The sequence below is a fragment of the Stenotrophomonas maltophilia group sp. SKK55 genome, assembly GCF_057179845.1.
This window is the reverse complement of the sequence record NZ_JBXUHP010000014.1, coordinates 33,905-136,792: the sequence shown is the minus strand read 5'-3', so window position 1 is coordinate 136,792 and position 102,888 is coordinate 33,905. Positions and strand designations below refer to the sequence as shown.

Here is a 102,888-nt window from a genome sequence, read left to right as displayed (position 1 = left end):
TCAAACGTCTGCAAGATGGACAATCATCCTTCCTGCAGGCGCCTTCACAAGATACCTGCGCATACTTTCAAAGATCCGGGGAAGTGGCCTCAGCGCCGCTCCCGTGTGCTGCGAAGTTTCCTTCGTAGCGAGCCGCCCATTATGCCAGACTTTTTCAGTCCGTCAACACCTTCGTTCGATCATCTCGTTCGGCGGTGGTGGGTGCCCTGTTGTCGCTGAAGCCCCTTGGTGGCGACCCCTGCGACGGGGGAGGAGAAGTATGTCCCCATTCCCATCATTTGTGAAGGGGGTGTGGCGATTTTTTTCACCGGATGTTGCATCTGTTCATGCGCCGCGCTGCGGCAGGAACCCGTGAAGAGCAGCCGAGCGTGGGCTTGGCCCTACAAGAGCAGAAGGAAGGGCCGGCTGGCGCCGGCCCTTCCTTCTTCTCAGCCAGCAACCAGGCGCACGCGGGCGAAGGTGCGCTTGCCGACCTGCAGCAGGCCTTCGAAGCCGGGCTGCAGCACCTGCTGGCCGTCTTCGACCACTTCACCGTCCACCTTGACCGCGCGCTCCTTGAGCTTGCGGTTGGCTTCGGAGTTGCTCGGGGTCAGGCCGGCCGCCGTCAGCAACGCGGCAATACGCAGGCCTTCGGCCGGGATCGCCACATCCTGCAGCGGCAGCTGGGTGATATCGCCCTGCCCGGTCACCGCCGCTTCCCAGCCGGCAATCGCCTGCTCTGCCGCCACGGCGTCGTGGAAACGGGTCGCCAGCTCACGCGCCAGGCGCAGCTTGACCACGCGCGGGTTCAGGCCGCCATTGGCCACCTGCTCGCGCAGCTGCACGGCCTCGGCCTGGCTGATGTCGAAGGACAGCAGCTCGATCCAGCGCCACATCAGGGTGTCGTCCACCTTCATGGTCTTGGTGACGATGTCGATGGCCGGCTCGCTGATACCAATGTAGTTGCCCAGCGACTTGGACATCTTGTTGACGCCGTCCAGGCCCTCCAGCAGCGGCATGGTCAGCACCACCTGCGGCTTCTGGCCATGGTGTTCCTGCAGGCCACGGCCCATCAGCAGGTTGAACTTCTGGTCGGTACCGCCCAGCTCGACGTCGGCCTCCAGAGCCACCGAGTCGTAGCCCTGCACCAGCGGGTACAGGAACTCATGGATGGCGATGGACTGCTGGGCGGCATAACGCTTGGCGAAGTCGTCGCGCTCGAGCATGCGCGCCACGGTGTGCTGGCCGGCCAGACGGATCATGTCGGCCGCGCCCATCTTGCCGAACCACTCCGAGTTGAAGCGGACTTCGGTACGGCTGCGGTCCAGCACCTTGAACACCTGTTCCTCATAGGTACGGGCGTTGGCCAGCACGTCATCGCGGCTCAGCGGCTTGCGGGTCAGGCTCTTGCCCGAGGGATCGCCGATCATGCCGGTGAAGTCGCCGATCAGGAAAATGACCTGGTGGCCAAGGTCCTGGAACTGGCGCATCTTGTTCAGCAGCACCGTGTGGCCCAGATGCAGGTCGGGCGCGGTGGGGTCGAAGCCGGCCTTGATCCGCAGCGGGCGGCCCTCCTGCAGGCGCGCACGCAGATCCTCGAGCTTGAGGATCTCGTCGGCACCGCGGCCGATCAGGGCAAGGGCTTCTTCAATCGAGGACACGTGACTACTCCCGGCAACGCCGATTCTTGTGTGGGGTGTTAAAGCAAAGTTAACCCGATTGGCTTCACAAAAGCCAATGGGCACAAGGGTTTGACGCGGTTTTCTCAGGTGTCTATGGTAACCGCCGATCAGGCCCGCGCTCCCGGGCCGCCAGGAAAAGACCGCCGATGCACAATTCCGAACAAGGGCGCGCACGCAAGCAGCGCTTCCAGGAACGCCTTCACGTCCTGCACGACAACGCCCTGCATCGGAAGCTCAGGCAACACCTTCCCGCCGCCTTCAATGAGCGCTGGACCCGCCGCCATTGGATGCACGCCAGCCTGTTTGCGACCATCGGCGCCCTGGTGGCGACGATCGTCCCCGGTTTCTCGCACACCATTGATGCGCCTTACGCGGACAGCCACACCAGTCTGGCGCTGCCGCTGCCGCCGTTGACCATGGCCCGCCAGCAGCAGGTGCCGGGCGACAGCTGGCAGGTGCTGCGCATCCAGCGCGGCCAGACCCTGAGCGACCTGTTCGACAAGGCCGGCATTCCGGCCAGCACCCTGCACCGGGTGCTGGAGCACCCCGGTGCGCGCGAGGCGCTGACCAAGCTGCGCCCGGGCGCCGAGATCGCCTTCGACATGCCGCTGTCCGGCGACCTGCGCAGCATCCGCTTCGATCGCGACGCCGACAACCGGGTGGAACTGAGCCTGACCGGCGATGACATCAAGGAGAAGGTGACGCGGCGCGAGACTTCCACGCGTACCGTGGTCACCAGCGGCGAGATCACCAGTTCGCTGTATGCCGCGGCCCGCCGGGCCGGGCTGTCGCCGTCGGCGATCGCGACGATGACCGACGACATCTTCAAGTACGACATCGACTTCTCCAAGGACCTGCAGCCGGGCGACCGCTTCAGCGTGGTGATGGACGAGACCTGGCGCGAAGGCGAGAAGGTGGACACCAGCAAGATCCTGGCGGCGACCTTCACCACCGGGGGCAAGACCTATTCCGGCTTCCGCTTCGACCGCAACGGCAAGTCCGAGTACTACGACATCAACGGCCGTTCGTTGAAGAAGAGCTTCATCCGCATGCCGATCCCGTTCGCGCGGCTGAGCTCGACCTTCGGCGCACGCAAGCACCCGGTGCTGGGCAAGATGCGCATGCACAAGGGCGTGGACTACGCCGCGCGTACCGGCACGCCGATCATGGCCGCCGGCGATGCCCGCGTGCAGTTCGCCGGCGTGCAGCGCGGCTATGGCAACGTGGTGATCCTCGATCACGGCCGCGGCCACACCACCCTGTACGGGCACATGTCGCGCTTTGCGAACATCAAGACCGGCCAGCGCGTGGCCCAGGGCACGGTGATCGGCTACGTCGGCTCGACCGGCCTGGCCACAGGCCCGCACCTGCACTACGAATTCCGCGTCAACGGCGAGCACCGCAACCCGCTGACCGTGACCATGCCGCCGCCGGAGCCGCTGAAGGGCGCCGAGCTGGTCGCCTTCCGCGCGCAGACCGCGCCGGCGATGGCCCGCATCCAGGGCATGGAGAAGCTGATCTACGCCGATGCCAGCCCGGCACCGACCAGCCGCGACGAGGCCGCCACCGAGGTGGCCAGCGCCAAGGACAAGCAGTCGACCGGCCGCAAGCGCGGCTGAGCGCGCTGCGTTGACGAACAAGGACGCGGCAGCCCAAGCTTGCCGCGTCCTTTTTTTATGCCCGCCATGAACACCACTGCCGACGCTGACGCCCCCCTGTACCTTGGCCTGATGTCGGGCACCAGCGCCGACGGCATCGATGCCGCGCTGGTGCAGTTTCCCGCGGGCGGAGGCTGCCGCTTCGTGCATGGACTGACCGCCCGCTGGGAACCGGTGCTGCGCGCGCGGCTGGTGGCGCTGGGCGAAGGTGGCCCGTTGGATTCGCTGGAGGAGCTGGGCGAACTGGACGCGCGGATTGCGATCAACTTCGCCGAGGCTGCCAACCAGCTGCTGGCCGAAGCCGGCGTGGATCGCAGCCAGGTGCGCGCGATCGGCTCGCACGGCCAGACCGTGCGCCACCGCCCGCTGGCCGATCCGGCGTTCACCGTGCAGCTGGGCGACGGCAACCGCATCGCCGAACTGACCGGAATCACCACGGTGTCCGACTTCCGCCGTCGCGACGTAGCGGCCGGGGGGCATGGCGCGCCGCTGATGCCGGCTTTCCACCTGGGCATGCTGGGTGCCGCCGATGAAGACCGCGCGGTGCTCAACCTGGGCGGCATCGCCAACCTGACCCTGATCCCGCGCGAAGGCGCGGTGCGTGGCTTCGATACCGGCCCGGCCAACGCGCTGATGGATGCCTGGTGCCAGCGCCACACCGGCCGTACCTTCGATGCCGATGGCGCGTATGCCGCCAGTGGCGCGGTGGACGAGGGCCTGCTGGCCGGCTGGCGTTCGGACCCGTGGTTCGCGCTGCCGCCGCCGAAGAGCACCGGGCGCGAGCAGTTCCATCTGGCCTGGGCCGAGGCCCACATGGAGGAAGGCGAATATGCCGCTGCCGATGTGCAGGCCACCCTGCTGGAGCTGACCGTGGCAACCGTGGCCGATGCGCTGCTGGCGCAGCAGCCGCAGACCCGGCGCCTGCTGGTCTGTGGCGGCGGCGTACGCAACCGGCAGCTGATGAAGCGCCTGGCGGCGCGGCTGCCGGAGGTGCAGGTGGAGTCCAGCGCGGTGCACGGGCTGGACCCGGAGTACGTGGAGGCGATGGGCTTTGCCTGGCTGGCGCAGCGGACGATGGACGGGCTGGCCGGCAACCTGCCGAGCGTGACCGGAGCCAAGGGGCCGCGGATCCTGGGGGCAATCCACCTGGCGTGAGGTGGCGCCATCCACGCATGACGTGGATTCACCGGGCAGCCGAGCGTGGGCTCGGCTCTACAAAGCCGCTAATCGAAGCCCTGCCCTGCGGGCAAGGCCTGCAGGGCGGCGATCGCATCGGAGAGGGCGTCCACTTCGGGATCGCCGAAACCGGAGCGGACCTCCAGTTCACTGCTGAACAGGCCCTGCTCCAACAACGCGGCGCAGGTCTGTTCTTGGGTCCAGCCGCGGGCGACCGCGACACGTCGGATACGTTCCAGCAGCAGCGGGTCCAGGTCCCGCAGCACAACGTCGGCCATGCTCACTTCCCCGTTCGCAAGGCACCGCCCCCTCGGCGCGTGGGGGCGATGATCCCGCAGACTGGACGGGCAGGCAATCAGGTCGAGCTGGAGGCCTGGCGACGGCGCTGCTGCAGGATCAGCAGGGCGCAGAGGATCACCACCGGGATCGCCACCAGCGCGGTACCGACGAAGAACAGCGCGTAGCCTTCCAGCAGCGTCCGGCCCTGTGCGAGCGTCTGTACCGACCACCCCGAGAGCCCCTTGAGCGCCTTGCCGGGCATCGCGTAGAACGAACTCAGCAGCGCGTACTGGGTTGCGGTGTATCCGATGCTGGTCAGGCTGGACATATAGGCGATCAGCGCCGTACCGGCGAAACCGCTGGCGAAATTGTCGATGGCCATGGCCACAGCAAAATGGGTCGTGTCTGGGCCCGAATAGGCCAGCCAGGCAAATGCCAGGTTGGAGGCCGGCCCCAGCACGGCACCCACCATCAGCGCCGCCAGCACCCCCCAGCGAACCGAGACCAGGCCCGCCGCAGCAATGCCAACGAAGGTCGCGACCAGGCCCACCGAGCCACGCACGGCGCCCACGGTGTCCTCGTCCAGGCCGAGATCGACATAGAAGGGGTTGGCCATCGGCCCCATGACGAAGTCGGCCATGCGATAGACGCTGATGGCCACCAGGATCAGGATCGCGCCGCTGCGATGCTCGCGGACGAAGGCGATGAACGGCCCCGCCACGGCGTCGAACAGGCCGCGCGGCGTCCACAGGGAGGTCGCCTGTGCCTGCACGGCAGCCACTTCCCGCGCGGGTTCACGGGCCATGACCACGGCTACCACGCCAAGCGCCATCAGCACGGCCATGATCTCGTAGGAGACCTGCCAGCCAACACGGGCCGCGATGATCAGGATCAGTGCATCGGTGACCAGCAAGGCAGTGCGGTAGCCCAATGCCGAGGATGAGGTCAGCAGGCCAAGCTGCTCGCTGTTGTCAGCACTTTCAATGCGCCAGGCATCGATGACGATGTCCTGGGTGGCCGAAGCAAACGCCACGATCACGGCCATTACGCCGAACACGACGATGTGCTGCCAGGCGATGCCCAGGAACTGGATCTGGCCGCCCTTGGGCTGGACCAGCGCCATGCCGACAAGGCCCACCACTACGACCAGCTGCGACAGCAGCATCCAGCCGCGGCGGCGGCCAAAACGACCGAACAGAGGCACGTCGGTCTTGTCGACGATCGGCGCCCACAGGAACTTCATGGTGTAGGCCAGCCCGACCCATGACAGGAAACCGATCGTGCTCAGCTCGATGCCTTCCTTGCGCATCCAGAAGCCGAGCGTGTTGCCCACCAGATAGATGGGCAGGCCCGAACTGAAACCGAGCAGCAGCATCGCCAGCACCTTGCGCTGGCTCAGGTTGGACAACACCTGCTGCCACGGTCGGCGCGGCTTGGCGGCCTCAGTCACAGGTCGTAGTCCACGGTGAACGGGGCGTGGTCGGAGAAGCGCTCGTCGCGGTAGATCGAACAGCTACGCAGTTTGTCGCGCAAGCCCGGCGTGATGAACTGGTAGTCGATGCGCCAACCGACGTTGTTGGCACGGGCGGCGCCGCGGTTGCTCCACCAGGTGTAGTCCTCGCCGGCGGGGTTGAGCAGGCGGTAAGCATCGGCCCAACCGCGGCCGGCGGCGACATCGGTGGCCTGGCCGTGGTCGGCGCAGAGGGCGTTGAGCCAGTCGCGTTCCTCCGGCAGGCAGCCGGAATTCTTCTGGTTGGACTTCCAGTTCTTGATGTCCAGCGCCGAACGCACGATGTTCCAGTCGCCGCACAGCACGTAGTCGCGGCCGCTGCGCGCCCACTCCTCCAGGATCGGCCGCAGCCATTCCATCACTTCGAACTTGAAGCCCTGGCGCAGGTCACCCGAGCTGCCGGAGGGAATATAGAAGGAGACCACGCTGAGATTGCCGTAGCGCGCCTCGATGTAGCGGCCTTCGTCGTCGAACGGGGCCCAGCCCAGCGAGGTGATGACCTGGTCCGGCTCGCGCCTGCTGTAGATCGCCACGCCGCTGTAGCCCTTCTTGGTGATGGCGTCGCGATAGAAGCAGTGATGGCCATCCGGACGGAACATCGGGTCGGTCAGCTGGTCTTCCCCGGCCTTGGTCTCCTGGATGCACAGGACGTCGGCGTCCTGGGCACGGAACCAGTCCAGGAAGCCCTTGGTCGCGGCGGAACGGATGCCATTGGCGTTGAAACTGATGATGCGCATGCGGGGACCTGCGGCGGGAAACCGGGCAAGCATACCGGTTGCCCGTGGGGCTGCGCAGTCCGCCAGGCAGCGCCGCGACACCGTTCACGCGGGGCCGGACGAGCGCGAAACGCCCAGCTGGATTAGGATTTGTGCTCCAAATGAAGATGAATCGAGTTTTGATGAGCGACCACCGCCACCGTTTCCTGCAGCTGGCCCTGACCGCCGACGCCCTGCGCTTCGGCCAGTTCACCCTCAAGTCCGGCCGGCTGAGCCCCTATTTCTTCAACGCCGGCCGTTTCGACTCCGGTTCGCTGCTGTCCCAGCTCGGCGCCTGCTATGCCGATGCCATCGATGCCAGCGGGATCAAGTACGACGTGGTGTTCGGCCCGGCCTACAAGGGCATCCCGCTGGCCACCGCGATGGCCTGCGAGCTCGCCCAGCGCGGCCGCGACCTGCCGCTGTCATTCAACCGCAAGGAAGCCAAGGACCACGGCGAAGGTGGCCAGCTGATCGGCGCCGACATGAATGGCAAGCGCGTGCTGATCGTCGACGACGTGATCACCGCCGGTACCGCGATCCGCGAAGCGCTGGGCATCATCCGCGCTGCCGGCGGCACCCCGGCCGGCATCGTGGTAGCCCTGGACCGCCAGGAGATCGCCTCGGAAACCGACCGCCGCTCGGCGGCGCAGTCGGTGGCCGAAGAGGCCGGGATTCCGGTGATCGCCGTGGCGTCGCTGGCCGATCTGCTTGATTTCGCCTCCGGCAACCCGGAACTTGTGGGTTACCGCCAGCCGCTGGAAGCCTACCGGGCCCAGTACGGCGTCCGTTCGATCCGCTGACCGACCCAGGGGAAAGGTCATGTCCCGAGTTCCTGCCGTTCTCTTTGCCGGCCTGCTGCTGGCCGTGCCGTCCACCGTGCCGGCGCAGTCGCGCGACGGCGGCAAAGTGGAAAAGAAGCTGTATTGCTGGAACGAGGGCAAGGAGCGGATCTGCAGCGATTCGCTGCCAGCCGATGCGGTCAATCACGCCCGCGAGGAGTTCAACGCGAAGAGCGGCCTGCGCAATGCGCAGGTCCAGCGCGCGTTGACCGACGAAGAGCGCGCCACGGCCAGCACCCAGGCGCAGCAGCAGCAGCTGGACCTGATGGCCGAGCAGACCCGCCAGCGTACCGAGCAGGCGATGCTGTCCACCTATGGCAGCGAGGAGGACCTGCGCCGGGTGTTCGCCGAGCGCCAGGAAGTGCTGGACAACAACCTCAAGACCGCCGAGTACAACGTCACCAGCCTGCGCGAATCACTGGTGGCGCTGCTGTCGGCCGCCGGTGACCGAGAACTGGCCGGTGGCAAGGTCGCCGACAAGCAGGCCGAGGCGATCCGTCAGCGGCACGTGCAGTTGCAGGCGCAGCAGCGCCTGCAGGCCGGGTTCCTGCAGCAGCAGCAGGCGCTGAAGGCGGAAATTGAAAGCACCCTGCAGCGCTATCGCGAGCTGAAGGGCGTGGCACCGACGAGCCAGGCGCCGTGATTCGCTTGTAGAGCCGAGCCCATGCTCGGCTCCGCGTGACCTTGGGAAAGAGCAGCCCAGCATGGGCCCGGCTGTACAGTAGGCGGCGCCTGGTTACGGCTTGGCCCACGGAATTTATGCACTCTTTACGCGTCGGCACGGTCCGGCGCGTAGTGCGTTTATGGGCGGCAGGACGACGATGACGGCCTGAGGTGGAGGGGTTCCACCAGGACGCTATTGCAATGTCCCCCTGGCTGTCGTTGTTGTGTGGCGTGCTGGTGCTGGTCGCCGCCGCCTATCTCCTTTATGTCGTGCTGCGGCCCGAGTCGTTCTGAGCGGAGCCGGCCATGACTGAGATGCTTGTGATTATTGCCGCCAGCCTGCTGCTGGCGTGGCCGCTGGGCCTGTACCTGGCCCGCGTGATGCGTGGCACGCCAATGAAGGTCGACGTGCTGTTCCACTGGATCGAGAAGCCGCTGTACAGGGTGTTCGGGGTCGATCCGTCGCGCTCGATGTCCTGGCGCGGCTACGTGCTGGCCTTCGTCCTGAGCAACGTGGTGGTCGCCGTACTGACCCAGGCGGTGTTCATGACCCAGGCCTGGCTGCCGCTGAATCCGGACCAGATCCCGAACATGCGCTGGGACACCGCGCTGCACACGATGATCTCGTTCCTGACCAACACCAACCAGCAGCACTATTCGGGCCAGGCGCAGCTGTCCTACCTCTCGCAGATGACCGGCATCACCGGCCTGCAGGTGGTGACACCGATGATGGGCCTGGCGCTGGCGGTGGCCACGCTGCGCGCGTTGTTCTCGCGTGCGCCGCAGGCTGCGGCGGCCACCAGTACCGGCGATGACCGCCAGGTGGCGGTGGGCAACTACTACGTGGACGTGGTGCGCCTGTGCGTGCGCTTCCTGTTGCCGCTGTGCCTGGTGTGGACCCTGCTGCTGGCCAGCCAGGGCGTGCCGTCGACGATGGCCGGTGGCCCGCAGGCCACGCCGATCGATGCCAGCGCCGGCATGGCCGGACAGAAGCTGCCGCTGGGCCCGGTGGCGGCGATGGTCGCGGCCAAGCAGCTGGGCGCCAACGGTGGCGGCTGGTACGGCCCGAACAGCAGCTTCCCGCTGGAGAACCCGACCCCGCTGTCGAACGCGCTGGAGATCGTCGGCATCCTGCTGGTGCCGATGGCGGTGATCTTCATGATCGGTGCGTTCACCGGCCGGCGCCGGTTCGGCGCCCTGGTGTTCAGCTGCATGCTGGGCATGTCGCTGCTGTCCACCGGCGCGATGGTGTGGAGCGAAGGGCACAGTGCCAGCGCCGCCACGCCGCTGCTGATGGAAGGCAAGGAGGTGCGCTTCGGCGCCGACGGCACGGCGCTGTGGGCGGCGGTGACCACCCAGGTCTCCAACGGCTCGGTCAACGGCATGCATGACTCGCTGGCGCCGCTGAGTGGCGGCATCGCGATGGTCAACATGCTGGTCAGCGCGATCTGGGGCGGCATCGGCTGTGGCCTGCAGCAGTTCATCGTGTACCTGCTGCTGGGCGTGTTCCTGGCCGGGTTGATGACCGGACGTACGCCGGAACTGTTCGGCCGCAAGCTGGAGACGCCACAGGTACGCCTGCTGGCCCTGCTGGTGCTGCTGCAGCCGATCACCCTGCTGGTGTTCACCGCGATCACCCTGGCCGTGCCCGGGCTGGCCGCTACCTCCAACCCGGGCTTCCATGGCATCAGCCAGGTGTTCTACGAGTACGTCTCGGCCTACGCCAACAACGGCTCGGGCTTCGAGGGGCTGGGCGACGCCACGCTGTGGTGGAACCTGAGCTGCTCGCTGGTGCTGCTGCTGGGCCGCTTCCCGCTGCTGATCATCCCGCTGGTGGTGGCCGCGCAACTGGCCGCCAAGCGCCAGGCGCCGGAGTCTGCCGGCAGCCTGCAGATCGAAACCCCGACCTTCGCCCTGACCCTGGTCTCGGTGATCGTCATCCTGACCGTGCTGCAGTTCATGCCGGCGCTGGTACTCGGCCCGATCGCCGACCACCTCAGCCTGGGACTGCACTAAGGACACCCCGATGAGTACCCACGCAAGTTCCACCCGTAGTTCCCTTGCCCCGCGCCCTGCGCTGCTTGATGGCGCCGGCCTGCGCCGTGCGCTGGTCGACGCAGTACGCAAGCTATCGCCGATGCACCTGGTGCGCAGCCCGGTGATGGCGGTGGTGATGGCCGGCACGATCGTCGCCGCCATCGTCACACTGACCGGCAATGCGCCGCTGGGCTTCGGCCTGGCGGTGACCGCGATCCTGCTGGTGACCGTGTTGTTCGGCAATTTCGCCGAAGCAGTGGCCGAGGCGCGTGGCCGTGGCCAGGCCGCATCGCTGCGCCGCGCTCGCCAGGATCTGGTGGCGCGCCGCCTGGCCGCGCCGCAGCCGGGGGCTGCGGAAACCCAGGTACCTGCCGCCGAGCTGCGCCCGGGCGACCATGTGATCGTCAGTGCCGGTGAGCTGGTGCCGGCCGATGGCGAGATCGTGCAGGGCCTGGCCACCATCAACGAGGCGGCGGTGACCGGCGAATCCGCCCCGGTGCTGCGCGAGGCCGGTACCGACCGTTCCGGCGTGATCGGCGGCACCAAGGTGCTGTCCGACCAGATCATCGTGCGGGTGACCGCCGAGCCGGGGCACAGCTTCCTGGACCGGATGATCGCGCTGGTGGAAGGTGCCAACCGTCAGAAGACGCCGAACGAGATCGCGCTGACCCTGTTGCTGGCAGCGATGACGCTGACCTTCCTGGTGGTGGTGGCGACGCTGCCGGCGATCGGCGCGGCGGTAGGCGTGCAGGTCGATCCGCTGCTGCTGATCGCGCTGCTGGTATGCCTGATCCCGACCACCATCGGCGGCCTGCTGCCGGCCATCGGCATCGCCGGCATGAACCGTGCGCTGGCTGCCAACGTGCTGGCCAAGTCGGGCAAGGCGGTGGAAGTGGCCGGCGACGTCGACGTGCTGCTGCTGGACAAGACCGGCACCATCACCTACGGCGACCGCCAGGCCAGCCACTTCCATCCGTTGGCCGGCATCGACGCCAGCCAGCTGCGTGAAGCGGCGCTGCTGTCCTCGCTGGCCGACCCGACCCCGGAAGGCAAGTCGATCGTACGCCTGGCGCGTGAGCAGGGTTGCGCCACCGCCGAGCCGGACCATGCCGAGTACCTGGCGTTCAGTGCACAGACCCGCATGTCCGGCGTGGACCTGGAACATGGCCGGCAGATCCGCAAGGGTGCCGCCGATGCGATCCGCGCCCACGTACAGGCGCTGGGCGGCAACGTGCCGGCGGAACTGGCCGGTCGCGTCGAGCAGGTGGCGCGCAATGGCGCCACCCCGCTGGTGGTGGCCGAGGGTCGCCACGTGCTGGGCGTGATCGAGCTGTCGGACGTGGTCAAGCACGGCATGCGCGAGAAGTTCGCGCAGCTGCGCGCGATGGGCATCCGCACGGTGATGATCACCGGCGACAACCCGCTGACCGCCGCTGCCATCGCTGCCGAAGCCGGCGTCGATGACTACATCGCCGAGGCCCGCCCGGAGGACAAACTGGCGCGCATCCGCCAGGAGCAGGCCGGCGGCCGGCTCGTGGCGATGGTCGGCGACGGCACCAACGACGCCCCGGCACTGGCCCAGGCCGACATCGGCCTGGCGATGAACTCCGGTACGCAGGCGGCGAAGGAGGCCGGCAACATGGTCGACCTCGATTCGGACCCGGCCAAGCTGCTGGCGGTGGTGGAAGTGGGCAAGCAGCAGCTGATCACCCGCGGCGCGCTGACCACCTTCTCGCTGGCCAACGACGTCTCCAAGTACTTCGCGATCCTGCCGGCGCTGTTCGCCGCTGCCGTGCCGACCATGGCCGCACTGAACGTGATGCAGCTGTCGAGCCCGCGCAACGCGGTGCTGGCGGCACTGATCTTCAACGCCCTGGTGATTCCCGCCCTGATTCCGCTCGCCCTGCGTGGCGTGCGCTTCCGCCCGGCCACCGCAACGGCGCTCCTGCGCCGGAACATGCTGGTGTACGGCCTCGGCGGCGTGCTGCTGCCGTTCGCGGCGATCAAGGCGATCGACCTCCTTCTTGTCCTGGTATTCGGCGCATGAACCGTACTGTTTCCACTTCGTCTTCCCTTCCCCGCGGACAGAAAGCCGAGGCCCGCGTGGCGAGCCTGCAGGATGGCGCAAGCTGGCGCCCGGCGATCGGCCTGGGCCTGGCCACCCTGCTGCTGGCCGGCGCGGTCTACGCCGGCATCGCCACCGGCTTCGCCGGCCTGGCCTACCCGACCCAGGCCGAGGGCAGCCTGCTGCGCGACGGCAACGGCCAGGTGCGCGGCTCGGCGTGGCTGGCGCAGCCGTTCACCGGTGATGGCTACTTCCAGGCGCGTCCGTCGGCGGCCAACTACGACCCGATGGCCGCGGCCGGTTCCAACATGGCGCGCAGCAATCCCGCGCTGGCCGAGCGCGTCGCTGCCAGCACCGCTGCGGTGGCTGCACGGGAAGGTGTCGCGCCAGCGCAGGTTCCGGCCGATCTGGTAACCCAGTCCGGCGGCGGTCTCGATCCGCAGTTGTCGCCGGCCGCCGCACAGCTGCAGGTGGCGCGCGTAGCGCGTGCCCGTGGCCTGCCGGTGGAGCGCGTGCAGGCACTGGTGCAGGCCCATACCGAAGGGCGCCAGTGGGGCCTGTTCGGCCAGCCACGGGTGAACGTGGTGACGCTGAACTTCGCGCTGGACCATGCAGCCAAGGCACCGTGATGCCGGCCTGCACCGGCTGCGCGCACAATGGCAGCCATGACAGCGGCCCCCATGACTGATGCACGTACCCGCCAGGCCGATGCCCTGGTTGAAGGCCTGCAACGCGAAGCCGGCGGCAAGCTGACCGTGTTCCTCGGTGCGGCGCCGGGCGTGGGCAAGACCTACACCATGCTGACCCGCGCGCAGGAACAGCTGCGCCGCGGCGTCGACCTGGTGGTGGGCCTGGTGGAAACCCATGGACGCACCGATACCCAGGCCCTGTTGGAGGGCCTGCCGCAGCTGCCGCTGAAGGACGTGGCCTATCACGGCCATGCCCTGCAGGAGATGGACCTGGATGCCGTGCTGGCACGGCATCCGGCGCTGGTGCTGGTGGATGAACTGGCCCATCGCAATGCGCCGGGCAGCCGCCATGAGCGGCGCTGGCAGGATGTGATGGAGCTGCTGGACGCCGGCATCGACGTCTGGACCACGGTCAACATCCAGCATCTGGAAAGCCTCAACGACGTGGTGATGCGGATCACCGGCGTGCGCGTCAGCGAGACCGTGCCCGACGGCGTGCTCGACCGCCTGCACGACATCGTGCTGGTCGATCTGCCGCCGCGCGAACTGATCGCTCGCCTGCAGCAGGGCAAGGTCTATGTGCCCGAACAGGCCGCTCAGGCACTGCAGGCGTTCTTCTCACCGGCCAACCTGACCGCGCTGCGCGAACTGGCGATGCAGGAAGCCGCCGACCGCGTCGACAGCAGCCTGCGCGAAACCCGCGCCGCGCGCGGCGAAGGCAATCTGCCCCTGCGTCGCGGCGTTCTGGTGGCCATCGACGGGGGCGGCCAGAGCGAATACCTGGTGCGCGTGGCGCGGCGCATCGCAGAGCGCCGCGACGCACCGTGGACGGTAGTGACCGTGCAGGGCCGGCGCCAGGACGAGGCGACCCGGCGCGAGATCGATGCGGCCTTCGCGCTGGCACGGCGGCTGGGCGGCGACGCCGAACTGCTGCATGGATCGAGCATCGCCGATGCCCTGCTCGATCATGCCGCACACAACGGCGTGTCGACCCTGGTGCTGGGCCGGACCCGCGAACGTCCACTGGCACGGATGTTCAACCGCACCCTGACCCAGCAGCTGATCCAGCGTGGCGCGCATTACGAGATCACCATCATCAGCACGCCGCAGGCACGCGCACGCTCGCGCCGCGAGAGCCTGCTGCCGCCAATGCGCGGTATCAGTCATGAACCGGCACAAGCCCTGATCGCTACCGCGCTGGCCTGTGCGGTGGCGTGGCTTGCCGAACACTGGGTGGGCATGGCCGACCTGTCGATGGTGTTCATCGTCGCGGTGGTGCTGGTGGCTGCACGCACGCGCGCCAGCGTGGCGGTGATGGCCGCGATCCTGTGCTTCCTGGCCTACAACTTCCTGTTCATCGCGCCGCGCTTCACCTTCGCCATCGGTGCACGCCAGGGCGTGATCACCGTGTTCCTGTTCCTGGCCGCCGCACTGGTGGCCGGGCGCCTGGCCTCGCGCCTGCGCATGCAGGTGATTGCGCTGCGTGCGGCCAACCGCCATGCGCGTGCGCGCCAGCAGCTGGGCCGTCAGCTGGCCAGCGCGGCCGGCAACGGCGAGGTGGCACAGGCAGGCCGGCATGCGCTGGAGCAGGCCCTGGACGTGCCGGCGTGGCTGCGGATCGGCACCGATACCGCCGCCGGTGGCCGCAACCAGCCTGGCGATACCGACCTGGCTGCCGCCGACTGGGCACTGCGCCACGGCCAGCCCAGTGGGCGCTTCACCGATACCCTGGCCGGTGCGCAATGGTGGTTCCTGCCGTTGCTGGACGGCGAAGACCGTGCGATCGGCGTGGCCGGCCTGTACCTGCCCGGCGCACAGGCGCGCCTGCTGCCCGAACAGCGGCAGCTGGCCGAAGCGATGGTTGATGACATCGCACAGGCCGCGCTGCGTACCCGGCTGGTGGCGGAACTGGAGCAGGCACACGTCAGCAACGAGACCGAGCGGTTGCGCTCGGCGCTGCTCTCCTCGGTGTCGCACGACCTGCGCTCGCCATTGGCGGCGATGATCGGGTCGGCCGACAGCCTGGCCAGCTACGGTGCGGCCATGGATACAGCCGATCGCCGTGCTTTGCTGGACACCATCCTGGTCGAGGGCGAACGGCTGGACCGCTACATCCAGAATCTGCTGGACATGACCCGGCTGGGTCATGAAGGGCTGAAGATCAACCGCGACTGGATCGGCGTGGACGAGCTGATCGGCTCGGCGGCACGGCGCCTGCAGCGCTACCAGCCAAAGGTGCGGCTGGAGCTGGACATCCCAGCCACGCTGGCACCGATCTGGGTGCACCCGGCGCTGGTCGAACAGGCCGTGTTCAACGTGATGGAGAACGCGGCCAAGTTCTCGCCGCCCGACGCCGCCGTGCAGGTACAGGCGCGCGAGCTGGACGGCCAGCTGCGCATCGACGTGATCGATGCCGGCCCCGGCATTCCCGATGACGAGCGCGCGCGCATCTTCGACATGTTCTACAGCGTCGAGCGTGGCGACCGAGGCCGCCACGGCACCGGCCTGGGCCTGACCATCTGCCAGGGCATGATCGGCGCACATGGCGGCAGCGTGCAGGCGCTGCCCGGACGCGACGGTCGCGGTACCCTGATCCGCATCACCCTGCCCCTGCTCAAGCCAGCCTCCCACGATGAGCCCGACCCCGATTGATGCCAGCGTGCCGGCCGCACGCGTGCTGGTGATCGACGATGAAACCCAGATCCGCCGGTTCCTGGACATCAGCCTGCGCGCGCAGGGCTACCAGGTGCGGCAGGCCGCCACCGGTCAGGAAGGCCTGCAGCTGGCCGCCAGCGAGGACATGGACCTGGTGATCCTCGATATCGGCCTGCCGGACATGGAAGGCCACGAGGTCCTGGAACAGCTGCGCCAGTGGAGCCAGGTGCCGGTGATCATGCTGACCGTGCGCGCCGGCGAAGCCGAGAAGGTGCGCGCACTGGATACCGGCGCCAACGACTATGTGACCAAGCCGTTCGGCACGCAGGAGCTGATGGCGCGCGTGCGGGCGCTGCTGCGCACGCGCAGCGTGCCGACCGATGGCACGCCGCCGGTGTTCGACGATGGCCACCTGCACGTGGACCTGGTGCGTCGCGAAGTCGCCCTGCAGGGTGAACCGGTGGCGTTGACCCGCAAGGAATACGCGCTGCTGTCGCTGCTGCTGCGCAATGCCGGGCGGGTGGTGACCCAGCCGCAGATCCTGCAGGAGATCTGGGGCCCGACCCACCAGCACGACACCCACTACCTGCGTATCCTGGTCGGCAAGCTGCGGCACAAGCTGGGCGATTCGGCGCTGGATTCGCGCTACCTGTTCACCGAGCCGGGCGTGGGGTTGCGGTTCAAGGGGTGAGGGTGTGTCGACCAGGGTCGACACCTACCAAGAGCGGGCAAGGCGTGCCGACCAACGGTCGGCACCCACCAGGATCGTTCAGAACCCCAGCGGGGTGTCGCCCAGCACTGGTTGCAGCTGGCTGCGGAACAGGGCCTGGATGCGTTCCAGTGCGGCCTCGTCGTTGCCTTCGAAGCGCAGCACCAGCACCGGCGTGGTATTGGAGGCACGCACCAGGCCCCAGCCATCGGCGAAGTCCACGCGCAGCCCATCGATGGTCGACAGGCGGCCACCCACATATGGGTTGTCCGGCGACTGCGCCGCCGCCACCAGCATCGCCACCAGGGCATGCGGCGTCCCGTCGGCCACCGGTACCTTCAGCTCCGGCGTGGCGACCATTTCCGGCAGTTCGCCCAGCACCTCGTCCGGGGTTTCCTCGCGCTGGGCCAGGATCTCCAGCAATCGCGCAGCGGCGTACAGACCGTCGTCGAAACCGAACCAGCGTTCCTTGAAGAAGAAGTGGCCGCTCATCTCGCCGGCCAGCTCGGCATCGGTCTCGCGCATCTTCGCCTTCATCAGCGAATGCCCGGTCTTCCACATCAGCGGGCTGCCACCGTTGCGCAGCACATGGTCGGACAGCTTGCCGGTGCACTTCACGTCGTAGATCACCATCGCGCCCGGATTGCGCATCAACACATCGGCAGCGAACAGCATCAGCAGGCGATCGGCGTAGATGATCCGGCCTTCGCCGGTCACCACGCCCAGCCGGTCGCCGTCGCCATCGAAGGCCACGCCGAGATCGGCGCCAAAGCGCTTGACCGTCTGCACCAGGTCTTCCAGGTTGGCCGGTTCGCTCGGGTCGGGATGATGGTTGGGGAAGGTGCCGTCGACATCGCAGTACAGCGGAATGACGTCGGCGCCGATCGCTTCCAGCAGCTGCGGCGCCAGTGCGCCGGCCACGCCATTGCCGGCATCGGCCACGACCTTCAGTGGGCGGTCCAGCTGCACGTCATCGGCGATGCGCTGGATGTAGTCGGCACTGACATCGCGCTGCTGGTAGTCACCGGGCTCGGCGGCCTGCACCAGGCGGCCCTCGACGATGCGCTGGTAGAGATCGGTGATGGCATCGCCGGACAGCGTCTCGCCGCCAATGACCACCTTGAAGCCGTTGTACTCGGGCGGATTGTGGCTGCCGGTGACTGCCACGCAGGTGCCGGTACGCAGATGGAAGGCGGCGTAGTACACCAGCGGTGTCGGCGCCAGGCCGATGTCGATCACCGCGCAGCCGGCACGGCGCAGGCCCTCGGCCAGCCCAGCCGTCAGCTCGGGACCGGACAGGCGGCCATCGCGACCGATCACCACCTCGCGCAGGCCCTGCTCCAGTGCCACGGTGCCAATGGCCTGGCCGATCAGCGCCGCGGTCTTCGGTGTCAGTTCACTGCCCACCACGCCGCGGATGTCATAAGCGCGGAAGATGCCGGCGGCCAGCTCCTCGGCCGGCACCGGCGGTGGCGGCGGTGGTGTGACATCGCCACTGCCGGTCACAGCGGCCCCGGGTGGCGGCGCCTGCTGCAGGCTCTCGCTCAGGGTCGGGCCATGGTCGGCCTCGGACGCTGCGGCGCGGCGCGGCAAGGGCAGCGACTTCGGCAGTCGGTCACGTCCCACCACCAGCAACACGGCAATGAACGCCAGCAGCAACGCCACAATGGCGCTGGCCAGCGCGCCCAGGCCCAGCGGACCGGCGTCGACATTCGGTACCGACGCGACCAGTCGCAGCGGCGTGCCTGCAACCGGGCGCGCCAGCGCTTCGGCGCTTTCGGACAGGCCCGCGTCGCCCTGGGTGACCAGATCGAAGCCACCCTGGCGCAGGCCAAGGAAGCCTGCGGACGGCGCACGCACCTGGTCCAGCGGCGAGGTCAGCCGCAGCAGCGGCTGGCGGACATAGATCACGGCCGGCCCCAGGTTGCCCAGCTGCACTGGCGCAGCCAGGCCCAGGCGATTGCCGCCACCATCGCGGACGACGCGCAGGCTGGGTTTGCCCTCAGCCACCGCCGCTTCCAGCAGGGCCAGGCGTGCATACCCGAAGGTGGCCGGATCGGCATAGGCGTTGGCCAGATCGGCCGTCAGCACCTCGACCTGCTCAACCCCGGTCCAGCTCTCGCGCACGGCCAGCGCCGCTGCAGCGGCATCGCCGGCCTGCAGCGCCTGCTGCACGCGATCGTTCTTCAACTGCTGCTGCAGCTGCTGCAACTGGCCTGCAGCGGCCTGCTGCAGGCCCTGCACGGCCTGGTCGCGCGCTTCTTCCAGCGCCTGGCCGTTGGCCTCCTGCCGCCATTGCTGCACCGCGCTCCATCCGAACCAGCCGGCCAGCAGGATCAGCAGCACCCCCAGTAGTGGTGCACTGCGACCCAACGACCGTCCCCGCTGTCCTTCCCCGATGCCGCTCATCGATGTCCCCTGTCAACGCACCCCGGTATGGCCGAATCCACCCGTGCCCCGCACGCTGTCGGTGAAAGTATCCACCACCTGCAGGCTGACGCGGGCAATCGGAACCACCACCAGCTGCGCGATGCGATCGCCGGGCTCGATGGTGAAGGCCTCGCGGCCACGGTTCCAGACGCTGATCAGCAGCGGCCCCTGGTAGTCGGCATCGATCAGGCCGGTGCCATTGCCCAGCACGATGCCGTGCCGATGGCCCAGCCCCGAACGCGGCAGGATCACCGCGCACAGGTTCGGGTCGGCAATGTGGATGGCCAGGCCGCTGGGCACCAGCGCGGTGTCGCCCGGCTGCAGGGTCAGTGCGGTATCCAGCGCCGCGCGCAGGTCCATGCCGGCGCTGGCTTCGGTGGCGTAGGCCGGCAGCGGCCAGCTGTCGCCGAAGCGCGGATCGAGCAGCTTGACCTGCAGCGGTCGGGAAAGGGATGCCTGGGTCATGCCTGGAGTCTCCGCGCGATCAGCGCCAGCAGTTGTTCGGCCAGTTCGCGCTTGGAGGTGGCCGGGAATACCTGTTCACCGTCCTGCCAGAAGGCCGTGGCGGCATTGTTGTCGCTCTCGAAACCACCGCCACTGATGCCGACCTGGTTGGCGATCACCAGGTCCAGGCGCTTGTCGATCAGCTTGCCGCGTGCATATTTCTCCACGTCGTGGGTCTCGGCGGCAAAGCCGACCACCAGCTTCAGCGACTGCGTCTGCGCGGCGACTTCGGCCAGGATGTCCGGCGTGCGCACCAGCTCGATCACCAGCGACTGGCTGTCGGCGGTCTTCTTCAGCTTCTGCGCGGCGACCTGGCGCGGGGTGTAGTCGGACACTGCGGCGGCACCGATATAGATGTCGGCGGGCAGCGACTTCAGTACGGCATCGCGCATCTGCGCGGCCGAGCGCACGTCGATGCGCTGCACGCCCGGTGGCGTCGGCAGCTGGACCGGGCCGCTGACCAGCACCACGTGCGCACCCAGCGCGGCGGCGGCAGCGGCCAGGGCAAAGCCCATCTTGCCGCTGCTGCGGTTGCCGACGTAGCGCACCGGATCGATGTCTTCGTAGGTCGGGCCGGCACTGATCAGCAGGCGCAAGCCCTGCAGGGCACGGGTTTCCGGCGCGGCAACCGTCGCAGCGGTACCGCCATTGGCCACCAGCGCGGCCACGATGTCGCCCGGTTCAGCCAGCCGGCCGGGACCGGATTCACCTTCGGCCAGCGGGCCATCGACCGGGCCGATCACCTGCGCACCGCGCTGGCGCAGCAGGGCGATGTTGGCCTGGGTAGCCGGATGCAGCCACATCCGGTGGTTCATTGCCGGGCAGATCGTCAGCGGTGCGGTGCTGGCCAGGCACAGGGTGCTGACCAGGTCATCGGCATGGCCCTGGGCCAGCCGCGCCAGCAGATCGGCGGTACCCGGCGCGACCACGATGCGGTCGGCCCAGCGGGCCAGCTCGATGTGGCCCATGGCCTGCTCGGCGGCGCTGTCCCACAGCGTGGTGCGGGTCGGCTGCCCGGACAGGGCCTGGAAGCTGAGCGGAGTGACGAACTGCTGGGCACCGGCGGTCATCGCCACCTGCACCTGGGCACCGGCATCGCGCAGGCGCCGCACCAGCTCCAGGGCCTTGTAGGCCGCGATCCCGCCTCCGACGCACAACAGCAGTTTCTGGCCTTCCAGCGCGCGGGCCGGCGCGGGGGAAGCGTTGGGGGAGTCAGCCACCTGGAATTCCTGTGCAAACGAGGGCATTAGCTTACCCGATGGTCGGTAATGTCCCGGTACACGGCACACATAGCGGGCGGCTATCAGCAGATGGGACTTGCGCCACAACGCTTCCGGGGTTCAAGACACTGCGATTCGGAACTTTCCTATACCTGTTGGCCGGCCACGTTTGCAGAATCGTCAGTGGCCACCGCAGGTGTGCCGCTTCGCTTTTCGAGGATTCCGCGTGCACCCGCGCATCATCATCGCCGACGACCATCCCGTCGTCCTGCACGGCATCCGCATCGTGCTGCAGACCCATCTGATGGAGGTCGTCGGCAGCGCGCGTGACGGCGCCCAGCTGCTGCAGCTGGTCGAGCACCACGGCTGCGACGCGGTGCTGACCGACCTCTCCATGCCGGGCACCGGCCCGGATGGCCCGGAACTGATCGCTGAGCTGCGCGCACGCCACCCGGGCATGCCCGTGGTGGTGCTTACCGGCGCCCGTCACCCCGGCCTGCTCGATGGCCTGCTGCGTGAAGGTGTCAGTGGCCTGGTCGACAAGTGCGCCGATTTCGGCGAGTTGCCGCAGGCCCTGAACGCGGCCATGGCCGGGCAGGTGTTCGTCTCGCAGCAGCTGCGCGACCACCTGCAGGCGCGCGACCTGATGTTCGCGCGTGAGCCGGCGGCGCTGTCGGCCCGCGAACAGGAAGTGCTGGACCTGTTGGCCGCCGGGCTGAAAGTGAACGCCATCGCCGTCCACTGCGGCCGCAGCCCGAAAACGATCAGCCGGCAGAAGGCCGAAGCCAAGCGCAAGCTGGGGCTGCAGAACAACCAGGAGCTGTTCGCCTATCTGCAGTCGCGACGCGACTGAGGCAACAGCCTACCCGGGCGTGCGCCCTGCCCTGATGGGACGCATCACCCGCGCTGGCGATGATGCAGGCATGCCCATCCATGACTGGCCCGAGCAGGAACGTCCCCGCGAGAAGCTGATCGCCCGCGGCCCCGCCACGTTGTCCGACGCAGAGCTGCTGGCGCTGTTTCTCGGCTCCGGCTTCGGTGGACGCGACGCGGTGCAGACCGCCCGCGACCTGCTGCAGGCGCATGGCCCCCTGCGCGTGCTGCTGGACCGCCCGGCCCGCGAGCTGGCCCGGTTGCCGGGGCTGGGGCCGGCACGAAGCTGTGCACTGGCCGCCGGCCTGGAACTGGCCCATCGCTACCTGGCCGCCGAGCTTCAGCAGGGCGAGGCGGTCGGCAACAACCCGGCCGCGGTCGGCCGCTACCTGCAGCACCGCCTGCGCGGCCAGGCCCGCGAGATCTTCATGGCGCTGTTCCTGGACAACCGCCACCGGCTGATCGCCTGCGAGGAACTGTTCCAGGGCACCATCAATGCCGCCCCGGTCTACCCCCGCGAGGTGGTGCGGCGAGCCCTGCTGCACAACGCGGCAGCGGTGATCCTCAGCCACAACCACCCCTCCGGCGACCCGGAACCCTCCGGCGCCGATACCCGGATCACCGATGAACTGCAGCAGGCGCTGGCACTGGTGGACGTACGCCTGCTGGACCACTTCGTGGTCGGCGAAAGCCGCCCCGTTTCGTTTGCTGAACGGGGCCTGCTGTCCCCGCCCCAGCCACGCCTGTTCGGCTGAGCGGGCCTGACCAGGGCCGGGCAGGAACCCCCGCAGGCATGTTCTGGTCAGCGTGGGCGCGGGCATCTGCGCTAAAATGGGCGATTCCGCCGCTCATTCTCACAGCAGGCCTCGTGAAAAATCTCCTCCGCGCCCTGATCAGCCAAGGCATCGAAGCCTTGCGCGCCAATGGCACCCTGCCCGCCGACTCCCTGCCGCCGGACTTCGTGGTCGAGCGCCCGAAGACCCGTGACCATGGCGACTTCGCCACCAACGCCGCGATGCTGCTGGCCAAGGCCGCGCGCAGCAATCCGCGCGCACTGGCTCAGGCGCTGGTCGAGGCGCTGCCGCGCAGCGAGGACGTCAGCAAGGTCGAGATCGCCGGCCCCGGCTTCATCAACTTCCACCTGGCTCCGGCTGCGTACCAGCGCGAAGCCGCGTCGGTCATCAAGGAAGCCCACGACTACGGCCGCAACCTGTCCGGCAACGGCCGCACGGTGGGCGTGGAGTACGTGTCGGCCAACCCGACCGGCCCGCTGCATGTCGGCCATGGCCGCGCGGCGGCGATCGGCGACTGCGTGGCCCGCGTGCTCGATGCCAACGGCTGGAACGCCAAGCGCGAGTTCTACTACAACGACGCCGGCGTGCAGATCGAGAACCTGGCGCTGTCGGTGCAGGCCCGCGTGAAGGGCATTGCGCCGGACCAGGACGGCTGGCCGGAAGGCGGCTACCGCGGCGAATACATCGCCGATGTTGCCCGCGCCTACATGGCCGGCGCCAGCGTTGACCTGGAAGGCGCGCTGGTGGTCGGCGCCAAGGACCCGGACGACATGCAGGCGATCCGTCGCTTCGCCGTGGCCTACCTGCGCAACGAGCAGAACCTGGACCTGGCCGCCTTCGGCGTCGACTTCGACATCTACTTCCTGGAAAGCTCGCTGTACGCCGATGGCAAGGTCGCCGAGGCCGTGGCCAAGCTGCAGGCCTCCGGGCACACCTACGAGGAAGGCGGCGCGCTGTGGCTGCGCAGCACCGATTTCGGTGACGACAAGGACCGCGTGATGCGCAAGTCCGACGGCACCTTCACCTACTTCGTACCGGACGTGGCCTACCACCTGTCCAAGTGGCAGCGCGGCTACGAGCGCGCGATCACCGAACTGGGCGCCGACCACCACGGCTCGCTGGCGCGCGTGCGCGCCGGCCTGCAGGCGCTGGAAGTGGGCATCCCGCAGGGCTGGCCGGAATACGTGCTGCACCAGATGGTCACCGTCATGCGCGGCGGCGAGGAAGTGAAGCTGTCCAAGCGTGCCGGCAGCTATTTCACCCTGCGCGACCTGATCGACGAGGCCGGCCGCGATGCGACCCGCTGGTTCCTGATCGCGCGCAAGCCCGATTCGCAACTGACTTTCGACATCGACCTGGCCCGCCAGCAGAGCAACGACAATCCGGTGTTCTACGTGCAGTACGCGCACGCCCGCGTCTGCAGCCTGCTGCGCCAGGCCCAGGAAAAGGGCCTGGTGTACGAGCAGGGCAATGGCCTGGCCAATCTGGGCCGCCTGGCCGACGATGCCTCGCTGGGGCTGATGAACGAGATCTCGCGGTATCCGGAAGTGGTGGAAGCGGCCGGCGTGGCGCTGGAGCCGCACCTGGTGGCGCAGTACCTGCGTGAATTGGCGCATGCCTTCCACACGTGGTATCACGGGACGCCGGTGCTGGTGGACGACGCCACCGATCGCAACGCCAAGCTGACCCTGGCCTGCGCGGCGCGCCAGGTGCTGGCCAACGGCCTCGAACTCCTGGGCGTGAGTGCCCCGGAAAAAATGTAAGCATCAGGAGACGCAGTACACATGGCAGCACGACGCGGCAAAACCCAGGCACGACGCAACAGCAGCAGCCAGGGCACCCCCGGATGGGTGTGGCTGGTGGCCGGTGTGGCGATAGCCGCCGTGGTGTTCCTGGCGGCGCCGAACCTGTTCAAGGGCGAAGGCGATGGCTTCCTGCGTGCCGGTCCGCAGCCGAACCCGAATGCGCAGCCGGCCCCGGTCGCTGATGCCGACAGCGATGTCGGCAGCCAGCCGGCCGCGCAGCCGGCCACGCCGAAGCCGGCCGAACCGGAGAAGCCCGCCGCGACGCAGTACGACTTCTACACCCTGCTGCCAGGCAAGGAAGTGGAAATGTCCGACGCCGAACTGGCCGCCAGCGCGCGTGCCGAAGACCAGCGCCGGGCCAAGGCCGAAGCGCAGCGCGCGCAGGCGGCTTTGGAAGGCAAGCCGGTTCCGGCCGCCGCCGCTGCACCGGCACCGACAGCAACCGCCAGCGTGGCCAGCACCGCACCGGTAACCGCCACCAGCCGTCCGCTGCCGGCACCGCTGAGCGAACGCCCGGCAGCGGCAACGCCTCCGGCCAGCACGCCGACGGCGTCGACCAGCAGCGCCGCCGCCACTCCGGCAGCGCGCGCGGAAACCCCGCCGACCGCGGCCAGTACCCCGGCCGCTGCTGCACCGGCGGCCGCCGACAACGCCCGCTACATCCTGCAGGCGGGTGCGTTCGGTGCCTCCGGCGATGCCGAAGCGACCAAGGCCAAGCTGGCCATGATGGGCCTGGCGGCACGCGTGGAGTCGGCGCAGATCAACGGCAAGACCGTGTACCGCGTGCGCATGGGCCCGTACGGCAGTGCCGGCGAGTTGTCCGAAGCCAAGCAGAAGCTGGATGGCACCGGCCTGCAGGCGATGGCGATCAAGGCGCAGTAAGCCTGCCGATGTGAATGAAAAAGCCGGGCATTGCCCGGCTTTTTCGTTTCTGTGGAGTCGAGCCATGCTCGGCTGAATCCAGACGAAGCCGAGCATAGGCTCGGCTCTACAGGACCCGCGAAGCAGGTCAGCCTTCGCGAGCCACCTGGAAGCCGGCAAACGACTGGCTGACCGGCATCAGTTCAAGGCGATTGATGTTCAGGTGCGGCGGCAGGCTGGCTACCCAGAAGATCTGCTCGGCGATGTCTTCGGCGGTCATCGGGTTGGCGCCGCTGTACAGCTTGTCCGAGGCGTTCTGGTCGCCATGGGTGCGTACCACGGTGAATTCGGTTTCGGCCATGCCCGGCTCGATCGTGGTCACGCGCACGCCGGTGCCGTGCAGGTCCGAACGCAGGCCCAGCGAGAACTGGCTGACAAAAGCCTTGGTGCCACCGTAGGCGTTGCCACCCGGGTACGGGTAGACGCCGGCCACCGACGAGATGTTGATGATCGCGCCCTTGCGCTCCACCAGCTGCGGCAGCAGGCGGTGGGTCAGGGTCACCAGCGCGGTGATGTTGGTGTCGATCATCGTGGTCCAGTCCGACAGCGTGGCGCTCTGTGCCGGCGCGGTGCCCTGCGCCAGGCCGGCGTTGTTGACCAGCAGGTCGATCTCGCCAAAGGCCGGCGGCAGCGCCAGCAGGGCCGCCTCCATCGCCACCGCATCGCGGATGTCGAAGGCGGCGGCGTGCACCACGTCCTTGCCGTAGCGCTCGACCAGCGGCTGCAGGCGTTCGCTGCGGCGGCCCGTGGCGATCACTTTCCAGCCGGCCTGGGCGAAGCGGTGGACGGCGGCGGCGCCGAAGCCGGACGTGGCGCCGGTAATCAGGACAGTGCGGGTCATCAGGCAACTCCAGGGGGAAAAACCGGACGCCCATTCTGGCATTCCCGGCCCGTCCTGAGTTGCCCGCCGTCCACTCGTCCCCCCGGCTCAACGCACGCGAAACACTCTGGCCTTGGGCAGGTCTTCGTCGACCTGCAGGAACCAGCGCCCGGCAATTCCTGGAACAACGGCGATCTGCGGCGACTGCAACACCGTGCGCAGCTTCATCTGTCCCTTCATCACCTGCCATTGCTGGCCGTTATCAAGGGTGAACAGCGTGCCGGGCTGCCAGCCTGCGACCTCTCCGACCACACGGGCACTGACCGGTTCGTCATCCAGGCCCAGATGCATTGCTGCCGGTGCCGGCACATTGGCAGGCAGCGGCGCAGCGACCGGGGCCACCGCTGCCGTCGACGCGGCGGCCGTGCTCTCTGCCTCGCGCAGTACCCGGTTCAACGCCTGCAACTGCGCTGGACTGAGCCCGACCTCGGCCAGTTGGGATGCACTGAGGCGCCGCTCGACGGGTACGAAGCGGTCCTGGGCAAAGGCAGCGAAGCTGCCGGTGAGCAGTAGTGCGGAAAACAGATACCGGCGCATGCAAGGGTCCCAGCGAACGAGTGCTCACGATGCTGCAGTTCGATGACAGTCCGGTGACACGCCAGGGGCCGGTACAATGGGCCATGATCAACAATGATGTCCTGCGCAGCGTGCGCTATTCCCTGGACCTGGGTGACCAGCACGTGGTCGCCCTGTGCCAGATGGCCGACCCGGCCTTTGCCGTGGATACCGGGCAGGTGAAGGCCTGGCTGCGCCGCGAGGACGAACCCGGTTTCGAGGCGATGAACGACAGCGCGCTGGCGCACTTCCTCGATGGCCTGATCGTGCACCTGCGTGGCCGCGACGAGAGCCAGCCGCAGCGCGCAGTGGAAACCCGCATCGACAACAACCTGGTGCTGAAGAAGCTGCGCGTGGCGTTCCAGCTGCGCGACGTGGACCTGATGGAGATCTTTGCCAGCGCAGGTTTCAATGTCTCCAAGTCGGAAGTGGGCGCGCTGTTCCGTCAACCCGGGCACGCCAACTACCGGCGTTGCCTGGACCAGATGCTGCGCAACTTCCTCAAGGGCCTGAGCCTGCGCCTGCGCGGCTGAGCACGGCGTCGACGAACGCCCGCGCCGCTGGTGTCGGCAGGCGCTGCCAGACCAGGTGCACGCGCCGGGTCGGGGTCGGCTGCAGCGGAATCTGCACCACACCCTGGAACCCATCGGCGATCAATCCCGGCACGATGCCGACCGCCAACCCATGGCGGACGAAGCGCTCGACCAGTTCCATCAGGTTGACCTCGAAACGGACCGTGTGCGGCAGTCCGGCTGCGGCAAAAGCATCATCGGTCTGCCGGCGTGCGCCGGTGCCGCGCGGGAAGTCGACCAGTGCTTCATCCTGCAGTGCGGCCAATGGCAGCCGCTTGCGTCCGGCCAGCCGGTGCGATGGCGCCAGTACCGCTACCAGATCCTCCTCCCGCAGCACCTGATGGCAGACACCGTCCAGCGCTGCCGAAGGCGCCAGGCCGACCAGTGCCACATCCAGCGCGCGCGACTGTACCTGCGCGATCAGGTCCTCGCTCTTGTCCACGCGCAACTGGAACTCCACCTGCGGGTGCACGCGCTGGAAGGCCGCCAGCATCGCCACAACGTCGATTCCGGTCAGCGAGGAAATCTGCCCGATGGCCAGCAACCCACGCACTTCGCCACTGACGGCGGCCACGTCGGCGCGCAGGTGGCGCAGGCTGGCCAGCACCTGGCGTGCGTGCACCAGCAACGCCTCGCCGGCGGCGGTGGCCCGCACCTGGCGCGGCAGGCGCTCGAACAGCGTGGCACCCAGTTCCTGTTCCAGGTGGGCGATCTGGTGGCTGAGCGCAGACTGCACCACGTGGCAGCGCTCGGCGGCACGGGTGAAATTGCTTTCTTCGGCCAGCGCCACGGCGAACTCGAGCTGCTTGAGGTTCATACAACTATCTTGTTTTCAGATGGCATGGATGATGATGATTCATTTCCATCATGCTCGCAGCAGGCGGACACTGTGCCCCCCGCTTCCTGGAACATCGCGTGAGCCCGTCCCTTCCCCCTCTGCACCGTTGGCAGGTGCTGCTGATGTCGGTCGCCACCGGCGTGGCCGTGGCCAGCAACTACTATGCGCAACCGCTGCTGCACACCATCGCCGACGCCTTCGGCGTGCCGTTCGGCCAGGTCGGCATGGTGGTTACCGCCGCGCAGCTGAGCTATGCCGCCGGCTTGATCCTGCTGGTGCCGCTGGGTGACCTGTTCGAACGCCGCCGCCTGATCGTGGTGATGAGCCTGCTGTCGGCGGGCGGACTGGTGATCAGTGCCTGCGCACCGTCGCTGACCTGGTTGCTGGTGGGCACTGCGATCACCGGCCTGTTTTCGGTGGTGGCCCAGGTACTGGTGCCGTTCGCCGCCACGCTGGCCGCGCCGGAACACCGCGGCCGCGTGGTCGGAACATTGATGAGTGGCCTGCTGCTGGGCATCCTGCTGGCGCGTACCGTGGCCGGCCTGCTTTCCAGCCTGGGCGACTGGCGCCTGGTGTATGCGATCGCCGCTGCCACCCTGGTGCTGACCGCACTGGCATTGCAGCGCGGCCTGCCGCGATTCCACCACAGCGCCGGCCTTGGCTATTTCGCATTGCTGCGCTCGATCGGCGTGCTGTTCGTACAGGAACCGGTGCTGCGCCAGCGCACGCTGCTGGGCGCCTGCAGCTTCGCCATGTTCGCGATCTTCTGGACCCCGCTCGCGTTCCTGCTGGCACAGCCGCCGTATGCCTACAGCGACGCCACCATCGGCCTGTTCGGGCTGGTCGGCGCGGCCGGCACGCTGGCCGCCGGACTGGCCGGGCGCATGTCCGACCGCGGCCAGACCGGGCGTGCCACGGCCATCGCGCTGGTGCTGCTGCTGGTGTCGTGGCTGCCGCTGGGGCTCTCCACCCATTCCCTGCTGGCGCTGCTGGTGGGCGTGGTGGTGCTGGACCTGGCCGCGCAGCTGTTGCACGTCAGCAACCAGAACCTGATCTACGCGCTGCAACCGGCGGCACGCAACCGCCTCAATGCCGGCTACATGACCGGCTATTTCATCGGCGGTTCGCTGGGTTCGCTGCTGTCTGCGCAGGTCTACCAGCGCTTCGGCTGGACCGGCGTCTGCGTGGCCGGCGCTGCGGTGGCTGCGCTGACCCTGCTGCTGTGGCTGCCCGGCGCGCTGCGCGCGCGCCAGGCGTCGCTGGCCGACTAGAAGCTGCCCTGCAGCGCCAGCTCCCATCGCCCACCGGCGTTGCCGGGGAACAGGCGCTTGGCTGCGTTGTCCGTGTCATGCACGGTGGCGCGCAGTTCCCATGCCGGGGTAAGCGAGGCGATGGCACTGAGCTGCCCATGCAGGTAGTCCGGGCCCTGCGCGGTGGCCAGCCAGTACTGGCCCACCGCTGCTTCCAGGCGGAGGCGTTCGTGCAACGGCACACGCGCACCCAGCTGGGCATAGGTGCCGCGATGGCCGCCGGCCAATGCATCGCTGGAATGGGCGACCTGCAACCAGGCGCGCTGCTTCCAGGTCACGGTGGTATTGAGTTCGGTCCAGTCCAGCACGCGGCCGGTGCCCGGGTACAGGTAGCGGGTCAGGTTGGCATCCAGTGTCCAGTCCGGGGCCAATGCGCCGGACCAGCCTGCCACCAGGTCGAACTCGCTGCGCGCACCATTGTCCGGCTTGAACGAAACGTTGGACCCCCACACGCTGGCGTACCACCCCGATGGGATTGAAACCTTCGCGCCCGCTTGTACAGCCGGGTCGCCGTCGCTCTGCGAGCTGCCACGCCACACGTAGTCACTGGTCAACGCCGCGCTGCCACTGACCTGCGCTCGTGCCTGCGCGCTGCCGATCCCGAGCAGCCCTGCCAGGGCGGCCACCACCGCCGCCATCATCCCCTTGCTGTTCACTGCACTGTGTTCCTCGTCGAAGGCGGTCACGCCGCCGGGAACGCAGTGTCGAGGCGGTGGCCGTAACGGATCGAGGGTGCTGCTGGGCCCGTGGCGCAAATTCGGCGTAAATCCCGCGGATCGGGGCCACATGCCAGCAGCGCGGTATCATGGCGCCCTGTTTCCAGGAACCAACCGCGTGGACGCCATCCTGACCCCGGTATCGATCGGCGAGCTGATCGACAAGATCACCATTCTCCAGATCAAGGCCGAGCGCATCGACGATGCGGCCAAGCTGGCCAACGTGCGCACCGAACTGGACGGCCTGCTGCCCTTGTTGCAGCAGCAGCTGCAGGCACAGCCGGCCCTGGCCGCGCTGCAGCAGCAGCTGAAGGCGATCAACGAGCGCATGTGGGACATCCAGGACCAGCTGCGCGACAAGGAAGCGGCCCAGGTGTTCGACGATGCATTCATCCAGCTGGCGCGCGGTGTCTATGGCACCAATGGCGAGCGCGTACAGGTGAAGAACGAGATCAACCGCGTGGCCGGTTCGGCCCTGGTGGAAGAAAAGCAGTACCAGGGCGAATAAGCCGGCTTATCCGCATTCGAGCAGGTGCCGGATGCGGAACAGCTCACCATCGCTGTGGATGCCCAGCTTCTCGTAGGCGGTCCGCTTCTGCGTGCTGACCGTACTGGCCGTGCGCCCGAAGCGCCGCGCCACCTCCCCGGTGGTGCAGCCCTGCAGGACCAGCCGGAGCACCTCGCGCTCGCGTCGGCTCAAGGGCGTGAGCACCGGCGCCGGTGTGCGCCGCATGCGCGATCGGCTCAACTGCGTGCGCAACTCCGGGGGCACGAAGCGGCCGCCACGCGCCAGTACGTCAACTGCGCGCCGCAGCATCTCCGGCGTGGTCCCCTTGGACAGAAAGCCGCGCGCGCCGGCCTGCATCGCCATGGTGACCGTGCTGGCATTGCAGTGCGCAGACAGCACCAGCACCGGCAGCAGCGGCCAGCGCCGCGACAACAGCCGCAACAGGGCCAGGCCCTGTTCGGGTCCGCACGGCGCCAGCAGGTCGATCAGCAACAGGTCGATGCCATCCGGCTGGCGCTGCAGCAGATCGAGCAGATCACCTTCGCGGGTGAAGCTGCCACAGACCTGCACGCCACCGTGCTGGCAAAGCACCACCTCCACCCCCAGGCGCAGCACGGGATGCGGCGCCAGCATTGCCAGGCGGCGGGGCCGATCGAGGGGCAGAGCGGGAACGGCAGGCGGCATCACATGGATCCGACGGTACGAAGTGCCCACCGTAGGCCCGCGCCGGGAGCAGCGGAATCCAATTTATTGCAACGCAGCAGCGGCCCCGGAACATGCTCAGCCGCGGTTTCGGGTCGTCACAACGCAACAGGCCCGGCATGCGCCGGGCCTGTCGAGGCATCTTCAGCGCGCAGGCGCGCCGAGGAAGCTATTACCAGCTGAAACGCGGGCCGACGGTGTATTCCTTGTCGCCGTCGCGGTTCATCTTCAGCTCGCCATTGATGCCCCAGTTCTGGTTCAGCTTGACCTGGCCACCCAGGCGACCGTACCACTGGCCTTCCGGATTGATGCCGTGCTTCTTCGAGAAATCTTCGTAGCCGACCATGCCGTAGACTTCGGCGTGGGCACCGAAGGCGGTGCGGATACCCGCTTCAGCGCTGTAGCCGTTGAAGTCCAGGCCGTGCTTCTGGTCGCGCTTCTGGTAAGCAACGCGGGCAACGAAGTCGGTGGTCGGGGCGATTTCAACGTTGTAGCCGGCGCCGATCTTCCACTGGTCCAGCTTGATGTTGGTGTGGTCGATTTCCTGGCGGCTGTACTCACCGAAAGCGTGGAAGTTCGGCAGGAAGCCGTACGAACCCTTCACGCCCCAGCCGTCGGCCTTGAACGCGTCGATGTCGGTCTTGGCGTAGTCGGCTTCGGCGTAGTTGTACGACAGGTTCTCAGCAGCCGAGGCGGTGAACGGCAGGGCAGCGGCCAGGGCCAGAGCAATCAGCGAATTCTTCATGGGGGTACACCTTTTACTTTCTTATGGTGTGCAGCAGCGCCAAGGCGCCATCGCATCGGGAATGTAAATTCTCCGTTATTCGCCACAACGCTCCCTGAAAACAGCGTTCTTCGCATTGCTGAATTTTTTGGCTTGATTCAGGCTGTCTCTGGCATACGCGCGCGGCGCGCGTGCATTTGTGATTCGTCACCGACTGCAACAGGAGGTTGCCTTGCACGTTTCCGATCCGCTGCCGATGCCTGTTCGCGCCGCCCTCCTGGCCTGCGCTTCCCTGTTTCCGATCCATGCTGCGCACGCGCTGCAGGCGGCTGACTACCAGCGCGCCGAACGCGTGCATGACAGTCATCTGCGCGGTGCGCTGCGCAATGCATCGGTCCTGCCCCACTGGCTGGCCGATGGGCGCTTCTGGTACGAACGCGAAGACACACAGGGCCGGCGCCAGGCGATACTGGTCGATCCAATCCAGGCTACGCGCCAGATCCTGTTCGAACCCGATGCGCTGGACGCCGCAGTTGCACCTCTGGGTGCCAGCGGGCCACGCCTGCGCTTGAACAACGTGCAGGTACTGGATGATGGCCTGCGCCTGCAGTTCAACGGCGAGGCGGAGATCAACTGCCAATGGCCACGCCTGCAGTGCACGGCCGCACAACAGGCGTTGCCGCCGGCTGATGCACTGCCGTCGCCCGGCGGTGATGCCTGGCTGCAGGTACGCGACCACAACCTGTGGCTGCAGCGCTCTGGAGCGGCGCCGCAGCTACTGACCCGGGGCGGTGAAGCTGGGCATGGCTATGGCGTACTGCCGGACTTCACCCTGCGCGGCATTCCACGCCGTCAGGGCCGGATGCCGGCACGACCGTTTGCGGTGAGCTGGTCACCCGATGGCCGTTACGCAGCCGGCATCCGCTACGACGAACGCGCGCTGCAGGACTATCCCTATCTGGAAAGCAGCCCGACGAACAGCGCGCGGCCGCGCGTGCATACCGTGAAGCTGGGGGTACTGGGCGATGCACAGCAGGTATGCGACAGCCTGTATGTGATCGATATCCCCAGCGGCAGGCAGCATGACATCGCGCTTCCCGAGGGCTGGAACACGCTCAGTGAGGCCGGCATCCTGGGTTGGGACGGCGATCGGTTGTATGCCGTGATCGCGCACTTCGGCACGCCGCGCAGGCTGCGCCTGGTGGAGATCGATGCCAACAGCGGTGCATTGCGCACGGTTGTGGAAGAAGCCAGCGACACTCGCCTCCAGCTCAACGTGTATTCCTACAACCGGCCCGCGGTGGCCATCCTGCCCGGGCAGGACACCGCCGTGTGGTTCTCGCAGCGCGATGGCTGGGGCCATCTGTACCGGGTGCGCCTGTCCGATGGCAAGGTGCTGCGCCAGCTCACCCGCGGCAAATGGGTGGTGCGTGACCTGCTGGGTGTGGACGCTGCGGGTGGCTGGGCGTACTTCAGCGCCGGTGGCGTCGACGGTGGCGACCCCTACGTGCGCGGCCTGTACCGGGTATCGCTGCAAGGCGGTCCGATCCAGCGCCTGGCCGCCGATGGCAACGACCACATGGCCGATGCCGCTACCGGCGCGCTGTTCGGGGGGGCGCGCTCCCCAGGCGCTGTCGCCTGGCGGTGGGTATCTGGTGGATACCGTTTCCCGTCTCGACCAGCCACCACGCACCGTGCTGCGGGCCAGCGATGACGGACGTGAAGTGATGGTGCTGGAAACAGCCGATGACAGCGCGATCGTTGCTGCCGGCTGGCGCGCACCACGGCGCGAACGGCTGCTGGCCGCCGATGGACGCACGCCGATCTTCGCCACCGTCTACCTGCCCCGCGACTATCGTGATGATGGCAGCTTCCCGGTGATCGACGCGATGTACGGTGGTTCCTTCATCAGCAATGCGCCGGTGACCTACGCTGAGGCGGTGTCTGCCCTGAATCCGGTATCCCGCGCCAGCCTGGCCGAACTCGGCTTCATGGTGGTCAGCATCGATGCGCGCGGCACCGGTGGCCGCGACAAGGCGTTCCATGACAGCAGCTTCCTGCGCGCCGCCGATGTACAGCTGGATGACCATGTGGCTGCGCTGCGCCAGCTGGGCGAACGCTACCCGGGCATCGACCTGGAGCGGGTCGGCATCTACGGGCATTCGTTCGGCGGCTATAGTGCAGCGCGCGCCCTGCTGCGCTATCCCACGTTCTACAGGGTGGGCGTGGCCTCGGCTGGCAGCCACAATTTCCAGGGTATGTACGGCGGCGCCCTGCACGGCATGGACCGGCTGTTCGGTGGGGTGCTGCCGGCCACGCCCACTGCCGAAGGCGTGCCGGCGCCCTTTGCCGGGCTCGACAATGCGGCACTGGCCAGCAACCTGCGCGGGCATCTGCTGCTGGTCTATGGCGAACTGGACGAGAACGCGCCACCGGCGCTGACCCTGCAGCTGGCCGCCGCCCTGAACAAGGCCCAGCGCAGCTACGACCTGCTGTACCTGGCCCGGCAGGACCACGAACTGTTCCGCAACGACGCCACCTACACGCACCGCATGTGGGACTACTTCGTGCGCCACCTGGCCGGCCAGCAGCCACCGGATACGGTGCTGGCGCCGCTGCCCGGTGGCCCGGGCTGAACAGGCGCACACAGGATGTCGATCCACGACGCCCTGGTTCGTCGGGTACTTGAAGGCCGTGCATGCGGCACGGTCCATCCGGAGGCAGGCTATGAGCTACATCGATGGTTTCGTCCTGGCGGTGCCCACCGCCAACAAGGAGAAGTTCCTCGCCCACGCACGCACAGGAGATCCCGTTTTCATCGAATACGGCGCGCTGCGCGTGGTCGAGTGCTGGGGCGATGACGTGCCGCACGGCAAGACCACCGACTTCTTCGGCGCAGTGAAAGCCACGCCGGACGAGACGGTGGTGTTTTCCTGGATCGAATGGCCGGACAAGCCGACCCGCGACGCCGGCATGAAGAAGATGATGGAAGACCCGCGGTTTGATCCTGCGAAGAATCCGATGCCGTTTGACGGTGCGCGGATGATCTACGGCGGCTTCGTGCCGATCTACGAGCTGACCCGCTGAACCCGGCGGACGTGCTCAGCGCGCGTCCGTTTCATCGCTGGCAGACGCATGGCCGGCGCCCAGAGCGGCGCCGGCGCCGAGGCCGACACCCCCCATGCCAGCGCCCATTCCGCCACCGCCACCTCCTCCACCCGCACGACCGCCCTTGGCATCGCCCTCGTTGCGGCCCTTGCCGCCGCCACTGGCGGCACCCGGCCGGGTCGGCCCCTGCGGCGGTATCTGCAGGTCGGCCGGAATCGGCGCCAGATCCAGCGCTTCGCGCACGAAGTCGCGCAGCGAGACCACCAGTTCGTGGGTATGTACCGGCCGCCCCTGTGCCAGTTCATTGGCGGCACGCGCGGCCAGCCGCACCTGTTCGTCGGTGCCCAGCAACAGGATGTCCGAGAGCGCGGCCTCGACCGCATCGCGGATGCGGCGCGTTCGATCCGAACGCGGTTCGGCGATGCCTTCGGCCGCTTCGCGCTGGCGCAGATCGCGGCGATGGCTGGGATCCACGCCCAGTTCACCAGTGAATGAACCGCCCAGGGTCTTGTAGGCCGCCATCAGTGTGCGCAGCCGCTCGTTGATCTGCCGGTTCTCGCGCTCGCGACGCTGCTGCAGGGTCTGCATCACCAGCAAGCGGATGCCCACGCCCAGCAGGGTGATCAGGACCAGGCCGGCCAACGTGGACAGCACGCCCTGCCAGGAACTGAAATCGATACCGCGCATGCTGGGGCTCCGGCGGGAAGAATCTGCATCTTGCCCCAGACCGCGCCCCGAAAACGCGAAAGGCCCCACCACCCGGTGGGCGGCAGGGCCTTCGGTCACGGCGCGATTACTTGCGCTTGGCGACCTTGCGCACGGCCTTGGCCGGGGCCTTCTTGGCCGGAGCCTTCTTGGCGGCGACCTTCTTCAGCGGTGCAGCCTTCTTGGCGACGACCTTCTTGGTCGCAGCGACCTTCTTGCCGACAGTCTTCTTGGCAGCAGTGGTCTTCCTGGCAACGGCCTTCTTGGCGACGGCAGCCTTCTTGCCCACAACCTTCTTGGCGGCAGCGGTCTTCCTGGTGGCGACCTTCCTGGTGGCGGCAGCCTTCTTGCCGACAACCTTCTTCGCAGCCACAGCCTTCTTGCCAGCGACCTTCTTGGCGGCGACGGTCTTCTTGGCCACAGCCTTCTTGGTGGTGGCGACCTTCTTGCCAACCACCTTCTTGGCGGCCGCGGTCTTCTTGGCAACGGTCTTCTTCGCGACAGCAGCCTTCTTGGTGGCGGCCTTCTTCACGGTGGCGACCTTCTTGCCGGCAGCCTTGGTGGCGGCCTTGGTGGTCTTCTTGGCAGCGGCGGCCTTCTTGGTCACGGCCTTGCCCGCAGCCGCCTTCTTCTTCGCCACTTCCTTCTTCAGGGCAGCAGCTTCGGCCTTGGCGTTCTTCTTGGCCGCTTCCAGCTTCTTCCTGGCGTTGGCAACCGTCTTGCCGACCGACTTGGCAGCCTTCTCGGCCTTCTTGGCAACGGTCTTCTCGACCTTGGCCACGGCCTTCTTGGCCTTGGCAACGCGGGTACCGGCAGCCTTGGTGGCGCGCTTGACGGTCTTCTTGACCGACTTCACTGCGTCTTCGGCAGCGTGGGCGATGGTCTCGCCAACGTTGGTGGCGGTTTCTTTGACGTTCTCGACAGCGTCGGTCACGACCGACACACCATTACCGTTGCTCATGTTGCCCTCCTGCGGGCCTTAAGTATCAAAACGGGGCGATGCTATACCGACATTGACGATCGTGGAACGGGGCATGTGCCAGCAATCGCATCTGTTGCGACGCCGATGGTGTACGCAGCAGCCCCTGTTGCCACCTTCGGTTCGCAGCAAACCCCTTTTTTTCAGTGCTGCGCTACGCGAACCCAGCATCGTCTGACCGTCGTCGCGCGCACGTGCACGGAGGCAGCGTCCGGCATCCGTCGTGGCGCATTGCGGCACCCGCCTGCGCGGAACTGCGCACGTATCCGCCTGTGCCAGTGCGGCGCGCGTTGGCCTTGAGTGGCGCACCCATCACCTGCCCGGGTGTCGCCACAACCGCGTTCTGGCCCCTGCGCCCCCCCCCCTTCGAGGCACCCGTTTTCATGGCGCATTTATCCAGATCGCGACACACTCATTCAGCTTGTTCTACCGTAGGGCCGTACCGCCCCCACCCACGCCAGCGAACCGACTCCCATGCGACCGCTTCCTACCCTGCTCACGCTCGCAATCGCCGCCGCCTTCGGTGGCTTCGTTGCCACCGGCATCAACGCCCACATGGACAACCGTGCCGACGCCGCGCCGCTGCCGGCGGTGTTGCCGACCACGGCGGCCTTGCCGGCTTCGGTGGCCGGTCAGGCGGTACCGTCGCTGGCACCGATGCTGGAAAAGGCAATGCCGGCGGTGGTCAGTGTCAATACCAAGCAAGTGGTGCGCGTGCGCAACCCCTTCTTCAACGACCCGTTCTTCCGCCGCCTGTTCCCGGACATCCCGCAGGAACGCATCAACGAATCGCTGGGCTCGGGCGTGATCATCGACGCCAAGGAAGGCCTGGTACTGACCAATCACCATGTCATCGACAACGCCGATGACGTACAGGTGACACTGGCCGACGGGCGCACGGTCAAGGCCGAATTCCTCGGTTCGGACCGCGATACCGACATCGCGCTGATCCGCATTCCGGCGCAGAACCTGACCGACATCAAGCTCGGCAACAGCGACCAGCTGCGCGTAGGCGACTTCGTGGTGGCCATCGGCAACCCGTTCGGCTTCAGCCAGACGGTCACGTCCGGCATCGTCTCGGCGGTGGGCCGCAGCGGCATCCGCGGGCTGGGCTACCAGAACTTCATCCAGACCGATGCGTCGATCAATCCGGGCAACTCCGGTGGCGCGCTGGTCGACCTGCAGGGCCAGCTGGTCGGCATCAATACCGCCAGCTTCAACCCGCAGGGCAGCATGGCCGGCAACATCGGCCTGGGCCTGGCGATTCCTTCCAACCTGGCGCGCAGCGTGGTCGACCAGCTGGTCAAGCACGGCGTTGTGGTGCGCGGCACGCTGGGCGTGGAAAGCCAGAACCTGACCGCGCAGATCGCGCAGGGCCTGGGCCTGGGCGAAACCCGCGGTGCGCTGATCACCCGCGTGCTGGCCGGTTCGGCCGCCGCCGCAGCCGGGCTGAAACCGGGCGACGTGGTGGTGTCGGCCAACGGCCAGCGCGTGGACAGCGCCGAGGCCCTGCACAACGTGGAAGGCCTGGCGGCCGTCGGCAGCGCGATGACGCTGGACGTACGCCGCGAAGGCAAGCCACTGCAGATCAAGGCGACGCTGAAGGAACAGGCGCGCGCGGTCACCGGTGAGAGCCTGGACCCGCGCCTGACCGGTGCGACCTTCGTCGACCTGCCCGAGTCACTGCGGCAGTCGGGGGTCGGCGGCGTGCTGGTCAGCGAGGTCAAGCGCGGCAGCCGCGCCGCCAGCAACGGCCTGCAGCAGGGCGACATCATCACCGACGCCACCGTGGGCGAATTCGCCGACCTGGCCAGCTGGCGTGCCAATTTCCAGCAGCGCCCGCCGACCCTGGTGGTGCGCGTGCTGCGCAACAATGGCCAGCAGCAGGGCCAGCTCGTGATGCGCTGATCGCCCTGCCGTAACACCCCCTATACCCCGGCAATGCTATTGCTGTCCGTCCAGGTCGGCACCGCCGACACCCGTTCCCCCATCGCAACAGGAGTGATTCGATGAGCCCCACCAATACCGAGAACCTGAAGGAACACCTGGGTGAAGCCGGTTCCCACCTGAAGCAGGCCGCCAGCGCCGCCGGCGGTGCGATCAAGGGCGCCACCGGTGCCGCCACCGACGAACTGCGCATCGGCAAGGCCAACGTCAAGGCTGAACTGTCCGATAGCGCGCTGTCCGGCCTGGCCGCTGCCGAGTTTGGTGGTGCCGCCGCCAAGGAACAGGTCGATGCACTGATGGACAAGGGCAAGGACCTGATCGACAGCGCCGCCGAGTTGATCCGTGAGCGTCCGCTGGCCTCGTTCGGCGTGGCCTTCGCTGCCGGCTGGATCATCGCCAAGCTGGCCCGCGGCAGCAGCGACAAGTAAGCCGCGGCGTGAGCGAAGACAACGCGCAAGCCCCTGATCCGGCGGCTACCCCGCCGCTGGATGAGAGCATCCGCCAGGTCGGCGCGGCCGGTCGTGCCGCTGCCGACTCGGCCAAGCACTCGCTGCGTTCGCTGCGCCGGTTGGCCTCGGCCGACTTCGCGCTGGCTCGCAGCGCATTCGGCCGTGCACTGGCCTGGGCCGGGGTAGCGATCGTATTTGGTGCGTCGGCCTGGCTGCTGATGGCCGCCACCCTCATCGCCCTGCTGCAGAGCTGGGGCCTGAGCTGGCTGCAGGCCCTGCTGATCACCTCGCTGCTGAGCCTGGCCGTCACCGGTTATGCGATCTGGCGGGTGTCCTACTTCTTCCACCACACCGGCATGCACGCCACCCGGCGCCAGCTGTCCCGCCTGGGCCTGTTCGACGAGCCCAGCGAAGACGACCCCGATGCCGATGTGCAGCTGCCAGAGGGCAAGCCATGAAGTTCGGTGCGCTGCAGCGGCGGGTGAAGCGCTGCGAACAGGTGGTGACCGTACGCCTGGTCGAGACCCAGGACCACTGGTCCACGCTCAGCCAGGTCTGGCGCCAGGGCTGGTCGCCACTGCGCATCGTGGTGGTGGGCCTTGCCGGTGGCTTCATTGCCGGCAAGCTGGAAATGCCGGGCAAGGTCAACGGTGCGCGCTGGCTGCAGATGGTCGGTTCGGTCTCGAACCTGTTCGCCAGTGCGCAGGCGGCGTTCGCCACGGCGATGGCGGCGCAGGCGGCGGCCACCGCCGACGATGCGGCCGAAGAAGCCGACAACGCCAGCGAACAGGCACAGGCGGCGGCCTCCGCCGCTGAAGCACGGCCCGCACCGGCAGCGCGAGCTGTGCCGGAGCCGGAACCGGACCTGCGCGAACCGCGCCCGGCCGAGGCGGCCACCGAACTGTCCGAACGTTGATCCATGGAATCCGCCGCGCCGATGGCGGCCGGCGGATAATGCGCTCCCCCTTCCGGCTGATGCGTCGATGAGCGAGTCCTCCCTGTCCCTGTCACCAGCCGATCCGCAGGACCCGGAGGCACCGCTGCCGCCTCCGTCTCGCCCACGCGGGCCGATGTCGCTGGTGGTGCTGGCGACCCTGGCGGTGGGCTACACGCTGTGGGCGGCGCAGGACATCATCCTGCCGGTGCTGCTGGCGATGTTCTTCGCGCTGGTCGGCAACCCGATCCTGCGCCTGCTGCAGAAACTGTGGATTCCGCGCGCGCTGGGCGCGCTGCTGGTCCTCGGCGCCGGCCTGGGCGTGACCGGTTCGTTGGCGGTGCAATTGATCGGCCCGGCGATGGAATGGGCGCAGGAAGCCCCGCAGCAGCTGCGCAAGGTGGCCCGCCAGGTGCAGGACCTGACCAAGCCGGTGCAGCAGGCCAACCAGGCGGCGGAGAACTTCGCGCGCGTCGCCGGCGGCGACAGCAACCACAAGGTGCAGGTGATCCGCACCCAGCTCGACGACCCGTACCGCATGCTGACCCGCGCGCCACGGCTTGCCGCCTCGGTGCTGGCCGTGGTGCTGCTGACCCTGTTCTTCATGATCTACGGGCAGAGCCTGCAGCGCGCGGCGATCGCGCTGTTCCCGAACCGCCAGCAGCAGCGCTTCACCGCCGACATCCTGCGGTCGATCGAGCGCGAAGTCTCGCGCTATGTGCTGACCATCAGCGTGATCAACACCCTGGTCGGGCTGGTGTTCGCCGGCGTGCTGATGCTGCTCGGCATCGGCCTGCAGGAGGCGCTGCTGTGGGGCACGGTGGCCGCGCTGCTGAACTTTGCCCCGTACGTCGGTCCGCTGATCGGCGTGGCACTGATGCTGCTGATGGGCTTCGTGGAATTCCGCGACCCGCTGCAGGCGCTGCTGCCGGCGGCCGCGTACCTGGCCCTGCACACTCTGGAAGGGCAGATGGTGACCCCGATCGTGCTGGGCCGGCGCATGAAGCTGTCGCCGCTGGTGCTGATCCTGGCGCTGATGGTGTTCGGCTGGGCCTGGGGCATGATCGGCCTGCTGCTGGCGGTGCCGCTGCTGGTCTGCATCAAGCTGGTACTGGCACGGCTGGACGGCATGCAGGGCTGGGCACGGCTGCTGGAATGAAAGCCCGCGCGGGCAGGCGTAGAATGGAGGGGTGAATTTCCCTGTCCAAGCCATCACTCTCGACCTTGACGACACGCTGTGGCCGTTCGCTCCGATTGGCGCCCGCATCGACCTGGTCCTGCACGAGTGGATGCGTGAACACAGCCCCGCCACCGCCGCGATGTATCCGGTGGCGGCGATGCGCGAACTGCGCGAGCGCCTGTACCACGCCCATCCGCACCTCCACCACGACCTGAGCGCGCTGCGTCGGCTGACCCTGCACGAAGCGCTGCACGCCAGTGGCGCCAGCCTCGATCTGCTGGAGCCAGCGTACGAAGCGTTCTACGCCGCGCGCAACCAGGTCGAGTGCTATCCCGATGCGATCGATGCGCTGGCGAGGATTGCCGCGCGGGTGCCGGTGGCAGCACTGAGCAACGGCAATGCCGATCTGGAGCGGATCGGCCTGGCCCATCATTTCGCCTTCCAGCTGGGCGCGCGCGAACACGGCGCGGCCAAGCCGGAGGCAAGCATCTTCCATGCCGCCTGCACCCGCCTGGGTGTGGCGCCGGCACAGGTACTGCATGTCGGCGACCACGCCGAAATGGACGTGGCCGGGGCGATCGCCGCCGGCCTGCGCGGGTGCTGGATCAACCGCGAAGCAGCCACCTGGACCCATCCGAAACTGCAGCCGGACCTGCAGTTCGACACCCTCACCGGCCTTGCCGACTGGTTGGACGCCAACCTCGACGCCGCCGCATCCCGGAGTACCTGACGCATGAGCGAGATCACTGGTTTCACCGCCGACACCGCCGCAGCGCTGCCGCTGTACGTGCTGGACCGCGAGCAGTTCGCCGCCTGGAAGCAAGGCCAACCGGCCGCCACCCAGGCCTGGCTGGCCTCGCAGGGTTTCACTGCCGGTGCGCACAGCGTGGCCCTGCTGCCCGGCAGTGAGGGCCTGGCCGGCGCGGTGATCGGTGTCGGTGATCGCGCCGATGCCTACAGCTATGCGCATGCGCCGCACGCGCTGCCGGAAGGCAGTGTCTGGCAGCTGGCCAATGAACTGCCTGCCGCCGAACAGGCGCTGCTGCAGCTGGGCTGGGGTTTGGGCAGCTACCGCTTCGACCGTTACCGCAAGCGCAACCGCGCCCCGGCGCAGCTGGTGGCCGCACCGTCCGGCGAAGTGGCCGACCTGATCGCCGCCAGCCTGCGCGTGCGCGACTGGGTCAACACCCCGACCGAAGACATGGGGCCGCAGCAGCTGGAAGACGCCGCGCGTGCACTGGCCGATGCACATGGTGCGCAGGTCGAGGCGATCACCGGCGATGAACTGCTGAAGCAGAACTTCCCGGCCATCCACGCCGTGGGCCGCGCGTCGCACCGCGCGCCGCGTCTGGTGGTGCTGCGCTGGGGCAAGGAAACCGACCCGGCACTGGTGCTGGTCGGCAAGGGCGTGTGCTTCGATACCGGCGGCCTGGACATCAAGCCGGCCGACGGCATGCGCAACATGAAGAAGGACATGGGCGGCGCCGCGCATGCGCTGGCCCTGGCCGGCCTGGTGATGGCGCGCGGACTGCCGGTGCGGCTGACCCTGCTGGTGCCGGCGGTGGAAAACGCGATAGGTCCGGATGCGTTCCGCCCGGGCGAAGTGATCGCCACCCGCAAGGGCCTGAGCGTGGAGATCGACAACACCGATGCCGAAGGCCGCGTGATCCTGTGCGACGCGCTGACCTTCGCTGGTGAGCAGAAGCCGGACCTGGTGCTGGATTTCGCCACGCTCACCGGTGCCGCACGCATCGCGCTGGGTCCGGATCTGCCGGCGCTCTTCAGCAACGACGACACGGTGGCGCAGCAGTGGCTGCAGGCCGGCGACGCAACCCGTGACCCGGTCTGGCGCATGCCGCTGTGGCGCCCCTACCTGCGCTATCTGAGCAGCGGCATCGCCGACCTGGCCAATGCCGGTTCGCGCATGGCCGGCTCGGTGACCGCCGCGCTGTACCTGGAGCGCTTCCTGGAAGACAGCCAGCGCTGGGCGCACCTGGACGTGTACGCCTGGAACGACGGCGAACGCCCGGGCCGTCCGGCCGGTGGCGAAGCGCTGGCGCTGCGCTCGGCCTGGGCGATGCTGAAGGCGCGTTACAGCTGATCGGGTGGATGCCGACCTTGGTCGGCACGCCGTCCCCGGCAAATCTGACGAAAAATTGAATTTCGGCCTCGGCCGGGTTCTGCGAGGATGTGTGGGTCGACCACCCACACGCTCCGTGAAGGCAGGACTCCGACCATGTCGCTCTTCGGCTACACCCGTTCCGGCCAGACGCCGGGCGCACCGCGCAAGCATTCCCCCCTGCTCTGGATCGCGCTGATCGCGCTCATCCTGGGAACCGTGGTGCTGGCCTTCGCCTGGCTGGCCGGCTGGATGGGCGACCGCCTCACCGCGCAGCGCTTCACCGACACCATCGAGGCCACCGGCCCGGCCCATCCGGGCTTCCGCCGTGCACACAGCAAGGGCATCTGCGTAAGCGGCTGGTTCGAACCCAGCGCGCAGGCCCCTACCCTGTCCAGTGCCCGGGTGTTCTCGCAGACCCGGGTGCCGGTGATGGGCCGCCTGTCAATCGGTGGCGGCGACCCCTACGGCGCCGACAACACCGCACGCGTGCGCAGCCTGGCGGTGCAGATGGTCAGCGATGATGGCCAGGAATGGCGCATGGCGATGAACAGCTTCCCGTTCTTCGCGGTACCCACGGCCGAGGCGTTCTACGAGCAGACGCGCGCCTCGATTCCCGACCCGGCCACCGGCAAGCCGGACCCGCAGAAGATGGCGGCAGTGCTGGCGAAATACCCCAGTGCGCAGGCGTTCCAGCAGTGGGCGAAGACAGCGCCATGGACCAGCAGCTGGGCCGACACCACTTTCAACAGCGTCAACAGTTTCTGGTTCACCAATGCGCAGGGCCAGAAGCGTGCGGTGCGCTGGCGCTGGCAGCCGCTGGCGCCGGTGGTGGAGATGGATGCGGAAGCGCGCAAGCAGGCCAGCGTCGATTTCCTCAGCCAGGAACTGCAGCAGCGCCTGGCCCGCGGCCCGGTACGCTGGAACCTGGTCGTGACCACTGCCGAGCCCGGCGACGCCATCGATGATCCGTCGGTGCCGTGGCCCGAGTCGCGTGACCAGGTAGTGGCGGGCGTACTCAGCCTGGACCGCATGCAGTCGCAGGAAGAAGGCGCCTGCGGCCAGATCAACTTCGATCCGCTGATCCTGCCCAGTGGGGTGCGCGGCAGTAATGATCCGATCCTGGCGGCCCGCTCGGCGGTGTACTCGCAGTCCTTCAACCGCCGTGAACGCGAGCGCGCCGCCGGCAATGTCGAACAACCGAAGGAGGCCGCACGATGAGCACCGGCAACGGCCACTTCAACCTGCTGGCGCGGGTGCTGCACTGGTCCATGGCACTGATGATCGTCGCCATGCTGTTCATCGGCGTGACCATGGTCGCCTCGCTGCACCTGCGTCCCGCGCTGATCGACCTGCACCGCCCACTGGGCATCGCGATCCTGTTGCTGGCGCTGCTGCGCCTGTACAACCGGCTGCGCCATCGCCCACCGGCGCTGCCTGCCGACCTGCCGGTCTGGCAGGGGGTAGCGGCCAAGGCCTCGCACTGGATGCTGTACGCGCTGATGCTGGCGATGCCGTTGATCGGCTGGGCGATGCTGTCGGCTGGCGGATACCCGATCGTGCTGTGGGGAGGGCTGCACCTGCCGCCGATCGTGCCGCATACCCCGGCGCTGTATGCCGCGCTGCGCAATGCGCACAGCCTGTTGGCCTATGTGTTGTTCGCCACGGTGCTGATGCATGTGGGTGCGGCGTTGTTCCACCTGTGGGTGCGGCGGGACGGGGTGTTCCAGGCGATGGCGCGCGGGAAGGAGTGATGATCGGGTTCGCCGGGAGTTCCCGGCGGATCGTTTCCGCAACCGCGGAGGGGTGTCACTTTCTTTGCTCGTGCAGAGAAAGTAACCAAAGAAACACGCCGCCAGAACGCGAGCCGGCGCTATGCGCCGGTACCCTGCGCTTCTCGGTGAATCAGGGGCCGGCGCCGAACTCGCTGCGCTCAGACATCGGCGCCTCTGCGCCCCTGATTCCCCTGCGATGCTCGGCTCGCTAAAAGACGGAACCAACGTCAAAGGCGGAAGCTGCACCCAGTAGATCCACGCCATGCGTGGATGCTCTTGCTGTTGATCTTGACCTTCAAGTCCGCCTTGAGCGAGCCGAGCACCGCAGGTCCGGCGAGGGCGAAGAGGCGCGGGTGTCTGAGCGCAGCGAGTTCCCGCGCCGTACCTCGACGGACCGAGGAGCACAGGGAACCGTCGCGTAGCGGCGGCTCGCGGCCGGCGGAGCGTTTCTTTGGTTACTTTCTTTGCGCGCAAAGAAAGTGACACCCCTCCGCGGTCGCGGAAATGACATCACCGGGAAACGCAAGGCACCGCTACAACCACCCCTTCTGCCGCGCCAGCCGGTACGCCTCGATCCGGTTGGCCACGCCCAGCTTGCCGATGCACTCGGACAGATAGTTGCGCACCGTGCCGTGCGACAGCCCCAACTGCTCGGCGATCTCGCTGGCGGTGCGGCCCTCGCCCGCCAGCCGCAGCACGCGACGCTCGCGGTCGGTCAGCGGATCGGCCTGCGACCACGCATCCAGTGCCAGCTGCGGGTCGATCGCGCGGATGCCCTGCTTCACTTTGCGCAGTGCCTCGGCCAGGTTCTCGGCCGGTGCGTCCTTCAGCAGGTAGCCCAGCACGCCGGCTTCCAGCGCGCGGCGCAGGAAACCTGCGCGGGCGAAGGTGGTCACGATCACCACCTTGATCGGCAGCTCGTGACGCGCGATGCGCTGTGCAAGCTCCAACCCGGACAGGCCCGGCATCTCGATGTCGGTCACCAGGATGTCCGGCTGCAGCTGCTGCAGCATGCGCCACGCGGTTTCGCCGTCGGCGGCGCTGCCCAGCACTTCGATATCCGCTTCCAGGCCCAGCAGCGCCGACAGTGCGCCGCGTACCATCGCCTGGTCTTCAGCCAGCAGGATGCGGATCATGCGGCACCGTCCTGCACCAGCGACGGCGGCACGCCTGGCGGCAGCGGTGTGGTCGCAGCGGCCAGTGGCACGCGCACGGTCAGCACCGTGCCCTCGCCCTTTGCGGACTGCACCTGCAGGCTTCCACCCAGGGCGGCCACGCGTTCGCGCATGCCGCACAACCCATTGCCCTCCGCCTGCACGCCGCCACGACCATCGTCGCGGATCTGCATCGCCAGCATGCGTCCCTCCAGCATGAACTCCACCCGTGCCTGCGTCGCCTGTGCATGGCGCACGATATTGGTCGCGGCCTCGCGCAGCACCAGCGCCAGCCCGCGTTCGACATCCACCGGCATCGCCGGTGGTGGTGCGTACTGAAGGTGGACCTGCTGGCACTCCAGCAGCAGCCGCGCCGATGCCAGCTCGCCGGCCAGGTCGCTGGCGCGGATACCGGTGACCGCACTTCGGACCTGCGCCAGCGCCTCGCGGGCGATGGCCTCGGCCTCGCCGATCTCCTGCCGCGCGCGTGCATCACCGCGGTCGTGCAGCTTGCGCGCCAGTTCCAGCTTCAACGTGATCAGCGACAGGGTGTGGCCGAGCAGGTCGTGCAGGTCGCGGCCGATGCGTTCGCGCTCGGCGGTGGCTGCGAGCCGCCGCACCTCGTCCTGCGAAAGCTGCAGTGCCGCATCCTTCTGCTGGTTGAGTGCCTCCACGTTCACGACCAGGCCGACGATATAGGACACGGCGGGGATCCAGACCAGGCTCTGCCACGGGTACTGGAACAGCAGTGCGAGGCTGCAGAACAGGAGGTTCAGACCAGTGAGCTGCAGCAGATACTGCCACCAGCCGCCGCGACCGCTCACCCGCAGCAGCACGCAGCCGAACACGAAGTAGGTCAGCCCGGACGGGTACCAGGGCAGCAGCACCAGCGACATCGCGATCAGGCCCAGGGCATAGCGCGGGGCGTGATGGCGCGGCGCCACCATCACCTTGGCGTACAGCAGCAGGAACACCGGATAGCTGGCCAGCGTCAGCAGCAGCCAGCGCAGGGTAAAGCCATGGCCGAGCAAGGGGGTCAGGAAGATCCACACCGACCACAGCAGGTGGATCGCCTCGCTCCAGGGTGATTTTCCCCGGCGCAGCGTCTCGGCCACCGCCGAGTCCGGCGCGGGGCGCAGCAGGGAGGCAAGCCAGGTGGACGGCACAGGCGGTTCCAGGCGGGGATGATCGCCGCCGATCATGCCAGTTCGGCCGGCTGCGCGCAGGCGCCGCCGCCGGCCAGTTGGCACCGGCGCAACCGAGCGCAGATCACGGTACGCTTGGTGGTGCCGCTGCGGCGGGCCGGCAATGGGGCGATCGGATCCACGAGCGGTACCGGTAGCGGGAACGTTGCCATCCTGTGCCGCCGTGGTCACATTTCGCAGTTGCCGCCGTCAGTGTCATCGGATGACAGCTGTCACTGCCGTCATCGCTGTACCTGCCTTCATGCTGTGCCGCACGCTCCACCGCCGGAACCGCCGTCGTCCGCGCTTCCGGCCACACCCGCCCGAACGCATGTGATGGAACGAATGAACGCTTCTGCCGAGCTGTTGAAGGAACTCCGTATCGACCGCAAGTCGCCGCCGCCGGCCTCCCGAGGCAATGGCGGTGGTCGCCGCGGGTTGTGGATCGCGATCATCGTGGTCGTGCTGCTGGTCGCCGCGGCCGTGGCCTACCTGTTCGGTCGCGCACCGGCCGTAGAGGTGGAAACCGCTCCCGCCGTGGCCATCCAGCAGGGCAGCGCCAGCAGCTCGGTGCTCGACGCCAGTGGCTACGTGGTCGCCCGGCGCATGGCCACGGTATCGGCCAAGATCACCGGCAAGGTGCGCGAGGTGATGATCGAAGAAGGCATGCGGGTCGAAGCTGGCCAGGTGATGGCCACGCTCGACCCGATCGATGCCGACGCGCAGCGCAGCCTGTACGCCTCGCAGCTGCAGGCCGCACGCAGCCAGGTCGCCGGGCTGGAGGCGCAGCAGAGGCAGGCCGCCGCCGAAGCCAGCCGCCTGCAGGCGCTGGTTGGCCAGCAGCTGGTCTCGCGCTCGCAGTACGACCAGGCCGTGGCCCAGCGCGACAGCCTGCGTGCGCAGCTGGATACCGCGCAGCGCAACGTCAAGGTTGCCAACGACCAGCTGGCCATCGCCGATCTGGGCGTGGACAACAACATCGTGCGCGCGCCGTTCTCCGGAGTGGTCACCGCCAAGGCGGCGCAGCCCGGTGAGATCGTTTCGCCGCTGTCGGCGGGTGGTGGCTTCACCCGTACCGGCATCGGCACCATCGTGGACATGGACTCGCTGGAGATCGAAGTGGAGGTCGGCGAGGCCTTCATCGGCCGCGTGCAGCCGAAGATGCCGGTGGAAGCCACGCTCAACGCCTACCCGGAATGGAAGATTCCCGGCGAGGTGATCGCCATCATCCCCACCGCCGACCGCGGCAAGGCCACGGTGAAGGTGCGCGTGGCGCTGAAGGTGAAAGACCCGCGCATCGTGCCGGAGATGGGCGTGCGGGTCAGCTTCCTGGAACAGGCGCAGCCGCAGGCGGCCGCCAAGCCGCAGGGCGTGCGCGTGCCGGGCGGCGCCGTGGTCCAGCGCGACGGTGCCTCGGTGGCCTTCGTGCTGGGTGACGGGAACCGCGTGCAGCAGCGCACGGTCGAGGCCGGCCAGGCGATGGGCGAGGACCGCCAGATCCTCAAGGGCGTGAGCGCAGGTGAGCCGGTGGTGGTGAACCCACCCGACACCCTGCGCGATGGCGCCAAGGTGCAACAGAAACAAGCGCAGTAACGGCCTGGCGCCCGTGGGCGCGGCCGGCAGCATCGCTCGACGCACGCCTGCGGCCACCGCAGGTTCGCTTCCCCGTTTCCCGCTTCCCGTGGAGAACCACCCATGTCGACCCTGGTTTCACTGCGCAACATCACCAAGACCTACCAGCGTGGCCCCGAGCAAGTGCAGGTGCTGCACGGCATCGACCTGGACATCGCCAGCGGCGACTTCGTTGCGCTGATGGGCCCGTCCGGTTCGGGCAAGACCACCCTGCTCAACCTGATCGGCGGCCTGGACAGCCCCACTGGCGGCGAGATCAGCATCGAGGGCGAGCGCATCGACCAGATGAGTGGCGGCCAGCTGTCGACCTGGCGCAGTCACCATGTCGGCTTCGTGTTCCAGTTCTACAACCTGATGCCGATGCTGACCGCGCAGAAGAACGTGGAACTGCCGCTGCTGCTGACCCACCTCAGCGCGGCGCAGCGCCGCCGCAATGCCGAGATCGCGCTCACCCTGGTCGGCCTGGCCGACCGCCGCAGCCACCGCCCGAATGAACTGTCCGGCGGCCAGCAGCAGCGCGTGGCGATCGCCCGCGCGATCGTCTCCGACCCGACCTTCCTGATCTGCGACGAACCGACCGGCGACCTCGACCGCCAATCGGCCGAGGAGATCCTCGGCCTGCTGCAGCAGCTCAACCGCGAGCACGGCAAGACCATCATCATGGTCACCCATGACCCGAAGGCCGCCGAGTACGCCACGCACACGGTGCACCTGGACAAGGGCGAGCTGGCCGACGCGCCGCTGGCCCACTGACGGAGGCCACGGCGATGAAATACTTCTCGTTGGTGTGGGCACAGCTGTTCCGCAGCCGTACCCGCACCCTGCTGACCCTGCTGTCGGTGGTGGCCGCGTTCCTGCTGTTCGGCATGCTCGATTCGGTGCGGGTGGCGTTCTCGTCGGGTGGCAGCGTGGAAGGTGCCAACCGGCTGATCGTGGCCTCGCGGCTGTCGATCACCCAGTCGCTGCCGATCCGGCTGGAAGCACAGGTGCGCCAGGTAGCCGGTGTCCGTGACGTGGCTTATGGCATGTGGTTTGGTGGCATCTACCAGGACCCGAAGAACTTCTTCCCGAACTTCTCGGTGTCACCCAACTACTTCGATGTCTACCGCGAGCTGCAGATCGATCCGGCACAGCTGGAGGACTGGAAGCAGACCCGCACCGGCGCCATCGTCGGCGAAACCCTGGCCAAGCAGTTCGGCTGGAAGATCGGCGATACCATCCCGCTGCAGGCGACGATCTTCCCGCGTGGCGGCAGCAATGACTGGCCACTGGTGCTCAAGGGCGTCTACCGCTCCAAGGACCGCGCGCTGGCCGCCAATGAAGAACGCCAGCTGATGATGAACTGGAAGTACTTCGACGAATCCAACGACTACATCAAGAACCAGGTGAGCTGGTACACGGTGACGCTGGACAACCCGGACCACTCTTCGCGGGTGGCACAGGCGATCGATGCGATCTCGGCCAACTCCGACCACGAGACCAAGACCCAGACCGAATCGGCGTTCCAGCAGGCCTTCGTCAAGCAGTTCGCGGATATCGGCATGATCGTCACCTCGATCATGGGCGCGGTGTTCTTCACCCTGCTGCTGTTGACCGGCAACACCATGGCGCAGGCCGTGCGTGAGCGCGTGCCGGAGCTGGCCACGCTGAAAACGCTGGGCTTCAAGGACAGCACCGTGCTGACCCTGGTGATGGTGGAATCGGTGCTGCTGATCGGCCTCGGTGGCCTGATCGGCATGGGCCTGGCCGCCCTGATCCTGCCGGCGATCGGCCCGAAGAGCATGGGCATGCTGCCGCCACACGTACCAACGCCGACCTGGCTGATGGGGTTGGGCCTGATCGTAGTGATCGGCATCATCGTCGGGCTGCTGCCCGCGCTGCGTGCCAAGCGCCTGAAGATCGTCGATGCACTGGCCGGCCGCTGAGGAGGATTGCAGATGAACAAGCTCAAGAAATGGCTGGGCAACGGCGTAACCGTGCTGCTGCTTGCGATCGGCCTGGTGTTGTGGATCGGGCTGCCGTGGTTTGGCGTGCTGGCCGTGGCCGTGCTGGTAACGCTGTGGCTGCTGCTGACCCGCGGTGGACGGCTGGCGTTGGCCGCCACCCGCATCGGCGTGGCCAGCCTGCCGCAACGCTGGGGCGCGTCCTCGGTGATCGTGGTCGGCATTGCCGGCGTGGTCGGCGTGCTGGTGGCGATGCTGGCGATGGGCGAAGGCTTCCAGGCCACGCTCAACAACACCGGCGATGACACCACTGCCATCGTGCTGCGCGGTGGCTCGCAGGCCGAGACCAACTCGGTGATCACCCGCGAGCAGGTACCCATGCTGTCCACCCTGCCCGGCATCAGCCGCGATGCGCAGGGCCGGCCGTTGTTGTCACCGGAGCTGTCGCAGGTGGTCAACCTGGTGTCCAAGTCCGATGGCACCGACGTCAACGCCCAGTTCCGCGGCGTCGGCCCGCAGGCGTGGGCGGTGCATGACAAGGTCAAGATCGTTGAGGGCCGCAAGTTCGCCACCGGGCTGCGCGAGATCGTGGTCGGCCAGGGCGCCAAGGGCCAGTTCCGCGACATGGAGGTCGGCAGGACGCTGACGCTGGGCAACCAGACCTGGACCGTGGTCGGTGTGTTCGCCACTGGCGATGCGCATGATTCGGAACTGTGGACCGACGCCGATACGCTGGCCACCACCTACCAGCGCAGTGCCTGGCAGTCGATCAGCGTGCGTACCGATGGCAAGGCCGGCTTCGATCAGTTCAAGGCGGCCGTCGCTGCCGACCCACGCCTGAAGCTGGACGTGGAAACCACCCGCGTCTACTACAGCAAGCAGGGCGGCGGGCTGACCAAGCTGATCGACATCCTGGGCAAGGTGATCGGCACGATCATGGCGGTCGGTGCGGTGTTCGGCGCGCTCAACACCATGTATGCGGCCGTGGCCACGCGCGCCCGCGAAATCGCCACCATGCGTGCGATCGGCTTCCGCGGCCTGCCGGTGGTGACGGCGGTGATGCTGGAAACTATGCTGTTGGCGCTGCTCGGTGGCCTGCTCGGCTGTGCGGTTGCATGGCTGCTGTTCAATGGCTACAGCGTGTCCACCATCGGCAGCAACTTCAGCGCGGTGGTGTTCAAGTTCCACGTATCACCGGAACTGCTGTGGACCGGCCTGAAATGGGCACTGGGCATCGGCCTGGTCGGCGGCCTTTTCCCGGCGCTGCGCGCGGCGCGTTTGCCGATCACCACGGCGCTGCGCGAAACCTGAGCATCATGCAGCGGTGGACTGCGCATCACGCAGGGGACGGAGCGAAGGCTCCGTCCCTTTTTCGTTGGCGGGGTCAGATCCCTTCGCTACGCGAAGGGATCTGACCCCGATCTCGATGCAGTAGATCCACGCCATGCGTGGATGGATGCCTGCGCACATGCACTGCTACAGATTGCAGGAAACCCGCCGCTATCGATGCCTCTGCTCATCGCAAACGCAGCGCGCGTGACGCTGCGCACAGTGCATCTGTGGATTGTTGGTTGCGATTCATCTTCGCGCACTTCCAGCGGCGTCGAGACAAACCGTTACGAATGGAAACATTCTAGAATCGCGCCCCCCACGTTGGTTTGCAGCACCCCACGCGCCCATAGAACGGGCGCATGTTTTTACTGAAACACGAGATTTCACGGATGTCCCTGAAAACCAATCCGCTGCGCAACGCGATCGTCATCGCGCTGGCCGCCAGCTGCACCGCCCCCGCCTTCGCACAGAGCGCCGGCGATACCCCGACCAACCTCGACCGCATCGAAATCACCGGCTCGCGCATCCGCCAGGCCAGTGTCGAAACCGCACAGCCGGTGGTCGCGCTCAACCGCGCCGAGATCGAGAAGAAGGGTTACGTCAACGTCGCCGACATCCTGCAGGACATTCCTGCCGCCGGTGCACCGAGCATGAGCCGCGCCTCGTCGCTGACTTCTTCGCGCGATTTCGGCGGCATGTACGTCAGCCTGCGCAACCTCGGCCCGGAACGCAGCCTGGTGCTGATCGACGGCCGCCGCATGGGCGTCAGCGCCGGCGGCTACTCCGACCTGGCCTCGATCCCGTCGTCCATCGTCGAGCGCGTGGAAGTGCTGACCGACGGCGCCTCCGCGCTGTACGGCTCCGATGCCATCGCCGGTGTGGTCAACATCATCACCCGCAAGAATTTCGATGGTGGCGAAGCCAGCGTCTATGTCGGCCAGTACGGCCAGGGTGACGGCCAGAAGCGCGCCTACAGTGCAACCTTCGGCAAGACCTTCGAACGCGGCTGGTTCAGCGTGGGCGCCGAGCGCACCAAGGAAGACGAGGTGCTGGGCAAGGACCGCGAGTTCAGCCGTTACACCAACGGCCCGCGTCACCCGAACGATGGCCTCAACGGCAACACGCCGTGGGGCTACGTCACCGTCGGTGGCAAGAACCTGACCGTGGGTCCGGGCGGCGACCCGAGCAAGGCCGGCAACTTCCATGCGCCGGACCCGGCCGATGGTGCCAACACCAAGTCGAACATGAGCCTGCTGACCGGCCTGGAGCGCACCTCGGTGTTCGCCAACGGTGGCTTCTCGATCACTGACAACCTGCGCATCGTCGCCGACGCGCTGTACAGCAAGCGCGAGTCGACCAAGCACCTGGCCGGCTACCCGTACTCGGTCAGCGCCGCGCAGGCCCGCAATGGCAGCCGTGCCGCCCTGTCCAAGGACAGCGCGTTCAACCTGTGGGGCCAGGATGCGCTGTTCGCGCACCGCACCGAGGAACTGCCGCGCGGCACCGAGAACAACCTGGAAACCAAGCGCGCCAGCATCGGCCTGGAAGGCAGCTTCGAAACCGGTTCGCGGTACTGGGACTGGAACATCAACTACATGTACAACCGCAACGAAGGCGAGCGCATCGGTACCGGCAGCATGTACCAGCCGCACGTCAACCTGGCCGTCGGCCCGTCCTTCATGGACGACAACGTGGCCCGTTGCGGTGCGCCGGGCGCGGTTATCACCGGCTGCGTGCCGTGGAACCCGGCCGCCCCGATGGGTTACACCGGCCCGGGCTCGCTGAGCAACCAGGACGTGCAGGACTACCTGTTCACCCGCTTCGTCGACAAGATGCAGAGCACCACCAAGGTCGCCAGCGGCAACATCTCCGGTTCGCTGTTCACCCTGCCGGCCGGCGACATCCTGGCCGCGATGGGCTTCGAGCACCGCAGCGAGGAGGCCAGCTACACGCCGGACATGAAGGTGCAGAAGGGCGAGATCGCCGGCACCAGCGGCCAGCCGACCCGCGGCAACTACTCGCTCAACGAGGTCTACCTGGAACTGCAGGTGCCGCTGCTGGCCGACCTGCCGTTCGCCCGCGAACTGTCGCTGGACGTGGCCGGTCGTTACTCGGACTACAACAACTTCGGTTCCACCACCAACAGCAAGTTCGGCCTGAAGTGGAAGCCGATCGACATCCTGCTGGTGCGCGCCACCTACGGCACCGGCTTCCGTGCGCCGACCGTGGATGACCTGTACGGCGGCACCGTCAGCAGCCGCGACTCGTTCACCGACCCGTGCGATACCTCCTTCGGCACCGCCGCCACCAGCCCGGCCGTCGCTGCCCGTTGCCAGGCGCTGAAGGTGCCGGCCAACTTCCGCCAGCTCAACAGCGATGGCAGCGTGGCCACCAAGCCCGGCCAGCAGGCCACCACCGATTTCAGCTCGGGTTCCAACCCGGACCTGAAGCCGGAAACCGCCAAGACCTGGACCGTGGGCCTGGTCTACAGCCCGGACTTCGTGCAGGGCCTGGACGTCAGCCTGGACTGGTGGAAGATCCGCATCAACAACGCCATCGTCGGTGAGTCGGCCACCAACATCCTGGAACAGTGCTACGTGCAGGGTTCGGATGCTGCCTGTGGCCGCTTCACTCGTGGCAGCAACGGCCAGGTCAACTCGCTGGACCGCTCGCTGGTCAACGCGGGCTACCGCGAAACCGCCGGCTATGACATCAACGTGCGTTACCGCCTGCCGGAAACCGCGTTCGGCAAGTTCGCCGTCAACTGGAACACCACCTATACCGATTACCTGGAGCAGCGCAACGACAGCGCCGCCACCACCCCGGTGGAACAGCGTACCGGTTGGGCCGGCGACTTCCGCGTGCGTTCCACCTTCAACCTGGATTGGCAGTACGGCGACCTCGGCATCGGCTGGACCGCGCGCTACTACTCCAGCATGAAGGAGAAGTGCTCGTACATGGACGAGTGCAACATGCCGGGCTTCAACTCGTCGTACACCAGCGCCTCGCCGACCAACAAGGTGGGCTCCAACACCTTCCACGACCTGCAGGTGCGCTACAGCCTGCCGTGGGATGGCACCGTGTCGCTGGGCGTGAACAACGTGTTCAACCACCAGGGCCCGATCATGTACAGCCAGCCGAACAGCAGCTTCACCTACTACGGTGGCTTCGACATCGGCCGCTTCATGTACATGAAGTACCAGCAGCGCTTCTAAGCCTGCAACCGCGTTCCCGTCACGGCCATCTCTCTCCTGGCCGTGGATGGAAGCAGAACGGCGCCCCTCGGGGCGCCGTTCTTTTTTGCGTGGAAGCGGGGTCGGATCCCCGCCGGCGCTAGCGCTTGGCGCGCATCGTGCGGATGTTGTCGCCGACGAACAGCACCAGGCCAGCCCAGATCGCGGCAAAGCCGATCGCCTTGCCGGTATCGAAGGCCTCATGGAAGAAGAACACACCCAGCAGCAGCTGCAGGCTTGGCGCGATGTACTGCAGGATGCCGACCAGCGACAGCGGAATGCGCTTCACGCCATAGGCGAAGCCGATCAGCGGTACGGCGGTGACCGCGCCGCCGAAGATCAGCAGCAGGTCGTTGCGCCAGCCCCAACCATGGAAGAACGCACCGCCGTGGCCGTTCTCGGCCCAGATCGCAAACGCCAGCGCCGGCAGGAACAGGTACATGCTCTCCACGCCGAGGCCGGCCACCGGGTCGACCGAGACCAGCTTGCGCAGCAGGCCATACAGGCCGAACGAACAGGCCAGGCCCAGCGCGATCCACGGTGGCGTACCTGCATCGATGGTCAGCCAGGCCACGCCCACCGCCGCCATTGCCACCGCTACCCACTGCAGCCGGCGCAGCCGTTCCTTCAGCACCAGCACGCCCAGCAGCACGTTCACCAGCGGGTTGATGAAGTAGCCCAGGCTGGTCTCGATGACATGACCGGCGTTGACCGCCCAGATGTACAGGCCCCAGTTGAAGGCGATGGTCAGGCTCGACACCAGCAGGATCGGCAGCGCGCGCGGCTGCGCGGCGATCTTCCGCCACCAGCCCAGGCGCGCACTGATCAACAGCCAACCCAGCACCAGCACCGTGCTCCAGATGATGCGGTGGGCGATGATCTGGAACGAGGGCACCTCGTTGAGCAGGTGCCAATAGACCGGCACCAGGCCCCAGATCACGAAGGTGGATGCGGTGACCAGCAGGCCCCGGCGTTGTTCCTTCTCGTCCATGCTCACTTCCTTCTCGTCCTTGCCATTGTCAGCACCACCACACCCAGAAGAATCACCGCCATGGCCAGCAGGTCGCGCCAACCGAAGCGCTCACCGTTGAGCAGCGCGCCCAGCAGCACCGCGATCACCGGATTGACATACGCGTAGCTGCCCGCGAGCGCCGGGCGCACGTTCTGCAGCAGCCACACGTAGGCAGTGAACGCGACGATGGAGCCGAACACGCACAGATAGGCCATCGCCAGCAGGCCACCGGTATCGGGCAGCGTGGTCGGGCGCTCGCCCACCGCCAGGCCGATCAGCACCAGCAGCACGCCGCCGCAGATCATCTGCCCGGCCGCGGTCATGAACGGACCCGGCAGGTCCAGGCCGCGTGCCCACACAGAACCGAACGCCCAGCCGATCGGCGCGATCAGCAGCAGCACCAGCCCGGTCGGCGAGCCGGTCAGGCTGCTGCCGGCGTTGAGCCAGACCACGCCGAGGAAGCCGATGGCGATGCCCAGCCACTCACCACGGCTGGCATGTTGCCCGCGCAGCGCCGAGAACAGCGCCATCCACAGCGGCACCGAGGCCACCGCCGTGGCGGCCAGGCCCGAGGACACTTCGCGCTCGGCCAGCACCACCATGCCGTTGCCCAGCACCAGCATGGTCACGCCCATGATGACCAGGTTGCGCCACTGCCGCAGCGTCGGGTTCGGCAGCTTCCAGAACAGGCGCAAGGCCAGGAACATCAGGCCGCCGGCAATGATGAAGCGGCTGCCGGAGACCATCGTCAGCGGCAGTGCGCCGCCGTGCAGGGCCTTGGCGATGCCCAGATAGGTCGAGCCCCAGACCACGTAGACCAGCAGCAGTGCCAGCGCGACAAGGCCACCCCGGGGGGCAGCCGCAGACGAAGAGGGGGGAGCCGACATGACACACCAGGGAGCCGGGGGAAGGCGGATTCTAGGACGTTTTGAGTATGGTCCGGGACCCCATACGGTGGCACGCTGTCATCCATCCATGCACCCTGCTCTGGTCTGCTACCCCGTGTTGACGGCCGATGCAGTACCAAGAAGGCTGCCCGGCCGCGCCGCCCCAAGACCGGACGCCGTTTTCCCTGCGCACGGACGCGCCGCATCGAGGATTTCCACCCAGATGAGCACCACGTACCAACCTGTTGTCCCCGCGAACGACCGTGCCGCCTTGCGGCGGTCGATTTCCAACACCCTCAAAGGCTCCGCCGGCAACCTGGTGGAGTGGTATGACGTCTACGTGTACTCGGTGTTCGCCGTGTACTTCGAATCGCAGTTCTTCTCGCCGGACGACAAGAACTCCACCCTGTACGTGTGGGCGATCTTCGCGGCGACCTTCCTGATGCGCCCGATCGGCGCCTGGTTCTTCGGCCGCTTCGCCGACCGCCACGGCCGCCGCCTGGCGCTGACCGTTTCGGTCACGTTGATGGCGCTGTGCTCGTTCCTCATCGCCATCACCCCCACCGCCGCCAGCATCGGCATCTGGGCCGCCGTGATCCTGTTGTTCGCGCGCCTGCTGCAGGGCTTCGCCACTGGCGGCGAGTATGGTGCCAGCGCCACTTACATGTCCGAGGCCGCCATTCCGGGCCGTCGCGGCTTCCTGTCCTCGTTCCACTACGTCACCCTGGTCGGCGGCCACGTGCTGGCCCAGCTGACCCTGCTGCTGATGCTGACCTTCTGGGGCAAGCCGGAGATCTCCGAGTGGGGCTGGCGCATCGCCTTCGGTATCGGTGGCATCGCCGCGGTGGTGGTGTTCTGGCTGCGCCGGGGCATGGACGAATCGCTGTCGGAGTCGTCCATCGAAGCCGCGCGCGAGGGCAAGGCAAAGAAGTCCGGTTCGATGTACGAGTTGTTCGTGCACCAGTGGCGGCCGCTGCTGCTGTGCTTCCTGATCACCGCTGGCGGCACCGTGGCCTTCTACACCTACTCGGTGAACGGCCCGAAGATGATCCAGAGCGCCTTCGCCGGCAACGACCCGATGACCGGCACCCTGATCAACCTGGGCGTGCTGGCCTTCCTGATGGTGCTGCAACCGGTCGGCGGCTGGCTGTCGGACATCATCGGCCGCAAGACCCTGCTGGTGTTCTTCGGCGTCGGCGGCGTGCTGTACAGCTGGTACCTGATCACCCAGCTGCCGCACCAGCATGACGCCACCCTGGCCTTCCTGACCCTGGCGCTGGCCTTCGTCATCCTCACCGGCTACACCTCGATCAACGCGGTGGTGAAGGCCGAGCTGTTCCCCACCCACGTGCGTGCACTGGGCGTGGGCCTGGGCTATGCGCTGGCCAACTCGCTGTTCGGCGGCACCGCCCCGCTGCTGTACCAGGGCGCGCTGAAGACCGGCCACGTCGACTGGTTCGCCATCTACGTGACCGCCACGATCGCGGTATCGTTGGTGGTCTATGTGTTCTTCCTTACCAACAAGGGCCCGAACTGGCTCGACGGCACCCGCAAGTAAGCGCGTTGCCCTGATCGCGGCCACTGGTGCAATGCCGGTGGCCGCTACGTCTCCCGCCACCGCGCTGATGTGGATCGCGGTGACGCTGGCCGCAGCCACGGCATTGGCCTGGGTGCTGCGCCGCCCCAACGCGCAGGCCACGTGGCCGCGCACGGGGTTCGGGGTCGCCCTGCTGGTGTTCTGCGCCGCGCTGGCGCTGCAGCTGGCGATGGACCTGGGCAGCGGCCACAGCTCGCTGCACCTGCGCCTGCATCGCGGCATCAATGCGGGGTCGCCGGTTGGACTGCGCACGATGGTGGCGTGCTATCTGGCAGCGCTGGCTGCCAGTGGCTGGGGCGCGTGGACGCTGCTGCGCCGACGCTGACAAACACCTGGTCGTGCCGGCCGCTGGCCGGCAACCTCATGAACCTTCGGAAAGAGCAGGGAGTTGCCGGCCAGCGGCCGGCACTACCTCAACGGCGGGCCGCTTCGCTCTTGTCGCGCGCGCCGCGGAACTCCGATTCCTTTTCCCACGTCGGCCAGCGGCGGCTGTTGGCCAGCTCGGCGCCCAGGTCGTAGACCAGCAGGGTGTCGGCAGCGTGGCCGCTCGGGTCCCAGCTCGGCGTCCAGGCATCGCAGGCCTGGTGATAGCAGTCGGCGAAGTACTTTTCGCGCAGCGCGCGGCCGGCTTCAACGCCACCGTCCAGCTTGTCCAGGCCCGGGCCGATGGTGATCGCCGGCACGCCCAGGCGGGCAAAGGCGAAGTGGTCGGCGCGGTAGAAGAAGCCGGCTTCCAGGTTCGGGTCCGGGCTGTAGCTGCGGCCACGGGCCTTGGCCACGCGCTCCAGATCGCCTTCCAGCGACACCCGGCCCTTGCCCCACGAGGCAATGTCGCGGGTCGGGCCATCCGGACTAAACATCTCGATGTTCAGCACCGCAGCGGTCTTGTCCAGCGGCGCCAGCGGATGGGCGGCGTAGTAGCTGGCGCCCAGCAGGCCCTTCTCTTCGGCGGTCAGTGCCACGAAGTACAGCGTGCGCTGTGGCTGCGGGCCAGCGGCGAACACACGGCCCAGTTCCAGCACCGTGGCCACGCCGGTGGCATTGTCGATCGCACCACGGCGGATGCGGTCGCCCTTGGCGTCGGGCTGGCCGATACCGAACGCATCCCAGTGCGCGGAGAAGATCACCGCCTCGTCGGCATGCTCGCCACCGGGCAGCTTGGCGACCACGTTGCGGGTCACCACCTGTTCGCGCTTGAGCGCGAAGTCCACGCTCAGCTTGGCGTTGTCCAGCGCCACCGGGCGGAAGTCGGCACGCATCGCCTTGCGCTTCTCCGCATCGAAGTCGAGGCCCGCGTCGGCGAAGATCGCCTCGGCCAGCTCGCGCTGCATCCAGCCGCGCAGCGGCGTGTGCTGCGCCATCGCCTCGGCCTGGCTGCGTTCGATGTCGAACAGCGGCGAGGTACCCGAGCTCTTCACCGTGGCCCAGCCATAGGCGGCCGGCGCGGTCTCGTGCACGATCAGCACGCCCTCGGCGCCACGGCGTGCGGCTTCCTCGAACTTGTAGGTCCAGCGGCCGTAGTAGGTCACCGCCTTGCCGTCGAACGCGCCCGGTGCATCGGCTTCGAAGTCGGCGTCGTTGATCAGCACCACGGCGATCTTGCCGTGCAGGTCCACGTCCTTGTAGTCGTTCCAGTGGCGTTCCGGTGCGTCGATGCCGTAGCCGACGAACACCAACGGTGCATCCTTGATCTGCACGCGCTTGCGCGGCTGCAGGCTCTGCAGGGTCACGTCCACGCCATTGGCCAGCGCACGCTTGCCCTGCTTCAGCGACAGGCTGGCCTTGGCCTCACCCTCCAGCTGCGCGCGCACCAGCGGCACCGGCTGCACCCAGCTGCCGTCTACGCCGCCCGGCTGCAGGCCATAGCTGCGGAACTGCTCGATCAGGTACTGCACCGTGCGCTCTTCGCCCTCGGTGGCCGGTGCGCGGCCCTCGAACTCATCCGACGCCAGCACGCGCACATGCCGCGACAGTGCCTGCGGATCGATGCCGCCACCCGGCAGGTCGTTGGCCGCATGGGCCAGGCCCCCGACGAACAGGCAGGACGACAGCAGCAACACGCGCATCGGATTCACGGCAGTACCACGGCTAGCTTGGAAGTCACCAGAGTGTAACGTGGTCGTGACATCACGGCGCAGCCTGGGCCCACGTCATCCACGCAGGGCGTGGGTCTACCTGCTGATGCGGTCCAGCCAGCAGGCCAGGCCCTGCGCGTTGAGTTCGATGTCCATCGCCAGCACGGCGGTCACTGCCGCATCGTCCAGCGCACAACCATGCAGCTGTGCACGTTCCAGGGACAGCGCCTGCAGTGCGGCCAGCAGGCAGCGGTGACGGTCCGGCCGGCCATCGCACTGGCGGCCGATCGCGGCCATCGCATCGATCTGCTCGAACAGGTCGTTGGCCAGTTTCTGCACCTGCTCCACGCGGCCGTAGTGGGTCAGGTACATCGCCTGCGGGCCATAGCCCAGCATGCGCTGGATCGAGGCCTTCATTGCCTCCGGGTCGAACTGCACCGGCGAGGAAGTCGGGAAGATGAAAGCACCCTGCGCGCTGTCCAGCTCGCGGTAGGAGATGCCGAACGTATCGCCAGTGAACCAGCTGCGGCTGCGCGCATCCCACACGCAATAATGGTGCAGTGCGTGGCCCGGCGTGTGCAGCAGCACCAGCTCGCGGCCAGCGAGATCGATGCGGTGGCCGTCTTCGGCAACCACCACGCGGTGTTCGGGAATCGGCTCGATGCGGCCGTAGCTGCGCGCGATCTCTTCGGCGCCGTACACCGCCGTCGCACCCGCAATCAGCCGGGTCGGGTCGATCATGTGCGGCGCACCGCGCGGATGCAGCACCGCTTTCGCATTCGGCAACTGCTGCATCAGCAGGCCTGCACCACCGGCGTGGTCCAGGTGCACGTGCGTGAGCAGCAGCCAGTCCACCGCGTCCACGCCCAGGCCAGCGTTCGCCAGCGCCTGCAGCATCGCCGGCACAGACAGGCCGGTGCCGCAGTCGACGAAGGCCGCGCGGCCGTTTTCAACGATCAGGTAGGCCGCGTCGAAGTCCGGGCGCTGGAAACCGGTATCGATGGTGTGGATGCTGGGGTCGGCGGTCATCGGCACGCACCTGACAGTCTCGGAAACAGACGCCCATGGTAGGCGCGCATGCGGCCCGGGTTCGATGCGGCTTTGGTCGGAGGGCGCTCTTCTGTAGAGCCGAGCCCACGCTCGGCTGCCATTCTGTCAGGCATCAGTCGAGCATAGGCTCGGCTCTACCGGTCCAGCCATCGCGGCCGCAGCAGCAACGCCAGCACCAGGACCGCCAGGAACGCGCCATAGGCATACAGCACCGCCAGCACCTGCGGCCAGATCGGGCCGGCGCCGGGCTGCACCACGCCAATGCGGTAGCCCCACAGCATCGACACGATGCTCAGCGCGAACGCCACGAACAGGGTGGTGCCATCGAACAGGCGCCGCCGCGCGCTGCGCGGCTGGCGCGGAAACAGCCAGTACAGGCTGCCCAGCAGCAGGAACCAGGGCAGGAACAGCAGCAGCGACAACCAGGCCATCGCAGACTCCATGTCATCGCGCCAGAGGCGCGCGGACATCATGCCATGGGTGCTGTGCCACGGTCGTGCCGGCGGGGGGCTTCCCTGTAGAGCCGAGCCTATGCTCGGCTGCTTTGCTACCCAGCCGAGCATGGGCTCGGCTCTACAGAAGCCGAGCCGAGTCGAGCATGGCTCGACTCTACAAAGGGCAGGGGCAGGCCCGGCGATCAGGCCGCTTCGCGCAGCGCGGCCAGGGCGGCCAGTACCGCGTCCACCTCGGCGTCCAGCTTGAACAGCTCGCTCTGCAGCTGGTCGCCCTGCTCTGCCTGCTTGATCACCGCGATCAGCTGGCCCGCATCACGTGGCGAATCGAAGCCTTCGCTCTGGATCAGCAGCGTGCCGTCACCAGCGGTCAGCTTGAAGTAGAACCGGCCATCCTTTTCCCGGTACTGCTTGAACTGCGGCGGCGCCACGCGGGCCACGCCGGCATCTTCGCTGGCGATGTCACCGGCACTGGACAGGTCACGCAGGCCCACCGCATGGCGCAGCTCGTCCAGCAGCGGTGCCGCCAACTGCTCGCGCAGCTGCTGGCCACGGCGCTTGAGCAGCGCTTCGATCTTCTCCGGCTCGGCCATCAGCGCGTTGTAGCGCTCGCGCAGCGGCGACAGCTCGCTGTCGATGCGCTCGAACAGCTGCTGCTTGGCGTCGCCCCAGCTGATGCCGGCGGCAAAGGCCCTGGCGAATTCCGCGGTCTGCTCCGGGGTCGCGAAGGCCTGGTACATCTGGAACAGCGCCGAGCCCTCCGTGTCCTTCGGCTCGCCCGGCGCGCGCGAGTCAGTCAGGATCGAGAACACCAGCTTCTTCAGCTCCTCGCGCGGCACGAACAGCGGGATGGTGTTGTGGTAGCTCTTGCTCATCTTGCGGCCATCCAGGCCCGCCAGCGTCGCCACCTGCTCGTCGATCACCACGTCCGGCAGCGGGAAATACTCCTTGCCGTACACGTGGTTGAAGCGCTGGGCGAAATCGCGCGCCATCTCGATGTGCTGGATCTGGTCACGGCCCACCGGTACCTGGTTGGCCTTGAAGATCAGGATGTCGGCCGCCATCAGCACCGGGTACATGAACAGGCCGGCGCTGACGCCTGCGTCCTCGTCCACGCCTTCCTCGCGGTTCTTGTCCACCGCCGCCTTGTAGGCGTGCGCGCGGTTGAGGATGCCCTTGCTGGCGATGGCGGTCAGGAACCACATCAGCTCGGTGGTCTCGCGGATGTCGCTCTGGCGGTAGAACCACACGTGTTCCGGGTCCAGGCCACAGGCCAGCCAGCTGGCCGCGATCTCCAGGGTCGCGCGCTGGGTGCGCTGCGGGTCCTGCGACTTGATCAGGCTGTGCAGGTCGGCCAGGAAGAAGAAGCTCTCGATCCCCGGCGCGCGGCTGGCCGCGATGGCCGGACGGATGGCGCCAACGTAGTTGCCCAGGTGGGGCGTGCCGGAGGGGGTGATGCCGGTAAGGACTCGGGTCGTCATGACTGCGTGGGGTAACCTTCGATGAACGGGGCCAGTTTACCTTGCACGCCACCAACCCCGTCAGGGCCCGCGGCGCGTTCATTCACCCAACCCCGCTGGAGACGCCCGATGAAGCGCCTGCTGCCCCTGCTGCTGATCCTGCCCCTGGCCGGCTTCCGCCCGGCGCCCATGCCGCCACCGGTGTACGACGGCGGCCCCGTACGCATGGCCCTGGTCGACCGCGACCGCGGTACCGAACTGCGCAGCTACTCCGCCGAGGGCCAGCGCTGGGTGGCCGGCGAGCGCGGCCACCGCTACGCCGTGCGCCTGTACAACGACAGCCCGCGCCGGGTGCTGGTGGTGCTGTCGGTGGATGGCGTCAACGCCATCTCCGGCGAGGATGCCGATCCCTCGCAGACCGGCTACGTGCTCAACCCCGGCCAGCGCGCCGACATCACCGGCTGGCGCAAGAGCCAGGACGAAGTGGCGCAGTTCGTGTTCAGCAGCCCCAGCGGCAGCTATGCCAGCCGCACCGGCCGCCCGGACAACATCGGCGTGGTCGGGGTGGCGGTGTTCGAGGAGGCGCGTCGCTGGTACCCGCAGCCGATCCTGCGACGTGGCGTGCCGCTGCCGGCACCGACCGCGCAAGCCGAGGCTGCCGCCGACGCCAGTGCCAGCCGCATCGAGGGCTATGCCAGCAAGTCACAGGCGCCAGCGCTGGGCACCGGCCACGGCGCACGTGAACACTCCTCGGTGCGCGATACCGACTTCGAACGGGCCAGCCGCAGCCCGGCCCAGGTGCTGCAGCTGCGCTACGACAGTGCCCGCAACCTGCGTGCGCGCGGCATCCTGGTCGATGCGCCCTCGCGCCTGCCGCGCGAACCGCAGGCCTTCCCCAACCGCTACGTGCCGGACCCGCCGGCCCGCTGATCGTCCCGCGCAGACAACACGACGCCCGCTACCTCACGGTGCGGGCGTCGTGTTGTGGGGGAAACCGAAGCGCTTACTTGTAGTCCGGGTAGTCCTTGCTCACCGCGTCCTGGAACTCACGCACTTCCTTCTCCGCGCGGTCCTTGGCCCAGCCATAACGTTCCTGCAGGCGGCCGGCCAGGTATTCGGCATTGCCTTCGGCCACATCGAAATCGTCGTTGGTCAGATCGCCCCACTTGGCCTGGGCCTTGCCCTTCAGCTGCGACCACTTGCCGGAAATGATGTCTTTGTTCATTGCTGGGAGTCCTTGGTTGCAACGGCGTTCTTACCGTGGCTCCAGCTTCGCGCAGTCGCTGTTGAGTACCGGTCAACCGGCAATGAAATGCACGCTCACCTGCTTGAATGGTTCACTACCCCTGCACGCCAACGGTGTGGAAGACGCGCATAAAAAAAGGCCGGGGATATCCCCGGCCTTTTGGCTTTCCGTTCCACTTCAGGCTCAACGGCCCTTGGCGGCATCCTCAACCTTTTCACCGGCCTTCTGCACGTCCTTGCCGGCACCGGCCACGGTGTTGCAACCGGCCAGCAGGGCCACCGAGAACATCGACAACAGCATCAGGGCAACTACGCGCTTCATGGGCTTCTCCTTGGGTTCGCCGCTATACCGCTTCATTCGCGGATGGGATTCTTTCGCTCGGCGGGAGGGCACCAATGCCCACTGCCGCCGCGTGAAGTGCAATCTGGCGGCAGGGGCGTGGAGCGGGTGTGAACGGATCGGCGATCCGTTCAGGCGGTTGCCTTAGTCGCGCATCAGGGTGGACTTGCCGAACAGGCTCTCGACCAGGTCCACGGCCAGTTCGGCGGTGGCATTCTGCTTGTCCAGCAAGGGGTTGAGCTCGACGATGTCCAGCGAACCCATGCGCCCGGTGTCGGCGATCATTTCCATCACCAGCTGCGCCTCGCGGTAGTTCACCCCGCCCGGCACCGTGGTGCCGACGCCCGGCGCGATGCTGGGGTCGAGGAAGTCGACATCGAAGCTGACATGCAGGTGGGTGTTCTCATCGATGCCGGCCAGCGCCGCTTCCACCGCGCGTTTCATGCCGTTCTCGTCGATGTAGCGCATGTCATAGACATCCACCTTGTGGGTCTTGATCAGGCGCTTCTCTTCCGGGTCCACCGAGCGGATGCCGATCTGGTGCATCTGCGCCGGGGTGATCGCCGGTGCGCTGCCGCCCAGACGGGTCAGCGCGTCCGGGCCGAGGCCGCACAGGCAGGCCACCGGCATGCCGTGGATGTTGCCCGACGGCGTGACATCGCTGGTGTTGAAGTCCGAATGCGCGTCCAGCCACAGCACGCGCAGATTCTTCCCCTGCTCGCGGCACCAGCGCGCGACGGCGGTGATCGAACCGATGCCCAGGCAATGGTCGCCACCGAGCATGATCGGCATGCGCCCGGCCTGCAGCTCGGCGTAGCTGGCTTCCATCAGTGCGCGGTTCCAGGCCACCACCTCATCCAGGTGGCGGTAGCCCTCCACCGGCGCGGTCCACGGGTTGCGCGGGCCATCCAGGTTGCCCACGTCGCGCACGTCCACGCCGCGGGCCTCCAGCGCCTCCGGCAGGCCCGCCACGCGCAGCGCTTCCGGCCCCAGCCGCGCACCGCGATGGCCCGCACCGACATCGGTGGGAACGCCAATCAGGGATACGGAAATGGGATGGGCCATGGGTGCCTCCTGCGGTGCGGAAAAAGAAGCACAGTCTAGCCAGAGCTGTGTGACACCACTCGCGGCGGTGCAGCAGGGCATGGGTCAGATCGCCGCGGCCTGCCAGCCGTATCCGGTCAGGTATTCCAGCGCTGGGTCGTCAGGAATTGGACCTTCCGCGATCCACCTCACATCCCGGTCGGTTTCGCCCCTTACGCAGGGCTGTTGTTATGTCCACGCTGCGTCGGCACCCTGAAGGTGCCGCATCACTTCTTCAATCATGGAGCACCACGCGCATGAAACATGCACTCAATGGACTTGCGGTACTGGCAATTGCCCTGGGCGGACTGTTTCCCGCCGCTGCCAGTACACCCTCGCAACGCATCACGCATACGGTGACCACCGACGCGTATCCCATGCAGACGGCAGGCGCACGCCAGGTACTCGACTGGGTGGCGCAGCGGGTAAAGCCGTCGTTCGCTCCCCAGGGCTACGGCAACGTACAGGTGGAACGACAGGCAGTCTCCGTAGGCCGCGCGTCTGCACGCTCGGATGAATCGATTCCTGGAAAGCTGCCGGACCAGGGCATTCCCGGTGAGATCTACCGGGTGGAAAACCTGCTTCCCGACGGCTCCATCCAGACGTGGGAGTTCACCTGGGTGGAACCCTCATCCGGCCATGGCGGCGGCTGGGACGTAACCGGCTACACCTACAAGAAGGGAAATGACCCGGTGAACCAGCAGTAGCGGGACGGGGGCAATGTTTGCCGCATTGCCCCTTTAGAGTCGCGGCCGACGGCGGTCATGTCGGCCCGCGACGACTTTTACTGCGGCGGAAGATTGGTGACCGACCGCTTGGAGGGCCGCGCTTAGAGGATCGCCGACGACCACTTTTCAACTCGGAACGGGCGCCTTTTCAACACGTCGATACGCCACTGTCCACTCACGCGTTTGAGTACGAACAAGTGCTCGTAACGCAAGGAACTCGACTTCTGAGGATCGTCGCGTACCAGCACTTCCGCCTTCGAGACCCCAAGCTTCGCAACTGATACCAGTAGGTCATCCGGCACATACCGTCGGGGGCTGCCGACTGAAATTCCAGTCGAGTACACTCGTTGGCGGTCGGTGCACCAGGCTGTCAAAATATCCGCTTTCTCCTGCTGGAAGCCGGAGCTTCGCAGAAGGTTGCCACCGGACCGGGAATCCTTGTAGCCACGCGTTTCCCATTCGTAATAGGCCAACAAATAGCCACGCACCACTGAGGCAGGTTCACCTTCGGCGTCTGGTTCGGGCCACTCAAGCGCCGGCGCCTCTATCAACGGCGGCGGAAACTGCGCCCCCGCCAACTGCAAACGCGCCACTACGTCTTCGTGCTTGCGGGCATCGGCCATTGCCAGTGCGTTTGTCCCCTCGAAGTTCAACGGTGCGACGGCAGCTCCACTATCCAGCAACAGTTCGACCATCGCGAGATGGCCGCCCGAAGACGCCAACATCAGCGGCGTGTACCTCGATTCCGGCGAAGCAGCATCCAGCAATGCGCCGCGAGCAATCAGCACACGTCCGATTTCCGTATCGCCTGCGTTGGCAGCCCAACCCAGCGCGGTGTAACCCAGTGCAGTGCAGGCGTGCTGGATGTTGGCGCCACGATCCAGTAACCGCTCCACCGACTCAGCCTTCCCGGCGATCACAGCCGATAGCAGCGGGGTGCGCCCCGTGCCTTTGTGCTGCCACTCGATATCGGCACCCTCATCCAGCAGCGCGTCGATTCGGGCGAGATCCTGCTTCTCAGCTGCTTTGGCCAGAAGATGGGACATGGAGGTGCCACCAGACGGGTGTATGGGTGGTCACCATAAGGCCGCTGGCGCGATGAACTCAACCGCCGCGGCGGCGCACCGGCGTCACGCTCTGCACCTGGCCGTTGTTGCGCATCATGCACAGGAAGCGGCCATCGGGATAATCGATGATCAGTTCCTGGTAATCGCTGCCCACCGGCATCTGGGTCACCAGCGTGCCCTGCGCGCCCTTGCGCATGTTGCAGGCGCCCAACGCGGTATCGCCTGCCGGCGCCGGGGTGGTCACCGAAGACACATTGCGGAACACCGCGCGGCAGCCGCCATTGACCCACACCGAGTGCCGCGACAGGCCCCAGTTCTTGCCCTCCTCGCAGCGGGTACGGCTGAGCTGGCGCACGATTTCCACGTTGCCACGGGTGTTCAGATCGCACGAGACCAGCTGCTGGTCGGTGGATTCGCAGGTGACTTCGCGCGGTATTGCGGCATCTCCGGCGGCAGCGTCGCGAGGGCGTGCGCTGTTTGCGGCGGGCGCAGGCGTGCCGCTGGCGCTGACTTGGCAGATGCCATTGGCGCCGCCACGGCCGGTGTAGCTGACCTGCGGCGCGCCGTCATCGTTGCGGCTGATCGACAGGGTGATGCCGCTGTTGGCATCGCGTGCTTCGAAATAGCGGTCGTTGAAGCGCTTCAGCGCCGTCTCGCGGCCCTGCACGTAGACCGGCCCGCCATCGTCTGCGTGAACATCGATGCCGCCCGGGCAGCTGGCGTTGAAGAACGGCACGGCGGCCATGGCCGGGGCTGCGAAGGTTGTGACCAACAGTGCGACGGTGAGCGGCAGGGCGTGGCGACGCATGGGTGGGTCCCGAAGGGCATGTGTCCCCAGTATGTTTCGGAGGTCTGCAAATGGTCTGTGAGGAGAATCAAAAAGCCGACAGCGCATTCGGGCGTTTGTGTTTGCTATGGTAGCTGTGGAGCCTTGCCCGGGCTGTTAAGTCACCTTTACTTCGTGGGCCAGCTCAGGGCATGCGGCAGCGATGGTTCGGGCAGATTTCTCGCTGATGGCGCCACTGCGCAATCTGTCGCTTCTGGCATTGCGATGCTCGAAACGGGCCAAACGCGATAATTCATTTTTCCTTTCAGATCACCCGATGCCATCGAAACAAACGACTGGCAGGCGGGGATTTCGCGTGCGCATGATGAATCGCCACCTGCAAAGGTGGTCGGGACTTCCAAGCCCGTGTTGTCAACGATGTATACGCTTGCCAGCCGGCGTCGTCCTTTCAGGGGCGGCGCCGGCTGGCAATCCGTTAGCCGATCGACGGCGGGCGGTGCGTGGGGGCCTCGTGCCCGCCGATTCGTTGACCCGGTCTTGGAAGCCACGCATCGCCCGCCACCCTACCGTGGTGGCACCTCTGTTCCTGACGAGGATGCCCGCATGTCCAGAACCCCTCACCCGTACCTGACCGCCACCCTCGGCGAGGCGGCTCTGCGCCTGCCACCTGAACTGGCGCAGCCATTGGAAGCCGCTTTCGCCGCTGCGAACGAAGCGCCTGCGTCCGTCAACCTGCCCAGCTGCCTGCAGCGCATCCGCGGCGGTGACGCCGCCGATGGACAGCCGTGGACGGGGCCCGCCAGCACACCCGGCCAGGCGGTGGCCGCCGCACGCCGGGATCGCGCTGCGGTGGGTTTGGTGTCGCTGTTGGAGCTGTACCACGCCGCCGAGCGCGTGCGCGTGGACGGGGAAGAGAAAGACGACATCGGCGACGGCACGCGCGAAGGACTGATGCTGGCCTGCCGGGGCCTGGCGGAGTATGTGGCGTTGCAGGTGCGTAGCTGAGGCTGCGGTGGTCGCAGTGTGTGTGCGGCATTGATCGAAGGATCTGCCCGCGCCATACAGTGAGTTGACTCACCGGGTTGGGACGAAAGAACCAGCGAATGGCGGTTTCTTCGTTTTCGTTCCATCGCCTTTGCGACCGGCGCCGCGCCGACGCATCATGATCGGCGCATGTGCTTATGCTGCGCTGGCGTGCAATCGCACACCCAGGGCCCGGGTCACCTTCAGGATGGTCGCGAAATCAGGGCTGCGCTCGCCGGAGAGTGCGCGATACAGACTCTCGCGCGACAGGCCCGCCGCACGCGCAACCTTGCTCATGCCCTGAGCGCGAGCGATATCGCCAAGCGCCTTGGCGATGAAGGCAGAATCGCCCTCGCTTTCTTCGATGCAGGCGTCGAGATAAGCCGCCATCTCCTCCGGCGTCCGAAGATGCTCGGCCACATCAAATGATTTGAGTTCGACTTTTCTCTTGATGGCCATGATGGGACAGCTCCGGTACTTCGGTATTGAGTCGTTTCGCCTACAGCCAGTTCGATGCTCACAGGGAACGCGCAATCTCCTTGGCCGTCTCTATATCGCGCCGCTGCGAACCCTTGTCGCCTCCAACCAGAAGAAACACCCACTGCCTGCCGCGCTGGGTGTAGTACACGCGGTAACCCGGTCCTGCATCGATACGCAATTCTGAAACGCCATCCGCCAGATAGCGGTGATCACCGGGATGGCCTTCAGCGAGCCGACCGATACGGGCCAGGATGCGAGCGCGTGCGGTTACGTCCTTGAGAGCGTCAATCCATGTCGCGAACTGACGGGTACGCTGGATCTTCATGGAGGACTGTAGCCTACTGGCTACGGTCTTTCAACTATCGGATTGCGCGCATGGAGGTGTGCTCGGCCTTCCGTCTGATGTTCCTCCCTCGCAGCTGACGCCGCGTTTTTCAAACTGGAAAGTGGAACCGGGTGCGTTTTCAGTAGCTCATTTTTCACGGAAACCCGATCCGTACTCACAAAACGCTGTGCTAGATTCAAGAGCGTGACGTTGGCGCGAGAGACGCTTTCATGGATGCATGGGTCGAGAAACTCGCTTCTTCATCAAAACGTGGAATTCGGCGCCACCTCTGGATAGCAGTGCGTCGTCGCCTCGCGATCGCTGTTCCGGCGCTTGTGCTGGCAGCATGTTCAATCGCCGCGCCGCCACGCCAATCCGATCATCTGAATCAAAAACAGCCCGTCGAATCAGGGAGTGAAACTGGTATGGAGCGGTTCAAGAACGATATCGAGCGTTTGACCAAGGTGCGTTTTGATGATGTCGACGCATTGAATGAACAGCTCCACACACACTTGGGAGAACCGACTCGACAAGGCTTGAGGGACGAGCGGACCGCAGAACGCGGCATGCTGGGCGGACTTGAGATCAAGAACATCACGCTGAGAAGTCCTGCCGGCGATCCTACGCACGCGACCTTGGTCTTTGAGGTTGCCCCACCGAGCATCGCGCTCGGGAAAATCATCTGGGAGGAATCCGCCATGTATCCACCCCATCCGGATGCGCCTGATTCCCGCCCTTACTGGTCTGCTCAGGTGAACAGTGCCAAGGTAGTACTCGGGCTCTCCCTTGACCACAAAACGCTGACCTACGTATCAATCAGTCAGCGCTGATCCCTGTCATTGCGAAGGAGCCGCACCATGGAGCGTGCTGAAGAACTTGCACTGTCACAGCCGCAGGAGAGTGGCCGACCAGGGGCCACACGTCGTCCGGCTTCGCCTTTGGTTGATCCTTCGCTGGTACCGCTTCTGACCAAATCCCCAACACTTCGAGCGGGTCTTGCACAAGCTGATCACGACAACCTGAGTGTCGAATGGGGGCCAGCCGGTGGCGGCACCTATCTTGTTCCCGGTGTGAAGATCGTCATTGACGAGAACGCCATCGGGCAAGGCTCCAGAATCGCACGTTCTCTTTCTCATGAAGTTGGGCATCACCTCTTCACCGAGCAACCAGATCGGGCGTCTAAGCAGTCCTTTGTGAACACCTTGCTGCGAGGAGAAGCAGCTGCCACGCTCAGCAATGTCCAGGTCCAGCGTGAAATCACCGCAGCCGGAGGACCGAACATTGGCGTGTCGGGCACAGGCGATCGCCCCCAGCAGTATGGAGCCATTGCGGCGAAACTCGAGGCAGGGCAGATCAACCGTAACCAAGCACTAAGTCAGATCGCTGACGTGTTCAAGACGGAGGCTCCGTCGGTTGGCCCTCATGCGACGTACGAGCTTTATTATGGCGCGCACTATGACCAGCACATAGCGCCCATGCAACGTCGACGCAGGCCCGAGCCAGCATTTGACGCCGAGCGCACTGCGGTCGAGGAAAGAGTGACCGCCGCCAATGTCAACTCACCCTCAATGCAGCGAGCTTTCTCAGTCGCTGAACTCGACGATGCCGATCGTTCGCTCTACATGCAGATAAGAGCGGGTGTGGAACGCCTGGACGCCGAGAGCGGGAAGCAGTGGGATGAGTCGAGCCAACGCATGTCCGCGAGTTTGCTGGTGCTCGCGAAGGAGCAAGGGCTTTCAAGAGTTGACCACGTCGTAGTGAACAACCCGACAGAGTCCCTTGCACGTGGCGAGAGAGTATTCATCGTCGAGGGAGCGATGGACGATCCTGCCCAACGCCGTGGAACCATGAATACGATGGACGCGCTTCGCGCGCATGAAGCGGAGTCACTTCATCGCGCTGATTCATTGGCAGCAAATCTTGAACAGCAGTCAGCGCAGCAGGTCCATGCGCAGGACGGACCATCATTCTCAAGGTAAGGCTGCCGAGGCACCGGGTGTACCGCCTTTCGAACCACTGGGCGAGTACCTGGAGCAGCGCAAAGAGGCGCTGACTCATTGGGATGGTGCCGCTTATCCGAATCGAACGGATGACCTACTGTTTACAAGACAGTTGCTCTACCAACTGAGCTAAAGCGGCATGGGTGGATCACCGGCGGCAGGGCCGCGGTCCGGGGATTCTAGCGCAACCTTGCGCATTCCAGCGACCGGCTCTGTGCTGCCCCGCTGCGCTGCTGGGCCTGGGCCCGCTGCGTGCCTGCCGCCAGCTGCCCTTCCAGCCACCACTGGCCGGCGTCGCCGCTGGCGACCAGGCGCGGCTGGAAGCCGGCAGCCTGCACCGCTGCCATGCGGCGCTCGGCGCCCTCGCGGTTACGGTACTGGCCCAGCGCCACGGCGTTGGCGTCCTCGCCCTGGCTGATGATGTAGTAGTCGCTCAGGCCGGCGGCGACGATGCGCTTCACGGTGGCCTGCGCTTCGTCGCGGTTGGCGGCGGCCGGCAGCATCACCCGGTAACGGGCACTGCCGCTGGCAGCGGGCTGTTCGAGCAGGCGCACCTGGCTGAGCAGCGTGCCGGCCTTGCCCTGCGCGCTGCTCGCGGCGGCGCGGTCGGCGAACGGGCCCAGCGCGACGCAGCGCGGCGGCTCAGCGGCTGCGGGCGGGGTTACGGACGTTTCCGGGGCCGGTACGGGTGCAGGCGGTGGTGCCGGCTTGGCAGCGGCAGCAACCGGCGCAGCCCCAGCCACCTGCGGCTTGGCGATCTCCGGCTTGGCCGGCGCAACGGGCGCGGGCGTCGCAGCCACCGCGGTCTTCGCCGCCGGTTCGCGCTCCATCAGCGGTGCGGTCGGGGCGGCGGCGGTGGCCTCGGCTGCGGCATTGGCATCCACGCCACCCGGCACCCAGCGCAGCTCGGCCACGCCAGCGGGTTGCGGTGGCGGCGCAGGCTTCTGTGGCGCATCGCGCAGCAGCCACCAGCAGGCGACACCGAGATTGAGAATGGCCAGTACGACGATCAGGGCACGGGTCAGCATGCGCGGATACTAGCGCGCGGGCTGGTGCACCGCCCAGCGGGCGATGCCATCCAGCACCAGCGAGGGGTGGTAATCGGCAGCGGGCAGCAACGGCATCAGCGCCGGTGCGCCGCCACCGTGCACCAGCAGCGACGGTGCCACGCCCAGCAGCGTGTGCGCGTGCTGTGCGCTGCGTTCAATCAGCGCCACCGCAGCGCCATCGCAGCCGGAGGCCAGCGCGTCGGCGGTGTCGTTGGCGAACTCGCTGTAGCCGCCACCGGTCGCGGGCAGCTGCACGGCACGGGCGTGCAGTGCTTCGCGCATGGTGGTGGGCGATGCGGAGATGCGGCCACCGTGGTGCTGGCCGTCGGCATCGAGCAGATCAATCGTCAGTGCGGTGCCCACGCCGACCACCAGCACCGGGCGCTGCGACTTGGCCGCGGCCAGCAGGGCCAGGAAGCGGTCGACGCCGAACTTTTCCGGTCTGGCATAAGCAATGCGCACGCCGGCGCATTCGGCGCTGGTGCGCACTACATGCACATGCTCGAAGCGGCGCTGCAGCTGGTCCAGCATCGCGCTGGTCAGCGACGGTGCCGCCACGCTCGCCACGAACGCGGTGCGGCCGCTGGGCAGGCTGTGCGGCGGCTGCCCGGCCATGCCTTCGGCGCCATGCGCCCAGGCCTGCACGTCACCGGCACGGTCACCCTGCAACGGCGCGAACTTGAAGCGCGAGTTGCCGAGGTCGAACAACCAATCGCTCATGCCGCCCTCACGCTGACTTCGCCGGCGTGCAGCAGGCGTTCCTGGCCATCGATGCGCACGCGCAATGCACCGTCATCGGCCAAGCCAAGCGCAGTACCGTGCTGCCACTGCCCGTCCAGTTCCACGCGCACTTCGCGGCCGGCCAGCATGTCGAACGCAGCGTAGCGCGGCAGGAACGGAGCGAGGCCTTCGCGATCGAATTCTTCCAGCGCCGGCAGCAGACGCGCCAGCACGGCAGCAACCACCCCATTGCGGTCCACCGGCTTGCCGGCCAACGTGTCCAGGTCCACCCACGGCTGGGTGATCTGCTCGCCGAACGACGGCGGCATGTGGGTGTTGATGCCGATGCCGATCACCGCGCGCGCCGGGCCGGCGTATTCGCCACCGCCCTCGGCAAGCAGGCCGACCAGCTTGCGCTTGCCATCGACGATCAGGTCGTTCGGCCACTTCAACTGCGCCTGGGTGTAGCCCAGGTCGTGCAACGCTTCGGCCACGGCGATGCCGGCCACCAGGCTCAACCCGGCCAGGCGGCCCAGACCGCCGGAGTACAGGCGCATCACCGACAGGTAGATATGCGCGGCCAACGGCGAGGCCCAGGTGCGGCCACGACGGCCGCGGCCACCGGTCTGGCGTTCGGCCAGCAGCACGCTGACCCCGCGCTGGGGCGCGCTGCACCGCAGCAATTCAGCGTTGGTGGAGTCCACCGTCCAGGCCACCTGCAGGTCGTGCAGCAGGGCCTGGGCATCGGCGGGCAGGCCGGCGCGGATCGCCACCGGGTCCAGCAGGTCGACCGGGCGGGTCAGGCCATAGCCCTCGCCAGCACGGCCCTCGATGTCCACACCTGCGGCCCTAAGCCCTTGAATACGCTTCCAAACAGCCGCCCGGGTCTGGCCCAGCTCTCGGGCCAGGGCGTCGCCGGACAGGCGACCGGCAGCGAGTTTGGCCAGCAATTGGCGATCGTCCACGGCAGCTTCCACGAAGTCAGGAAGGAATTATGCGGGAAAGCCGCCAGCGACGCCTGCCACGCTGGGTTCCGCCGGGGCTTCCAACGGGGCGCCGGGTTCGGGCTAGAATCGGGAACTCACCCTCCCTTAACGTGGATGTCGTCAATGCGCCGTTATGCCCATTGCCTGATCCTGCTGATGATGCCCTTCGCGGCGTCTGCAACGGCAGCGCTGGACGACAGCCGGGGCGCCTGCGTGTCCTCCAACGGTGATGCCGCCTCGCAGCGCGCGCCGACCGCGACCGCCTCGGCTGCGACCACCAAGCCGGCACCGGTACGCCCTGCGGCCAGCAATGCCACCAGCACCGGGGGCGGCGGCAGCGACGACGACGTGCTGCAGCGCATCCGTGCGCCGAAGTGGCACAGCTACCTGCCGGGAATGTTCCGCTGATCAAGTCGTTGCTGCAGTGGCTGCGGCCCTCGCCGCGGCCGATCGACGATGCGCTTTGGGAAGACGCCTGCCGCCGTGCGGCCTGGTTGCGCGGCCTGGACGACGAACGCCGCGCGCGACTGCGCGTGCTGGCCACGCGCTTCCTGCATGAGAAGACCATTACCCCTGTCGGTGAACTGCAACTGCAGGCTGGCGATGGCGTGCTGCTGGCCGCACTGTGCTGCCTGCCGCTGCTGGAATTCGGCGAAGTGGGGCTGGAAGGCTGGTCGCAGCTGATCGTCTACCCGGATGCGTTCCGCGTGCACCGCAGCCACATGGATGCGGCCGGCGTGCTGCACGAGTGGGATGACGAGCTGATCGGCGAGTCGTGGGACAGTGGTCCGCTGATCCTGTCCTGGGCCGACGTGCAGGCCGACCTGGCCGCGCCGCACGAGGGCTACTGCGTGGCGGTGCATGAGATGGTGCACAAGCTCGATGCGCTGGATGGCGCGATGGACGGCACACCGCCACTGCCGCGGCAATGGCAGCGCGAGTGGGCGGCCACGTTCCAGCGCGCCTACGACGCCTTCTGCGCGCAGGTGGACGCAGGCGAAGAGACGCTGATCGATCCGTATGCGGCCGAGGCGCCGGAGGAGTTCTTCGCGGTGGCCAGCGAGTACCACTTCTCGGCACCGGATCTGCTGCAGCAGGCGTTGCCGGAAGTGGCCGCGCAGCTGCGGCGGTTCTACGGCGAGCCGCCGAAGATCGAAATGCCGTAGTGCCGGCCGCTGGCCGGCACTACCGATCAACGAGGTTTACGGCCCCGGCGGCAAGCGCACTTCGAAGCGGGCGCCACCCAGTTCGGCCGAACGGCCCACGGTCAGTTCGCCGCGGTAGTCCTTGATCAGGTCCTGCACGATCGACAGGCCGATGCCGTGGCCCTGCACGCGCTCGTCGCCACGCACGCCACGCTGCAGCACCTTGCCGATGTCATCCGGGGCGATGCCCGGGCCATCGTCGTCCACCGCCAGCAGCAGGCCGGCACGGCGTGCGTTCGGCGCCGGCAGCGGCTGCGCGGTCAACAGCACGCGGCGGTTGGCCCACTTGAAGGCGTTCTCCAGCAGGTTGCCGAGCAGTTCCTGCAGATCACCCGGTTCGCCGTGGAAGCGCGCGGCCGGGTCGATATCGAATTCGCACAGCACGCCCTTGGCGGCGTAGACCTTTTCCAGGCCACGCACGATTTCCTCGGCGTTGGACTCGATCGGCAGCGGCGCGGAGAACAGCTTGTGGCCCGACGAGGCCGCGCGTGCCAGCTGGTACGAAACCAGGTTGTTCATGCGCTGCAGCTGCACGTCCAGTTCTTCGCGCAGCGCACCGTCGCCGGCGCCGCTGTCCATCTGCGTGCGCAGTACCGCGATTGGCGTTTTCAGGCTGTGCGCCAGATCGGCAAGGGTGTTGCGCTGGCGCTCGAGGTTCTCGCGCTCGCTTTCGATGAAGGCGTTGATGCTGTCGGTCAGTGGTTCCAGCTCGCGCGGGTGGCGCTCGCTCATGCGCTCGGTCTCGCCGCGCTGCACCTTGGTCAGCTCGGTGATCACCCGGCGCAACGGGCGCAGGCTCCACTGCAGGATGACGGTCTGCAGCAGCAGCAGGATCAGGCCGATGCCGCCCAGGTAGAACCAGACGCGGCCACGGAACACGCGCAGCTGCGCACCCAGCGCGCGCGAGTCTTCCATCACATAGATGGTGTAGGGGAATTCAGTGGCGGGGTCGGCGTCGGCGCCCCACACCAGGCCCAGGCCATAGCGGTACACCGAGCCCTGGCTGCCATCGATCTGGATCATCGGCAGCGGGCCTTCGAACACTTCCTGGCGCGGTGCCAGCAGGCCGCCGCCCACGGTGGGCAGCATCGGGCCTTCGGCGGACATCGAATTGCCCTTGCCGTGCGGCATCACCACCTGCAGGTACAGGCCACTGCCGGGTACGTCGAAGCGCGAATCCGGCGGTTGCTCGCGGATGTACAGCGAGCGGTCGCGGGTGAAGTCGATGCCGGCCGCGTAGGAGGTGGCGTAGTTCTTCAGGCGCTCACGCAGGTTCGCCTTCGCCGTATCGGCGAAGGCGGCGTCGAGCGCGTAGCCGGCCAGCGCCAGGAACGCGACCAGGCCCACGGACGCGGCGAGCATCTGGCGCGCCTGCAGTGAGCGCGGCCGCCAGCGTCGGAAGAACCACAGACGGCCGGACATCGTGTTATCGCCAGGGTGAGCCGGCTCAGCCCTCGTTGCGCGGGATCGCGAAACGGTAGCCGCGACCGCGCACGGTCTCGATCGGCTTCAGTTCGCCATCCGGGTCCAGCTTCTTGCGCAGGCGGCCGATGAAGACCTCCAGCACGTTGGAGTCGCGGTCGAAGTCCTGCTGGTAGATGTGTTCGGTGAGGTCGGCCTTGGAGACCAGTTCACCGGCATGCATCATCAGGTACTCCAGCACCTTGTACTCGTAGCTGGTCAGGTCGACATTGCTGCCGGCCACGCTGACCGTCTGGGCAGCAAGGTCCAGGGCGACCGGGCCGCATTCCAGGGTCGGCTTGCTCCAGCCGGCGGCGCGGCGCAGCAGCGCGTTGACGCGGGCCAGCAACTCTTCGACGTGGAACGGCTTGACCAGGTAATCGTCGGCGCCCTGCTTCAGGCCCTCGACCTTGTCCTGCCAGCTCGAACGCGCGGTCAGGATCAGTACCGGGAACTTCTTGCCTTCGTCACGCAGGGCCTTGATCAGCTCCATGCCCGACATCTTGGGCAGGCCGAGGTCGATGATGCCGACATCGAACGGAACTTCGCGCCCCATGTAGAGGCCTTCCTCGCCGTCCTGCGCAGCATCGACGGCAAAGCCTTCGCGCTTGAGCCGGGCTGCCAGGGTCTCACGCAGCGGGGCTTCGTCTTCGACCAGAAGGATACGCATGAACTCTCCCTAGTGTCCTGGGTGTGGCCCGGAGGCCTGTGGGGTACGGGTTGATAGCGACGACTATCCCTGTTCAGGGGTTATCGCCGCGTAGTGATGACATATCCGACCGCGGCGTGCGCGGCTGTGAACGCGACGGGGCAGGGTCGTCCATGTAGCGGACCCGGCCCCGGTCGTCCATGTACTTCACCCGGTTGATATCACGACCATCGAACGGCACGCGCTCGGCGCCGAGGATGTGGCCGCCGGTGCTGCGCTGCACGCGGCGCACGGCATCGGACAGCGAACGCTCGTCGCCACGGTTGCCGCGCTCTCCCCGATCCATCATTTCCGCCCGTGCCTGCTCGCCGCGCGGCGGCTGTTGCGCCAGCGCCGAAGACAGCGGCGCAGCCGACAGCACCACGCAGGTGGCCAGGGCAATGCGGCAATGGAAGGGAGCGGAAGACATCGATGCGATCCTAGCCGAGCACGGCGATTCGTTCAAAAGTCGTAAATCCGGATGCCGGGTTCGGGACCCGGCGCTTTACAAATCCTTTGCAAATTCTTGGTTTGGGGCAGTGAATCCGGTCTGAACTTTTCCGGTCGCAGCCCCGCGATGTTCAGCTAGGTGAACATTCGGGACGAATCGCCGTCCCTTGTCAAGTCAGGAATGTGACTGCGGTCACGCTGCAGCGCGATCGGCTTCGCGCTCGGTGATCGACAGCGCCTGCTCGACCAGGCTCCAGTCGGCGCCCGGGCGGTGTGCGCCCTCGCTCAGCACCTGGCGGAACGCGCGGCCACCGGGCTGGCCGTGGAACAGGCCGAGCAGATGGCGGGTGATGTGCTTCAGCGCCAGGCCTTCGCCCAGGCGCGCTTCCACGTAGGGACGCAGCGTGCGCAGCAGGTCGCCGCGGGCCTGAAGCGGGGCGCCGGTCTGCAGCGCCTCCAGCTGATGCAGCAGGTAGGGGTCGTGGTAGGCCGCGCGGCCCAGCATCACGCCATCGACGTGCGCGGCCTGCGCCTGCACCGCCTCGATGCTGGCCAGGCCGCCATTGAGCACCACCGGCAGCGCCGGGCGCTCCTGCTTCAGGCGGTAGGCCCAATCGTACTTCAGCGGCGGAACCTCGCGGTTCTCCTTCGGCGACAGGCCCTTCAGCCAGGCATTGCGCGCATGCACCACCACCATCGCCGCACCGGCGGCGACCTGGCGGTCGACGAAGGCGGCGAACACGTCATAGTCGTTGTCATCGTCCACGCCCAGGCGGCACTTCACCGTCACCGGGATCTCGATCGCGTCGACCATCGCCGCCACGCAATCGGCCACCAGCGCCGACTCGCGCATCAGGCAGGCGCCGAAGCGGCCGGCCTGCACGCGGTCGGACGGGCAGCCGCAGTTGAGGTTGACCTCGTCGTAGCCCCACTCCGCGGCGATGCGCGCGGCCTGCGCCAGCAGCGCCGGGTCGCTGCCCCCCAACTGCAGCGCCAGCGGCTGCTCGCTGCGGTCGAAGCCGAGCAGGCGCTCGCGATCGCCGTGGATGACCGCATTGGCGTGCACCATTTCCGTGTACAGGCGCACACCCGGCGCCAGCACGCGGTGGAACACGCGGCAATGGCGGTCGGTCCAGTCCATCATGGGGGCCACGGACAGGCGCAGGGAATCGGCGTAACGGGCGGTGGCGGACGTCATCGGGGTGTTGATCGGGGAGACTGGCATTGCCAGTGAGATCAATAGTTTACACCGGACGGCTGAACGGCGGCGGGTGGCGCCGGGACTGGCCGCTCGACCGGCCCCGGGGTCGCCGCGTGGCTTACAACCCGCGGTTGCGCACCTGTTCCTGCTGCTGCTCCTGCGCACGCTGGTTGAACTGGCTGTCCAGCGCTTCGCTTTGCCGGCTGCTGGCCTCGACCGAGTGCGATACCGCCTGCTGGCGGTCGACGAAGGTCCGCTGCGCCGCCGGGTCGCCCAGCTCGCCCTGCACCGCAAACAGACCGGTGCCGTCGGGGCGGGCCACGACATGGTCGATCTGGCGCATCCCGGACACCTTGCTTTCGTACGCCAGCTGGCCGGCCGCCCGCTCAACCTCCTGCGGGTTGGCGAACAGTGGCTTCACGCCGGCCTGGGCACGCTGCTGCTCCAGCGCCTGCAGCTTGCCCAGCGCCTGGCCGAAGCGCGCGTTGTCGGCGTGCCCGGCGTCGCGCATGCTGGCCGGCGCCGCCGGTTCGGCCCGACCCGGTGCTGCCGGCGGGGTGCCGGCCTTGACCGCGTTGGGGGCATCGACCTGCGCCAGGGTCTTGCGGCCGGCCTTGCCATCGTCGTCCAGGCCGTTGTTGGCCTGGAACTGCTTGACCGCCGCAAAGGTGTCCTTGCCATACACACCATCGGCGTGCAGCGGCTTGCCATCGGCCCCGGCATAGCCCAGCGCCGCCAGCTTGCCCTGCAAGGCCTTGACCTCATCGCCGCGCTCGCCCTGCTTCAGCACGCCATCGGCCATCGGCGCCTGCTGTGCACTGCGTGCGGCCTGCGCGGCCTCGGGGCCCTGCGCGTGGACCTTGCCGCCCAGGGTGATGCGGTCATTGAGGATGTCGCCCAGATAGCGACGGTACTGGTCGGGCTCGACTTCGATGTGCGCGTGCACTGCACCCGGCGAGCCCACGTCCGACTGCCGCACCAGCGGCGCACCGTATTCGACGAAATCCCCGGTCTTGTATGGAATGGACCCGCGCGCGCCGTGCAGCACCTGGCCCACCAGTTCGCGGCGCGCGTCGCCGACCGGATGGCTGTAGATGCTGATGGAGTTGGTACCGTCGTTGTTGAGTTGGACGTAGCCGGCGACCGGACTGGGAACCATCAGATTGCGCCCGCCTGACCGGTCGGTCAGGATCAGGTCCTTCTGCACCAGCGGAATGTTGTTGACGTCGCCACGCCGGCGCACGGCCTCCAGCTCGCCCTCGACCATCTCCGCGCTACGGTCGACCCGGCTGGCATCGCCCGCGCGAACGGCAGCCGCGTTGGTGTTGGGGTGGTGGATCTTCAGTTCGCGGAACGCTTCTTCGCCACTGATACCGTGGCGCAGGATGCGGTTACTGCCGCCATTGCCGAACGGCTCTACCACCGAGATGCGCTCGCCGCCGGGTGCAGCAGCTGCAGCTGGCCCGCTGTGGCGTTCGGGTGCAGGTGCCGCGGCCGGTGCAGCAGGCGCAGCGGGTGCGGACGGTGTCGGCGTTGCAGGGCGGTGCTGTGCCGCTTCGGCCTGGATCGCACTGCGTGTGCCTGCGTCGGCCATGCCAGTGACCGGCAGATGGTGCTGTTGCTGGAACGTGTTGATGGCGTGCTGGCTACCTGTCCCCAGGTAACCATCGGCGGTAATCACTTTGCCCTGTGCATCGGTCAGCCCCAACGCCACCATGTCAGCCTGCAGCGCGCGCGCCTCGCGATCGATCGCACCCAGCGTTGCCGGACCGGCCTTGCCATCCACCGGGGTCAGGCCATGATCGCGCTGGAAGGCTTCGACGGCCTTCCGGGTAGTGGCATCGAACTGTCGGTCGGGATGGATGGCCTGCGCGCCTGCGCCGCCATAGCCCAGTGTGTGCAGGTTGTGTTCCAGCTTTTCCACCGCGCGGCCGCTTGAGCCCTCCTTCAGTACCTGCGGACCACCGCCACCGTGCCCGTGCGCTCGCGCCTGTTGCAGCGCCACCTGGATATCCGGGTCGCTGCCTTCGGTGGCGGGCGCGAAATCCCGGCGCCCCACCTTCAGGTGCGCGCGATCCATTTCGGCGGAATGCTGCGCATAGGCATCTTCATACCTGGCAGCGACATCGGCGGCAGCCAACCCGGCATAGGAAGGGGTGCGCTGGCGGATGGCAGCGGCCTGATCGCGCAGTTCCTGGTAGTCACCACCGCGCTTGAGCACCGCTTCCAGGTCATCCAGCCGACCCGGCAGCTGGTTGGCGGTCTTGGCAATCAATGCGATGGCCTCGAAGCGCTTGTCTTCGGCAATGCCGCTGCCATGCTTGTCCAGCATGGTCATGGCGATATTCGTGGCATTGCGCACTTGCGGGTAATCGATGTGGGTGTGAATCCACTGCTTGCCTTCCGCCGAGCCGGCCCAAGCATTGATGCTGTCACGCGTTGGTGCATCGATGAAGCGGATGGATGAGCGCTTTCCCTCGCCATTGCCGTGGCTGAGCAGATCCGCACGCAGGTCAGTGCGATCATGCGTGAAGGGCAGGTTGTGTGCCTTGGCGTAGGCGCTGGCCTGGTCGATGACCCCATCGACATACGTTGTCTCGCCCGGCTTCAGTTTGCGCTCCTGCGTCGCGCCCAGCGGCCACTCGCCACGTTGGCCGAAATCCACCTGAATGGTGCCCAGTGAATAGCCGCTGTTGTCCCTTACCGCACTGACCGTGCCCCATTGCGGCTCGTTCAGGTGCTTGGTGATGCCAGCAATGCTGAGGTGGTACGACGATCCACCACCTTCGGTGCCGCGTCCGACAGCAAAGAACACCGCGCCGGCAGTGGCGTCCAGGTTGCGGGTGTCAATATTGTTTGGCATGTCTTACTTCCTTGTCCGTGGAGGATTGACCGGTTGCCGTTGCCTGCTGGCGACCGTGGATCAGGGCGTCAGCACCCGCGTGTGCAGCTCGACAGCGCGGTTGGCATACCGGTTGATGCGGCACGACTGAGCATCCAGCATCGGCCCCACATGGTCGCTGGAAGGTGCACAGCGCTTTTCGGTATCTGCAGCCCAGTTGGCCTGCTCGTCCATCCAGCGGTCCTTGGCCGGGCCGTCGGGGCCGTCCATCAGTCGCGCGACCTGCGCTTCCAGCAGCGCCTTGTGGTGGGCGAGCTCGGCCGTATCGCAGGCTTCCAGCTGGTCGTCCATGCCGCGGGCGTCCTGCACGCAACGGGTGTATTCCGGACGCAGCGTTGCCTGGGTATACGAGGTATCCGGCGGCGCGCTCTGCGCCAGCAGCTGGTCGGCACGGTTGGCAACACGGTACAGGCGGCATTCCTGCGCGCCCTGCAGCTGCTGCACGCTGCCGTTGGGAACATCGCGGCAATAACGGTCTGTATCGCTGCGCCAGCTCGCCTGGCTGGCCTGGAACGCCGTCTGGGCAGCGGCGTCGAGCCCGGCCAGCGCCTTGCTGGCCGCCGCTTCGAGACGCGCTTCCTGGTAGGCAAGTTCGTCCTTGCCGCAGGCCTGGAGCTTGCCTGCATCTTCCACCCCATCCACACACCAGCCATAGGCTGGGCGCAGGCGACCCTCGGTGTAGGACGCATCCGGGTAGTGGGGGGAATCTGCCGATGCCGGGCCGGAAGGGGCTGTCGGCGATGCCGCAGCAATCGACGCGGGGGCCGCCGTTTCGGTCGATGCCTGGGAAGAAGGCGCCTGGCATGCGGTGAGCGCCAGGCACAGGGCCAACACCTTCCAACACCCACGGCCGACGCCGACCCGTTCGTTGCGCCCAAGCGCGTCCATTGCCTGCATTGCCTGTTTCTCCCTTGCGTGTCGCCAGCGGGTGCCGGCAGGGAGGGGCCGTCCATCGACCCCCATCACGCGGGCAATGCTACGACAGCGCCGGTTTCAGATGCCTGACCGGATTCAGAATGCGTGCACCTCGTCGCAGAAGCAGGATGCGTAAGCCTCAATGCGCGCCCGCGCGCCCGCCCACCTGTTCGATCAGCGTCTGGCTAGCCACATTGAGGCCCACCACCACCACCTCCGCCCCATGCGCGGCCAGCTTTTCCTGCGCACGTTCCAGCGCGGCCACTGCGGTCAGGTCCCACAGGTGGGCGTCACGCAGGTCGATCTGCACCTTCGGCGCGACGTGCTGGTAGTCAAACGCCGCGCCCAGCTGGCCGGCAGACGCAAAGAACACCTGCCCGCGTACGCGGTAGACCTGCGTGTCTCCGGCATCCTCGCGCTGCACCTCCAGCATGCGGCCGACCTTGCGGGCGAAGAACAGCGCCGACAGCAGCACGCCACTGAGCACGCCCTTGGCCAGGTCGTGGGTGGCCACGGTGACCACCACGGTCAGCAACATCACGGCCGAGGAACTGCGCGGATGCGTGCGCAGGTCGCGCAGCGAGCGCCAGCTGAAAGTGCCGATGCTGACCATGATCATCACCGCCACCAGCGCAGCCATCGGGATCTGCCGCACCAGGTCGCTGCCGTACACCACCAGCACCAGCAGCAGCACGCCGGCCACCAGGCAGGACAGGCGGCCGCGGCCACCAGACGTCACGTTGATGACCGACTGGCCGATCATCGCGCAGCCGGCCATGCCGCCGAGGAACCCGGTGACCGCGTTGGCCACGCCCTGGCCGACGCATTCGCGGTTGCGCTCGCTGGGCGTCTCGGTGATGTCCTCGACGATCTGCAGGGTCATCATCGATTCGAGCAAGCCGACCACGGCCAGCGTGGCCGACACCGGCAGCAGGATGCGCAGCGTTTCCCAGCTGAGCGGTACATCGGGGATGAGGAACTGCGGCAGGCTGTCCGGCAGCTGGCCCATGTCACCAACACTGCGCACGTCCACGCCAAAGCCGATCACTACGGCGGTGAGCACGACGATTGCCACCAGCGGCGAAGGCACAGCGCGGGTGAGGCGCGGCAGCAGGTAGATGATCGCCAGTGCGGCGGCACACAGCACGTAGACGGTGGGACCGCGGCCGATCAGTTCCGGCATCTGCGCCAGGAAGATCAGGATCGCCAGCGCGTTGACGAAGCCGGTGATGACCGAGCGCGAGACGAATCGCATCAGCGACCCAAGCTTGAACACACCGGCCAGCACCTGCAGCAGGCCGGCCAGGATGCTGGCGGCGAACAGGTACTGCAGGCCATGGTCCTTGACCAGGTCGACCATCACCAGCGCCATTGCACCGGTGGCGGCGGAGATCATGCCCGGCCGGCCGCCAGCGATGGCGGTGGCCACCGCGATGGAAAACGCGGCGTACAGGCCGACCTTGGGGTCGACGCCGGCGATGAGCGAGAAGGCGATGGCCTCGGGAATCAGGGCCAGGGCGACGACCATGCCGGACAGCAGATCACCACGGATGTTGCCGAGCCATTGCTGGCGCAGGGGGTAGGACGTTTGCATGGAAAAACTCCGCGCGCACGCGGGCGTGGCCGCATGGCGCTGCAGTGGAAAGACGCGGGTTCCTGAGCCGGGCGGGCCGGCTGCCGAGATGCGGCAAGGGTCAGGGTGGCGTGATCACTGCAGGCGGGAATCGGTACGTGGGAGGGACGCAGTCTACGGCACAGGGCTGCCAAGGGACAGCGTCGACAGTCCGCAACGGCAGCGGAGCATGGCTCCGCTCTACAATCGCGCCATGGCCACCGACCACGCACAGTTCTTCGATCCCGCCACCGAACAAGGCGTGCTGCGCCTGTCCATCGCAGGCTCACTGCTGCTGGCCGCGGCAGCGGTAGTGTTCGGCCTGCTGGCCAATTCCTCGCTGATCATCTTCGACGGCATCTACGGCCTGATCGATGTGGTGATGACCTGGCTGTCACTGCTGGTCGCGCGGCTGATCGCACTGTCCACCAGCACCGACGCGCTGCAGTCGCGGCTCAACCAGCGCTTCACCATGGGCTTCTGGCACCTGGAGCCGATCGTGCTGGGGGTGAGCGGCACGCTGATGATCGGCGCGGCGCTGTATGCGCTGGTCAATGCGGTCGACGCGCTGATGTCCGGCGGCCGCCACATCGCGCTCGGTCCGGCCATCGCCTTCGCCGGGTTGTCGATCGTCGGCGAAGGTGCGCTGGCCTGGTTCGTGCTGCGCGCCAACCGCCGCATCGGCTCGGAGTTCATCGCACTGGATGCGAAAAACTGGGTGATCGCGGCCAGCATGTCGGCCTGCTACCTGCTGGCCTTCCTCGGCGGCGTGCTGGTGCAGGGCACGTCCTGGGCCTGGGTCGGGCCGTACATCGACCCGGCCATCCTCGCCTTCGTCTGCGTGCTGGTGATGATCGCCCCGCTCGGCACCGTGCGCCGGGCGCTGGCCGGCATCCTGCTGGTCACCCCGCCGGAACTGCAGGCGCATGTGGATGCGGTGGCACGCGCGATCGTGGCCAGGCACGGCTTCGTTGAGCACCGCAGCTACGTCGCGCAGGTGGGGCGTGGCGAGCAGATCGAGCTGTTCTTTGTGGTGCCGGAAGACGACCCGCCGCGGCCCTTGGTGGAATGGGACCGGCTGCGCGACGAGATCGGCGAAGCGCTGGGCCAGGCCTCGCCGGACCGCTGGCTGACCATCATGTTCACCACCGACCGCGAGTGGACGATCTAGGCCGGCAGGACGATCGATCAAGTTTTTCGTACGCGTTGCAACCCAACGTACGCGGAAAGCGGGCAAAGTAGGCTCCAACGCAACACCCACCCACTGACCAGGAGCATCCCGATGTCCATCGAAAAGGTTCTGTACACCGCCCAGGCCACCTCTACCGGCGGCCGCGAAGGCCGTTCCGTCTCCTCCGACAACGTGCTGGACATCCAGCTGTCGACCCCGCGCGAGCTGGGCGGCGCCGGCGGCCCAGGCACCAACCCGGAACAACTGTTCGCCGCCGGCTACTCGGCCTGCTTCCTGGGTGCGCTGAAGTTCGTCGCCGGCCAGGCCAAGGTCGCGCTGCCGGCCGACACCACCGTCACCGGCAAGGTCGGCATCGGCCAGATCCCGACCGGTTTCGGCATCGAGGCCGAGCTGACCATCAACGTGCCGGGCGTGCCGCGCGAGCAGGTGGAAGAACTGGTGCAGAAGGCACACGTCGTGTGCCCGTACTCCAACGCCACCCGCGGCAATATTGATGTAACGCTGATCGTTGCCTGATGCGGTGCTGCCGGCCAACGGCCGGCACTACCCGCGCGCGGTGCAAAAAATGGGCGGATGCCGGTCGAAACCGAACATCCGCCCATCCCACCTCGGGTGGTCCCCGGCACGCGGCCGGGGACGCATTCGCTACGGCGCGCATCCATCCTTCTGGAGGAGAGCCCCCTTGTTGTTCAAGGGGGTGCGCCAACGGCGCGGGGATAAGGTGGAATGCGCGGACCAGCGACCGGTTACCGGTCGCTGGTGATGAGCTGCACGACGCTGGAGAAATCCAGCTTGCCGCGGCCGGCCTGGTGGTTCATCGAGTACAGGTTGCGGGCCACTTCGCCCAGCGGGATCGAGGCACCGACACTCATCGCCGCTTCCACCGCCAGGCCCATGTCCTTCAGCATCAGATCGCTGCCGAAACCGCCGCTGTAGCCGCGCGAGGCCGGCGCATTTTCCAGCACGCCCGGCCACGGGTTGCACACTTCGGTGGCCCAGCTGCGGCCGGTGCTGACCGCCATCATCTGCGACAGCACCTTCGGGTCCAGCCCGTGCGCCACGCCCAGTGCGATGGCTTCACCGGTCACCGCCATGATCACGCCCAGCGCCATGTTGTTGCACAGCTTGGCGACCTGGCCGGCACCGCTGGCGCCGACATGGAAGATGTTCTTGCCCATCGCCTGCAGCACCGGGCGAGCGCGTTCCAGCGCGTCCTCTTCGCCACCGACGATGAAGGTCAGGGTGCCGGCCTGGGCGCCAGCGGTACCGCCGGAGACCGGCGCGTCGATCATCTGCAGGCCACGCGCGGCGGCCGCTTCGGAAACCTTGCGGGCACTGGCCGGTGCGATCGTGCTGCAGTCGATGACCAGTGCACCGGCCGGGATCGCGGCGAGGATGCCGTCATCGCCCAGGTACACACCTTCAACGTGGCGGCTGGCCGGCAGCATCGAGATCACGACCTCCGCATCGGCCAGGGTATCGCGTGCCGACGACGCCGCGCTGGCACCGGCATCGACGGCGGCCTGCACCGCGGCCGGGACCAGATCGAACACGCGCACGGTGTGGCCGTTCTTGACCAGATTGGCGGCCATCGGGCCACCCATGTTGCCCAACCCGATGAATGCAATGCGGCTCATGCAAGGCTCCTTTCAACAAGGGGAGTGCCCAGGTCGGCCAGCGGATGCGCGGCAGCGGCCCAGGGGGAAGCAAAGAAGGTGTCGGCCCACGCACAGGTGGCCTCGGCCAGGGTGGCCGGGTTCCACTGCGGATTGCGGTCCTTGTCGATCAGCAGCGCGCGGATGCCTTCGGCGAAATCACCATGGGCGGCGCAATGCAGGGCGACGATGTACTCCAGGCGGTAGATTGCGGCCAGATCCTGGCCGGCACTGCGGCGCTGCAGCTCGTACGACAACCGTGCTGACCCAGGTGCCCCGGCGGCGAGCGTTTTCTGTGCCGCCTGCAACCACGCATCATCGGTCTGCAGGCCGGCAATGCGCGCGACAATGGCTTCAAGGTCATCGCCTTCGCACAACGCATCGACCTGCGCCGCGTTGGCCAGCAGCGGACCGGTGGCGGCATCGCTGGCATGCGACTGCAGCAGATGGGTCAGGCGTTCGTGGTTGTGTGCTGGCTCACTGGACCAGGCCACCTGCAGCAGCGCATCGAACACCGCACTGCGGCGCTCTTCGGGCACATGTACATCGGCCAGGCCAGCGTAGATGGCATCGCCCGGGTTGAGCAGCGCCCCGGTCAGGGCCAGGAACAGCCCGCCCTTGCCCGGCACGCGCGGCAGCAGCCAGCTGCCACCGACATCAGGGAACAGGCCAACGGTGATTTCCGGGAAGGCCAGCTTGGAGCGCTCGCTGACCACACGATGGCTGGCGCCGGACATCAGGCCGATACCGCCGCCCATCACGATGCCGTGGCCCCAGCACAGGATCGGCTTGGCGTAGGTGTGGATGAGGTAATCGACGCGGTACTCGACGTCGAAGAACTCGGCGGCGTAGTCGTTCTCGCGGATGTCGCTGCGGCCGGCCTCACGGAAGGCGACCATGGCCTTGTACAGGCTGTGCAGGTCGCCGCCAGCGCAGAACGCCTTCTCGCCAGCACCCTGCAGCACGACCATGGCGATGCCGTCGTCGTCGGCCCAGGCGTTCAACTGCTCCAGCAGCAGGTGTGCCATCGGCAGCGAGAAGCCATTGAGCATGCGCGGCGCGTTGAGCGTGGCGATGCCGATGCGCATGCCGTTACCGGCCACGCGCTCCTCGAACAGCACCGGTGCGTCGTCGGCAGCGGTGTCGGTGCTCATGCGTTCTTCCACTGCGCGGCGCGCTTTTCCAGGAAGGCAGTCACGCCCTCGACCTGGTCGGCGGTGTCGAACAGATCGACGAAGGCTTCGCGCTCGGCCACCAGCGCCGAGGCGTGGGTGCCGGTGCGGGTGGCCTGTACCAGCGTCTTGCAGGCGGCGATGCTGGTCGGGCTCTGCTTGCCGGCCTTTTTCGCCCATTCCAGCGCCAGTGCCTTGGCTTCGCCCTTGCCGACCTTTTCTTCGGCCAGGCCGATGCGCAGCGCGGTCTCGGCATTGATGCGCTCGCCCAGCAGGATCATGCGCTTGGCCCAGCCCTCGCCGACCAGGCGCGGCAGGTTCTGGGTGCCGCCAGCACACGGCAGCAGGCCGACGGTGGCCTCCGGCAGCGCCACCTGGGCGTGGTCTTCGATGATGCGCAGGTCGCAGGCCAGCGCGCATTCCAGGCCTCCGCCCATCGCGTAGCCGTTGATCGCGGCGATCGACACGCCACGGAAACCGGACAGCGCCTCGAAGGCTTCGCCGAAACGGCGCGCGGCTTCGCGCGCTGCGGCCTTGTCGCCGGAAGCGAACTGGTTGAGGTCGGCACCGGCGGAGAAGAACTTCTCGCCGTCACCGGTGATCACCAGCGCGTAGATGTCGCGGTCTGCGTTGAGCGCGCCGACCAGGTCGCGCAGCGCCGACAGGCTGTGCACGGTCCAGGTGTGCGCCGGCGGGTTGTGCAGGGTAACCACGGCGGTGTGGCCATCGACCTCCACCTTCAGGCCCACGTGCTCCTGGGTACGCCAATCCTTCATCGCAGTTCCTCTTCGGTGTTGAGCAGGTGACGGGCAACGATCACCCGCATGATCTCGTTGGTGCCTTCCAGGATCTGGTGCACGCGGCAGTCACGCAGCAGGCGCTCGATCGGGTACTCGCGGATGTAGCCGTAGCCCCCGTGGATCTGCAGCGCTTCGTTGCAGACGTTGAAACCCGCATCGGTAGCAAAACGTTTGGCCATCGCGCACCACACATTGGCATCGCTGGCACCGGCATCGAGCTTGCGTGCGGCGGTATGCACCATCTGCCGCGCGGCCACCAGCTGGGTGACCATGTCGGCCAGCTTGAACTGCAGCGCCTGGAACTCGGCCAGCGCCTTGCCGAACTGGCGGCGCTCGCCCATGTAGCGGCGCGCGGCATCCAGCGCGCCCTGCGCGGCACCCAGCGAGCAGGCAGCAATGTTGATGCGGCCACCATCCAGCCCCTTCATCGCCAGCTTGAAGCCGCCGCCTTCCTCTCCCAGAAGGTGGCTGACCGGCACGCGGACGTTTTCGAAGGTGATGCCACGGGTGGGCTGGCTGTTCCAGCCCATCTTCTCTTCCTTGCGGCCGAAGCTGATGCCCGGCAGGTCCGACGGCACTGCAATGGCGCTGACGCCGCCGGCGCCGGCACCGCCGGTACGTGCCATCACCACCAGCAGTTCGGTGGCACCGGCGCCGGAGATGAAGGCCTTCGAGCCGTTCAGCACATAGAAGTCACCGTCGCGCACGGCGGTGGTCTTCAGCGAGGCCGCATCGGAACCGGCTCCCGGTTCGGTCAGGCAGTACGAGGCCAGCTTGTTGCCCGAGGACAGGTCAGTGCCCCACGCATCGCGCAGTGCTGGCTGGCCCCACGTGGACACCATCCACGAGGCCATGTTGTGGATGCTGATGTAGGCCGCAGTCGACGGATCGATGTTGGCGAGCTCCTCGATGACGACGGCGGCGTCCAGCCGGCTCAGGCCGCTGCCGCCCACTTCCGGGTCCATGTACAGACCGCAGAAGCCCAGTTCACCGGCCTTGGCGATCGCCTCGCGCGGAAAGATGCCCTCCGCATCCCATCGCGCGGCGTGCGGTGCCAGTTCGGCCAGTGCGAAGTCGCGCGCTGCCTCGCGGTACGCCTGCTGCGCTTCTTCCAGTTCCGTCGTCATCGAGTGGCTCATGGCTGCTCCTGCCGTTACTTCAGGCTGATCGTGGTGTTGACGCCGTGGCTCAGCGTTTCGTCATCGAACCAGCGCGCGGTGACCGTCTTGGTCTGGGTGTAGAACAGCACCACCTGCTTGCCGTACGGGCCCAGGTCGCCCAGCTTGGAGGCGCGCGAACCGGTGAACGAGAACAGCGGCACCGGCACCGGGATCGGCACGTTGATGCCGACCTGGCCGACGTCGATGTCTTCCTGGAACTTGCGCGCGGCCGCGCCGGACTGGGTGAACAGTGCGGTGCCGTTGCCGTTCGGGTTGCTGTTGACCATCGCGATGGCGTCTTCCAGCGTCTCCGCTTCGAGGATGACCAGCACCGGCCCGAAGATTTCTTCCTGGTAGATGCGCATGTCGGTGGTGACACCGGCAAAGATGGTCGGACCGACGAAGTTGCCCTTCTCGAAGCCATCCACCTGCGGCCTGCGGCCATCGAGCACCAGCTTGGCGCCCTGCTCCACGCCCGAGGCGATCAGGCCTTCCACGCGCTCGCGAGCGCTGCAGGAAATGACCGGGCCGACGTCGGTGCCGGACACGGTGCCGGCGCTCACCTTCAGGGTCTTGGCCTTTTCGACCAGATCCTGCACCCAGTTGCGCGCTTCACCGACCAGCACCAGGGTGGAGGCGGCCATGCAACGCTGGCCCGCGGCGCCGAAGGCCGCACCGACCATCGCGTTGAGGGTCTGTTCCTTGTTGGCGTCCGGCAGCACCACGGCGTGGTTCTTGGCGCCCATCATGCACTGCACGCGCTTGCCGGCCAGCGAGGCACGGTTGTACACGTGGGTGCCGACGCGGGTGGAACCGACGAACGACACGGCCTTGATGTCCGGGTGGTCGCAGATCGCGTTGACCACTTCTTCGCCACCGTGGACGACGTTCAGCACGCCCTTCGGAATGCCGGCTTCCAGGGCAAGCTCGACCAGGCGCATGGTGACCATCGGGTCCTGCTCGGACGGCTTGAGGATGAAGGTGTTGCCCGTTGCAATCGCCATCGGGAACATCCACAGCGGGATCATCGCCGGGAAGTTGAACGGTGTGATGCCGGCGCACACGCCCAGCGGCTGCATGATCGTGTAGGTGTCCACGCCATTGGCCACGTTGTTGGCCAGCTCGCCCAGCTGCAGGTTGCCGATGGCGGCGGCGTGCTCGACCACTTCCAGGCCGCGGAACACATCGCCTTCGGCGTCGGGCAGAGTCTTGCCCTGTTCGGCGGTGAGGATGTGGGCCAGCTCGCTCATGTTCTCGCGGATCAGCTGCTGGTACTTCAGGAAGATGCGCGCGCGGGTGCCGATCGGGGTCTTGCGCCAGGTCTTGAAGGCTTCCTTGGCGGCGGCGACGGCGGCGTCCACTTCGCCGGTGGTGGCGAAGGGCACCTTGGCCAGCACGTCCTGGGTGGCCGGATTGATCACGTCCTGCCAGTGGGAGGTGGCCGATTCAACGAACTGGCCATCGATCAGCATGCGGATACGGGGCGCTGCAACAGTCATGACGACAATCCCACAGGGTGCGAAAGATGCTTGGCATTATTCACAGCATCCACCTCGATTTCCGGGCTGAATCCGCTTAATCTGGCCAACACGCCCCACGATTCCTGTTAATTCTGTGAATTCCTCAGCTCCCCAGCGGCAACTCGGCCTGCGCCTGCTGCGGCTGCGCGAACAGCGCGGCTACAGCCAGGTTGACCTGGCGCGGGCACTGGGGTTGTCGGCCAGCTACCTGAACCAGATTGAGCGCAACAAGCGTCCACTGACCCCGGCCGTGCAGAAGAAGCTGGGCCAGGTACTCGGGGATGTTTCGGCGCTGTTCGACGAAGATGAGCCCGCCGCGCTGCAGGAAGCGCTGGGCGAGACCCTGCGCGACCTGGGCCTGGCCGAAGTCAGTGCCACCGAACTGCGCGCCCTGGCGGGCAACCTGCCGCAGGTCAGCCGTGCGCTGCTGGACCTGCACCGCCGCCACCTGGCACTGCGCGAGCATGCCGCCGCGCTGGAGTTCCAGCTGGGCGAGCCCGGCGCCGGCAGCACCCTGCCGGCCGGCGACCAGGTGCGCGAGTTCTTCAACCGCATGCACAACCATATTCCCGAGCTGGACGAACTGGCCGAGCGCCTGTTCGCCGAGTGGGGGCTATCGCCTGGGCATGTGGCGCCGCGCTTGCGCCAGCTGCTGGCCGACCGCCACGGCGTGCTGGTGGAAGTGGCCGCACTGCAGGCCGGGCGCGAGAAGCGCCATTACGATGCCGGCACGCGCCGGTTGTGGCTGCCGGACTACCTGGAGCCAGGCCAGCAGGCGTTCCAGATGGCCGCCGAACTGGCCCTGCACGGCTACCTGCCGCAGATCGACGCGGTGGTGGCGCGTGCGGGCTTCACCGATGACGCGCGCGTCGCGCAGGCGCGGGTGGGTCTTTCGAACTACTTCGCCGGCGCGCTGGTCATGCCCTACATGCGCTTCCTGCGTGCGGCCGAGGCCAGCAGCTACGACATCGAACTGCTGGCGCACCAGTTCGGCGTCGGCTTCGAGGCGGTCTGCCACCGGCTGAGCACGCTGGCACGGCGCAGTGCGCCCGGCCTGCCGTTCTTCTTCATCCGCGTGGACCGCGCGGGCAACGTATCCAAGCGCCATTCGGCCACCGACTTCCATTTCTCGCAGGTGGGTGGCTCGTGCCCGCTGTGGATCGTCTACGAGGCGTTCAACCAGCCAGGCCGCATCCTTACCCAGACCGCGCGCATGCCCGATGGCCGCCGCCATTTCTGGCTGGCACGGCAGGTCAGCAGTGGCCCGGTGGGCCATGGCCAGCCGCGCAAGACCTTCGCGGTGGCGCTGGGCTGCGATCTGCAGCATGCCGAGCGGCTGGTGTATTCACTGGGGCTGGATGTGCAGAGCCCGGGCAATTCGGTATCGATCGGGCCGGGTTGCCGGGTGTGCCCGCGCGAGGACTGCATGCAGCGCGCGTTCGCGCAGTTGCCGGGCCGGTAGGGTTGGTTCGGCAGGGCTGCGCTCTGCAACCGTGGTAGTACCGGCCGCTGGCCGGCAACCTAAAAAGCAACAGCGGGCTTTCCGTGGGTTGGCGGAGTGGGTCCGGTTGCGGGGGACGCTGCAAGTACCCCTCCGGGGCCCGGCCCAGCCGCTGGCGGCTGTGCGTTCGGGCGCTTGCGAAGCAGTGCTTCGCAAGCAAAGCGCCCTCACCCATGTAAGCTCGGTCGCCGCTTGCTCGTGTGCGCTGTCCTGCGCACACGGCAAGACCGGGGTTGGGCGTCCTGCCCAACCCGCCCGAGGCACGCCTCGGGCCCATGCGGCTCACGCCCCCTGCAACCGGCCCCCCCCATCCGGATGAATTCTCAGTCTGGAATGCATCCACGCGTGGCGTGGCTCTACTGGTAGGTGCCAACCCTGGTTGGCGCGTTTTAGTCCCAGAACACGGTCAGTACGCGGTGGCCTTCCGAGGGTTTGGGGGCGTCGACGTGCTCGCCGTACGGCCAGCCTTCGCCCACACCGTCGCATTCCAGACCCTGCAGCCAGCCTTCCACGGTCTCGACGTCGGCACTGGTCAGCACATGCACGTTCTCGGCAGCAGGCCATTCGCTGTCGTCTTCCAATGCACTGCCCCAGTCCTGGTGCAGGCCGACGTACACGCCTTCCACTTCAGGCTTCGCTGCAATCACGGCCAGGCGCGCGTACAGCTCGGCAATCGGCGGGCGACCGAAACCCCATTGGTTGGGCGCGATGCATTCTTCGAAATCATTGCCTTCGAAGTACGCAGCCAGTGGCACCACCGGCAGGTGTTCCGGGTCGCGAGTATCGAGGCGTTCAAGCAGATCCAGCAGTTCCTGGCGGGCAGACATCCACAGCTCCTTGCAACATGAAGCACGATTGTATTGATCGCGCTCAGTAGATCGGCGTCACCTTCATCTGCGGCAGCGGGCGCGGTGCGCCGTCGGTCAGGTCCGGGCCAAGGTCCTCCCAGGTGCGGCCCTGCTCGACCATCTGCGCCCACAGCTGCTGCGAGCCGCGACGCTTGTCTTCCGAGCCGAGCTTGTACGACGGCGGTGCCGGATCGCCACGGGCAACCATCGAGTACGCCGCGCGATAGGCCAGCACCTGCTGCGCCGGGTCGTCGGTACGCGCCACTTCCAACGTGTAGCGCTGATAGGCCGAGGCCAGGTTGCGCCAGCGGATCCAGTAGTGGTTCCCGAACGAGAACGAACAGAAGCGCGCGCCCGCCAGGCTGCCCTTGTCGGCGATGCGGGTCAGCACCTCCTGCGGCATGTCCAGGTTCATGCCGCCTTCGTCGCCCTGCAGGCTGACGTGCACGATACGGTCGCGGTAACCCGGCGCGCGTGCCTGCAGCAGGTCACGCCAGTTCTGCATGGTCGCCACGACTGCGAACAGGAAGCGCCCCAGCTCGGCTGCGGCGAGCGGCGTGGCAATGGACTGGTAATGCCGTTGCCATCCGTGGCGGTTTTCGGTGGGCAGGAACACGGCACGTTCCAGCGCCTGTCGGCCATCACTGCCGCGGCCCACGTCCTCGGCATGCTGCGGGTAGACCAGGTTGATGGCGAAGGTCGGCCAGCGCGGTAGCGCGGCATCAAACAGATGGATCGGGAAGTTGCTGCTGATGCCGCCATCGGAGAACCAGCAGATGCGGAACGCGGTGATCACCGGGCCGCAGGTCTGCCCGGCGCTGGTCAGCCCTTCCATGCTGTCGGCCACGTTGTGTTCCTCGTCGGCGGCAGGTGCAGTGGGTTCGCAGCGGCGTTCGCGGCGCGAGGGCTCATGCAGCGGCACCGCGCTGATCAGCAACGGGAAGCTCAGGCTCATGCGCGTGGCCACCAGCACCGGCAGCTTCGAACCCTGCGGCAGGTGGTAGTACCGGCGCCCTTCCACCTCCAGCGGCGGGCCGGCCTGCGTCACCAGCCACTGCACCACGCTGGCGGGGAACAACTGCTCGAATTCCTCGCGCAGGAACCAGAACTGTGCGCCGCCCAGCGGCAGTGTGCGTGGTTCGTTGTGCGACACGCAGGTGGTGATCATCTGCAGGCTGATCGCATGCGGGCTGTCCGGCTCGCCGGCATAGCGAGGCGCGTCGTGCAGGTCGGCAAAGGTCAGCGGTGCATCCAGCGGCTTGCCGGACAACTGCTGCAGGCATTCATGCAGCCACTCGGTCAATGCCGGTTTACGTGCATCGCGACCGAGGCCACTGCACAGGCCCAGCAGGTTGCGCCGGGCCACGCGCGCCACGCGCAGCGCGGCTCCGGCCACGCCTGCACCGTAGGCGCACAGCAGCGACGGCAGCAGCGTCGCGGCCACGCCGCTCCAGCCACCGCCCCACCCGCCCAGACCGAGCAGCAGCGCCAGCGACACCAGCACTTCCAGCGGCGCGATCTCGAGTACCGCCACCGCCAGGCACAGCAGTTTGTGCGGCAAGCTGGCATTGCCGGTCAGCACCACCAGCAGCCGATAGGCCGCACGCGCGCCCCGCGCCGGTTGGAACAGGCTGTAGATGAACCCCCGCCGCGACAACTGCGCCGACACCGCCGACAGCCCGCCATAACCGGCATCACCGGCCAGGTGCTCGCCGGCCTGCTGGCGGCGATCACCGTATGCCGCCGCAGCCGCTACCGCCGCAGCGATGGCGCCAGCGGAGGTGCCGCCGATGCTCTTGAACCGATACTCGCGTGCCAGCGCCAGTACCGCATTGGGGTACACGATGCCGCTGGTGATGCCGCCTTTCATGACCAGATCGCAGTACTTGTCCGCCACCGTCTTGCCCCCGAGCCTACCGTCCGCCGCGTGGATGCCAGTATGGCGCAGCGGCTTCTCAGGGCCTGAGAACACCACCGCAGTCCGGGCAGGAATCTGCGGCGTTCAGCCGATGGCAGGCCTGCAGGCTTGACCGGCTCCACCATCGGCGTAGCATCTGCAGCAAGCCAAGGGACAGACCCGCGGCTGCCACAACGACATGAGGGATTCTCATGGAATTCGACTATCTCGTCTTCATCGGGCGATTCGAGCCCTTCCACAACGGCCACGCCGCCGTTGCCCGCCTGGCCCTGAGCCGGGCCCGCAAGCTGATCTTCCTGGTCGGCTCTGCCGATACCCCCCGCAGCCTCCGCAATCCCTGGACCGTGGCCGAACGCGCCGTGATGATCCAGGCCGCCCTCGATGGCCACGCCGACCGCCTGCTGATCCGCCCGCTGCGTGACCACCTGTACAACGAAGCACAGTGGATCGCCAATGTGCAGCGCCAGGTGGCCGACGCCCTGCGCAACGACGGTGCCGCCGCTGATGCAAAGGTGGGCCTGATCGGCATGGACAAGGATGCTTCCAGCTACTACCTGCGGGAGTTCCCGCAATGGCCGCTGGTGGACGTGCAGCACACCGCCACCCTGTCGGCCACCGAGCTGCGGCGCTACCTGTTCGAAGCCGGCGACGTCGACTTCCACGGCGCGCTGCTGATGCTGCGTGGCAATGTGCCGGCGCCGGTGTACGACATGCTCGAAGCGTTCCGCAAAAGCGCGCCTGCGTATGCCCAGCTGGTGGCCGAGTACCGCTTCATCGAACAGTACAAGGCCGCCTGGAAGGATGCGCCCTACGCGCCCACCTTCGTCACCACCGATGCGGTGGTGGTGCATTCGGGCCACGTGCTGCTGGTACGGCGCCGTTCGGAGCCCGGCAAGGGCCTGTGGGCGCTGCCCGGCGGTTTCGTTGGCCAGGAGCAGAGCCTGCTGGACAGTTGCCTGCGCGAACTGCGCGAGGAAACCCGGCTGAAGATTCCGCTGCCGGTGCTGAAGGGTTCGCTGAAGGGCCAGCAGGTATTCGACCACCCCGACCGCAGCCAGCGCGGCCGCACCATCACCCACGGTTTCCACTTCGAATTCCCGGCCGGCGAACTGCCGCCGGTGCGCGGTGGCGACGACGCCGACAAGGCGCGCTGGATACCGGTGAGTGAGGCGTTGGACATGGGCCCGCAATTGTTCGAAGACCACCTGCACATCCTGGAGTATTTCCTCGGCCGCGGCTGACCTGCCCGGCTCTCCCCACCGGCGGATAGACCGCTGGTGTCACTCGACGCGAAGGAGCTTCCGTCATGCACTACCTCGATAACCTTCTTCTCAACACCGACAGCTACAAGGCCAGCCATTGGCTGCAGTACCCGCCGGGTACCGATGCCACGTTCTTCTACGTGGAATCACGTGGCGGCCTGCACGATCGCACGGTGTTCTTCGGCCTGCAGGCGATCCTCAAGGACGCCCTGGCACGGCCGGTCACCCACGCTGACATCGACGACGCTGCTGCGGTATTCGCCGCCCATGGCGAGCCGTTCAACGAAGCCGGCTGGCGCGATATCGTCGATCGGCTCGGCGGCCACCTGCCGGTGCGCATCCGTGCCGTGCCCGAGGGCAGCGTGGTACCCACCCACCAGGCACTGATGACCGTCGAGTCGACCGACCCGGCTGCGTTCTGGGTGCCGTCGTACCTGGAAACACTGCTGCTGCGCGTGTGGTACCCGGTCACCGTGGCCACCATCAGCTGGCATGCACGGCAGACCATTGCTGCGTTCCTGCAGCAGACCAGCGACGATCCGCAGGGGCAGCTGCCGTTCAAGCTGCACGACTTCGGCGCCCGCGGTGTATCGAGCCTGGAATCGGCCGCGCTGGGTGGTGCCGCACACCTGGTCAACTTCCTCGGCACCGACACCGTATCGGCCCTGTGCCTGGCCCGCGCGCACTATCACGCGCCAATGGCCGGTTATTCGATTCCTGCCGCCGAGCACAGCACCATCACCAGTTGGGGCCGCGAGCGCGAAGTGGACGCCTACCGCAACATGCTGCGCCAGTTCGGCAAGCCGGGCGCGATCGTGGCAGTGGTGTCGGACAGCTATGACATCTACCGCGCGATCAGTGAGCACTGGGGCACGACGCTGCGTGATGAAGTGATCGCTTCGGGCGCCACCCTGGTCGTCCGCCCCGACTCGGGTGACCCGGTGGAGGTGGTGGCCGAAAGCCTGCGCCGGCTGGATGAAGCGTTCGGCCATACCCTCAACGGCAAGGGCTACCGCGTACTCAACCACGTGCGGGTGATCCAGGGCGATGGCATCACCCCGGATACGATCCGCGCCATCCTGCAGCGCATCACCGGCGACGGCTATTCGGCCGACAACGTGGCCTTCGGCATGGGCGGCGCGCTGTTGCAGCGGCTGGACCGCGACACCCAGAAGTTCGCGCTGAAGTGCTCGGCAGCACGGGTCGAGGGTGCGTGGATCGACGTCTACAAGGACCCGGTCACCGATGCCGGCAAGACCAGCAAGCGTGGCCGCATGCGCCTGCTGCGGCGCCTGGATGACGGCAGCCTGCACACGGTGGCGTTGCCTCCCAGCGGTGACGAGGCGCTGCCGACCGGCTTCGAGGATGCGATGGTGACCGTGTGGGAGAACGGGCGCCTGCTGCACGACCAGCGCTTGGATGAGATCCGCACGCGGGCTGCGGCGGGGCATTGACCGCGTATCCCGGGGCCAGCGCCCGTTGCCACGCAACGGGCTCCAGACCCTGCGCTCTTGACCGGCGCCACCAACAGGTCCACCTTGCACACGCCGAAGGTATCCCTGCCGTGGCTGGATGGCGGCAGGGAGTTAAACGGGAATCCGGTGAAGGCGCTTCGTGCGCCCATTCCGGAGCTGCCCCGCAGCGGTGAATGGAAACGAATCCTGCCAACAGCACTGGGCTCGCGCCTGGGAAGCGGCAGGGAGTAGGTGGGCTGCGGCCCGTGTCCATCAGCCCGAATATCGGCCCCGGCCGGGGGACACGACCGTCCCCTGATTCGACCTGGACTCTCCGCGGGGAGGGTGCCGGGGCCATCGCCAGCCTGCATGCGCAGGCGGCGTGGCCGCGCGCGTCCTGTTCACGGTAACCGGCCAGACCGCTCCCACGCCCTGACGCACGCCACGATGACCGAGTTCCAACGCCCCACCCTGACCCTGCCCGCCGATGGCAAGCGCCTGCTGCTGCATTCTTGCTGCGCGCCGTGCTCGGGCGAAGTGATGGAGGCGATCACCGCTTCCGGGATCGACTACGCGATCTTCTTCTACAACCCCAACATCCACCCGGTGAAGGAGTACGAGCTGCGCAAGCAGGAGAACATCCGCTTCGCCGAGCAGCACGGCATCCCGTTCATCGACTGCGACTACGACACCGACAACTGGTTCAGCCGCGCGCGTGGCATGGAGAACGAGCCCGAGCGCGGCATCCGCTGCACGATGTGCTTCGACATGCGTTTCGAACGCACCGCGCTGTACGCGCACGAGCACGGCTACGACACCATCAGTTCGTCGCTGGGCATCTCGCGCTGGAAGAACATGGCGCAGATCAACGACTGCGGCATCCGTGCGGCGTCGCGCTATGAAGGCCTGCAGTACTGGGACTACAACTGGCGCAAGGGCGGCGGTGCCAGCCGCATGATCGAGATCAGCAAGCGCGAGCAGTTCTACCAGCAGGAGTACTGCGGCTGCGTGTACTCGCTGCGCGATGCCAACCGCCATCGCCGAGAGAACGGCCGCGAGCGGATCCGGATCGGCCTGCTGTACTACGGGCAGGACGCTGAGGCGCCGCAGGGCGATTGACGTGCAGGCATGGGGCGGCCACGCTGGTCGCCCTTTCTGATGTAGTGGATCTGCCATGACTGTCCTGCCCGCCGATGTCGCCCTGCTGGTGATCGACCTGCAGCCGGACTTCATGCCGGGCGGTGCGCTGGCCTGCGACCAGGGCGATGCGCTGGTGGCACCGATTGCCGATCTGTTGGCGCAGCGCCGCTACCGCACCGTGGTGGCGACCCAGGACTGGCACCCGGCCGACCACGCCTCGTTCGCCAGCCAGCACCCCGGCAAGCGACCGTTCGAGACCATCCTGCTGCACGCGCAGCCACAGACCCTGTGGCCCGACCATTGCGTGCAGGGCAGCGATGGCGCCGCGCTGCACCCGGGCGTGGACTGGACCGTGGCCGACCTGATCCTGCGCAAGGGCACCCGCCCACAGGTGGATTCGTACAGCGCCTTCCGCGAGAACCACGGCCCCGATGGCGAGCGCCCGGCTACCGGCCTGGCCGGCTGGCTGCATGAGCGCCGCATCCGCGAAGTGCACGTGTGCGGCCTGGCACGCGACTACTGCGTGCTGTGGAGCGCGCAGGACGCGGTGAAATCCGGCTTCCGGGTGAAGTTCCTGTGGGACCTGACCCGGCCGGTGACCGAAGCCAACGACGCGATGGTGCGCGAAGCGCTGGGCAAGGCGGGGATCGCGATCGTCTGAGGCGTGACCGCCGGGCATGGCCCGGCGCTACCGCGCACGTCGCTTATGCCGCTTGCGCGCTCCTGCCCACAACAACACAA

Annotated in this window: 95 protein-coding genes, 1 tRNA gene, 1 pseudogene and 1 riboswitch; of the genes and pseudogenes, 49 read left to right on the top strand and 48 right to left on the bottom strand. The window is 67.2% G+C overall.

The features are described from left to right. Positions 1-428 precede the first annotated feature (428 nt). The gene (tyrS, locus tag AC2A1N_RS08820) at positions 429-1,640 is read right to left on the bottom strand and encodes a tyrosine--tRNA ligase (protein WP_005420460.1); all 1,212 of its coding nucleotides are present in this window, start codon (positions 1,638-1,640) and stop codon (positions 429-431) included. A 167-nt stretch (positions 1,641-1,807) separates the two neighbouring features. Here tyrS and AC2A1N_RS08815 point away from each other — a divergent pair, with 167 nt between their 5' ends. Both AC2A1N_RS08815 and AC2A1N_RS08810 read left to right on the top strand, forming a co-directional pair. Continuing rightward, positions 1,808-3,280 (top strand): M23 family metallopeptidase, encoded by a 1,473-nt coding sequence (locus AC2A1N_RS08815; protein WP_061478736.1) that lies wholly within the window; start codon positions 1,808-1,810, stop codon positions 3,278-3,280. A 66-nt stretch (positions 3,281-3,346) separates the two neighbouring features. Next, the gene (locus AC2A1N_RS08810) at positions 3,347-4,474 is read left to right on the top strand and encodes an anhydro-N-acetylmuramic acid kinase (protein WP_081280424.1); all 1,128 of its coding nucleotides are present in this window, start codon (positions 3,347-3,349) and stop codon (positions 4,472-4,474) included. A 68-nt stretch (positions 4,475-4,542) separates the two neighbouring features. Here AC2A1N_RS08810 and AC2A1N_RS08805 read toward each other — a convergent pair whose 3' ends face one another. The 3 genes from AC2A1N_RS08805 to AC2A1N_RS08795 form a co-directional block, all read right to left on the bottom strand. Then, positions 4,543-4,773 (bottom strand): hypothetical protein, encoded by a 231-nt coding sequence (locus AC2A1N_RS08805; RefSeq protein WP_065196060.1) that lies wholly within the window; start codon positions 4,771-4,773, stop codon positions 4,543-4,545. Between the two features lie 77 nt (positions 4,774-4,850). After that, a complete protein-coding gene (locus AC2A1N_RS08800; protein WP_049455489.1) occupies positions 4,851-6,224 on the bottom strand; it encodes a muropeptide MFS transporter in 1,374 nt (457 codons plus the stop codon). Continuing rightward, positions 6,221-7,021: an exodeoxyribonuclease III gene (locus AC2A1N_RS08795; protein WP_484372035.1), complete on the bottom strand. Its 801-nt coding sequence runs from the start codon at positions 7,019-7,021 to the stop codon at positions 6,221-6,223. The genes AC2A1N_RS08800 and AC2A1N_RS08795 overlap by 4 nt, the downstream gene beginning before the upstream one ends. Positions 7,022-7,182: 161 nt before the next feature. On the opposite strand from AC2A1N_RS08795, the gene pyrE reads away from it, so the two are divergent. From pyrE to AC2A1N_RS08755, 8 genes are all read left to right on the top strand, one after another. After that, positions 7,183-7,842, top strand: coding sequence for an orotate phosphoribosyltransferase (gene pyrE / locus AC2A1N_RS08790; RefSeq protein ID WP_005420471.1), 660 nt, complete (start codon positions 7,183-7,185; stop codon positions 7,840-7,842). A gap of 19 nt (positions 7,843-7,861) precedes the next feature. Continuing rightward, complete coding sequence (locus tag AC2A1N_RS08785) at positions 7,862-8,524, top strand: hypothetical protein (RefSeq protein ID WP_242892308.1); 663 nt, start codon at positions 7,862-7,864, stop codon at positions 8,522-8,524. 221 nt (positions 8,525-8,745) lie between these two features. Then, complete coding sequence (locus AC2A1N_RS08780; RefSeq protein WP_005407770.1) at positions 8,746-8,838, top strand: potassium-transporting ATPase subunit F; 93 nt, start codon at positions 8,746-8,748, stop codon at positions 8,836-8,838. 12 nt (positions 8,839-8,850) lie between these two features. After that, positions 8,851-10,560 (top strand): potassium-transporting ATPase subunit KdpA, encoded by a 1,710-nt coding sequence (gene kdpA / locus AC2A1N_RS08775; RefSeq protein WP_242892305.1) that lies wholly within the window; start codon positions 8,851-8,853, stop codon positions 10,558-10,560. A 10-nt stretch (positions 10,561-10,570) separates the two neighbouring features. After that, a complete protein-coding gene (gene kdpB / locus AC2A1N_RS08770) occupies positions 10,571-12,628 on the top strand; it encodes a potassium-transporting ATPase subunit KdpB (RefSeq protein WP_242892301.1) in 2,058 nt (685 codons plus the stop codon). Further along, the gene (gene kdpC, locus AC2A1N_RS08765) at positions 12,625-13,275 is read left to right on the top strand and encodes a potassium-transporting ATPase subunit KdpC (protein ID WP_154350094.1); all 651 of its coding nucleotides are present in this window, start codon (positions 12,625-12,627) and stop codon (positions 13,273-13,275) included. Before kdpB ends, kdpC begins: the two co-directional genes overlap by 4 nt. Before the next feature lie 51 nt (positions 13,276-13,326). Next, positions 13,327-15,987: a sensor histidine kinase gene (locus AC2A1N_RS08760; RefSeq protein ID WP_072168700.1), complete on the top strand. Its 2,661-nt coding sequence runs from the start codon at positions 13,327-13,329 to the stop codon at positions 15,985-15,987. Beyond that, positions 15,968-16,681, top strand: a complete 714-nt coding sequence (locus AC2A1N_RS08755; protein WP_005420506.1) for a response regulator transcription factor — start codon at positions 15,968-15,970, stop codon at positions 16,679-16,681. Before AC2A1N_RS08760 ends, AC2A1N_RS08755 begins: the two co-directional genes overlap by 20 nt. A 78-nt stretch (positions 16,682-16,759) precedes the next feature. Here the strand turns inward: AC2A1N_RS08755 and AC2A1N_RS08750 are convergent, their stop codons facing one another. Genes AC2A1N_RS08750 through coaBC form a run of 3 tightly spaced genes read right to left on the bottom strand, consistent with a single transcriptional unit; the run spans position 16,760 to position 20,880 of the window. Next, the gene (locus AC2A1N_RS08750) at positions 16,760-19,108 is read right to left on the bottom strand and encodes a phosphomannomutase/phosphoglucomutase (protein ID WP_242892298.1); all 2,349 of its coding nucleotides are present in this window, start codon (positions 19,106-19,108) and stop codon (positions 16,760-16,762) included. Between the two features lie 12 nt (positions 19,109-19,120). Further along, positions 19,121-19,594, bottom strand: a complete 474-nt coding sequence (dut, locus tag AC2A1N_RS08745) for a dUTP diphosphatase (protein ID WP_061478745.1) — start codon at positions 19,592-19,594, stop codon at positions 19,121-19,123. Then, the gene (coaBC, locus tag AC2A1N_RS08740; protein ID WP_061478746.1) at positions 19,591-20,880 is read right to left on the bottom strand and encodes a bifunctional phosphopantothenoylcysteine decarboxylase/phosphopantothenate--cysteine ligase CoaBC; all 1,290 of its coding nucleotides are present in this window, start codon (positions 20,878-20,880) and stop codon (positions 19,591-19,593) included. Before coaBC ends, dut begins: the two co-directional genes overlap by 4 nt. A gap of 199 nt (positions 20,881-21,079) precedes the next feature. Here coaBC and AC2A1N_RS08735 point away from each other — a divergent pair, with 199 nt between their 5' ends. The 4 genes from AC2A1N_RS08735 to AC2A1N_RS08720 all read left to right on the top strand — a co-directional run bounded on the left by AC2A1N_RS08735 (position 21,080) and on the right by AC2A1N_RS08720 (position 25,207). Beyond that, entirely contained in the window at positions 21,080-21,706 is a 627-nt protein-coding gene (locus AC2A1N_RS08735; protein WP_061478747.1) for a response regulator, read from the top strand. Between the two features lie 70 nt (positions 21,707-21,776). Next, positions 21,777-22,481, top strand: coding sequence for a RadC family protein (gene radC, locus AC2A1N_RS08730; protein WP_484372031.1), 705 nt, complete (start codon positions 21,777-21,779; stop codon positions 22,479-22,481). A gap of 113 nt (positions 22,482-22,594) precedes the next feature. Continuing rightward, positions 22,595-24,283 carry an arginine--tRNA ligase gene (gene argS / locus AC2A1N_RS08725; RefSeq protein WP_242892295.1) on the top strand — a complete coding sequence of 563 codons (1,689 nt, stop codon included), beginning with the start codon at positions 22,595-22,597 and terminating at the stop codon, positions 24,281-24,283. Between the two features lie 21 nt (positions 24,284-24,304). Next, the gene (locus AC2A1N_RS08720) at positions 24,305-25,207 is read left to right on the top strand and encodes an SPOR domain-containing protein (protein WP_061478749.1); all 903 of its coding nucleotides are present in this window, start codon (positions 24,305-24,307) and stop codon (positions 25,205-25,207) included. Between the two features lie 127 nt (positions 25,208-25,334). Here AC2A1N_RS08720 and AC2A1N_RS08715 read toward each other — a convergent pair whose 3' ends face one another. Then, a complete protein-coding gene (locus tag AC2A1N_RS08715) occupies positions 25,335-26,087 on the bottom strand; it encodes an SDR family NAD(P)-dependent oxidoreductase (protein ID WP_005420523.1) in 753 nt (250 codons plus the stop codon). Between the two features lie 87 nt (positions 26,088-26,174). Further along, complete coding sequence (locus AC2A1N_RS08710; protein WP_180868068.1) at positions 26,175-26,663, bottom strand: hypothetical protein; 489 nt, start codon at positions 26,661-26,663, stop codon at positions 26,175-26,177. Positions 26,664-26,746: 83 nt separating this feature from the next. Here AC2A1N_RS08710 and AC2A1N_RS08705 point away from each other — a divergent pair, with 83 nt between their 5' ends. Further along, positions 26,747-27,214, top strand: a complete 468-nt coding sequence (locus AC2A1N_RS08705) for a YehS family protein (RefSeq protein WP_061478834.1) — start codon at positions 26,747-26,749, stop codon at positions 27,212-27,214. On the opposite strand, the gene AC2A1N_RS08700 is transcribed toward AC2A1N_RS08705, so the two are convergent. Further along, the gene (locus tag AC2A1N_RS08700) at positions 27,183-28,070 is read right to left on the bottom strand and encodes a LysR substrate-binding domain-containing protein (protein ID WP_242892284.1); all 888 of its coding nucleotides are present in this window, start codon (positions 28,068-28,070) and stop codon (positions 27,183-27,185) included. The genes AC2A1N_RS08705 and AC2A1N_RS08700 overlap by 32 nt on opposite strands. Positions 28,071-28,213: 143 nt before the next feature. Here AC2A1N_RS08700 and AC2A1N_RS08695 point away from each other — a divergent pair, with 143 nt between their 5' ends. After that, positions 28,214-29,362, top strand: a complete 1,149-nt coding sequence (locus tag AC2A1N_RS08695) for an MFS transporter (protein ID WP_343235616.1) — start codon at positions 28,214-28,216, stop codon at positions 29,360-29,362. Here AC2A1N_RS08695 and AC2A1N_RS08690 read toward each other — a convergent pair. Next, entirely contained in the window at positions 29,359-30,057 is a 699-nt protein-coding gene (locus AC2A1N_RS08690) for a TorF family putative porin (protein WP_242892278.1), read from the bottom strand. The two genes, AC2A1N_RS08695 and AC2A1N_RS08690, sit on opposite strands and share 4 nt — an antisense overlap. 130 nt (positions 30,058-30,187) lie before the next feature. Here AC2A1N_RS08690 and AC2A1N_RS08685 point away from each other — a divergent pair, with 130 nt between their 5' ends. Then, entirely contained in the window at positions 30,188-30,625 is a 438-nt protein-coding gene (locus AC2A1N_RS08685) for a DUF6165 family protein (protein WP_049403467.1), read from the top strand. A 6-nt stretch (positions 30,626-30,631) separates the two neighbouring features. On the opposite strand, the gene AC2A1N_RS08680 is transcribed toward AC2A1N_RS08685, so the two are convergent. Further along, a complete protein-coding gene (locus AC2A1N_RS08680) occupies positions 30,632-31,309 on the bottom strand; it encodes a response regulator transcription factor (RefSeq protein WP_049403468.1) in 678 nt (225 codons plus the stop codon). A gap of 190 nt (positions 31,310-31,499) precedes the next feature. After that, on the bottom strand, positions 31,500-32,072 hold the full coding sequence (locus tag AC2A1N_RS08675) for an OmpO family porin (RefSeq protein ID WP_010486919.1): 573 nt from the start codon (positions 32,070-32,072) through the stop codon (positions 31,500-31,502). Between the two features lie 211 nt (positions 32,073-32,283). On the opposite strand from AC2A1N_RS08675, the pseudogene AC2A1N_RS08670 reads away from it, so the two are divergent. Further along, positions 32,284-34,687, top strand: a pseudogene (locus AC2A1N_RS08670) (S9 family peptidase). A 91-nt stretch (positions 34,688-34,778) separates the two neighbouring features. Continuing rightward, the gene (locus tag AC2A1N_RS08665; RefSeq protein WP_242892265.1) at positions 34,779-35,138 is read left to right on the top strand and encodes a DUF1428 domain-containing protein; all 360 of its coding nucleotides are present in this window, start codon (positions 34,779-34,781) and stop codon (positions 35,136-35,138) included. A 15-nt stretch (positions 35,139-35,153) separates the two neighbouring features. On the opposite strand, the gene AC2A1N_RS08660 is transcribed toward AC2A1N_RS08665, so the two are convergent. Both AC2A1N_RS08660 and AC2A1N_RS08655 read right to left on the bottom strand, forming a co-directional pair. Beyond that, entirely contained in the window at positions 35,154-35,846 is a 693-nt protein-coding gene (locus AC2A1N_RS08660) for a hypothetical protein (RefSeq protein WP_061478756.1), read from the bottom strand. Positions 35,847-35,952: 106 nt separating this feature from the next. Further along, a complete protein-coding gene (locus AC2A1N_RS08655) occupies positions 35,953-36,825 on the bottom strand; it encodes a hypothetical protein (protein ID WP_061478757.1) in 873 nt (290 codons plus the stop codon). Positions 36,826-37,317: 492 nt separating this feature from the next. Here AC2A1N_RS08655 and AC2A1N_RS08650 point away from each other — a divergent pair, with 492 nt between their 5' ends. The 9 genes from AC2A1N_RS08650 (at position 37,318) to AC2A1N_RS08610 (ending at position 45,226) form a co-directional block, all read left to right on the top strand. Then, complete coding sequence (locus tag AC2A1N_RS08650) at positions 37,318-38,751, top strand: Do family serine endopeptidase (RefSeq protein WP_019661805.1); 1,434 nt, start codon at positions 37,318-37,320, stop codon at positions 38,749-38,751. 101 nt (positions 38,752-38,852) lie between these two features. Beyond that, the gene (locus tag AC2A1N_RS08645; RefSeq protein WP_010486932.1) at positions 38,853-39,218 is read left to right on the top strand and encodes a hypothetical protein; all 366 of its coding nucleotides are present in this window, start codon (positions 38,853-38,855) and stop codon (positions 39,216-39,218) included. An 8-nt stretch (positions 39,219-39,226) separates the two neighbouring features. After that, on the top strand, positions 39,227-39,697 hold the full coding sequence (locus tag AC2A1N_RS08640) for a phage holin family protein (RefSeq protein ID WP_004153834.1): 471 nt from the start codon (positions 39,227-39,229) through the stop codon (positions 39,695-39,697). Then, a complete protein-coding gene (locus tag AC2A1N_RS08635) occupies positions 39,694-40,155 on the top strand; it encodes a hypothetical protein (RefSeq protein ID WP_061478759.1) in 462 nt (153 codons plus the stop codon). Before AC2A1N_RS08640 ends, AC2A1N_RS08635 begins: the two co-directional genes overlap by 4 nt. A 67-nt stretch (positions 40,156-40,222) precedes the next feature. Further along, positions 40,223-41,332, top strand: coding sequence for an AI-2E family transporter (locus AC2A1N_RS08630; protein ID WP_061478760.1), 1,110 nt, complete (start codon positions 40,223-40,225; stop codon positions 41,330-41,332). A gap of 31 nt (positions 41,333-41,363) precedes the next feature. Further along, positions 41,364-42,083: an HAD family hydrolase gene (locus AC2A1N_RS08625; protein ID WP_053499497.1), complete on the top strand. Its 720-nt coding sequence runs from the start codon at positions 41,364-41,366 to the stop codon at positions 42,081-42,083. Positions 42,084-42,086: 3 nt separating this feature from the next. Beyond that, on the top strand, positions 42,087-43,454 hold the full coding sequence (locus AC2A1N_RS08620; RefSeq protein ID WP_242892262.1) for a leucyl aminopeptidase family protein: 1,368 nt from the start codon (positions 42,087-42,089) through the stop codon (positions 43,452-43,454). A 135-nt stretch (positions 43,455-43,589) separates the two neighbouring features. Beyond that, entirely contained in the window at positions 43,590-44,693 is a 1,104-nt protein-coding gene (locus tag AC2A1N_RS08615; RefSeq protein ID WP_242892259.1) for a catalase family peroxidase, read from the top strand. Continuing rightward, the gene (locus tag AC2A1N_RS08610) at positions 44,690-45,226 is read left to right on the top strand and encodes a cytochrome b (protein ID WP_005420561.1); all 537 of its coding nucleotides are present in this window, start codon (positions 44,690-44,692) and stop codon (positions 45,224-45,226) included. Before AC2A1N_RS08615 ends, AC2A1N_RS08610 begins: the two co-directional genes overlap by 4 nt. Positions 45,227-45,780: 554 nt before the next feature. Here AC2A1N_RS08610 and AC2A1N_RS08605 read toward each other — a convergent pair. Continuing rightward, the gene (locus AC2A1N_RS08605; RefSeq protein WP_005420563.1) at positions 45,781-46,383 is read right to left on the bottom strand and encodes a response regulator transcription factor; all 603 of its coding nucleotides are present in this window, start codon (positions 46,381-46,383) and stop codon (positions 45,781-45,783) included. Further along, positions 46,380-47,603, bottom strand: a complete 1,224-nt coding sequence (locus AC2A1N_RS08600; protein ID WP_154350080.1) for a sensor histidine kinase — start codon at positions 47,601-47,603, stop codon at positions 46,380-46,382. The genes AC2A1N_RS08605 and AC2A1N_RS08600 overlap by 4 nt, the downstream gene beginning before the upstream one ends. Positions 47,604-47,930: 327 nt before the next feature. Here AC2A1N_RS08600 and AC2A1N_RS08595 point away from each other — a divergent pair, with 327 nt between their 5' ends. The 5 genes from AC2A1N_RS08595 (at position 47,931) to AC2A1N_RS08575 (ending at position 55,707) form a co-directional block, all read left to right on the top strand. Then, positions 47,931-49,178: an efflux RND transporter periplasmic adaptor subunit gene (locus tag AC2A1N_RS08595; RefSeq protein WP_242892256.1), complete on the top strand. Its 1,248-nt coding sequence runs from the start codon at positions 47,931-47,933 to the stop codon at positions 49,176-49,178. A gap of 102 nt (positions 49,179-49,280) precedes the next feature. Beyond that, on the top strand, positions 49,281-49,970 hold the full coding sequence (locus tag AC2A1N_RS08590) for an ABC transporter ATP-binding protein (RefSeq protein ID WP_005420572.1): 690 nt from the start codon (positions 49,281-49,283) through the stop codon (positions 49,968-49,970). A gap of 14 nt (positions 49,971-49,984) precedes the next feature. After that, complete coding sequence (locus tag AC2A1N_RS08585; RefSeq protein WP_061478765.1) at positions 49,985-51,142, top strand: ABC transporter permease; 1,158 nt, start codon at positions 49,985-49,987, stop codon at positions 51,140-51,142. 12 nt (positions 51,143-51,154) lie between these two features. Continuing rightward, a complete protein-coding gene (locus tag AC2A1N_RS08580; RefSeq protein WP_061478766.1) occupies positions 51,155-52,471 on the top strand; it encodes an ABC transporter permease in 1,317 nt (438 codons plus the stop codon). A 410-nt stretch (positions 52,472-52,881) separates the two neighbouring features. Continuing rightward, positions 52,882-55,707: a TonB-dependent receptor gene (locus AC2A1N_RS08575; protein ID WP_484372021.1), complete on the top strand. Its 2,826-nt coding sequence runs from the start codon at positions 52,882-52,884 to the stop codon at positions 55,705-55,707. Between the two features lie 118 nt (positions 55,708-55,825). On the opposite strand, the gene rarD is transcribed toward AC2A1N_RS08575, so the two are convergent. Further along, positions 55,826-56,722: an EamA family transporter RarD gene (gene rarD / locus AC2A1N_RS08570; protein ID WP_061478768.1), complete on the bottom strand. Its 897-nt coding sequence runs from the start codon at positions 56,720-56,722 to the stop codon at positions 55,826-55,828. Next, positions 56,719-57,624 carry a drug/metabolite exporter YedA gene (yedA, locus tag AC2A1N_RS08565; protein WP_061478769.1) on the bottom strand — a complete coding sequence of 302 codons (906 nt, stop codon included), beginning with the start codon at positions 57,622-57,624 and terminating at the stop codon, positions 56,719-56,721. The genes rarD and yedA overlap by 4 nt, the downstream gene beginning before the upstream one ends. Before the next feature lie 223 nt (positions 57,625-57,847). Here yedA and AC2A1N_RS08560 point away from each other — a divergent pair, with 223 nt between their 5' ends. Both AC2A1N_RS08560 and AC2A1N_RS08555 read left to right on the top strand, forming a co-directional pair. Continuing rightward, positions 57,848-59,182 (top strand): MFS transporter, encoded by a 1,335-nt coding sequence (locus AC2A1N_RS08560; RefSeq protein WP_061478770.1) that lies wholly within the window; start codon positions 57,848-57,850, stop codon positions 59,180-59,182. 31 nt (positions 59,183-59,213) lie between these two features. Further along, positions 59,214-59,546, top strand: a complete 333-nt coding sequence (locus AC2A1N_RS08555; RefSeq protein WP_229298503.1) for a hypothetical protein — start codon at positions 59,214-59,216, stop codon at positions 59,544-59,546. An 88-nt stretch (positions 59,547-59,634) separates the two neighbouring features. Here the strand turns inward: AC2A1N_RS08555 and AC2A1N_RS08550 are convergent, their stop codons facing one another. The 4 genes from AC2A1N_RS08550 to AC2A1N_RS08535 all read right to left on the bottom strand — a co-directional run bounded on the left by AC2A1N_RS08550 (position 59,635) and on the right by AC2A1N_RS08535 (position 64,279). Beyond that, complete coding sequence (locus tag AC2A1N_RS08550) at positions 59,635-61,287, bottom strand: M28 family metallopeptidase (RefSeq protein ID WP_134969268.1); 1,653 nt, start codon at positions 61,285-61,287, stop codon at positions 59,635-59,637. 105 nt (positions 61,288-61,392) lie between these two features. Next, positions 61,393-62,325: an MBL fold metallo-hydrolase gene (locus AC2A1N_RS08545; protein ID WP_242892244.1), complete on the bottom strand. Its 933-nt coding sequence runs from the start codon at positions 62,323-62,325 to the stop codon at positions 61,393-61,395. Between the two features lie 155 nt (positions 62,326-62,480). Further along, positions 62,481-62,777, bottom strand: a complete 297-nt coding sequence (locus AC2A1N_RS08540) for a hypothetical protein (protein WP_061478773.1) — start codon at positions 62,775-62,777, stop codon at positions 62,481-62,483. Positions 62,778-62,983: 206 nt separating this feature from the next. Next, complete coding sequence (locus AC2A1N_RS08535; RefSeq protein ID WP_005420592.1) at positions 62,984-64,279, bottom strand: tryptophan--tRNA ligase; 1,296 nt, start codon at positions 64,277-64,279, stop codon at positions 62,984-62,986. A gap of 108 nt (positions 64,280-64,387) precedes the next feature. On the opposite strand from AC2A1N_RS08535, the gene AC2A1N_RS08530 reads away from it, so the two are divergent. After that, positions 64,388-65,188: a hypothetical protein gene (locus tag AC2A1N_RS08530; protein WP_061478774.1), complete on the top strand. Its 801-nt coding sequence runs from the start codon at positions 64,388-64,390 to the stop codon at positions 65,186-65,188. Positions 65,189-65,261: 73 nt separating this feature from the next. Here AC2A1N_RS08530 and AC2A1N_RS08525 read toward each other — a convergent pair whose 3' ends face one another. From AC2A1N_RS08525 to rocF, 3 genes are all read right to left on the bottom strand, one after another. Next, positions 65,262-65,483, bottom strand: a complete 222-nt coding sequence (locus AC2A1N_RS08525; RefSeq protein WP_004153772.1) for a CsbD family protein — start codon at positions 65,481-65,483, stop codon at positions 65,262-65,264. A gap of 204 nt (positions 65,484-65,687) precedes the next feature. Continuing rightward, the gene (locus AC2A1N_RS08520; RefSeq protein ID WP_005407710.1) at positions 65,688-65,825 is read right to left on the bottom strand and encodes an entericidin A/B family lipoprotein; all 138 of its coding nucleotides are present in this window, start codon (positions 65,823-65,825) and stop codon (positions 65,688-65,690) included. A 162-nt stretch (positions 65,826-65,987) separates the two neighbouring features. Continuing rightward, a complete protein-coding gene (gene rocF / locus AC2A1N_RS08515) occupies positions 65,988-66,908 on the bottom strand; it encodes an arginase (RefSeq protein WP_005420594.1) in 921 nt (306 codons plus the stop codon). Positions 66,909-67,183: 275 nt separating this feature from the next. Here rocF and AC2A1N_RS08510 point away from each other — a divergent pair, with 275 nt between their 5' ends. Next, the gene (locus AC2A1N_RS08510) at positions 67,184-67,633 is read left to right on the top strand and encodes a hypothetical protein (RefSeq protein ID WP_061478776.1); all 450 of its coding nucleotides are present in this window, start codon (positions 67,184-67,186) and stop codon (positions 67,631-67,633) included. Between the two features lie 122 nt (positions 67,634-67,755). Here the strand turns inward: AC2A1N_RS08510 and AC2A1N_RS08505 are convergent, their stop codons facing one another. Together AC2A1N_RS08505 and AC2A1N_RS08500 are read right to left on the bottom strand one after the other, a co-directional pair. After that, positions 67,756-68,700: an ankyrin repeat domain-containing protein gene (locus tag AC2A1N_RS08505; RefSeq protein ID WP_242892242.1), complete on the bottom strand. Its 945-nt coding sequence runs from the start codon at positions 68,698-68,700 to the stop codon at positions 67,756-67,758. Positions 68,701-68,758: 58 nt separating this feature from the next. Beyond that, positions 68,759-69,529: a DUF3011 domain-containing protein gene (locus tag AC2A1N_RS08500; protein ID WP_154350073.1), complete on the bottom strand. Its 771-nt coding sequence runs from the start codon at positions 69,527-69,529 to the stop codon at positions 68,759-68,761. A 582-nt stretch (positions 69,530-70,111) separates the two neighbouring features. Here AC2A1N_RS08500 and AC2A1N_RS08495 point away from each other — a divergent pair. Continuing rightward, positions 70,112-70,513: a hypothetical protein gene (locus AC2A1N_RS08495; protein ID WP_242892239.1), complete on the top strand. Its 402-nt coding sequence runs from the start codon at positions 70,112-70,114 to the stop codon at positions 70,511-70,513. 174 nt (positions 70,514-70,687) lie between these two features. Here AC2A1N_RS08495 and AC2A1N_RS08490 read toward each other — a convergent pair whose 3' ends face one another. Together AC2A1N_RS08490 and AC2A1N_RS08485 are read right to left on the bottom strand one after the other, a co-directional pair. Next, positions 70,688-70,990, bottom strand: a complete 303-nt coding sequence (locus AC2A1N_RS08490; protein ID WP_005420598.1) for an addiction module antidote protein — start codon at positions 70,988-70,990, stop codon at positions 70,688-70,690. Between the two features lie 58 nt (positions 70,991-71,048). Beyond that, complete coding sequence (locus tag AC2A1N_RS08485) at positions 71,049-71,336, bottom strand: type II toxin-antitoxin system RelE/ParE family toxin (RefSeq protein WP_242892237.1); 288 nt, start codon at positions 71,334-71,336, stop codon at positions 71,049-71,051. 230 nt (positions 71,337-71,566) lie between these two features. On the opposite strand from AC2A1N_RS08485, the gene AC2A1N_RS08480 reads away from it, so the two are divergent. Together AC2A1N_RS08480 and AC2A1N_RS08475 are read left to right on the top strand one after the other, a co-directional pair. Further along, positions 71,567-72,166 (top strand): hypothetical protein, encoded by a 600-nt coding sequence (locus AC2A1N_RS08480; RefSeq protein WP_242892235.1) that lies wholly within the window; start codon positions 71,567-71,569, stop codon positions 72,164-72,166. Between the two features lie 27 nt (positions 72,167-72,193). Beyond that, positions 72,194-73,315: an XVIPCD domain-containing protein gene (locus tag AC2A1N_RS08475; protein ID WP_242892233.1), complete on the top strand. Its 1,122-nt coding sequence runs from the start codon at positions 72,194-72,196 to the stop codon at positions 73,313-73,315. 84 nt (positions 73,316-73,399) lie between these two features. Here the strand turns inward: AC2A1N_RS08475 and AC2A1N_RS08470 are convergent. The 4 genes from AC2A1N_RS08470 to birA form a co-directional block, all read right to left on the bottom strand. After that, positions 73,400-73,475: transfer RNA gene (locus tag AC2A1N_RS08470), tRNA-Thr, on the bottom strand. Positions 73,476-73,515: 40 nt separating this feature from the next. Continuing rightward, the gene (locus tag AC2A1N_RS08465) at positions 73,516-74,364 is read right to left on the bottom strand and encodes an SPOR domain-containing protein (protein WP_242892231.1); all 849 of its coding nucleotides are present in this window, start codon (positions 74,362-74,364) and stop codon (positions 73,516-73,518) included. A gap of 9 nt (positions 74,365-74,373) precedes the next feature. Beyond that, the gene (locus AC2A1N_RS08460) at positions 74,374-75,105 is read right to left on the bottom strand and encodes a type III pantothenate kinase (protein ID WP_242892229.1); all 732 of its coding nucleotides are present in this window, start codon (positions 75,103-75,105) and stop codon (positions 74,374-74,376) included. Then, on the bottom strand, positions 75,102-76,070 hold the full coding sequence (gene birA, locus AC2A1N_RS08455; protein ID WP_061478836.1) for a bifunctional biotin--[acetyl-CoA-carboxylase] ligase/biotin operon repressor BirA: 969 nt from the start codon (positions 76,068-76,070) through the stop codon (positions 75,102-75,104). The genes AC2A1N_RS08460 and birA overlap by 4 nt, the downstream gene beginning before the upstream one ends. Before the next feature lie 144 nt (positions 76,071-76,214). Here birA and AC2A1N_RS08450 point away from each other — a divergent pair, with 144 nt between their 5' ends. Then, entirely contained in the window at positions 76,215-76,499 is a 285-nt protein-coding gene (locus AC2A1N_RS08450; RefSeq protein ID WP_111201895.1) for a hypothetical protein, read from the top strand. Beyond that, entirely contained in the window at positions 76,466-77,257 is a 792-nt protein-coding gene (locus tag AC2A1N_RS08445) for a M90 family metallopeptidase (protein WP_484372013.1), read from the top strand. Before AC2A1N_RS08450 ends, AC2A1N_RS08445 begins: the two co-directional genes overlap by 34 nt. A gap of 36 nt (positions 77,258-77,293) precedes the next feature. Here the strand turns inward: AC2A1N_RS08445 and AC2A1N_RS08440 are convergent, their stop codons facing one another. The 7 genes from AC2A1N_RS08440 to AC2A1N_RS08410 all read right to left on the bottom strand — a co-directional run bounded on the left by AC2A1N_RS08440 (position 77,294) and on the right by AC2A1N_RS08410 (position 86,507). Continuing rightward, entirely contained in the window at positions 77,294-78,718 is a 1,425-nt protein-coding gene (locus AC2A1N_RS08440) for an ATP-binding protein (protein ID WP_053498753.1), read from the bottom strand. 25 nt (positions 78,719-78,743) lie between these two features. Beyond that, positions 78,744-79,427, bottom strand: coding sequence for a response regulator transcription factor (locus tag AC2A1N_RS08435; RefSeq protein ID WP_004136763.1), 684 nt, complete (start codon positions 79,425-79,427; stop codon positions 78,744-78,746). A gap of 73 nt (positions 79,428-79,500) precedes the next feature. Continuing rightward, positions 79,501-79,875 carry a hypothetical protein gene (locus AC2A1N_RS08430; protein ID WP_005420623.1) on the bottom strand — a complete coding sequence of 125 codons (375 nt, stop codon included), beginning with the start codon at positions 79,873-79,875 and terminating at the stop codon, positions 79,501-79,503. Between the two features lie 213 nt (positions 79,876-80,088). After that, positions 80,089-81,120, bottom strand: a complete 1,032-nt coding sequence (gene dusA, locus AC2A1N_RS08425; protein ID WP_242892225.1) for a tRNA dihydrouridine(20/20a) synthase DusA — start codon at positions 81,118-81,120, stop codon at positions 80,089-80,091. 94 nt (positions 81,121-81,214) lie between these two features. After that, a complete protein-coding gene (locus AC2A1N_RS08420; protein ID WP_242892222.1) occupies positions 81,215-83,959 on the bottom strand; it encodes a peptidoglycan-binding domain-containing protein in 2,745 nt (914 codons plus the stop codon). A 60-nt stretch (positions 83,960-84,019) separates the two neighbouring features. After that, the gene (locus tag AC2A1N_RS08415) at positions 84,020-84,631 is read right to left on the bottom strand and encodes a lysozyme inhibitor LprI family protein (RefSeq protein ID WP_242892219.1); all 612 of its coding nucleotides are present in this window, start codon (positions 84,629-84,631) and stop codon (positions 84,020-84,022) included. A gap of 421 nt (positions 84,632-85,052) precedes the next feature. Beyond that, positions 85,053-86,507 (bottom strand): SulP family inorganic anion transporter, encoded by a 1,455-nt coding sequence (locus AC2A1N_RS08410; RefSeq protein WP_484372010.1) that lies wholly within the window; start codon positions 86,505-86,507, stop codon positions 85,053-85,055. A gap of 208 nt (positions 86,508-86,715) precedes the next feature. On the opposite strand from AC2A1N_RS08410, the gene AC2A1N_RS08405 reads away from it, so the two are divergent. Further along, positions 86,716-87,696 (top strand): cation diffusion facilitator family transporter, encoded by a 981-nt coding sequence (locus tag AC2A1N_RS08405; RefSeq protein WP_242892201.1) that lies wholly within the window; start codon positions 86,716-86,718, stop codon positions 87,694-87,696. Between the two features lie 111 nt (positions 87,697-87,807). Then, positions 87,808-88,233: an organic hydroperoxide resistance protein gene (locus AC2A1N_RS08400; protein ID WP_061478828.1), complete on the top strand. Its 426-nt coding sequence runs from the start codon at positions 87,808-87,810 to the stop codon at positions 88,231-88,233. Positions 88,234-88,463: 230 nt separating this feature from the next. Here AC2A1N_RS08400 and mmsB read toward each other — a convergent pair whose 3' ends face one another. From mmsB to AC2A1N_RS08375, 5 genes are read right to left on the bottom strand one after another with little or no spacing between them, the layout of a single operon-like run. Continuing rightward, the gene (gene mmsB, locus AC2A1N_RS08395) at positions 88,464-89,354 is read right to left on the bottom strand and encodes a 3-hydroxyisobutyrate dehydrogenase (RefSeq protein WP_005420650.1); all 891 of its coding nucleotides are present in this window, start codon (positions 89,352-89,354) and stop codon (positions 88,464-88,466) included. Further along, on the bottom strand, positions 89,351-90,526 hold the full coding sequence (locus tag AC2A1N_RS08390; RefSeq protein WP_242892198.1) for an enoyl-CoA hydratase/isomerase family protein: 1,176 nt from the start codon (positions 90,524-90,526) through the stop codon (positions 89,351-89,353). Before AC2A1N_RS08390 ends, mmsB begins: the two co-directional genes overlap by 4 nt. Further along, complete coding sequence (locus AC2A1N_RS08385) at positions 90,523-91,320, bottom strand: enoyl-CoA hydratase (protein WP_061478830.1); 798 nt, start codon at positions 91,318-91,320, stop codon at positions 90,523-90,525. The genes AC2A1N_RS08390 and AC2A1N_RS08385 overlap by 4 nt, the downstream gene beginning before the upstream one ends. Beyond that, positions 91,317-92,483 carry an acyl-CoA dehydrogenase family protein gene (locus tag AC2A1N_RS08380; protein WP_061478831.1) on the bottom strand — a complete coding sequence of 389 codons (1,167 nt, stop codon included), beginning with the start codon at positions 92,481-92,483 and terminating at the stop codon, positions 91,317-91,319. Before AC2A1N_RS08380 ends, AC2A1N_RS08385 begins: the two co-directional genes overlap by 4 nt. A gap of 14 nt (positions 92,484-92,497) precedes the next feature. Next, positions 92,498-94,003, bottom strand: coding sequence for a CoA-acylating methylmalonate-semialdehyde dehydrogenase (locus AC2A1N_RS08375; RefSeq protein WP_061478832.1), 1,506 nt, complete (start codon positions 94,001-94,003; stop codon positions 92,498-92,500). A 115-nt stretch (positions 94,004-94,118) separates the two neighbouring features. Between AC2A1N_RS08375 and AC2A1N_RS08370 the strand changes: the two genes are divergently transcribed. Beyond that, positions 94,119-95,486 (top strand): helix-turn-helix domain-containing protein, encoded by a 1,368-nt coding sequence (locus AC2A1N_RS08370; protein ID WP_242892196.1) that lies wholly within the window; start codon positions 94,119-94,121, stop codon positions 95,484-95,486. A 428-nt stretch (positions 95,487-95,914) separates the two neighbouring features. Here AC2A1N_RS08370 and AC2A1N_RS08365 read toward each other — a convergent pair whose 3' ends face one another. Then, positions 95,915-96,352: a hypothetical protein gene (locus AC2A1N_RS08365; RefSeq protein ID WP_242892194.1), complete on the bottom strand. Its 438-nt coding sequence runs from the start codon at positions 96,350-96,352 to the stop codon at positions 95,915-95,917. 43 nt (positions 96,353-96,395) lie between these two features. Next, complete coding sequence (locus tag AC2A1N_RS08360; protein WP_242892192.1) at positions 96,396-98,243, bottom strand: patatin-like phospholipase family protein; 1,848 nt, start codon at positions 98,241-98,243, stop codon at positions 96,396-96,398. A 239-nt stretch (positions 98,244-98,482) separates the two neighbouring features. On the opposite strand from AC2A1N_RS08360, the gene AC2A1N_RS08355 reads away from it, so the two are divergent. The 4 genes from AC2A1N_RS08355 to pncA all read left to right on the top strand — a co-directional run bounded on the left by AC2A1N_RS08355 (position 98,483) and on the right by pncA (position 102,808). Next, positions 98,483-99,532, top strand: a complete 1,050-nt coding sequence (locus AC2A1N_RS08355; RefSeq protein ID WP_219626892.1) for a bifunctional nicotinamide-nucleotide adenylyltransferase/Nudix hydroxylase — start codon at positions 98,483-98,485, stop codon at positions 99,530-99,532. Positions 99,533-99,597: 65 nt separating this feature from the next. Continuing rightward, positions 99,598-101,007: a nicotinate phosphoribosyltransferase gene (locus AC2A1N_RS08350; protein WP_134968611.1), complete on the top strand. Its 1,410-nt coding sequence runs from the start codon at positions 99,598-99,600 to the stop codon at positions 101,005-101,007. 94 nt (positions 101,008-101,101) lie between these two features. Continuing rightward, positions 101,102-101,315: riboswitch (cobalamin riboswitch) on the top strand. Between the two features lie 139 nt (positions 101,316-101,454). Beyond that, positions 101,455-102,126: an epoxyqueuosine reductase QueH gene (locus tag AC2A1N_RS08345; RefSeq protein WP_061480745.1), complete on the top strand. Its 672-nt coding sequence runs from the start codon at positions 101,455-101,457 to the stop codon at positions 102,124-102,126. A gap of 55 nt (positions 102,127-102,181) precedes the next feature. Further along, positions 102,182-102,808 carry a bifunctional nicotinamidase/pyrazinamidase gene (pncA, locus tag AC2A1N_RS08340; RefSeq protein WP_134968612.1) on the top strand — a complete coding sequence of 209 codons (627 nt, stop codon included), beginning with the start codon at positions 102,182-102,184 and terminating at the stop codon, positions 102,806-102,808. Positions 102,809-102,888 lie beyond the last annotated feature (80 nt).

Coding starts and splice junctions, on each gene's coding strand:
- AC2A1N_RS08815 (WP_061478736.1), top strand. CDS start 1,808: ATGCACAATTCCGAACAAGGGCGCGCACGCAAGCAGCGCTTCCAGGAA.
- AC2A1N_RS08810 (WP_081280424.1), top strand. CDS start 3,347: ATGAACACCACTGCCGACGCTGACGCCCCCCTGTACCTTGGCCTGATG.
- AC2A1N_RS08805 (WP_065196060.1), bottom strand. CDS start 4,773: ATGGCCGACGTTGTGCTGCGGGACCTGGACCCGCTGCTGCTGGAACGT.
- AC2A1N_RS08795 (WP_484372035.1), bottom strand. CDS start 7,021: ATGCGCATCATCAGTTTCAACGCCAATGGCATCCGTTCCGCCGCGACC.
- pyrE (WP_005420471.1), top strand. CDS start 7,183: ATGAGCGACCACCGCCACCGTTTCCTGCAGCTGGCCCTGACCGCCGAC.
- AC2A1N_RS08785 (WP_242892308.1), top strand. CDS start 7,862: ATGTCCCGAGTTCCTGCCGTTCTCTTTGCCGGCCTGCTGCTGGCCGTG.
- AC2A1N_RS08780 (WP_005407770.1), top strand. CDS start 8,746: ATGTCCCCCTGGCTGTCGTTGTTGTGTGGCGTGCTGGTGCTGGTCGCC.
- kdpA (WP_242892305.1), top strand. CDS start 8,851: ATGACTGAGATGCTTGTGATTATTGCCGCCAGCCTGCTGCTGGCGTGG.
- kdpB (WP_242892301.1), top strand. CDS start 10,571: ATGAGTACCCACGCAAGTTCCACCCGTAGTTCCCTTGCCCCGCGCCCT.
- kdpC (WP_154350094.1), top strand. CDS start 12,625: ATGAACCGTACTGTTTCCACTTCGTCTTCCCTTCCCCGCGGACAGAAA.
- AC2A1N_RS08760 (WP_072168700.1), top strand. CDS start 13,327: ATGACTGATGCACGTACCCGCCAGGCCGATGCCCTGGTTGAAGGCCTG.
- AC2A1N_RS08755 (WP_005420506.1), top strand. CDS start 15,968: ATGAGCCCGACCCCGATTGATGCCAGCGTGCCGGCCGCACGCGTGCTG.
- AC2A1N_RS08750 (WP_242892298.1), bottom strand. CDS start 19,108: ATGAGCGGCATCGGGGAAGGACAGCGGGGACGGTCGTTGGGTCGCAGT.
- dut (WP_061478745.1), bottom strand. CDS start 19,594: ATGACCCAGGCATCCCTTTCCCGACCGCTGCAGGTCAAGCTGCTCGAT.
- coaBC (WP_061478746.1), bottom strand. CDS start 20,880: ATGCCCTCGTTTGCACAGGAATTCCAGGTGGCTGACTCCCCCAACGCT.
- radC (WP_484372031.1), top strand. CDS start 21,777: ATGCCCATCCATGACTGGCCCGAGCAGGAACGTCCCCGCGAGAAGCTG.
- AC2A1N_RS08720 (WP_061478749.1), top strand. CDS start 24,305: ATGGCAGCACGACGCGGCAAAACCCAGGCACGACGCAACAGCAGCAGC.
- AC2A1N_RS08715 (WP_005420523.1), bottom strand. CDS start 26,087: ATGACCCGCACTGTCCTGATTACCGGCGCCACGTCCGGCTTCGGCGCC.
- AC2A1N_RS08710 (WP_180868068.1), bottom strand. CDS start 26,663: ATGCGCCGGTATCTGTTTTCCGCACTACTGCTCACCGGCAGCTTCGCT.
- AC2A1N_RS08705 (WP_061478834.1), top strand. CDS start 26,747: ATGATCAACAATGATGTCCTGCGCAGCGTGCGCTATTCCCTGGACCTG.
- AC2A1N_RS08700 (WP_242892284.1), bottom strand. CDS start 28,070: ATGAACCTCAAGCAGCTCGAGTTCGCCGTGGCGCTGGCCGAAGAAAGC.
- AC2A1N_RS08695 (WP_343235616.1), top strand. CDS start 28,214: ATGTCGGTCGCCACCGGCGTGGCCGTGGCCAGCAACTACTATGCGCAA.
- AC2A1N_RS08685 (WP_049403467.1), top strand. CDS start 30,188: ATGCCAGCAGCGCGGTATCATGGCGCCCTGTTTCCAGGAACCAACCGC.
- AC2A1N_RS08680 (WP_049403468.1), bottom strand. CDS start 31,309: ATGCCGCCTGCCGTTCCCGCTCTGCCCCTCGATCGGCCCCGCCGCCTG.
- AC2A1N_RS08675 (WP_010486919.1), bottom strand. CDS start 32,072: ATGAAGAATTCGCTGATTGCTCTGGCCCTGGCCGCTGCCCTGCCGTTC.
- AC2A1N_RS08665 (WP_242892265.1), top strand. CDS start 34,779: ATGAGCTACATCGATGGTTTCGTCCTGGCGGTGCCCACCGCCAACAAG.
- AC2A1N_RS08660 (WP_061478756.1), bottom strand. CDS start 35,846: ATGCGCGGTATCGATTTCAGTTCCTGGCAGGGCGTGCTGTCCACGTTG.
- AC2A1N_RS08655 (WP_061478757.1), bottom strand. CDS start 36,825: ATGAGCAACGGTAATGGTGTGTCGGTCGTGACCGACGCTGTCGAGAAC.
- AC2A1N_RS08650 (WP_019661805.1), top strand. CDS start 37,318: ATGCGACCGCTTCCTACCCTGCTCACGCTCGCAATCGCCGCCGCCTTC.
- AC2A1N_RS08645 (WP_010486932.1), top strand. CDS start 38,853: ATGAGCCCCACCAATACCGAGAACCTGAAGGAACACCTGGGTGAAGCC.
- AC2A1N_RS08635 (WP_061478759.1), top strand. CDS start 39,694: ATGAAGTTCGGTGCGCTGCAGCGGCGGGTGAAGCGCTGCGAACAGGTG.
- AC2A1N_RS08630 (WP_061478760.1), top strand. CDS start 40,223: ATGAGCGAGTCCTCCCTGTCCCTGTCACCAGCCGATCCGCAGGACCCG.
- AC2A1N_RS08620 (WP_242892262.1), top strand. CDS start 42,087: ATGAGCGAGATCACTGGTTTCACCGCCGACACCGCCGCAGCGCTGCCG.
- AC2A1N_RS08615 (WP_242892259.1), top strand. CDS start 43,590: ATGTCGCTCTTCGGCTACACCCGTTCCGGCCAGACGCCGGGCGCACCG.
- AC2A1N_RS08610 (WP_005420561.1), top strand. CDS start 44,690: ATGAGCACCGGCAACGGCCACTTCAACCTGCTGGCGCGGGTGCTGCAC.
- AC2A1N_RS08605 (WP_005420563.1), bottom strand. CDS start 46,383: ATGATCCGCATCCTGCTGGCTGAAGACCAGGCGATGGTACGCGGCGCA.
- AC2A1N_RS08600 (WP_154350080.1), bottom strand. CDS start 47,603: ATGATCGGCGGCGATCATCCCCGCCTGGAACCGCCTGTGCCGTCCACC.
- AC2A1N_RS08595 (WP_242892256.1), top strand. CDS start 47,931: ATGAACGCTTCTGCCGAGCTGTTGAAGGAACTCCGTATCGACCGCAAG.
- AC2A1N_RS08590 (WP_005420572.1), top strand. CDS start 49,281: ATGTCGACCCTGGTTTCACTGCGCAACATCACCAAGACCTACCAGCGT.
- AC2A1N_RS08585 (WP_061478765.1), top strand. CDS start 49,985: ATGAAATACTTCTCGTTGGTGTGGGCACAGCTGTTCCGCAGCCGTACC.
- AC2A1N_RS08580 (WP_061478766.1), top strand. CDS start 51,155: ATGAACAAGCTCAAGAAATGGCTGGGCAACGGCGTAACCGTGCTGCTG.
- AC2A1N_RS08575 (WP_484372021.1), top strand. CDS start 52,882: ATGTCCCTGAAAACCAATCCGCTGCGCAACGCGATCGTCATCGCGCTG.
- yedA (WP_061478769.1), bottom strand. CDS start 57,624: ATGTCGGCTCCCCCCTCTTCGTCTGCGGCTGCCCCCCGGGGTGGCCTT.
- AC2A1N_RS08560 (WP_061478770.1), top strand. CDS start 57,848: ATGAGCACCACGTACCAACCTGTTGTCCCCGCGAACGACCGTGCCGCC.
- AC2A1N_RS08555 (WP_229298503.1), top strand. CDS start 59,214: ATGCCGGTGGCCGCTACGTCTCCCGCCACCGCGCTGATGTGGATCGCG.
- AC2A1N_RS08550 (WP_134969268.1), bottom strand. CDS start 61,287: ATGCGCGTGTTGCTGCTGTCGTCCTGCCTGTTCGTCGGGGGCCTGGCC.
- AC2A1N_RS08545 (WP_242892244.1), bottom strand. CDS start 62,325: ATGACCGCCGACCCCAGCATCCACACCATCGATACCGGTTTCCAGCGC.
- AC2A1N_RS08540 (WP_061478773.1), bottom strand. CDS start 62,777: ATGGCCTGGTTGTCGCTGCTGCTGTTCCTGCCCTGGTTCCTGCTGCTG.
- AC2A1N_RS08535 (WP_005420592.1), bottom strand. CDS start 64,279: ATGACGACCCGAGTCCTTACCGGCATCACCCCCTCCGGCACGCCCCAC.
- AC2A1N_RS08530 (WP_061478774.1), top strand. CDS start 64,388: ATGAAGCGCCTGCTGCCCCTGCTGCTGATCCTGCCCCTGGCCGGCTTC.
- AC2A1N_RS08525 (WP_004153772.1), bottom strand. CDS start 65,483: ATGAACAAAGACATCATTTCCGGCAAGTGGTCGCAGCTGAAGGGCAAG.
- AC2A1N_RS08520 (WP_005407710.1), bottom strand. CDS start 65,825: ATGAAGCGCGTAGTTGCCCTGATGCTGTTGTCGATGTTCTCGGTGGCC.
- rocF (WP_005420594.1), bottom strand. CDS start 66,908: ATGGCCCATCCCATTTCCGTATCCCTGATTGGCGTTCCCACCGATGTC.
- AC2A1N_RS08510 (WP_061478776.1), top strand. CDS start 67,184: ATGAAACATGCACTCAATGGACTTGCGGTACTGGCAATTGCCCTGGGC.
- AC2A1N_RS08505 (WP_242892242.1), bottom strand. CDS start 68,700: ATGTCCCATCTTCTGGCCAAAGCAGCTGAGAAGCAGGATCTCGCCCGA.
- AC2A1N_RS08500 (WP_154350073.1), bottom strand. CDS start 69,529: ATGCGTCGCCACGCCCTGCCGCTCACCGTCGCACTGTTGGTCACAACC.
- AC2A1N_RS08495 (WP_242892239.1), top strand. CDS start 70,112: ATGTCCAGAACCCCTCACCCGTACCTGACCGCCACCCTCGGCGAGGCG.
- AC2A1N_RS08490 (WP_005420598.1), bottom strand. CDS start 70,990: ATGGCCATCAAGAGAAAAGTCGAACTCAAATCATTTGATGTGGCCGAG.
- AC2A1N_RS08485 (WP_242892237.1), bottom strand. CDS start 71,336: ATGAAGATCCAGCGTACCCGTCAGTTCGCGACATGGATTGACGCTCTC.
- AC2A1N_RS08480 (WP_242892235.1), top strand. CDS start 71,567: ATGGATGCATGGGTCGAGAAACTCGCTTCTTCATCAAAACGTGGAATT.
- AC2A1N_RS08475 (WP_242892233.1), top strand. CDS start 72,194: ATGGAGCGTGCTGAAGAACTTGCACTGTCACAGCCGCAGGAGAGTGGC.
- AC2A1N_RS08465 (WP_242892231.1), bottom strand. CDS start 74,364: ATGCTGACCCGTGCCCTGATCGTCGTACTGGCCATTCTCAATCTCGGT.
- AC2A1N_RS08460 (WP_242892229.1), bottom strand. CDS start 75,105: ATGAGCGATTGGTTGTTCGACCTCGGCAACTCGCGCTTCAAGTTCGCG.
- AC2A1N_RS08450 (WP_111201895.1), top strand. CDS start 76,215: ATGCGCCGTTATGCCCATTGCCTGATCCTGCTGATGATGCCCTTCGCG.
- AC2A1N_RS08440 (WP_053498753.1), bottom strand. CDS start 78,718: ATGTCCGGCCGTCTGTGGTTCTTCCGACGCTGGCGGCCGCGCTCACTG.
- AC2A1N_RS08435 (WP_004136763.1), bottom strand. CDS start 79,427: ATGCGTATCCTTCTGGTCGAAGACGAAGCCCCGCTGCGTGAGACCCTG.
- AC2A1N_RS08430 (WP_005420623.1), bottom strand. CDS start 79,875: ATGTCTTCCGCTCCCTTCCATTGCCGCATTGCCCTGGCCACCTGCGTG.
- dusA (WP_242892225.1), bottom strand. CDS start 81,120: ATGCCAGTCTCCCCGATCAACACCCCGATGACGTCCGCCACCGCCCGT.
- AC2A1N_RS08420 (WP_242892222.1), bottom strand. CDS start 83,959: ATGCCAAACAATATTGACACCCGCAACCTGGACGCCACTGCCGGCGCG.
- AC2A1N_RS08410 (WP_484372010.1), bottom strand. CDS start 86,507: ATGCAAACGTCCTACCCCCTGCGCCAGCAATGGCTCGGCAACATCCGT.
- AC2A1N_RS08405 (WP_242892201.1), top strand. CDS start 86,716: ATGGCTCCGCTCTACAATCGCGCCATGGCCACCGACCACGCACAGTTC.
- AC2A1N_RS08400 (WP_061478828.1), top strand. CDS start 87,808: ATGTCCATCGAAAAGGTTCTGTACACCGCCCAGGCCACCTCTACCGGC.
- mmsB (WP_005420650.1), bottom strand. CDS start 89,354: ATGAGCCGCATTGCATTCATCGGGTTGGGCAACATGGGTGGCCCGATG.
- AC2A1N_RS08390 (WP_242892198.1), bottom strand. CDS start 90,526: ATGAGCACCGACACCGCTGCCGACGACGCACCGGTGCTGTTCGAGGAG.
- AC2A1N_RS08385 (WP_061478830.1), bottom strand. CDS start 91,320: ATGAAGGATTGGCGTACCCAGGAGCACGTGGGCCTGAAGGTGGAGGTC.
- AC2A1N_RS08380 (WP_061478831.1), bottom strand. CDS start 92,483: ATGAGCCACTCGATGACGACGGAACTGGAAGAAGCGCAGCAGGCGTAC.
- AC2A1N_RS08375 (WP_061478832.1), bottom strand. CDS start 94,003: ATGACTGTTGCAGCGCCCCGTATCCGCATGCTGATCGATGGCCAGTTC.
- AC2A1N_RS08365 (WP_242892194.1), bottom strand. CDS start 96,352: ATGTCTGCCCGCCAGGAACTGCTGGATCTGCTTGAACGCCTCGATACT.
- AC2A1N_RS08360 (WP_242892192.1), bottom strand. CDS start 98,243: ATGAAAGGCGGCATCACCAGCGGCATCGTGTACCCCAATGCGGTACTG.
- AC2A1N_RS08355 (WP_219626892.1), top strand. CDS start 98,483: ATGGAATTCGACTATCTCGTCTTCATCGGGCGATTCGAGCCCTTCCAC.
- AC2A1N_RS08350 (WP_134968611.1), top strand. CDS start 99,598: ATGCACTACCTCGATAACCTTCTTCTCAACACCGACAGCTACAAGGCC.
- AC2A1N_RS08345 (WP_061480745.1), top strand. CDS start 101,455: ATGACCGAGTTCCAACGCCCCACCCTGACCCTGCCCGCCGATGGCAAG.
- pncA (WP_134968612.1), top strand. CDS start 102,182: ATGACTGTCCTGCCCGCCGATGTCGCCCTGCTGGTGATCGACCTGCAG.